Origin of the sequence: Aquamicrobium sp., assembly GCF_023954335.1 — a bacterium.
Lineage (GTDB): Bacteria > Pseudomonadota > Alphaproteobacteria > Rhizobiales > Rhizobiaceae > Aerobium.
This window is the reverse complement of sequence record NZ_JAMLIE010000003.1, coordinates 57,007-172,349: the sequence shown is the minus strand read 5'-3', so window position 1 is coordinate 172,349 and position 115,343 is coordinate 57,007. Positions and strand designations below refer to the sequence as shown.

Sequence of the window (115,343 nt, the reverse complement as noted above, 5' to 3'; positions counted from 1 at the left end):
AGCCGGGATCGGCGAACAGCGACAGGTGATTGCCGAGGCCGACGAAGACGCGGTCGCCCATCAGCGAGACGCTGAACAGGCTGCCGATCCCGGCGATGAAGATGGGCACCACCCGGAAGACAGCCAGGCCGATCAGCGCGAGCGCCAGGAAGGCGAAGGGAACGATGGCGCGTTCGCGCATCTCGGCCGGCCTCCGTCCGTCAGCGGTACTTGACCAGCTCGCGGTCGATCTGCGTGGCCGCCCGCGTGAGCGCCGTCTGCGGGTCCTCGCCCGTCTGGATGTCGCGGAAGGCGACGCGCAGGATGTCCTCGTACTCGCGCCATCCGGGCGTCGCCGGGCGGGCCACGGCGGTCTCGTCGAGCTCATGGCGCATGATCTGCCAGCCGTCGCTGTCGAAGGCCTCAGCCTCCAGCTCCCACATGCTGCTGGTGACGGGCGGATAGCTGCGGAGCTTGAACCATTCCTGCTGCGCCGCGTCGGACAGATACCAGTTGACGAAGGTCTTGGCCGCATCCATCGCGTCGGTGCGCGGGTTGATGCCGACATGCCACGAGCCCGTCGGCGTCACCGGCTTGCCCTTCTCGAAATAGGGGAAGGGCGCGACGCCCCAGTCGAGGTCGGGATAGTTGGCGAGGATGGACAGCATCCACGGACCGCCGATGAAGAAGCCGGTCTTGCCCGTGCCGAAAAGCTCCTGCGAGAGATTGTGGTCGAAGACGCCGGTCGGCGAGACGCGCCACTCGTTGAACAGGTTGCGGTAGAAGGTCGCCGCCTCGACGAATTCGGGCGAGTCGACGTAGCCCGTGGCCGTCAGCCCGTCTTCCGAGATGCCGGTCGCGCCGAGGGACTGGGCCATCGGCAGGAGCTGGTAGGGCCGCTCCGACTGCTCGATCACCAGGCCCCAGACGCCGGCCTTCTCGTCGCGGATCGACTTGGCTCCCTCGACGACTGCCTCCCAGGTCATGCGCTCGGCCGGGTCGGTCGAGGGATGGGGGACGCCGGCGGCGTCGAGCAGCGCCTTGTTGTAGAACAGCAGCGCGCTGCTGCTGGCGATCGGCGCGGAATAGAGCTTGCCGTCATACTGGGCCGCCGCGCGCGCGGCGGGCGTCAGTTTGTCGACGTCGATGATTTCGGTGAGGTCGAGCAGATGGCCGCGCACGGCGTAGGAGGCGGTCAGCGGGCTGTCAACGGAATAGACGTCCGGATCGGGGGTGCGGGCGTTGAGCCGCACGTCGAGCGTCTGGAAGATCTGGTTGAAGGGGACGCGCTCGTAATTGACCGTGATGTCGGGATGCGCTGCCATGAACGCGTCCATCATCGGTTTCACGTGCTCGTCGGGCCAGCCCATCCAGACGATGCTGAGCGTCTTGTCCTGGGCCAACGAAGGCGAATGCGTCGCCAGGGCCATGAGGCCGAGCGCGACGGCGCTTGCGGCGGTGCGGAATCTGAACATGCTTTCCTCCCTTGTTGCTTGATCCGGCCGGGGCCGGGCGACGTTCCTAGGCGTCGTAGCCGGCGATGATCTCGATGACGTGGTCGACCGCGGCGTCGCCCTCTATCGCCACCGCCACCTTCGCGTTGGGGGCGGCGTTGCCCTCGATGACGCTGGTGTTGCGGGAATTGACCTTGCGCAGGTCGCACGCCGTCATGCCGCGCAATTGCGGGCTGGCCAGCTCGATGTGGACGTGGGCGTCCTGCAAGGTCATCAGCGACGGCTCGACATAGGGGATGATGGCGCAGGGATCGTGCATCGAGGCGGCCGACAGGTTGAACACCTCGCGCGAGCGCGTGAGGTAGAACTGCATCAGGTCGCCGAACGCCTTGCCGACGGGGCCGCCGGTGGCGCGCAGCCGCTCGACGTGCCGGTCGCCGACGCCGGCCTGCCGGGTGACGTTGAGGCCAGCCATGACGATCGGCAGGCCGCAGTTGAACACGACGGACGCCGCCTCGGGATCGCAGTAGATGTTGTATTCGGCGAGCGGCGTGATGTTGCCGATCGTGGTCGAGCCGCCCATGACGGTGATGCCGGCCAGCCATTCGACGAGGCGCGGCTCCAGCTTCAGGGCCATGGCGATGTTGGTCAGCGCGCCGATGCCGGCGAGGACGAGCTCGCCGCGATGGCGGCGCGCCTGCTCGATGATGAAGGTGACGGCGTGCTCGGCGACCGGGTCTCGGTCCGGCTCGGGAAGGTCGGCGCCGGCGATGCCGTTGGCGCCGTGCATGTCGGCGGTCACCACCGGCGGCGCCGGCGTGACCAACGGCTTGCTCATCCCCTTGGCCACCGGCACGTCGAGCCCGGCCAGCCGGCATATCGAGAGCGCGTTGCGCGTCGTCTGCTCGACCGTGGTGTTGCCGAACACCGTGGTTATGCCGATCAGGTCGACGGTTTTGGCGGCATAGAGCAGCGCCATCGCGTCGTCGTGTCCGGGGTCGCAGTCGATGATCATGCGGGTCATAGGCATCCTCCACTTTCCATGGCCGGCCGCATGCCCGGGGCAGCGGCCTCAGTGATCTCCTCGCGGCCGGCCAGGCTCGGCACGACGCCGCGCCGGGTGCAGGCCAGCGATCCGGCGGCGACGCCCCATGCCAGCGCGGCATCGAGGGCGCCGTCCTCGATCCATCGCGCGGCAAAGGCGCCGACGAACGCGTCGCCCGCGCCGGTCGTGTCGACCACCGCGACATCGAGGGCGGACGCGGCGGCGCGGCGCCCGGCCGTGTCGATCAGCATCGCGCCGCCGGCCCCGAGCGTGACCACCACGGCGAGGCCGACGGTCTTCGCCAGCCGGGCGGCGGCCTCGCGCGGATCGGCATCGGCGTCCATGCCGGCAAGCTGGAGCGCCTCGATCTCGTTGACGATCAGGATGTCGATCAGCGCGCGCAGCTCATCGGGCAGGCTCGCCGGCGCGGGCGCGGCGTTGAGCAATGTGCGCGCGCCGCCGCGCCGGGCGATGGAAAAGGCCTCGATCATGGCGGGAATGGGCGTTTCGAGCTGGCCGACGACGAGGCCCGCGTTAGCGACGAGGTCGCGGCGCGCCTCGACCGCGGCGGGCGACAGGCGCGCATTCGCGCCGGGGTCGATGACGATCATGTTCTGGCCGCCGGCCTCGACGACGATCAGCGCCGTGCCGGTCGCGGCATCCTCGACGGCGAGGGCGCCGTCGGTGGCGATGCCTTCGTCCGCCCACAGGCGGCGCGCGGCCTCACCCGCCTCGTCGTCGCCGGTCGCGGCGATCAGGGTCACGTCCGCGCCGGCGCGGGCGGCCTGGACGGCCTGGTTGCTGCCCTTGCCGCCATGGGACTGAAGCAGGCCGCGGCCGACCACGGTCTCTCCCGGCGACGGGAAGCCGTCGACCACCACGCTGACGTCGCGCAGATAGCTGCCCACAACGACGATCCCCTCCCGCATGTCCCGTCCGTCAAAGATTGCACACGAGTGCAATAGTAGCCGCAGCACCTCGCCTGTCAACCCGACATCGGAGGAGGCGCCCGCGGCGACGGCGGCCGGCAGGCTCGAAACGGCGTTCGGCTCTGGCCCTTCGGGGCGCAAATCTGGTAACAGGATGCCGAACCGGGCAGGGAGTGGAGATGCAGAAGAAGACCGGGCGAAAGGTCGACCCGCCGCGCTCGATCGACGTGGCGGCGCTTGCCGGCGTGTCCCGCTCGGCAGTGTCGCGCACCTTCACCAAGGGCGCCAGCGTCTCGCCGGCGACGCGCGAGAAGGTGATGCGCGCGGCCGAGGCGCTGGGCTATCGCCCGAACATGCTGGCGCGCACGCTGATCACCCGCCGCTCCGGCATCGTCGGGCTGGTGATCTCGGACGTCCTCAACCCGTTCTATGCCGGCGCGCTGGAGGCGCTGAGCCGGCATTTGCAGGACCGCGATTTCTCGCCGCTGCTGTTCTGCTGCCGCGACGCGCGCCATCTCGACGAATTGATCCCGAAGGTCCTGTCCTATCAGGTCGACGGCGTCGTCATCGCCGCGGCCACGCTGTCGTCCACCATGGCGCGCGAATGCGCCAAGGCCGGCCGGCCGGTCGTGCTCGTCAACCGCTACACCGACAGCGGCGAAGCGAGCAGCGTCGCCTGCGACAACGTCATGGCCGGGCGCATGGCGGCCGAGCACCTGCTGGCGGCGGGACGCAGGGCCATCGCCTTCATCGCCGGGCTGGAGAACACGTCGAGCTCGCGCGACAGGGAGCTCGGCCTGACGCGCGCGCTGGCGGCCCACGGCCTCGCCCCCGTCGCGCGCGAGAGCGGAAACTACGCCTACAACGACGCCCTCGACGCGGCACGGCGCATCCTGTCGCGGCCGCAGCGGCCGGACGCGATCTTCTGCGCCAACGACGTAATGGCGCTGGCGGTCCTCGACGTGGCGCGCAGCGAGTTCGGGCTGGAGACGCCGCGCGACCTTGCCGTCGTCGGCGTCGACAACATCTCCGCGGCGGCCTGGCCGAGCTACGCGCTGACCACGGTCGACCAGAATGTCGAGCGCATGTCCGCCGAGGCGATCTCGGTGCTGATCGAGCGCATCGACGACCACGCCTCGCTTCCCGTCCGGCGGCTGATCCCGCCGTCCCTGTGCGTCCGCGACACGGCCTGACGAGGGCTGGAGGGCTAGGCGACGACGAAGCCGCCGTCGAGCGGGTCGGCGCGGTTGAACGTCCAGCGGGCGCCGCCGAGAAGGCCGGCCTTGCCCTTGACCGTGGGCCGCAGGGCGCGCACGCCGTTTAGGTCGACATGGCCGAGCAGCTCGCCCTCGTAGGTGCCGCTGCCGAGAAGCCCCTCGGCCTGGATCGGCTGGTTGAGGCCGAGCTCGCCGCGTGCCTCGAAAAGCGCCAACATGCCGCTCATCGCCGTGCCGCCGGGGGCGCGGTCGAGCTGGCCCTCGCCGAACACGTGGACGTTCTTGTAGAACGCGCCTTCCCTGTCCGGCTCGTGCCAGAAGGTGACGAAGCCGACGTCGCGCACATGCGCCTCCAGCGGGTGCCGGGGCTGGACCTTCTTCTGGAGCTGCTCGCGCACCAGCAGGCCGTAATGCGACAGAACCTTGCCGTTCTCGGGCGCGATCCGCAGATTGGTGCCGCGCAGGTCGACCACGCCGAAATAGTTGCCGCCCCACACCACGTCGACGTTGAGCCTCCCGAGGTCGGGAACCTCGACCTCGATGTCGCGCGCGGCGACATAGGAGGGCACGTTCTCGAAGCGGGTCCACAGCACCTGCCCGTCCTGCGACGCGACCTCGGCGGTGACGCGGCCGGCCAGCGTCTCGAACCGGATCGTGGTCAGCGGGCCATCGCCCCGCCGCACCATGCCGCGCGCCACCATCGCCATGCCGACCGCGATGGTGCCATGGCCGCACATGTACTGGTACTGGGTGGCGTCCATGTAGATCAGGCCGGCGTCGAACTCCGGGGAGGAGGGCGGCGTCAGGAACACGCCGACCATGTCCTTGTGCCCGCGCGGCTCGCGCATCAGCGCAAGGCGCAGCCAGTCGTAATGGGTTTCTAGGAACTGCTTCTTTTCAAGGATCGACGTGCCGGCGGGATAGGGGATCCCGCTGTGGACGATGCACAGCGGCTCGCCCTCCGTATGGGTGTAGAGCACGTCATAGGTATCCTCAATGCGCATTCTTTGTCTCCACGAAGGTCTATTTCTTGGTCTGGATCACGTCGAGCCCGAAGACGGCATCGATGATGATGAGGAGGATCGCGGCGACGAGGATGGTGATCGCCGAGACGGCCGCGATGGTCGGGTCGACCGTGTACTGGATGTAGTTGAACAGCTTCACGGGGATGGTCGTCAGCGCCGGGGTGACGTTGAAGATGCTCAATTCGACATTGATCCACGAGGTGATGAAGGCGAGGATTGCGCCGCTGATCGCGCCGCCGCGTATCTGCGGCAGGGTGACGAGGAAGAAGGTGGCGAACGGCCCGGCGCCGAGGTCGCGCGAGGCTTCCTCCAGCGCCTTCTGGTCGGCGGAGAACTGCGGCAGCACCGAGCGGACGATGAACGGGACGATGATGACCACATGCCCGACCATCAGCGCCGGGAAGCTGCGCACGAGGCCGATGGCGCTGCCGTACTGGAGGAGGGCGGCGCCCAGTACCAGATAGGGCATCATCAGCGGCGACATCAGCACGGCCTCGACCGCGCCCTTGCCCCGGAACGAAAACCGGGCGATGGCCAGCGTCGCCGGCACGGCGAGCAGGAGGGCGATGACCGTGGCCGAAAGGGCGAGCCAGGTGCTGATCGAGAAGGCCGCCATGTAGCTGCGGTCCGCCAGCACGCGCTCGTACCATTTCAGGGTCAGGCCCTGCGGCGGGAAGGTGAGGAACTCGGAGGTCGTCAGCGACGCGCCGACGATGATGACGAGCGGCACCAGCAGGTAGACCAGCACCAGCATCGAGAACGCGGCGAGGATGAAGCGCGCCATCACCGGCCTCCCCGCGGCTTGCCGACGATGCCGGACAGCGAGACCATCGCCAGCGTCAGCAGCAGCAGCGTGATGCTGAGCGCGCCGCCATAGTTGAAATCGAAGACGGAGGTGTATTGCTGGAAGATCAGCATCGAGAACATCGTGACCTGGCCCCCGCCGAGCACCGCGGGCGTGACATAGGCGCCGACCGACAGCGCGAAGACCAGCAGCGCGCCCGCCGTCAGACCCGGCAGCGAGAGCGGGAAGGTGATGGTCCAGAAGCTGGTGAACCGGCTCGCGCCGAGATCGGAAGAGGCGTCGGTGTAGGACCGGTCGATCTTGGCCAGCGCGTTGCCGACGGCGATGACGATGAACGGCATGTTGATGTAGACGAGGCCGATGATCACGCCCGCCTCGGTGCCGAGGAACCGGAACGGCGAATCGATCAGCCCGAGCCCGGTCAGGCTTTCATTGACGAGGCCCCGCCGGCCGAGCAGCACCATCCAGCCGAACGAGCGCACGATGTTGCTGGTGAACAACGGAAGCACCAGAAGGACGATGAAGGTGCGCCGCAGCGTGCGGCTGGAAACGCCGTGGACGAGGAAATAGGCCAGCGGATAGCCGACGATCATGCAGATGACGGTGGTGAGCAGCGAGATCCGCGCCGTGCGCCACAGCACGTCCCAGTGATACTGGTCGAACAGGATGCGGGCGTAGTTGGCGAAGGTCACGGTCTCCTGCGCGCTGGTCAGGCTGGAGATGAGCACCACGCCCATCGGCGCGAGGAAGAAGGCCGCGAAGAAGGCCAGCGGCGCGAACAGCAGGAGGAAGAGGGACAGTCGGGTCGCAGCCATCGCGCGCCTACTCCTCGAGGACGCGGATGTCGGCGGGGTCGAAGCCGATCAGCACGTCGCCGCCCCGGACGGGCTTGGGCGCGCCGCCGGGCAGGCGGATCGTGAGCCGCGCGTCGCTGCCGCTGACGATCACCGTGGTGTGGGCGCCGATGTCGATGACGTCCTCGACCCGGAATCGCGCCGTCGACAGCCCGGGCAGCGGCGCGTCGAGCAGGCGGATCTGCTCCGGGCGCAGCATCGCGACCTGCCGCCGGGCGCGGTCGCACGCTTGCGCCTCCAGCGCCTGCGAGCCGACGGCGGGCTTCAGCCGCCCGTCGGCGGTCCACTCGCAGGCGAGGAAATTGGCCTCGCCGATGAAGTCGGCGACGAAGCGGGAGGCGGGCCGGCGGTAGATCTCGTCGCCGGTGCCGATCTGCTCGATCCGGCCGGCATTCATCACCACGATCCGGTCGGCCATGGTCAGTGCCTCCTCCTGGTCGTGGGTGACGAAGACGAAGGCGATGCCGAGCTTTTCCTGAAGGTGCTTGAGCTCGATCTGCATCTGCTTGCGCAGCTTGAGGTCGAGCGCGCTCAGCGGCTCGTCGAGCAGGAGCAGCTTCGGCTTGTTGACCAGCGCGCGGGCGAGGGCGACGCGCTGCTGCTGGCCGCCGGACAGCTCCTGCGGGTAGCGTTCGCCGAACGTGGCGAGGCCGACGAGGTCGAGGGCCTCCTGCGCCAGCGCGCGCGCCCTTGCCCGGGATTCGCCCTTGCGGCGCGGCCCGTAGGCGACGTTGTCGATGATGCGCATGTGCGGGAACAGCGCGTAGTTCTGGAACACGGTGTTGAGCGGACGGCGATTGGGAGGACGCCGCGTGACGTCCTCCCCGGCTATGACGATGCTGCCGCTGTCGGGCGTCAGGAAACCGGCGATCGAGCGCAGAAGCGTCGTCTTGCCGCAACCGCTCGGGCCGAGCATCGCGATGAACTCGCCGTGCCTGACGTCAAGGGCGATATCCGCCAGCGCCGCGTGCTGGCCGAATTTCTTATGGACGTTTCGAACCGACAGAAGAGTATCGACCATGAATTCCACTCGCTGGCTTGGGCCTGCCGGAACGGCTAGTTCCCGACTTCCCGGTTCCACCGGTCGACGAGATCGGCGCGCTGCTTGTTGATCTCCCACCAGTCCAGCATCGTCAGGTCGTCGACCGAGCCGCCCTCGGCCCAGGGCAGCTTGGCGGCGACCTCGGCCGGCACCTCGGCGCCCTTCACCGACGGGCCGAGATAGAGTTTGGCCGCGAGGCAGGCGGAGGCCTCGGGGGTGAGGGCGAAGTCGATGAACTGTTCGGCCGCTTCCTTGTTGGGCGCGCCCTTGACGAGATGCAGGCGCACGTCGCCGCCCCAGGCGCCTTCCTTTGGCACCACGAACTGGAGCGGCAGGCCCTGGTCGTTCAGCCCCCATGCCGGGGCGCTGTTGAAGGCGCCGATCACCGCTTCGCCTGTCTGGAAGGCATTGGCCGCGGCGCCCGAGCTGTCGTAGAACAACGCCGCCTTCAGCTCGCCGAGCTGCTTGAAGGTGGCGTCGAAATCGCCGCCGTTCATCACCTGGCTGAGGAAGAACACGGTGGGGATGCCGAGCGCGTTCGCGGGCGCGGGGAAGGTGACCGCGTTGGCGAAATCGGCGCTCCACAGATCGGCCCAAGAGGTCGGCGGCGTCTTCACCTCGTCGCTGTTGTAGGCGATGCCGAAGGCGTAGTAGCCGGTGCTGACGGCGAGGTTCTCGCCCTCGTGGCTGTAAAGGGCCTGCGGCACGAGATTGGCGATGTTGGGGATGGCCGCCGGGTCGAGATGGTCGAGCACGCCGGCCGCCATGCCGACCTCGCTGACGCCGCCGTCCATCCAGAACGCATCGATCACCTGCGCGCCGGCCTGCTGCTGGACCTTCGACAGGTTGACCGTCGAGGTGCCGATCTCGGGGACGACCGTGATGCCGGTCGCCGCGGTGAACGGCTCGATGATGCAGGCGGTGAAGGCGTCGCCCCAATTGCCGCCGAACAGGCCGATCGTGACCGATTTCTCCGCTGCCGCCGGCGTCGCCGACAGGGCGCCCGCGACGATCGCAAGGGCCGTCGAATTCCGCAAGAATCTGCTCATTTTGTTCTCCTTTGCCATGTCTGGCACGTGTTCCCGGACTATTGCCCGGCGAATTTACGAAGCGGCCTTGCGGCCTCATAGGAAACAGACGGCCAGAAACTATGATATTTCCGACATGGCGGGCAGGCGCGCCGGCTCGCGATCCCCGTCGTCTTTGCCGCGTGAAGCCGGTTGTTGACGCCCTTCCAGCCTTTGATAACATCCGGCGATGACAAGCATCCGCCCGTCCGACCCAGGCGATCGCGATCTGTCCGGCACCCTGCATCGAAGCTCGGAGGAAGGCCCGGTCCGGGCCGACGGGATTGGCGAGCAGGCTGTCGGGGCAAGGAAGCTGCGTGTCGGATTCATCCTCCTCGACCAGTTCACGCTGGCGGGCTTCGCCGGTTTCGTCGAGGCCTTGCGCCTCGCGGCCGACGACGGCGGCCGCAGCCGGCAGATCTATGCCTCATGGTCGATCATGACCGAGAAGGGCCTGCCTTGCCGCGCCAGCTGCGGAGCGGTCATCGGCGACCCCGACGATCTGAAGGACCCGCACGGCTTCGACTACATCGCCGTGTGCGGCGGCAACGGGAACCTCAGCACCAGAACGCAGTCGCCGGCCCTGCTCGATTATCTGCGCGCCGCCCGCGCCGCCAATGTCTGCCTGATCGGGGTGTGCAACGGCACGTTCACGATCGCGCGGGCCGGGTTGATCGGCGCGCGTACCGTCTGCATCAACTGGAACAGCTTCGATGCGTTCCGGGCGAAGTTCCCCGCGGTCCGCACCCGCACCGACCATCTCTTCATCGACGAGGGCGACCTCATCACCTGCGCCGGCTCGACCGCGGCCATCGACCTCGGCACCTACCTGATCTCGCGCCACTGCGGCGAGCACCGGGCGCGCCAGGTCGTGCGCCACATGCTCCTGCAGCAGATGCGCCCGGCCCGGCTGCCGCAGCCGCATTTCTTCTCGGAGCTCCTGGAGACCGACGACGTGCGCGTGCGCCAGGCCGTGCATCTGATGGAGCAGCGCCTCGACTCGCCGCCGTCGATCGACGCGCTGGCCCGCTATGTCGGCGTCAGCGACCGGCAGCTCGGGCGCCTGTTCCGCAAGGCGACGGGGCTCAGCACCAAGACCTTCCTCTTGCATCTGCGCCTGCGCTACGCGCGCTGGCTGCTGCTCAACTCATCCTATTCCGTGATGCAGATCGCCTTCAATTGCGGCTTTGCCGATGCGTCGCATTTTTCCCGCGAGTTCCGCGCGCTGTTCTTCGAAACGCCGCGGGACGTGCGCAAATGTTCGGCGGAGAAGTCGACGCACTGATCCGCGCCGCCCGGCGCGGCGGCGGTCAGTTCTCGAACAGGACGAAGGCGCCCCAGACCAGCGGGCTGCTTGCTGCGGGAAGCTCGCCGCCGATGGCGTCGCGCCGCGTCTGGCGCAGCGCCTCGGACCAGGTCCGCCCTTCGATCAGATATTCGTAGTAGCGCACCATGAACTCGGCGGTGCCGTCGTCGGCCACCGGCCACAGCGTCAGCAGAGAGCGCCGTGCGCCGGCGATGTCGATAGCCGTCGGCAGGCCGCGCAGGCCGCCGACGAAGGTTTCCTCGCCCCGCCCGGTCTCGCAGGCCGACAGGACCAGCAGCTCCAGCGCCCTCAGGTCCCAGCTCATCAGCTCGAAGGCGTAGAGCCGCCCGTCGGCCTCGTCGCGCGCCATCGCGTGCCGGTCGCCTGAGCCCGACAGGATCACCTCGCTCTGCCACAGCGTGTCGACATCGCTGGCCCCGCCCGCCCGGGCGCTGCGATAGGCGCCGTGGGTGGCGAGATGCGCGATGGTCGCGCCCTCCATCCGCTCGCGCAGCGCCGCCTCGCTGACCTCGCCGGCCGTCAGCGTGTCGATGGAAAGCCGGTCGCTCTTCAGGATGCCGGCGATCGCCTCGACCTCGCGCAGCGTGCCGGGCAGCGGCTCCGCGCCGCGCTCGTCGCCGCGGCTGTAGTCGATGCCGCCGGCGAGCACGGCGCGGCCGCCCTCCGCCAGCGTCTGGCCGGAAGACGGCCGGTAGAGGGCTTCCGGCCGCGTCAGGAAGCGCATCTCGAAACGCTCCTCCAGCAGCCGCCCCTCGGCGTCGGACAGCATCGAGAACGGCACCGCGAAGAGCTGCCCGTCGGGGATCACGAACACGGTCCCGGCTCCTTCGAGATCGGCCGCCAGAGGCGCGATCAGGCGCTCGTGAAGGTCGGAGAAGGTGCTGCGGGCGATGGTCAGCGGCACGGCGCCGCGCTCGCCGGAGGAGCGGGTGGAGCGCAGCGACGCCATTTGGGTCGTCGTGCCGCCGGCAACGATCTGCCGCGGGTCGCCGAGATGGCGCAGCACGGGCGCCGCGCCGGCGCGCGAGACGATGGCGTAGAGGCGGGTGTCGGCCAGCGGGTCTGCCGTCTCGCGGTCACTGCGCCACTGGCGGGTGATGAAATACTGGACGAGCACCTCGCCCGGCGCCAGCAGGTCGGCGGCGGCCGGCAGCGGCGCGGAAAGCTTATCCGGCGTCAGTTCATAGCGCTCGACGACGCGGCTGTTCAGCCGGCCTTCCAGTTCCCGAAGCGCCTCGACGAAGGTGAAGGCGAGGTCCTGCTCGCCGCCCGACGCGAACAGCTCGCGCGCGATGCGCGACTGGCGGGAGACCTGCCGCAGGAGATCCGCGCTCTCGGTGTCGTCGGCGTCGATCAGCCGCTCGATCTTCAAGAGGTTGTCGGCATCGACGGTGGAGAGCGAGGGCCAGCGGCGTGACGCGTCGGCGAAGGCGGGCACCACCGACGCGTCGAGCTCGGCGAGTCGGCCGTAATGGTAGAGCATGTCGTCGGCCATCGCGCGGGTGGTGTCGGCGACGTCGCGGTTGCCGGCATAGAACACCTGCAGGTAGACCCAGGCGAGCATTTCGCTGTCGATCGCCGCGAACTCCGCCGCGGCCGCCTTCGTGTCCGTCTCGGCCTTGGCGTTGGCGATGGCGATGCGGCCGGCGAAGGTCAGCGGATGGGTGGTGGTCATCTCGCTGCCGGCGATATTGTAGGCCTGCTCGAGATGCTTCATCCGCCGCTCGCCGTCGCCGACTTTCGCGAAGTGATCGGCGAGCAGGTTGGCCGCCTTGAGGCTGAGGATCGCCGGATAGTCGGCATCCGTGATCAGCGCATCCATGCGCGCGACGGCGGCCTCGTCCATCGGCTTCACGCCCGAGACGAGGTCGGTGTAGTCCAGCCACGCCTCCATGACCGGCAGGTTGGTCTCGTCGGCCGTGGCCACGACGATGTCGCGGCAGAGCGTGAACAGCTTGCGCGCGTTGTCCCAGTCGCCGAGGTCGAGGTAATTCTGGCCGTTGTTGTTGGCGCTGACCAGCGTGTTGAAATGGTTCTGCCCGTAGTGGCGGATGCGGTTCTCCAGCACCACGCGGTCGTATTCCAGCGCGCGCGACGGCGCGCCGAGGCCGCGCAGCACGTCGGCGAGGTTGTTGGCCAGACGCCATGTGATGGTGTCGTCGGGGCCGAGAACGTCGAGCGCGAGATCGTAATTGCTCTGCATCAGGCTGACGGCGGTGCCGTACTGGCCGATGTCGCCCATCGCCGTCGCCAGCTTGTCGTTGGCATGGATCAGCTCGCGCGATTCGTTGCCGTAATGGCGCGCGTAGAGATGGGTGGCGGTGGTGTAGAGCGGCACGAAGTGCTGCTGCGGGTCGATCACCGCCGTGCGGAACTGGGCATAGGCGAGGTAGAAGTCGGCCAGCTCCTTGATGTCGGCCTGCGCGGCCTGCGTCTGCGCGCCGTCGGCGAAGAGCTGCGTCGCCTGATCGTTCATGCCGTTGGCGTGAAAGAGGTTCGCCGCCTCCATGTACTGGCGGATGGTGAAGACGTGATGGTCCGTGCGGGCGCTGGCGAGAAGCGCCTCGCGCAGCCGGGGATAGCCCTCCTCGCCGCGTCCGGCCTGCATCAGGCTGAAGGCGCTGCGGATGCGCGCCTTCAGATGCGGCTCGCTGTTCTCGCCATGCGCGTCGCGGGCGCGTTTCTCGTAGAGCGCGGCGAGCTCGTCCTGCGCTGCCCCGTCGCCGAGCATGCCCTTGACGTCCATCAGCCGCTCGACCAGCAGGTCTCCTTTCGCCGGATCGGCGGGATCGAGCAGCGCAAGCAGCTCCTGCATCCGCGGGAAGAGCTCAGCATCGATGCGGGCGGCGTCACCCTGCTGGAAGAGCGCCTCCATCTCGGCGACGGCGGCGGCGCTGTCCGCCGGCTGGGCGGCGCCGGGCGAGGCAATGAGGAGGGGAAGGGCGAGAGCGGTGGAGAGGACGAGGCCGGTGCGAAGGAGAGAAAGACGCATGCGAAGAGTTTTGCCCGCAGATGAACGATCACGGAAACTGAACCGTTCGATGTGACCAAATCAAGTCCGGATCGACCGGCGATGCGCCGGAAGCCGAAGCGCCGCCTTCATCCGCCCGGATCACCCGGTTTCCGTTACCCTCCGTTCACCATCCGGCAAGAATGACGGGCCTGGCGCGGGCCGGCGACACGATTCGGCCGGCTTTTCGCCTTCTTTCTCCGGCGGCCCGTGTCCATGTTGGCCTAAAGAAGGTGGCATGCCGCATCTCGATTTCCTGACGCTCTACATCGTCATCTTTCTCATCTCCCTTACCATGACGGTGGTGTGGGCCGGCTTCGCCTACACCTATCGCCCGCACAGCGCCGCACGGCACTGGCTGGCTGCCTGCGTGCTGTCGCTGGTCGGCGGCGTCGTGCTTTCCGTCCAGGGCAACGAGGGCTCGCTCGTTCCCGCCATCGTCGGCAACGTCATCATCATCTTCGGCTTCTCCCAGTTCTGGATCGGCCTGCGGCGCTTCCGGAACATGGACGGAGGCCAGCTCCGGGCCGTCGGCCTCACGGTGCTCGCCGCGCTGGCGATGGTGGCGATGCACGACAACGACCGGGGGCGGGCGATGGTCTATTCCGCCGGCCAGGCGACGGTGATGCTGGTCTGCATCGTCCACCTCCTGCGCAACCGTATCCCCGGCATCGGCACGGCCATCGCCCTGACCGCCTTCGCGGTGGCGATGTTAGGCCAGCTCATGGTGGTGGGCTCGAACTGGGCGGTCCTGTCCGGCGCGCTCGATTTCCCGGTCTACTATTCGCTGGCGTCCTACGCGCTCCTGTGCACCATTTTCAGCGCCACGGTGTGGAACCTCGGCTTTGCGATGATGACCATCGACAAGCTCGTCCAGAATTTGAGCCGGCTGTCGCAGACCGACGAGCTGACCGGCCTCGCCAACCGCCGCGCGTTCAATGCCGGGCTGGAGGCGGCCCGGCGCAGGAGCGAGGCGACCGGCCTTTGCCATTGCGTGATCCTCGCCGACTTGAACGACTTCAAGGCGCTCAACGACAGGTTCGGGCACGGCGCGGGTGACCGGGCCCTCGGCGCCTTCGGCGGGCTGCTGCGCGCATGCGCGGGCGGCAACGCCGTGGTGGCGCGCCTCGGCGGCGACGAATTCTGCATCCTGCTGCCCGAGACGACCATCGACCAGGCCGGGGAAATCACGGCGGCGATCCGGGCCCGCATCGCCGCGACGCCGGTCGAGCTGCCGGGCGCCGGGCGCGTCGTCCTTTCCGCGAGCATCGGCGCCGCTGCCGAGACCGAGGCCCGCTCGGCGGGCGTCGACCTGCTGTCGCTCGCCGACAGGCGCCTCTACGCCGACAAGGCGCGGCACAAATCCGCCCGGCCGGACACGGCGGACCGCAAGCTCGTGCTCGTCTCGTAGAGTCCCGGCTTCAGCCGCCGCTTTCCAGCAGGGCCGCGATTTCCGAATAGCCGCGTGCGCGGGCATGGGCGAGGGGAAGCACCCCGTCGCGGTCGCCGATGGTCCGGTCCGCGCCGGCTTCGAGCAGCAGCCCCACCACCTGCCGGTGATCGCCGCCGCCGTCGCCCAGGACCACGGTTTCCATGAGCGCGGTCCAGCCGAGATTGTTGACGTGATCGAGCGGCGCGCCGGCCGCGACCAGCCGGCGAACGACCTCGACCCGGCCGAGATGCGCCGCGGCGATCAGGGCGGTGCCGCGATAGGGGCTCGTCGTCAGCCCGGCATCGTTGCCGAGGTCGATGGCGAGCGACATCAGCTCCGGATCGTCGGCGACGGCGGCGATGGTGACGACGTCGTAGGCCTGGCTGTCCAGCGCGTTCATGTCCGCGCCCGCCTCGGCCAGCGCCCGCAGCGCCGCGTCATGGGAGGCGAAGGCGGCGACATGGGCCGGCGTGCGGCCGTGCCCGTCGCGCGCGTTCACATCCGCGCCGGCGGCGGCGAGGCGGCGGACCTCCTCGGCGTCGCCCGCGTGGGCGGCCTTGTGAAGGTCCCGATAGGCGGCGATCTCGGCCGGCGACGGCGCGATCTGCGCCCCGGCCGCGGACGGCATGGCGAGCAGCAGGCAAAAGACGATCCGGCGCAGCATGCGGGGCACCTCCCTCGATGATGGCGACCCCTGCGGAGGGCCGCGGCGACTGGCGGAAAGGAGTGGGAGTCGAACCCACCCGGGACAGGCTCGCTGCCCCAACCGGATTTGAAGTCCGGCCATGCCACCGGGCATGATTCCCTTCCTATTCACCGGCTCCGAACAGGTCGGCGCGATGCGGATTTATGCGGCGCAGGTCGCCGCGGCGCAAGGTCACGCCGAGCCGGTCGAAGAATTCAAGGATCTCGATGGCGACCTTGCGGCCGTTCTGCACCCGGTCGCGAAAGGCCGGGGCGGTGAACCAGCCGCCTTCGCCCGCCGCCGCGACGGCCTCGATGATCGCCACCATCTCGCGCGTGGTCTGGCGGGTGAAGAAATGATCGTGCCGGATCTGGTCGGTCCGCCCGAGCTTCTGCGTCAGCCGCAGCACGCGCCGCACCTCGCGCTCGTCCGCGCCGAGCTCGTCGGCGAGGTCGCGCACGCGCGGCGTGCGGAACCGCTCCTCGCCCGAGAGCCGGGGCAGGATGCGATGCCAGAGCGCCTCGTCCGCGGGCGAAAGCTTCACCTCGTGGCCGGGCAGGCGGACGAAGGAGCCGTCGAGCACCGCGCGGCCGGCTGTGGCCTCGCCGCGCAGGAAGGTCGCGAACGCCTCCTTCGGCAGGCGCGGCGACAGGGAAAGGCGCAGTTTCTCGCGGCCGATCCCGGCATGGTCGGGGTTGTCGGCGTGGAAGGCTTCCAGCGTCGCGACGAGCCCGGCGCGCAGCGCGCAGAGGGTGGGCCGCGACAGCGCGAGCTGGCCGACGGTCTCGACCTCCGCGCCGGCGACGAGCGCCGGCCCTGCCTCGGCGTCCAGGCCACGGTCGCGCAGGAAGGCCGGCAGCTCCACCGGCCCGACCGCCGACAGCCCGGCGAGCGCCCCGGCCGGATCGGCGGCACGCGCCGCGGCGAGCGAGGCGAGACGCTCGGGCGTGCGGCGCTTGCGCGCCGGGGGCCGCAAATCGAGGAACCGGCCGCCGCCGATGGTGCGGCTGGCCGAGGTGTCGCGCAGGATGAAGCGGTCGCCGACCGTCGCGGCAATGGGGCGGTCGAGCACGAGCTGCACGAAGCCGCGTCCGCCCGGCGCTGGCTGCTCCCCGAGCGGCACGATCCGCGCGCCGACCTCGACCGCATGGCTGTGCAACCGCGCCGGAAACCATGTGCCGACCGGCCTCGGCTCGGAGGCAAGCACGTCGAGCTCGGCGTCGATCCGGTCGGTGGGCGCATGAAGGGCAGGAGCCAGCACCATGTCGCCCCGATGGATCGCCTCTCTGGTGACGCCGTCGCCGGCAAGGTTGAGCGCGCAGCGCTGCCCGGCCCGGCCCTCGCGAGCCTTGCGGTTCTGCGCGTGGAGGCCACGCACCCGCGCCGTCAGGCCGGAGGGGCTGACGGTGACGATGTCGTCCACCGCCACCCTCCCGGCAAGCACCATGCCCGTGACCACGGTGCCCGCGCCGGCGAGGGTGAAGCTGCGGTCGACGGCGAAGCGGAGCGGCCCCGCCGTCTCGGGCTGCACCGTCGCGGCCTCGGCGGCGATCAGGGCGGCGCGCAGTTCCTCCATCCCCTCGCCGGTCAGCGACGAGACCGCGATCATCGGGGCGTCGCACAGGCCGGTCGCCGCCAGCGCGGCGCAGATTTGCTCCGTCACCTCGGCGCGACGTTCGGACCCGGCGAGATCGGCCTTGGTCAGGGCGACGATGCCGCGCCCGATGCCGAGAAGATCGAGGATCGCCAGATGCTCGCGCGTCTGCGGCATCACCCCGTCGTCGGCGGCGACCACCAGCAGCGCGAAGTCGATGCCGCCCGCGCCGGCCAGCATGGTGTGGATCAGCCGCTCGTGCCCCGGCACGTCGACGAAGCCGGTGACGGCGCCGCCGCCGAGATCGGCATAGGCGAAGCCGAGGTCGATGGTGATGCCGCGCGCCTTCTCCTCGGCGAGGCGGTCGGCGTCGGTGCCGGTCAGCGCCTTCACCAGCGCCGTCTTGCCGTGGTCGATATGCCCGGCCGTGCCGACGATCATAGCGCGGCGAGCGCGTCGAGAAGGTCCGCGTCCCTGTCGAGGCAGCGCAGGTCGAGGATCAGCGCCCCGCCGCCTATATGGCCGATCACCGGTTGCGGCAGCGCGCGCAGCCGTGCCGCAAGCCTGTCCGGCGCGTCGCCGCCGGCTCCCGGACCCGCGGCGGTCGTCAGTCGCAGGCCCGCGCTCGGGATCGTGTCGACGGGCAGCGCGCCCGACCCGATCTGGCTGGCGCAGTCGCAAGGCGCGGCGGTGAAGCCGTGCGGCGCCAGCGCCGCATCGACGAGGGGCGCGAGCCGCGCCGCCTGCGCCGCGATCTCGGCTTGCGGGCGCGCGAGATGGCGCAGAGTCGGCAGGCGCTCGGCCAGCCGGTCGGGATCGCGGTAGAGGCGCAGCGTCGCCTCGAGCGCGGCGATGCGGATCTTGTCGAGCCGGACGGCCCGCTTGAGCGGGTTCCTGTCGATGGCGGCGATCAAATCCCTGCGCCCGACGATGAAGCCCGCCTGCGGCCCGCCGAGCAGCTTGTCGCCCGAGAAGGTGACGAGGTCCGCGCCCTCGGCCACCGCCTCGGCGACTGTGGGCTCGCGCCGCAGGCCCCACGCCGCGAGATCGGCGAGCGAGCCGGAGCCGAGGTCGTTCAAAAGCGGCACCCCTGCCTTGCCCGCGATCTGCGCCAGTCGCGGCGCGGGCACCTCGGCGGTGAAGCCCTCGATGCGGTAGTTCGAGGTATGGACCTTGAGGATGACGCCGGTGTCGGAGCCGATCGCGCCCTCGTAGTCGCGCGGATGGGTGCGGTTGGTGGTGCCGACCTCGACGAGGCGCGCGCCGGCGCGGGCCATGATGTCGGGCAGGCGGAAGGCGCCGCCGATCTCGATCAGCTCGCCGCGCGAGACGATGGCCTCGCGCCCCTGCGCCAGCGTGTTGAGCGCGATCAGCACGGCGGCGGCGTTGTTGTTGACGATCGTCGCGTCCTCGGCTCCGGTCAGCTCGCGCAGCAGCCCGCGCAGATGATCGTCGCGCTGGCCGCGCCCGCCGCCGTCGAGGTCGAACTCCAGCGCCAGCGGGTTGGCCATCGCCTCTGTCGCGGCCTTGATCGCCGCCTCGGCGAGGATGGCGCGGCCGAGATTGGTGTGCAGCACGGTGCCCGAGAGATTGAGCACGGGACGCAGGGCGGAGCGCGCGGCGGCGTCGAGATCGCCGGCGACGAGATCGGGCAGCCGTGCCGCCAGCGCACCGCCGTCCTCGCCGGCGCGGATCGCGGCGCGCATCGCCTCGAGCCGGGCCCTGACGGCGGCGAGCACCGCCGTCCGCCCATGCCGCTCGACCAGCGCCTTGCCCGTATCGGCGACAAGGAACTGGTCGACGGACGGCAGGACACGGAAACCCTGCATCAGTACCCCACGAGGAACGGGTTGAAACCCGCGCGGCGAAACCCGGTGTCCTTCATCAGCATGTCGAGGCCGAGGCTGCCGACATCGTCGACGACCGGGTCGAGGCTGGGGTTCCTGACCCGGTAGAAGATCTTGACCCAGGAGGAGCATTCCCGGCAGGTCTCGGCCTTGACGGTGGCGTCGTGGGTTTCGGCCGAGCGGTAGCTGATGCCCTTGGTCGAACCGCAGGCGAGGCACTTGACCCGCACCTCGTTCCACTGCGTCGCGCAGCAGGCGCAGGCGGCGTAGCGGACGCTCTCGATCCCCGGCGCGCTCATCACCGAGGAGGTGACGGGCCGGCCGCCGCAGGCGGGGCAGGCGCCGACCCCTACGGGAACCAGCTTTCCTGCATCGAGCGTGGCGGCGAGCCGCGCCAGATGGACCTGCACCGCCGCCGCCGCGAAGAGATGCGGCGCGATGCTGTCCTGCGGCACGACGTCGGCGAGGATGTTGCCGAGCAGCCAGCGCCGGTCGGCCTCGCCCGCCGCCTGCACTGCCGAGAGCGCGAGGCGCGCCGGCTCGGGCATGGCGAGCGCGGCCGCGCCCTCGCACAGCGCTGCGAGCGTCGCAGTGAGCGCCGGATCGTCCGCCAGTGCGGCCCGGTCGATGGGCGGCATCGCGCCGGCCGCCGCGGTGCGCAGCCGTTCGGGCGACGGCGGGGTCACGGGCGGCAGGGTGACGGCGAGCCGCGCCTGAAGCGCGGAAAGCCCGGCGAGGAACGTGAGGTACGGGGCGAGCTCGCTGGTCTCGGCGAGAAAGGCGAAGCGCTTCCTGCGGGTCTGGAAAAGCCCGACCGGATCGGGGAGGAGCGCCAGCGGCGCCTCGGGCACGCCGCCGATGAGGGACGGGTCGGGTTGTAGCGTCTCGGCCATCTCAACTCCGCTCGGGTCGGTGGCGACCGGCCCTCGATACCCCGGCTTTCAGCATCGCCGGCTTCCATGGCGAAGACGGGCCCTCCGCCGGCGAAGGGTCCGTCCGAAGGCTCGGGGGCTGCCGTTATTGTGCCGGGTCCCTGTCCGCGCGTCCAGCCAGTTCGCGCAGCCATTTGCGGTGATGGCGCCAGGCCCAGCCGCCGGTGACGGTGCCGCGCGTCATCGCCCGGATCGTCCCGCGCGTCCAGATCGCCGCATAGACATGCAGGATGAAGACGAGGATCGACAGGAAGGCGGCGGTGGCGTGGACCGCGACCGCGATCCGCCGCGCCGGGATCGAGGCGAGGACGGGCGCGTAGTCGCGCCACAGCGGGATATACTGCTCCCAGATCATCACCCCGCTGGCGATCATCACCAGGATCAGCACCGCCATCGCCCAGAAGACGAGCTTCTGCCCGGCATTGTACTTGCCGAGCTCGGGCAGCTTCTCCTCGTTGCCCTTCAGCACCTCGCCGATGTTCAGCGACCAGTCGACGTCCTCGCGCCGGGGCAGGTTCAGCCTCCACATCTGCAGGAACAGCAGCAGGAAGCTGAAGAACAGGGCGACGCCGACGATGGGGTGCAGCCAGCGCGTGGTCTGGCCGCCGCCGAACAGGCCGGTCAGCCAGAAGAGCGAGGGGTGGAAGAAGGCGAGGCCCGACAGCAGGAGCACGATCATGCACGCCGCCGTGACCCAGTGGTTCAGCCGGGTGATGCCTCGATAGCGGTTGACGAGCACCGGCTTGCGGGACTCGATCCTGTCGCCGGGCGCCGAATGGATGCGTCTGCGCTCGCCCATCACGCCTCCTCGCCGCGACCGGTCTCATCGGCTTCGGCGCCGCCGTCGGTCTCGACCAGCGCCTCGGCTTCCTCGTCGTCGTGCTCGGAGACCTCGTTCGGCCGGGCCAGGAGGCCATGCAGCACCGCGCCGGCCGCGGCAATGCCCGCGGCGGCGAGGCCGACCGTCTTGGCCGTGCCCTTCCAGCCCTCGACGACGCGCGAGATGTGCGGATCGTCGGGCAGGTCGGAATAGAGCGAGGGCTTGTCGGCGTGGTGCAGGACGTACATCACATGCGTGCCGCCGACGCCTTGCGGGTCGTAGAGCCCGGCATTGTCGTAGCCGCGCGACTTCAGGTCCTCGACCCGCTCCTCGGCCAGCGCGATCATGTCGTCCTTGGTGCCGAAGGTGATCGCCTGGGTCGGGCAGGCCTTGGCGCAGGCCGGGCCCTGGCCCACCGCCACCCGGTCCGAGCACAGCGTGCATCTCTTGGCGACATGCGCCGTCTTCGAGATGCGCGGGATGTTGAACGGGCAGCCGGCGATGCAGTAGCCGCAGCCGATGCAGTTCTCCGAGATGAAGTCGACGATGCCGTTCGAGTATTGCACGATGGCGCCGGGCGCCGGGCAGGCCTTGAGGCAGCCCGGGTCCTCGCAATGCATGCAGCCGTCCTTGCGGATCAGCCATTCGAGGTCGCCGCTCTCGGGATTCTCGTATTCCGAGAACCGCATCAGCGTGAACATGTCCGGTGTCAGGTCGTGGGGATTGTCGTAGACGCCGACGTTCTCCTCGAGCTCCGGATGGGTGTCGTTCCATTCGACGCAGGCCGACTGGCACGCCTTGCAGCCGATGCATTTCGACGCGTCGATCAGCTTGGCGACCTTGGTCAGCTGCCGCTCGGGCTCGGGCACGCTGGCCGTGGCCGAGACCATGACGACATCGCCGGGCAGGAGGTTCGAGGCCATCGGCTGCACCGGCGGGTTGGCCACCGCCGTGACGGGTTGGGGCGCTCTTTCGCTCGTCATGCCGTCGCCTCCTCTCCGGCCGGCTCGATGTTGACGAGGAAGGCCTTGAACTCGGGCGTCTCGATATTCGCGTCGCCGACGAAGGGGCCGAGCGAGTTCGGGCCGAAGCCCTTGCGCGCCGCGCCCTTGAAGCCCCAGTGAATGGGGATGCCGACGATGTGGACCGTCTTGCCGTCGCAGGTCAGCGGCCTGATCCGCTTGGTGACGACGGCCTTGGCCCAGATCTGGCCGCGGCTCGACCACACCCGGACCCGCCCGCCCTTGGCGATGCCCTTCTCGGCCGCCAGCTCCTCGCTGATCTCGACGAAGAACTCGGGCTGGTTGACCGCGTTCACGCGGTTGTGCTTCGTCCAGTAGTGGAAGTGCTCGGTCAGCCGGTAGGAGGTGGCGACGAACGGGAACGCGTCGCTGGTGCCGAGGCTGGCCACGTCGCTCGGGAAGATGCGGGCGACGGGGTTGCCGCGCATCCCGCGGTTGAGCGGGTTGGCCACCGGGCTCTCGAACGGCTCCATATGGGTCGGGAACGGTCCGTCCCGCATCAGCCGCCGCGAGAAGAACCGGGCGGTCCCTTCGGGGTTCATGATGAAGGGGCCGACCTCGCGCGGATTGGCGGTCACCGCGATGTCTGGCACGTCGACGCCTGTCCAGCGCTCGCCGTTCCATTCGATCAGCCGGCGGGTCGAATCCCACGGCTTGCCGTCGATGTCGCACGAGGCCCGGTTGTAGAGCACCCGCCGGTTCGCCGGCCACGAGAACGACCAGTTCTGGAACGTCCCCATATTGCCGGGATCGGCGTTGTCGCGGCGCGCCATCATGTTGCCGTCCGGCGTCCAGCAGCCGGTGTAGATCCAGCAGCCGCCCATGGTCTTGCCGTCGGCGCGCATCTGGCCGAAGCTCGACAGCTGCTGGCCCTTCGCCAGCACCACCTTCGTCAGGTCGTCCGGGTCGGCGATGTCCTCCAGCGCCTTGCCGTTCAGCTCCATCGCCAGCTCGGCCGGCGTCGGATGCAGCGGGTCCTCGTACTCCCAGGCAAGGTTGAGGATCGGCTCGGGCGCCGGCCCGCCTTCCGTGCGGTAGAGCTCGCGCACCCGCTGGAAGATGTTGGCCATGATGGCGATGTCGGTTTTGGCCTCGCCCGGCGGGGTCGCCCCCGCCCAGTGCCATTGCAGCCAGCGGCCCGAATTCACCGTCGCGCCCTCGTCCTCGGCGAAGCAGGTGGTAGGCAGTTCCAGCACCTCGGTCTCGATCCTCGACGGGTCGACGTCGTTGTAGATGCCGTGGTTCTCCCAGAAGGACGCGGTCTCCGTCTCCAGCGGGTCCATGACGACCAGGAGCTTCAGCTTCGAGAAGGCTTCCGTGAGCTTGCCCCGGTTGGGGAAGGCCAGGATCGGGTTGAAGCCCTGGCAGAAATAGACGTTCACCTCGCCATTGTTCAGCTTCTCGAACATCTTCATCGCGTCGTATTGCGCGATGTCGAGCTTGGGCAGCCAGTCATAGCCCCAGCCGTTGTCGGCTGTCGCGTGCTCGCCCCACATCGACTTCATGAAGCTGACGAAGAACTTCTCGTAGTTCTGCCAGTAGCTCATCTGGCCCGGCCGCAGGGGCTTGTTGCCGCGCGTCGAGATGTAGGCCGCGTAGTCAGGCTCGCTCTCGCGCGGGATCGCCAGATAGCCGGGGATCAGGTTGGACATCAGCCCGACATCGGTCAGGCCCTGGATGTTGGAATGGCCGCGCAGGGCGTTCATCCCGCCGCCGGCGACGCCGATATTGCCCAGCAGGAGCTGGAGCATGGCCATGCCGCGGATGTTCTGCGAGCCCTTCGAATGTTGCGTCCAGCCGAGCGCATACATCGAGGTCATGGTCTTGTCGGGCGCCGAGGTCTCGCCGATCATCTCGCAGATCCTGAGGAACCGGTCCTTCGGCGTGCCGCACAGATTCTCGACGAACTCGGGCGTGTAGACGTCGACGTGCTTCTTCAGGAGCTGCCAGACGCAGCGCGGATGCTGAAGCGTGTCGTCGACCTTGACGTAGCCGTCGTCGCCGAACTCGTATTCCCAGCTCGTCTGGTCGTAGCTGCGGCTCTCCTCGTCATAGCCGGTGAACATGCCATCCTGCCAGCCGAAGTCCTCGCGCACGATGTAGCCGACATTGGTGTAGTTGCGGACATAGTCCCACTGCACCTTGTCGTTCTCGATGCACCAGCGGATCACGCCCATCAGGAAGGCGATGTCCGAGCCGGGACGGATCGGGGCGTAGTAGTCGGCCACCGAGGCCGAGCGGTTGAAGCGCGGATCGACCACGATCAGCCTTGCGCCGCGATGGTGCTTGGCCTCCGTCACCCATTTGAAGCCGCACGGATGCGCTTCGGCGGCGTTGCCACCCATGATGACGACGAGGTCGGTGTTCTTGATGTCGGTCCAGGAGTTCGTCATCGCTCCACGGCCAAAAGTCGGGCCCAAACTGGACACCGTGGGGCCGTGTCAGACGCGCGCCTGGTTGTCGAATCCGACGATCCCCATGGAGCGGACCACCTTGTAGGTCATCCATGAGGTCTCGTTCGTGGTCGCCGACGCCGCGAGGAACCCGGTCGAGGTCCATCGGTTGACGGTGACGCCCCTGTCGTTCTTCTCGACGAAGTTGGCGTCGCGGTCGTCCTTGACGGCGCGGGCGATCTTGTCGAAGGCCTCGTCCCAGCTGATATCCTGGAAGCGGTCGGAGCCGGGTGCGCGGTAGCGCGGCCGCGTCAGGCGCGTCTCGGCCTTGACGTAGTCCTTGAGCGCGGCGCCCTTGGGGCAGAGCGTGCCGCGGTTGGTCGGGTGGTCCGCGTCGCCCTCGATGTGGATCAGGTCGGCCTTCTCGCCGGCGGCCAGATCGCCCTTCGAATACATGATGATTCCGCAGGCGACGGAGCAATAGGTGCAGATGTTGCGGGTTTCGGTGGTGGTGGCGAGCTTGAAGCCGCGCACATGGGCGGCCGTCGCCGCCTCGGCTTGCCCGAAGCCCATCGCACCGAGCGATGTGGCTGCCACCCCGGCGCCCGTCAGCTTCAGGAAGCTGCGGCGCGTAAGGTCGATATTCACGGGGTTTCTCCCTTCACTGCCTGTCTTTTGGATAGGTTGCTACAGGTCGTTACAATCCGCCTTTACCTCAATTGATCATGGCATGATCCATCCAATAGGTGCCGGTGTCAAATTAAACAGCGATATATCGATTCATATACAACGACTTGACTTGCGGTCGATTTCCGCCGCCGCGGCCGCGTCTTGTTCCGGAGGGCCGGGCGAGGTTCGGTTGCTTGCCGCCGCCGGCCGAAGGTGGCACAAGATCGGGCAGGCCCGATGCCGCCCGTGCACCGCCCGCCGGTGCGCCCGGGGCGACGGCACGGGCAAGGAAGGAGTGCCCGATGAACGAGATGTCCGCCCCGCAGGAGCCGCGCCTGACCTCGCTCGCCCATGGCGGCGGCTGCGGCTGCAAGATTGCGCCCGGCGTGCTCGCCGACATCCTGCGCGGCGGCTCGGGGCTCGCCGTGCCGCCGGAGCTTCTGGTCGGCATCGAGACCTCGGACGATGCCGCGGTGTACAAGATCAACGAGCGGCAGGCGCTGGTCGCCACCACCGACTTCTTCATGCCCATCGTCGACGATCCCGGCGATTTCGGCCGCATCGCCGCCACCAACGCCATCAGCGACGTCTATGCGATGGGCGGCACGCCGCTCTTCGCCCTGGCGATCGTCGGCATGCCGATCAGCCGCATCTCGACCGCGACCATCGGCGCGATCCTCGACGGCGGCGGCGCCGCCTGCCGGGAGGCGGGCATCCCCATCGCCGGCGGGCACACGATCGATTCGGTCGAGCCGATCTACGGGCTGGTCGCGGTCGGGCTGGTCGACCCGGCGTATCTGAAGCGCAACGCCAACGCACGGCCCGGCGACGTGCTGATCCTCGGCAAGCCGCTCGGCGTCGGCGTGTTCTCGGCCGCGCTGAAGAAGGAAAGGCTCGATGCCGGCGCCTATGCCGCCATGGTCGCCTCGACGACGAAGCTGAACACGCCCGGCCCCCGCCTCGGCGCGCTGGCCGGCGTCCATGCGATGACCGACGTCACCGGCTTCGGCCTTGCCGGCCATGCGCTGGAGATGGCGCGGGGCTCGGGCGCCCGCATCCGCATCGACTGGGCGGCCGTGCCGCTGCTGGCCGGCGCGCGCGATCTCGCTGCCGCCGGGTTCGTCACCGGCGCGTCGGGCCGCAACTGGGCGAGCTACGGGCATGAGGTGCGCCTCGCCCCGGCGCTCGGCGACGTCGATCGCGCCCTGCTGTGCGACCCGCAGACCAGCGGGGGGCTGCTGGTCGCCTGCGCGCCCGAGGCGGCCGGCGAGGTTCTCGCCATCTTCCGCGAAGAGGGCTTTGCCGAGGCCGCTTCCATCGGACGGGTCGAGGCCGGCGCGCCCGAGCTCGCCGTCGCCTGAGCGACAGGTTCGGCGAAGCGGCGGATGACCGGGGGATTTTCCCCGCGCGGCCGTTCCCGTCGCAAATTTGCCGCGAAGCCGCTATGTCTTGCGCCCGATCTTTCGAAAAGGGCAGAACCGCAGCCATGACCGCCTCTCGCGCAACGGGCGCGCTGTTCGCCATATTCGTCGCCCTGCTCTTCGCCCTGCCGGCGCAGGCGCAGAAGAAGCTTTCGGGCGTCGCGCTGGTGATCGGCCAGTCGGCCTACGAGCACATCGCGCCGCTGCCCAACCCGGCCAATGATGCGCGCGAGATGGTGAAGCTCCTGACCGATCTCGGCTTCGACGCGCGCTCCGTCACCGACCGCGACGCAGGCCGGCTGCGCCGCGACCTCGAACGCTTCGCCGAGGACGCCGAGGAGGCCGACGTCGCCTTCCTCTATTATTCCGGCCACGGCATCGAGGCCGGCGGCGAGAACTGGCTGCTGCCGGTCGATGTCGACCACGGCTCGCTCGACAGCGCCGAGGAAACGATGGTGCCGCTGTCGGGGCTGATCGAGAAGCTGAAGCGGAGCGTGCCCGTCACCATCGTGCTGCTCGACGCCTGCCGCACCAATCCGTTTCCCGCCGGGTCGCTGGTGCGCGCGACGCCCGGCGCCGAGCCCGCGCCGATGGGCGAGAGCGGGCTGACCGCCGTGCGTGGCGCGACGAGCCTCGCTGAGGCGCGGCCGTCGAACGACAATCTCGGCACCGTCATCGGCTTCGCCGCCGAGCCCGGCCTGCCGGCGCTCGACGGCGCGCCGGGGGCGAACAGCCCCTACGCCACGGCGCTGTTGCGGCATCTGGCGGCGATGGGAGGGGCGGAGTTCGGCCAGGTCATGCGCATGGTGACGGAGGAGGTCTACCTTTCGACCCGCACCCAGCAGCGGCCGTGGGTCAACGAGAGCCTGCGCCGCCAGCTCTATTTCGGCGTCGCGCCGGACGAGCCGCAAGGCGACGAGGCGCTGGTGACGGGCGAGCGGCGGCAGCTTTTGCTGACCATCGCCGAGTTGCCCGACATCAACCGGTTGCAGGTCGAGAAGGTCGCGCTGCGCGACGGCGTGCCGCTCGACGCGCTCTACGGCATCCTGCGGGCGCTGGACGAGACGGCCGAGCCGCCCTCCGACCCGAGCGAGATGGAGAAGATGCTGGAGGCGCAGGCCGGGCGGCTGCGCAAGATGCTGTCGGAGCGCGCCGCGCTGCGCACCGATGATCCCGAGATCGCGCGGCTGTCGGAAGCCGCGGACAGGGCGATCGCCGAAGGCGCGATCCGGACGGCGCGCCTGTTCATGGATCGCGCCGTCGCCCGCGTCGAGGAGACCCGGCAGGACGTCGACGACCTCGAGGAGCTGCTGCGCCGCAAGCGCATCGCCGACGCCGCGATCTATGCGCGCCGGGCCGACGCGTCGGCTCTCGTCTTCGCCTTCACCGAGGCCGCCGACGATTACGGCCGCGCCTTCGACCTCGTCGAGAAGTGGGACGAGGATCTCGCCTGGAACTACAAGAACATGCAGGCCGAGGCGCTGCGCAGCCACGGGCGGGCGACGGGCGAGCGCGCGGCGCTCGACGCGGCGCTGGCGGCCTACGACACGATCCTGCGCATGCTGCCGTCGGACGACCGCGGTTCCGAATGGGCGATCACCCGCAACAACATGGCCGTCGTGCTCAACGACATCGGCGAGCGCGGGGAGGATGCCGCCGACCTCCTCAAGGCCATGACGATGTTCGAGGAATCGATGGCCGTGTTCGAGCGGCTCGGCGACGACGCCAACTGGTCGGCGGCGCAGAACAATATCGGCAACATCCATCTGGCGCTCGGCCAGCGCGAGGCCGACCCCGCGCGCATCGAGCAGGCGATCGAGGCGTTCCGCGCCGCGCTTGCCCGGCGCGAGCGCGCCAGCGTGCCGATGGAGTGGGCCTCGACGCAGATCAATATCGGGCTGGCGAGCTTCACCCTCGGCGAGCGTCGCGGCGACGCCGCCCTGATCGCCGAGGCCGAGGCGGCTTACCGCGCGGCGCTCGAGGTGTTCACCCGCGAGGCGAGCCCGATGGACTGGGGCATGGCCCAGAACAATCTCGGCAACACGCTCAACGCGCTCGGCCTGCGCTCGAACGACATTTCCTATCACGACCGGGCCGCCGAGGCGTTCGAGGCGGCGCTTGAAGTGCGCACGCGCGAGGCTTGGCCGCAGATGTGGGCGACGACGCAGGTCAATCTCGGCAACACCTATGTCCACCGCGCCCGCCACGACCTCGACACGGAAAATCTCGAAAAGGCGCGCGCGGCCTACGAGGCGGCGCTGACCGTTCTCGACCGTCGCGCCAGCCCGCTCAATTGGGCGTCGGCGCAGAACAATCTCGGCAACGCGCTGCAGACCATCGGCCAGCGCACCGCCGACGTCGAGGTGCTGCAACAGGCAGTGGACGCGTTCAACAACGCCCGCCGGGTCTACAAGCGCAAGGAATTCCCCATCGACTGGGCGATGACCCATCACAATGTCGGCAACACGCTGCGCCTGATGGCGACGGTGTCGAACGAGCCGGCGCACTACCGGGGCGCGGTGACGGCCTTCCGGCAGGCGTTGTCCGAATACAGGCGCGAGGCCATGCCGATGCAGTGGGCCAACACGATGGCGATGATGGGCGGGGCCTTGCAGGGCATGTCCTACACCGACGAGACGCTGGACAGCCTGACGCAAGCGGTGGAGGCGACCCGCGCCGCGCTGGAGGTTCTCACCGTGGACAACGCGCCGGTGGAATGGGCGACCGCCCAGAACACGCTCGGCACCTGCCTCCTCAACCTGTCGACCCGCAGCGGCGACGGGGCGACGCTGGCCGATGCGCTCGCCGCCTTCGAGGCGAGCAAACAGGTGTTCGATCGCGACAGCCAGCCGCTGCAATGGGCGTTTGCCGAGAACAACATCGGCGACGTCCACTGGAACCTCGCCGCGCTCGGCGGCGGAAAAGCCGAATACGCCAAGGCCATCGAGCGCTTCGAGAACGCCAAGCAGGCTTTCGGCGAAAACGGCCAGCTCGGCGCGGTGATGCTGTCGGAGCAGAAGATTTCCCTGATCCGCCAGGCGATGGAGGAATAGCGCCGCCGCCGGGCGGCCCCTTGAGCCGCCCGGCGGGCATCGGACCGTCCTACCGGTCGGCCGGGGATCGCGGCGCGGACCGGTCGTCGGTGTTCGGAGGGCCGAAAAGGTGCTCCGGCACCGAGCCGGAACGTGCGAGCGGCTGCCGGCAGCTATGGCAGCGCGCGTCGCGGGCAAGCGTGCAGCCGCATGACGGGCAGCGGATAACGGACATGGCTGACGCCCGCCCGCTGCTACAGCTTGACGCCGTTCATGCGCGACAGCAGCGTCTGCCTGTCCTCTATGGACTTGAGGCGGATGGTCATCGCCTCGCTCTTGACCGGCACCTGGGGCGGCAGGCTCACCTCGATCTCGGGGGCGTGCTCGGCCGCCCACTTCCTGAATCGGGGAAGCTTGTTCGGGCCGCTGATCGGGAAGGTGTAGCTGTACCTGAAAGTCATCCTTGCAATCCTTGACCGCATGGGCCGACGCCCCGGCGCAGTCGGGCTGCGGCCTGGCGAAGCGTCGGTGAAACTGAAGGGGAGAAGCGGGGCTTAACCTGGTGCCGCTCTTGCTCTCGCAGGTAGGGGCACCAGGCACTCAGCCGGGTTGGCTGCGCCTTTGGCGGTCAGGGCTTATGGCAAGAGTATTGCGCATGGCCGAGATGTCGGCCATCCGTTCGCGGTTGTCAAATCTCGGGGGATCGCCTTGACGGCGAAGCTGCGGGCCGGGCAGGACAGGCGCTCGTCTGCCGTTTCGTTGGCCGATGGGGGAAATCGGGAAAACCCCACCGTTCGCCTTGCCGCCACGCCCGATTGACGCGGCCCGCAGCTTTTCCGGCGCGCCGGAGCTAGTGCCGATGCTCGGGCATCGCCTTCAGCCGGTCCTTGGTCCAGTCGGTGACCGCGTGGACCTCGCCATCCTCGTCGCGCATGAAGTCGAGGTCGCCGGCGGACACGGCGACCGGCTTCGCGCCGATGCCGAGGAAGCCGCCGACGTCGATGACGATCTCGCTGCCGTGCATGTGCGAGATGGTGCCGATCTTGTTGTCGTCGACGTCATAGATCGTCGCGCCCTCGAGAACCGTGGGCGTGAGCTCATCGCTGGTAAGGCGAACGTGGTTGCTGTGGTCCATGGTGGCAATCTCCATCGTGTTGCTGATGAGCTTACCCAACTCCTCGCCTCCCCATCTGTTCCAAACCGGCGGCGCGGTTGTTCCGCGAGATGGCCCGGTCCCGATGCGAATATGGCGGAGCGATGAAGGAACTTTGGCAAGAATGGGGAGTTTGGTTCGACACAACGCTGGAGGCACACATGCACGGAATAATCTATCTCGTCGGTCTGGTGGTCGTTATCCTGGCTATCCTGTCCTTCTTCGGCCTGCGTTGAAGGAGGCAGGAATGGCACTGATCGAAGAAACTGTCGTCTCACCCGTCGGCGACGATGCCCGCTCCTATATCGACTGGCCGGCGATCTTTGCCGGCGCGGCGGTCGCCGCCGCGATCTCGCTGGTGCTGCTCACATTCGGCACCGCGCTCGGCCTGTCGTTGACGTCGGCCCATGAAGGGCAATCCGCGTCGCTGTTCTGGATCGCCATCGTCGGCGGGCTTTGGCTCCTGTGGGTGCAGGTCTCGGCGTCGATGGCCGGCGGATATCTCGCCGGACGCATGAGGCGCCGCCACGGCGACGCCACGGAATCGGAATCGGATCTCCGGGACGGCTCGCACGGGCTGGTGGTTTGGGCAGTCGCGACGCTCGCGGCGGCGGTGATCGCCTATTCCGGCGCGATGGGAACCGTCACCGCGGTCGGCCAAACGGCGGGCGCCGCGGCGTCGGCGGCGGGCAGCGCGGTTGCCCAGGCGGTCGACGTTCTCGATCCCAACGATCTCCTGATCGACCGCACGCTTAGGGGAACCCCGGGCGCGGCGTCGACCGACGAGGGAACGCGCAGCGAAGTCGGGCGCATCCTCCTTTCGGCGGCGACGTCGGACGAGGGCATGACGGATGCCGACCGCCAGTATCTGGTGGCGCTCGTGGCCCAGCGCGCCGGCATTGCGCCCGAGGAGGCCGAGCGGCGCATCGACGAGGTGGCCGCGCAGGCGGCCCAGTTCGAGCAGCAGGCACGCGAGGCCGCCGACCAGGCCCGCCGGACGGCGATGATCGCCGCATTCCTCGCTGCCGTCTCCCTGCTGGTCAGCGCCGCGGCTGCGTATTTCGCCGGCACGCTCGGCGGCAACCATCGCGACAAGCAGACCATGGTCGAAGGCTGGTATCGCCCCTGGTAACAGCGGTCCCTAAAATCGAAAGGCCGCCCCGGCTTCATCCGGGGCGGCCTTTCCTTTGGCTGGATCGTCAAAGTCGCGGGCCGCACGTCCGGCGCGGCATGCGAAAGAAAACTCAGTTCGAGGCGACCTCGCGCCCTTTCGGCATGTCGTAGCCGGGAACCGCGTCGAAGGTCGGCTCCAGCACGTTCATCAGCCGGGCGAAGGCGACGAAGGCGGCGCGCGCCTCCTCGACCGTCGCCTCGCCGGCATAGACGGCGAGGCACAGCCGGCGCACTTCCTCGCGCAGCGGGCCGCGCCGCGCCGGCGGCCATTCGTCGAGAAACTCGAGCAGATCCTCCACGGTGAACAGATCCCGGGGGTCGCGGGCGCATGTGAACACCGTGACCGGCAAACGCAATTTCGTCATCGCACTCCTCCCAGAGATACAGTGGAACCGAGTGTAACGTTCGAGGAGGCGATTGGTTGCGTTGGGTCGGGCTCAGCCTTGCAGTTTTTCGCGGATGCGGAGCGCGGTCTGCGCCATGACGTCGCCGGGCGGGCAGGGCGGGTTGCGGTAGGTGACCGCCTCCTCGACGATGTAGCGTCGCGAGGTCAGGTCGTCGGCCGCCACCAGCGGCACCACATGGGCATGGGCGTGGGCCACGTCCGTGCCGGTAAAGGCGAAGCCGACGCGCTCGACGCCGTAGATCGCCTTGAGCGCCCGCGCCACCCGCTGGCCCGTCGCCGCGACCTCGGCCAGAAGCCCGGCCGGCAAGGCATCGAAACAGGGATGATGCTCCTTCGGGATCACCTGCGTATGCCCGGGGCGGATCGGCGCGATGTCGAGGAAGGCGATGACGTGGTCGGTCTCGCAGACGATATGCGCGGGTATCTGCCTCGCGGCGATGCGGCAGAACAGGCAGGGCTGGGACGTGTCGCTCATCGCCCATTCCTACAACGGCGCCGCGATGCGGGAAAGCCTGCGCTCTCGACGCGCGCCTAGCGCGACAGCGTCATGCGGTACTCGAAGCGTTCGGAGGGATAGAGGATCTCGACGTGATCGATCGGCGTGTCCTTTTCGATGAAGAAGGTCCGCCGGATGCGTATCAGGGCGCTGCCGCTCGGGATGAGGAGGAGCGAGGATATGATGTTGTCCGCGAGCGTGGCGGAGATGCTCTGCTCCACCAGCGATATCTCGACGCCCGATTCCTTGATGATCTGGATCAGGGAGCGCTTCTCGAAATCCTCCCGGGTGATCGATCTGGCGATATCCGGGATGATGTAGGAGGTGGAAAGGGCCAGCGGCCGGCCGTCGTGGATGCGCAGCCGCACCGCCTTCTGCAGCTCCTGGTCGTGCGGCACCTTCAGCGTGTCGGCTATGTGGGACGGAGGGCGCACATACTGGAAGTCGACCACTTGGACGTCGGTCTTCGAGCCGATGGTCTCGAGGTTCGAGAGCAGCGTGTCGACGCCGGCCGTCAGCGGCGTGCCGCCGATCATGCCGAAGGTCTTGCCGGTGGCGACCGTGCCGCGCCCGCGCGAGCGCTCGACCAGCCCTTCGGCCGCGAGCTCGTCGAGCGCGCGCTTCACGGTGACGCGGCTGACGCCGTAGGATTTGACGAGATCGACCTCGGGCGGCAGCAGGTCGCCCGCGCTGTAGGCGCCGCTCGTCAGCTTGTCGCGCAGGATCACATAGAGCCGATGGTAGAGAGGCACCGGCGATTTCGAGCCGACGAAGGAACCGTCTGTGGGGGTGTTTCGCTCTGTCATTGCGGACTGCCTCTCGCGCACGCTGGATCAGGCGCGGGTTTGTGAAGGTCGCGCTCTGCCGGACATGACGCCCTTGAGAATCATGTCCGGAGCTGATGGTGCGAGTTTAGTAGCCGGATCGTGGTTGGCAACGAAGATTTTAATGTTGCATCAATAGGTCATTTTTGATAACTTTCTGCATGGGCTCACCGAAGGCGTCGGTCTGCGGTTCCTGGCCCGGCTTGGCGACTGTGCAGGAGGATTCGTGGAAACGTCGAACAAAACCGCTCGCGAACTGTTCATGGAAGTTCGGGCCAACCCGACCCGCAAGCGCTACGGCTTCGGCCGCAAGCCGATGCTGGTCAATATCGACCTCCAGAAGTCCTACACGGACACGGCGCAGTTCAAGACGGCCTACGAGACCGATCCGCGGCAGATCGAGTATGTGAACCAGCTCGCCGATCTCGCCCGCGGCCATGGCCTTCCGGTCGCGTGGACCTATGTCGCCTACATGGAATCCGGCGAGGATTGCGGCGTGTGGGGCACGCGCACCGACACGCCCGACTCGCTGCAGAACATCAAGGTCGGCTCCGTCCGCGCTGAGTTCGACGACCGCCTGAAGATCGACCGGGTGCGCGACATCGTCTACAACAAGCGCATGGCCTCGGCCTTCCACGACACCCACCTGCAATCGCTGATGGTCTGGCACCGCTGCGACACCGTCGTCGTCACCGGCGGCTCGACCTCCGGCTGCGTGCGCGCGACCGTGGTCGACGCCCTTTCCCGCGGCTACCGGGTGATCGTTCCGGAGGAATGCGTGGCCGACAAGCACGAGAGCCCGCATTTCGCCAATCTCTACGACATCGCGCTCAAGTATGGCGATGTCCTGCCGGTCGCCGAGGTCATCGACTACTACCGCAACTTCAGGAACGAGGCTTGATCCCCGTGGAGCAGCTTTCCGATCCCGGACTCTACGACTATCTGCCGTTCGACAGGCGGCCGGCGATCCGCTGGCCCAACGATGCGCGGATCGCCGTGTGGATCGCGCCGAACATCGAGTTCTACGAGTTCGAGCCGCCGGAGAACCCGAAGCGCAAGCCATGGGCGCGGCCGCTGCCCGACGTGCTGGCCTATTCCTATCGCGACTACGGCAACCGCGTCGGCATGCAGCGCATGATGGACGCGATGGACCGCACCGGCTTCCGCGGCTCGGTCTCGCTCAACGTGGCGCTGGCCGACCACCACCCCGAGATCATCGAGGAGGCGGCCCGGCGCAACTGGGAGTTCTATTCGCACGGCGTCTACAACACGCGCTACTGCTACGAGCTGACCGAGGAGCAGGAGCGCAAGCTGATCGAGGACTCGATCGAGACGATCAGGAAGCACACCGGCCAGAAGCTGGCCGGCTGGCTGGCGCCGGCGCTGTCGAGCAACATCTGGACCACCGACCTGCTGGCCGAATACGGCCTTCTCTACACCTGCGATCACTTCCACGACGACCAGCCGATGCCGGTGAACGTGCGCAAGGGCCGGCTGCTGAGCATGCCCTATTCGCTCGAGATGAACGACATCATCGTCTACAACGGCAGCCTCTACCCGCCGCGGCACTATGGCGAGATGATCAAGCGCCAGTTCGACCAGCTCTATCGCGACGGCGAGCGCAGCGGCACGGTGATGTGCATTCCCCTCCACCCGTTCCTCGTCGGGCAGCCGCACAGGATCGATTCCTTCGAGGAGGCGCTGCGGCACATCGCCGGCCACGACAAGGTCTGGCTCGCGACCGGACGCGAGATCGCCGAATATTATTTCGAGCACCACTACGAGACGATGAGCGCCGCGATCCGCGATTTCGCCGCCGAGGGGAGGGGCGCCTGATGCCGGTCTCCGACGATTATTTCGTGTATCCGAAGCGCGGCTACGGCATGGACCATGAGCGCTATGCGTGGTCGAACCTGTTCGAGCGCGGCCCCGTCGCGCTTCCCGGCAATGCGCGGGTGGCGCTGTGGGTGACGCCGCTTCTCGAGTGGTTTCCGCTGAACTCGCCGGCCAAGCCGTTCGTCGCCCCCGGCGGGCTGAGCATGCCGTATCCGGATTTCCGCCACTACACCAACCGCGACTACGGCAACCGCGTCGGCATCTTCCGCATCGTCGAGCTGCTTCGGGAGCTCAGCGTGAAGGGCTCCGCCTTTCTCAACGGCGCCATCGCCGAGCGCTACCCCTATGTCGTGCGCCATCTGGTGGATGCCGGCTTCGAGATCGCCGGCCACGGCCTCGACATGGGCCATGTCCATCACGGCGGGCTGAGCGAGGCCGACGAGGCCGCGCTGGTCGAGCGGGCGCTCGGGCTGCTGCGCTCGGTGTCGGGCCAGGAGGTGCGGGGCTGGCTGTCGCCGGGGCGCGCGCAGTCCTATCTCACGCCCGAGATCCTCGTGCGCAACGACATCGCCTATTGCTGCGACTGGGCCAATGACGACATGCCCTTCGAGATGAAGACGAAGGACGGCGATCTGCTGGCGATGCCCTATGCCTACGAGACAGACGATCGCGTCTGCCTGCACGACTACCATCACACCGACGCCGACTGGCTTGTCCAGTCGAAGGACCGTTTCGACTGCCTCTATCGCGAGGCGGCGGAGCGGGGTGGCCGGGTGATGAGCATACCGCTCCATGCCTGGGTGATGGGCGTGCCCTATCGCCTCGGCTATGTGCGGGAACTCCTCGAATACATTCTCTCGCATGAGGGCTTGTGGGTCGCGACTGGCGCCGAGATCGCCGATCTGGTGCGCAGGCAGCCGTAGCCCGAAACCGTAACGACTGGTCTGACACGATGCGTATGCTCGCAGGGGCAGGACGGGGCGCGCCCCGTTCGATGTTCCGGAAGATTTGGGACAGCCATGTGGTGGTGCCGCGCGAAAGCGGCCCGTCGCTGCTCTATATCGACCGCAACATGGTCCATGAAGGCTCGTTCCACGCCTTCGGCGAGATGGCGCGGCGCGGGCTGGCGATACGCTCGCCCGACCAGGTCTTCGGGGCGGCCGATCACTACGCGCCGACGACCGGGCGCCGCAAGGAAGACGCCGCGACGCCCGAGATCGCCGGCATGCTCGACCTGTTCGACGACAACATGCGACGCGGCGGCGTCCGCCATTTCGGCCTTGGCCATGCGCGCCAGGGCATCGTCCACGTCATCGGGCCCGAACTCGGCATCACGTTGCCGGGGCTGACGATCGTGTGCAGCGACAGCCACACCTCGACGCAAGGTGCGCTGGGCGCGCTCGCCTTCGGCATCGGGCAGTCCGAGAGCCTGCACGTGCTGGCGACCCAGACCTTGTGGCAGAGCCTGCCCAAGGTGATGCGCATCACGGTCGACGGCGCGCTCGGCGAGGGCGTCCATGCCAAGGACATCATCCTCGCGATCATCGGCAAGATCGGGGCGGGCGGGGCCACGGGCCATGCGATCGAATATGCCGGCTCGGCGATCCGCGCGCTGTCGATCGAGGGCCGGCTCACCATCTGCAACATGTCGATCGAGGCGGCCGCCCGCAGCGGCATGATCGCGCCGGACGACACGGTGTTCGACTACGTCCACGGCCGCCCCTTCGCGCCCGCCGGGCACCAGTGGGACGAGGCGCTGCGCCAGTGGCGCGCGCTGGCCAGCGATGACGGGGCGCCGTTCGACGCCGAGGTGCATCTCGACGCCGCCAAGCTCGCGCCGATGGTGACCTGGGGCACCAGCCCCGAGGACGTGCTGCCGATCACCGGCGCCGTGCCGGACCCGCAGGCCGAAGCCGGCGCGGACCGCCGCCGCAACATGGAGATGGCGCTCGACTATATGGGGCTCGCGCCCGGCCAGCGGCTGGACGGCCTGCCCGTCGATCGCGTCTTCATCGGATCGTGCACCAATGGCCGGATCGAGGACCTGCGGGTGGCCGCGCGCTATCTCGACGGGCGCAAGATCAGGGTCCCGGGCATCGTCGTGCCGGGGTCGACCGCGGTGAAGCACCAGGCGGAGGCCGCGGGCCTCGATACGATCTTCAGGAATGCCGGCTTCGAGTGGCGCGATTCGGGATGCTCGATGTGCTCGGCGATGAATGGCGACCTCGGCGCGCCGGGCGAGCGATGCGTCTCGACGTCGAACCGCAACTTCGTCGGCAGGCAGGGGCCGAAGGTACGCACGCATCTCGTCAGCCCGCTGATGGCCGCCGCCGCCGCCGTCAACGGCGCGCTGGTCGACGTGCGCCGCGAGATCGGCGCGAGGAGGGTGGCATGAAGGCGTTCACCCGCGCGACCTCGATCGCCGTGCCGATCGACGGGATCAACGTCAACACCGACCAGATCATCCCGGCGCGCTTCCTCAAGGCGAGCCGCGCCGCCGGCTATGGCGGGTTCCTGTTTCACGATCTGCGCTTCGACGGCGAGGGCGCGCCGCGGCCGGATTTCGTGCTCAACATGCCGGCCTTCCGGGACGGCCGCATCCTCGTCGTCGACGCCAATTACGGGTGCGGCTCGTCGCGCGAGGGGGCCGTCTACGCCCATCAGGATTACGGCATCGTCGCCATACTGGCTCCGAGCTTCGGCGACATATTCTACAACAACTGCCTGAAGAACGGGCTCGTTCCCGTGGTCCTCGACGGTGGCGTACTGGCCGAGACGCGCCGGCATCTCCACCTCAAGGGCGGCGAGATCACCGTCGATCTCGAAGCCCTGGAGGCGACCCTGCCGGACGGGGCCCGCCATCGCTTCGAGATCGAGCCGTTCTGGCGCGAATGCATATTGAAGGGGCTCGACGAGATCAGCCTCACCTCGACATACGAGCCGCAGATACGCGCCTTCGAGGACGCCTACCACGCGCAGGTGCCGTGGGTGAGGAAGCCCGAGGTCGATCTCGGGCGCGAAGGTCATGAAGACAGGAAGGTGCCTTGATGCGCAAGACCACGAGACTCCGCACTCTGATCGGCAAGGACAAGGGCGTCCTCATCCCGGGAGTCAGCGACGCCCTGTTCGCCCAGATCGTGGCGCGGCACGGCTATGACGCGCTCTACATGACCGGGGCGGGCACCTCGGCCACGCGCCTCGGCCGCCCGGACGTCGGTCTGCTGACGCTCGGCGAGATGGTCGACAACGCCTCGCGGATCGCCAATTCGGTCGACATTCCCCTGATCTCGGACGCGGACAACGGCTATGGCGGCCCGCTCAACGTGCGGCGCACGATCCAGGAGTTCGAACGCCACGGCATCGCTGGCGTCCACCTCGAGGACCAGGTGCTGCCGAAGCGCTGCGGGCATCTGGCCGGCAAGCAGCTCGTCAGCCGGGGGGACATGGTCGCCAAGCTGAAGGCGGCGACCGACGCGCGCCTCGACGACGACTTCGTCATCATCGCCCGCACCGACGCCATCGCCGTCGAAGGCTTCGACGCGGCCATCGAGCGCGCCGTCCTCTACCGGGAAGCGGGCGCGGACATGATCTTCGTGGAAGCGCCGTCCACGGCCCAGCTTCCCGAGATACCCCGGCTCATCGACGCGCCGCTGCTTTACAACATGGCGGCGAGCGGCAAGACACCGTTCCTGTCGCAGCGCGAGATCGCCGCGATGGGCTTCGATTTCATCATCTACCCCAACTGGATGATGCTCGCCGCGATCAAGGCGGCCGACAGCGTCGCCGCCCGGCTGCGGGCCAGCGGGGAGATCGCGACGATCGCCTCGGAGGTTCCGACCTTCCAGGAATTTTTCGATCTGGCGGGCATGCAGGAAATCAGGGAACTCGAGGAGCGATACGGCGTGCCGGAAGAAGGCCGCGCCGGCTACTGAGCGGAGGCAGGCGAATGACCGACCAAATGACCATAGAGCGAAAGGGCAGGCCAGGCCTCGCCGACAGGCTGCGCGCGCGGGGGCAGCGCGACGGCGGACTGCGCGACCTGATCGTCCCGTTCATCCTGCCGGCGCTCTTCGTCGCCATATGGCATGTCCTGTCGACCAACCCGGCGACGCGGAGCGACCTGCTTCCGACCCCGCTGACGGTCGCGGTCACCCTCTACAACGAGATCGTGCATGGCGGCCTCGTCTGGCACGTGACGGCCAGCCTGACGCGCGCCTTCGCCGGCTTCGCGCTCGCCTGCGCGATCGGCATCTCGCTCGGTCTGCTGATGAGCCAGTCGCGCATCGTGCGCGAGGTGCTGTCGGGTCCGGTCGAGGTCCTGCGCCCGATCTCGTCCATCGCCTGGATACCGCTGGCGATCCTCTGGTTCGGCATCGGCTTCAGCAGCGTCATCTTCGTCATCATGATCTCGTGTGTGTTCGTTATCCTTCTGAACACGCTGTCGGCCGGCATGAGCGTGCGCCGCGACCTCGTCGACGCCGCGCTCACCCTCGGCGCGACGAAGGCACAGATATTCCGCAAGGTGACGATCCCGGCGGCGCTGCCGGGCATCTTCCTCGGCATGCGCGTGGCGCTGACCGGCGCCTGGGGCGGCGTCCTCATCGCGGAGATGATCGCGACGCAGGAAGGGCTCGGCTATCTGGCTGTGCGCGCGCAGGCGAGCTTCCGTCCGGATCTGGTCATCGCCTGCATGATAGTCGTCGGCGTGGTCGGCTACGCGCTGAACATGCTCAGCGTCGCGCTCCAGCGGAGGCTTTTCCATGTCTAACCTCGCCCAGGGCCTTCGCGCCCCGCTCCTCGCGCTCGCCGGCATCCTGCTCCTGATCGTGCTGCCCTGGTGGCTGGCCGTGTCCGGCGGCATCCGGCCGGTGATCCTGCCGTCGCTGTCGGCCGTCTACAATTCGATGATCGAGATGATAGCCGACGGCACGCTGGCGCGCCACACCTGGACGAGCCTTGTGCGCGTCAATGTCGGCTTCGCGCTGGCGATCGTCACTGCGATCCCGCTCGGCATCCTTCTCGGCAGCATGCCGCGCCTCAACCGCGCTTTCGAGCCGATGATCGAGTCGTTCCGCTTCGTGATCCCGTTCTCGTGGATTCCGCTGGTGGTGCTGTGGTTCGGCACCAGCGAGGCCGGAAAGTACTTCCTGATCTGGTATGCCGGCTTCTTCATCCTGGTGCTGCCGACCATCGAGGCGGTCAAGACCGTCGATCCCGACTACGTCAAGGCCGCCCGCACGCTGGGGGCCGGGCGGGGCGTGATCTTCTTCAAGGTGCTGCTGCCGGCCATCCTGCTCGAGCTCGTCACAGCGCTGCGCGTGGCGTTCGCCATGTGCTGGATCGCCCTCCTGTCGGCCGAGCTCGTCGCCTCGCGCGGCGGCCTCGGCTACCTCATCCTCGATGCGCGCGAGGTGCTGGAAACCGATGTGGTCATCGTCGGCATGATCGTCATCGGCGTCATCGGCGCGCTCTACAACTGGGTGTTCCGCCTCATCGAACGCCGCTTCCACTTCTGACCGATTGTTCGGAGGATACGATGTCAACCAAGATTTCCGCATCCGGCGTCTCGAAGCGCTACGTCATTCGCCGCACGGGCAAGACCTTCCTCGCGCTCGACAACGTCAACCTCGACATCGAGGAAGGCGAGTTCCTCTGCATCGTCGGCCCGAGCGGCTGCGGCAAGAGCACCTTCCTGCAGATGGTGGCGGGGCTGGAGCCGGTCACGGACGGCTCGCTGCTGATCGACGGAAAGCCCGTCAGCGGCCCCGGCGCCGACCGCGGCATGGTGTTCCAGAGCTATGCCCTGTTCCCGTGGCGCACGGTCCTCGCCAACATCGAGTTCGGGCTCGAGATCAAGGGGATCCCGGCGGCGCGCAGGCGCGAGATCGCCATGAACGCGGCGCATTCGGTCGGCCTGCGCGGCTTCGAGCACTCGTATCCGCGCGAGCTGTCCGGCGGCATGAAGCAGCGCGTCGGCATCGCCCGCGCCCTCGCCAACGAGCCGTCGATCATCCTGATGGACGAGCCCTTCGCCGCGCTCGACGCGCAGACGCGCGAGATGCTCCAGGCCGAGCTGCTCTCGATCTGGCGCGAGCAGAAGCGCACCGTCCTGTTCATCACCCATTCCGTCCAGGAAGCGGTCTTCCTCGGCAGCCGCATCGCCATCATGTCGGCCCGGCCGGGGCACATCAAGAAGATCATCGACGTCGATCTTCCCTACCCGCGCGACATCACGTCCCCCGCCTTCGGCGCCCTCATGAAGCCCGTCTACGACGAGCTGAAGGAGGAAGTGCTGCGCGCGACAGAAGAAGCAAGCCGCCGCAACGCGGCCTGACCATCGCCCATCACCACCAGAGAGGAGTAGAATTCATGAAATCCGTCATCAACACCGTTCTCGCCGCCGCGGTCGCATGCGCCGCGGCGCTGGGCTCCACCGCCGCCTTCGCGCAGGACAAGACGATCCGCCTCGCGCTTCAGCCGGCGCCGATCCTCGGCTACTACGTCAAGGCGCGCAATCTGCTCGAGAAGCGCGGCATCAAGCCCGAATGGGCCGAGTTCCCGTTCTCGCCGCCGATCTTCGAATCGCTTGCCGCCGGGTCGACCGATGCCGCGCTCGTCGGCACCACTCCGCTTTTCAACGTCATCGGCAAGGACGACAACCTCTGGTACATCTATGACGAGCTGACCAACGCGTCGGGCGGCATCGTCAAGGCCAACAGCGACATCAAGGGCCCCGCCGACCTCAAGGGCAAGAAGATCGCCTTCCCGGGCAAGGCCTCGCAGATCTACTCGCAGTTCCTCGTCTATCTGGAGAATTCCGGCGTCAGCGAGTCCGACATGGACCTCATCCGCGTCAACGCCTCGGACATGAACGCGTTGTTCGCGCGCGACGAGATCGACGCCGCGCTGGCCTGGCCGCCCTTCACCACCGAGCCGGTGCGCACCGGCGAGGCGCGCAGCCTGTTCACCGCCGACGACGTCATGAAGATCAAGGGCGGTCACTGGATCGGTTCGGGCTGGGTCGTGCGGCCCGAATTCGCCGAGAACAACCGCGAGACGGTGATCGCGCTAATCGACGCCCTGCTCGAGGCCCGTCGTGCGCTCGACGAGAACCCCGACGACGTCTACGGCGTGCTCGCCGAGGCGACCGGCTACACGCCCGAGACGATCAAGTTCATGATCGAGAACAAGTATACCGGCCATTTCGACGGCGAGATGGTCGTTCCGGACGCCGAAGCCTTCAAGAGCGCCTACGAGATCTTCGACAAGCAGGGCGCGATCCAGTCGCCGGTGCCGCTCGGCCCGGTCCTCGACAAGATCGTCAAGCCGGAGTTCGCCAAAGAGGCCCTCGCCGCGCGCAAGTAGGGCGAAGCACCCCTGGGAGCGCCGCGCCGCGGCGCTCCCTTCCCAGGACACAGTTTGCAGCAGGGGAATGACATGCCGATAGAATCCGCCGACAAGGCCGTGTTCGAGTACAGCGTGCCGGTGATCGTCATCGGCGCGGGGGCCTGCGGCCTTTCGGCGGCTCTAGCCGCCGCGGGCGAGGGCGCGTCCGTGCTGGTCCTGGAGCGCGACGACGCGCCGACGGGCAGCACCTCGCTGTCGGCCGGCCTCATCCCCGGCGCGGGCACGTCGTTCCAGGCCGAGAAGAACGTCGAGGACGACGTCGAGACGTTCTTTGAGGACATCATGAAAAAGGCCAAGGGCAAGACCGACCCGGTCATGGCCCGCAGGGTCGCCGAGCAGTCCGGCCCGACCGTCGAGTGGCTTGCCGCCAGCGGCGTCCAGATGCATCTCGTCACGGATTTCCTGCTGCCCGGCCATTCGCGCCATCGCCTGCACGGGCCGCCGAACCAGACGGGTGTCGAGCTGGAGACGGCGCTGGTCAATGCCGTCAACGCCGCCGGCGTCGACATCATCACCTCGGCGACCGCCGAGACGCTCTATGCCGACGACGCGGGCCGCATCGTCGCGGTCGCCTTCCGGCGTCCGGACGGAACGCTGGAGACCGTCGGCTGCGACGCCGTCATCCTTGCCTGCAACGGCTTCGGCGGCAATCCCGAGCTGGTCGGCGAGTACATTCCGGAGATGCGGACCGCCGGCTTCTTCGGCCATGTCGGCAACAAGGGCGACGCGATCGTCTGGGGCCGCGCGCTCGGCGCCGGCATCGCCGACATGAATGCCTATCAGGGCCACGCCTCGGTCGCCGAGCCGCACGGCGTCCTGCTGACCTGGGCGGTCATCACCGAGGGCGGCTTTCAGGTGAATGTCGAGGGCAAGCGCTTCTCGAACGAGCTCAAGGGCTATTCGGAGCAGGCCGTCGAAGTGGTCGGCCAGCCGGGCGGCATCGCCTGGAACATCTATGACGAGCGCAGCGAGAAGCCGGCCTTCGCCTTCCAGGACTATCGCGACCTGCTGGAGAACGGCGCGGTCCGCACGGCCGCTTCCGTCGAGGAGCTCGCCGCGGCGACGGGCCTGCCGGCCGACGCGCTGGCGCGGACGATCGCCGAGGTCGAGGCCTTCGCCGACGGCAAGGCGCAGGACCCGCTCGGACGCGACTTCACCACGCATCCGAAGCTCGCCCCGCCCTACAAGGCCGCGCGCGTCACCGGCGGTCTGTTCCACACGCAGGGCGGCCTCGTCATCGACACGGATGCGCGGGTCCTGCGGGCGGACGGCTCGCCGCTGCCCAACCTCTTCGCAGGCGGCGGCGCGGCGCGCGGCATATCCGGGCCGAGCTCCTGGTATCTCGCCGGCAACGGGCTGGTCACCGCCGTGGTCTTCGGCCGGCTGGCCGGCCTTGCCGCCGCCGGCCTCGCCGGCGCCGCGGCCTGAGGCGGGAGGGACCGATGAAAAGAGTTCTGGTGATCGTGCCGTTTCCGATGAGCGAGGAGAACCTCCTCCAGCGCAAGCAGCAGATGAACGCGCTGAAAAGCCGGCCCGACATCGCGTTCGACTTTCGCGCCACCCGTTTCGCGCCGTCGAACTATGTCAGCTACCACGATCTCGCGCTCGCCGACTTCTCCATCGCCGATGTCGGCCTGAGGGCGCAGGACGAGGGCTTCGACGCGATCTGCGTCGATTCGATGAGCGATTCCGGGGTCAATCTCCTGCGCTCGATCCTCGATATCCCGGTGATCGGGCCGGGCCGCCACGCGATGCTGACGGCGCTGATGCTGGGCGAGAAATTCTCGCTTCTGGCGATGTGGGACCGCTGGAGCATCCTTTACAAGAAGACGATCGCCGATCTCGGCATCGAGGCGCGGTGCGCCTCGATCCGCTCCATCGGCGTGCGCCCCGACAACCAGGCGCTGCTCCAGGGCAAGGAGGACGACATCTTTCCGCTTCTGGAGGAAACGGCGCTGAAATGCGTGAACGAGGACGGCGCCGACGTCATCATCCTCGGCTCCACCACCATGCATCAGTCGCACGCCTACCTGTCGTCGCGGCTGCCCGTTCCGGTGATCAATCCCGGCCCGCTGACCTACCGCATGGTCGACATCGCGCTGAGCCTCGGCCTCAGCCACAGCAAGGCGGCCTATCCGGCGCCGCTGTCGCCGAAGACCGAGCTCCTGCGCCGGATCGGCGACCGGGGCGCTGCATTCGCAGGGAGCGCGACATGACGAAGATACTGACGATCGTTCCGTTCCCGATGAGCGAGGACGACATCGCCCGCCGCTCGCGCCAGCGCGATGTCGTCAAGCTGGACGCCGGCACGGAAATCACTTTCCGGCCCGTTCGCGTCAGCTCGGAATCGTTCATGAGCCAGCACGACTGGATCCTCATGGACCTCGGCGTGTGCGCGGCCGGCCAGAGCGCGCAGCAGGAAGGGTTCGATGCCGTCTGCGTCGACACGATGAGCGATTCCGGCGTCGCTGCCCTGCGCTCCATCCTCACCATCCCCGTGCTCGGGCCGGGGCGGACGTCGATGCTCTACGCGCTCTCGCTCGGCTCGACCTTTTCCGTGCTGACGCAATGGCAGCCGGCCAATCTTCGCTACCGCAAGGTGCTGCGCGAGCTTGGCCTGGAGCGGCAATGCGCCTCGGTGCGCTCGTTCGACATCCCACCGGACTTCCACTCGCTTTTGTCGGGGAAGGAGGACAAGGCCTTCCCGCTGATGCTCGAGACGGCGCGCCGATGCGTCGAGGAAGACGGCGCGGAGGTGATCTGCCTCGGCTCGACGACAATGCACGAGGCCCATGCCTATCTGGCGGAGCGGCTGCCCGTTCCGGTGATCAATCCGGGCCCGCTCAGCTACAAGCTGATCGAGAGCATGCTCGCGCTCGGCCTGACGCACAGCGCCCGAGCCTATTCCCCGCCGGTGATGCCCAAGCCCGACCTGATGGCCGCGCTGGTCGCCGGCGAGGAATAACCTTCCGGGCGCGCCCTCAGAACTTCGCCGTCAGGCCCGCCCGGACCGTTCGGCCCGGGGCGGGCACGATGCCGAGGCTCAGGGGATCGATGTAGTACTGGTCGGTGAGGTTCTCGACCGCGAGGTTCATCGTCAGGTTCTCGTTGAGGCGATATTCCGCGAAGACGTCGACCAGCGTGAACGGCTTCCAGTCGATCGGCGTGATGATGGTCATGGCGCCGGAGAGCTCGGCCGAGCCCTCGATCGCCCTCTTGCCGTAATGCGTCACGCGGCCGCCGAGGGTCAGGGCGTCGTCGAACAGCTTCTGGCTGACGTCGAGGCTGATCATGTATTTCGGCGGGATCTGGTTGTTGGCGAAGTCACCCGACAGGGTCTTGGCCATGCAGCCCTCGGCGCGCGTGCAGAATTCGACGTTCTGGAAATAGCTGCCCGAAAGGCCGATGGTCGTCCCGCCTATCGTGTATTGCGCGCTCGCCTCGAAGCCGGAGAATTTCGCGGCTTCGATGTTGTCGATGATCAGGCCGAGCCGGTAGCCGGGCTTCTCGGGATCGGCCTCGTCGGACGAGCGGCGGGCAAGGTAGTCGTCGACCCGGTTGTTGAAGTAGGCGAGCTTCACCGCAAGGCGGTCGCCGCCGCCGAAGACGCCGGCCCGGTCGATGTTGAGCCCGATCTCGCGATTGTGCGCCCGTTCCGGCCCCACCTCGGGAAGGAAGCCGTAGCCCATCGCCCGCGTCGACTCGAGGAGCGAGGGAAGCCGCAGGCCCTGCTTGTAGTTGGCGAAGACCTGGATTCCGTCCCACGGCGTGTAGGCGAGGCCGAGCGACGGCGAGAAGCCGTCGCCGCTTCTCGGCGGCGAGGGCTCGCCATAGACCGGGGTGAGGTTGACGCTGCCGTCGGGCAGGATGTCTACGATGTTGCGGAGCACCCGCCGGTAGCGGTCCTCGGTCCTGAAATACTGGTAGCGAAGGCCGCCGGTCACGGTCCACTGGTCGGTTATGTCCAGCTTCGCGCGGGTGAAGACGTTGAACTCCTCCCGCTTGCCGTCGCGCGGCGGATAATCGACCCGGATGTCGCTGTCGCTCGGCCTGCTGTCCTCGTGGGAGTAGCCCGCCCCGTATTCGAGGGCGAGGTCGCCGATCCCCGTGTCGAAGAGCGAGAGGTTGGAGATGTCCGTGCCCCAGGTGAAGGTCTTCGATCCGAACTCGATGCCTTGTTGCTGGAGATAGGATTCCCAGTTCGGCCGCAGGTCGGTCAGGTTCGTCGCCCATGCGTTCCATCTGAGATGGATGAGATCGTTGCCCGCCGGGTTCCACTTGTAGCGGGCGGTGTAGGAGTCGAGCCGGGTCCTCGAAAGCTCCTCCTGGGTGATCCGCTCCGGCGCGTTGGTGGTGTAGTTCCACGGCGTGATCTCGCCATGATCGTTGCTGTAGGTCATGACGCCGAGCTCGAGCGCGTGATCGTCGAGGAAACGGAAGGTGCCCTTCAGCATGGCCGAGGTCACGTCCTGCGAGGTGTTGAACACCTCCTCGCCGCCGCGATAGAGCGACAGGCCCATGTTCTCGTAGCGATTGGGATAGACCCGGCCGTTGGACGGATTGGTCCAGGGGCCGATGTTGACGATCTCGGCGACGGGGCCGTGAACGCCCGCATGGTAGTTGCCCGTCTTGCGACGCGCGAAGCCGGCGACCAGATCGACATGGTCCGAGGTGAAGCCGGCGACGACGCTGCCGCTTCCGCTGCCGAAATCGAGCAGCGAAGGCCGGTTCACCTCTCCGCCGAGGGGCGTATAGCCGCGGCTCCAGCTCCCGGTCCAGCCGCCGATCTTCCCGATCTCCGGATCGGTCGTGTTGCTCAGGAGCTCGCCCTTGACGCGGACGCCGAACTGCCTGCCGTCCTGGACGATGTCGCCGGCATTCAAGGTGCGCATGGCGACCGAGCCGCCGATGCCGCTCAGCCCGGGCCGTTCGTCGGCCCCTTCTCGATGCTGACGCCGCCGATGAAGTCGGGATCGACATAGCTGCGCCCGCTCATGCCCTGATAGCCGCGATAGACCGAGGTCTGGTTCATCGCGCCGTCGACCGTCACCGGCACGCGGTTCATGCCCTGCAAGCCGCGGATGTTGACGTCGACCGCGCCGCTGTTGCGGTTCTCACCGGAAAGCACGCCCGGCGTGCCGCGGAACATGTCGCCGGCGTTCTGGCCGCGGAAGCGCTCGATGGTCTCCTGCGCGATATGGGAGACGGAATCGGGCGTCGAATAGACCGACTCGGCGCTTCCGTCCCAGCCGGCGCTCCTGCCGCCCGCCGTCACGTCGATGGTGTTCAGCACCAGCGCGCCATTGGCATCGACCGGCGCATGCGCTGCCGAGACGGGGTCGGCGATCACGACGCTGGTGGCGCTGCTGAACGAATAGACGAGGCCCGATCCCCGCAGGATCCACGCCAGCGCCTCCTCGCGCGTGGCCGCGCCCCGGATCCCCGCCGAGGTTTTTCCGGTCGCGACGGACGCCTCGTAGGACACCTGCGTGCCGGACTGGCTGCCGAACGCGGCGAGCGCGCGGGAAAGCGGGCCCGCCGGGATGTCGAAGCGCGACTGCGCTGGCGACTGCGCGAAGGCTTGCGCGCCGGTCAGCGCCATGCTCGCCGGCAAGGCCGTCGTCGCCAGCAATGCCGCGGCCAGCGCGCTGCGGCCGGCGATGCCGAGAGTGAATGATTGCGATCCGAGCCCCATGTCCAATCCGCTCCGTTTTCCGTTGGGGGAGCAGGCATGCCTGATCTTTGGCCCGATCGCTGGGTAGTGCGGCTCCTATCCAGCTTTACGGATGGGGAGCCGGAATTTTCTCTCTTTCTCCGAAAATTTTCACACCGCGGAGATGACGGTGACCAGGGTGCCCATCCCGCGGACCTTGGCCCCGAACGGCCGCGCCACCGCCTCGAGCGCGCCCAGCGGATTCTTCAGGTCGAACACGCCGCTGACCACGCGCGCGCCGAGGAAGGGGTCGGCGACGATGACGCGGCCCGGCATCCAGCGTGCGATCTTCGCCACCATGGCCGCGACGGTCTCCCGTTCGGCGACGATCATGCCGCCGCGCCAGGCGGCGATCTGGAACGCCTCCCGCGTGCCGCGCACCACGCTTCCCGCCGACGGGTCGAGCGTGATCCAGTCGCCGGCCCCGAGCTCCTCGCCGGCGCTGAGCTGCGAATCCGACGCGCGCGCCTCGACGCGCCCATGCTCGACCGAGACGGAGATGAAGCCCGCATCGCTCGACACGTCGAAGGCGGTGCCGAGCGCCGTCGCCGTCACCGGACCGGAGAGCACGGAGAACGGCCGGGCCGGATCGCCCGCCACCTCGAAATAGGCCATGCCGGCCAGAAGCTCGACGCCGCGGCGCGCATCGGTGAACGCCATTGCGGCCGCGCTGTCGGGGCCGAGCGTCATGACGCTGCCGTCCGGCAGGTCGATGCGCCGGATCTCGGCGGTCTCAGTCCTATGGTCGGCGCGCATGCGCAGGAGCATGCCCGGCAGCGCCATCGCGCCGGCCCCGGCTGCGCCGAGGCCGACCGCGCCGCCGATCATGAAGCCACGCCGCGACAGCCCGCCACCTCGCGCGGCCTTGCGCTCGTCGGCGAGGACCTTGCCGGTCATTCCGTGGATTTCGGCGACGCGCGCCCAGGCCGCGGCATGCCGTGGGCTGCGCGCCATCCATGCCTGCACCGTCCGGAGCGAAACCGCGTTGGCGGGGTCGTTCTGCAGGCGGATCGCGAGGTCCGCCGCCTCGCGGAACAAGTGACGATCCTCCGATGGTTCGGCCATGGAACTCTGCGCCTCCCGCCTCCTGCCCGTATCCATACTACGAATGGCGGGGCGAAATTTTCTGTTTCCCGGCGAGGGCTCAGGAGCCGTCCGTCAGCCGGGCGTCGACATGCTCGTAGGCGGTGCGGATCAGGGTCCAGACGCGCGATACGGAGAGGCCAAGCTCGGCCGCGACCGCTGCGATCGTCATCTCGTCCATCCGGTGCAGCTCGAACGCCCGGCGCGTCCGCTCCGGCAGCTCCGCCAGCGCGGCCTGCGTCAGGGCCAGCCGCTGGCGGTCGTAGGTGATCGCTTCCGGCGAGGGCGAGGGATCGGCGATGGCCGCGAAATCTTCCGGCGCGAGGTCGACGCGGACCAGCAGGCGCTCGCGCCTCTGATGGTCGATGCCCAGATTGCGGGCGACCCGGAACAGATAGCCGGCGGGATTGTGCGAAGACGCATTCGTGGCAGGCGGGGACGTCAGGACGCGCACGAAGGTGTCCTGCGTCAGATCCGCGGCCGTCTCCTCGCTGATACCCCGGCGGCGCAAGGACTGGACGATGTCCCGTGCGTGGCGGCGGAAGAGGGTGTGAATGTCCCAGCTCAACTCGTCGTACTTTTCTTGTCGGACGCTTTTCGTATCCGGCGGGAGACAGGGGCCCCCGGCCGCCGCCACCGGCGATGGCAGGCTAAAACATGCCTCTATTACTCATGTTTTCCTGCCGCGACAAGCGGGCGCGTCGCGGCGCGGGCGCTCAGAACAGCGCGAAATCGCCGACCATCTCGTTCCGGACCAGCCACGGGGTCTGGCGCCCGTCCGTCCGCTCCATGACCAGCCGCTTGACGCCGGCATAGAGCTCGGAGACCTCGATGGCCCCGTTGCCGTTGGCGTCGTGGGCCGGCCGCTGGCGCGCGATGACGTCGGCCACCGCGTTGGTGAAGACGCCGCCGCCGGCCGCGGGGCTCTCCTCGGAGAACTGCCGGCCCTTGGACGCCGAGAGGATCACCAGCCCCGAGGGAATGGCGGCAAGCATGTCGGCGGCCGCGTCATCGTTGGTCGCTTCCATGCCCGTGCCGGCCACGCCGGAATGGCACGCGTCGAGGAAGACCAGCACGCGCGCCGCCGATTTTGCGAGGATCGCCGAAACGGCATCCCAGGGCAGGGCGGTTTCGGCGATCCGGCCGGCGTCGGTGGTCGTCGTCGCGAGATAGTAGCGGCCGTCGTCGCCGGTGATGCCGTGGCCGGCGAAGAAGAAGGTGAGCGTCTCTCCGGGGCCCGCCTCTGCCACCATGCGCTCGATCGCCGACAGGACGGCCTCGCGCGACGCTTCCTCGTTGGGAAGGGTCGTGGAGTCGGCAAGCGCGATGGACGTTCCGTCGGAGGCGGCGAGGCTTTTCGCGAGGGTCTGGGTATCGGCAACGGCGAAGGAGAGATTGCCGAGCCGCCCGTCGTCGTAGCGGTCGACGCCGACGGACAGCGACCGGACCACCGGCAACGCCTCCGGCCCGGCGGGGCCGAGATCGCGGCCGACGGGAAGGCTGAGCATGCCGAGCTCGTCGACCGCGACGAGCGATATCCAGCGCGCGCCGGCAAGGCGCGGCACGTCGAAGGACGCCCGCGCCTGGCCGCCGACGGCGATCGTGTCGGTGAGCACCCCGTCCTGAAACACGCGCACTTCCCTGACGGCGGTGAAGGCCTCGATGGCGGCGTTTACCGAGACGCGCCCGGCATCGGACGCCTCGACCTCGGCCGACAGCCGCGGCGGAATGCCGATCTGCGGCGTCTCGAACGTCTCACCGCCGGAAAGCAGCCGGTCAACGAGCCCGTCGACCTGAAGGCGGGCCGCCAGCTGCTGGAAGGTGTATTGCCCGAGATTGCCGGGGAAGCGCGCCGAGATGTAGTGCGCGCCCTCGGCGGTCGCGTCGAAGCGCAGGTCGGGCATCCAGACGACGATCTCGTCGTCGAGATACCGGCCTTCCAGGATCTGCGCGGCGCTGTCGAGCGCGTGAACGAAGAAGGAGCCGTCGCTGTTGATCTGGACGATATGGTTCCGGTCCTCGGTCAGCCGGACATCCGTGGTCAGGCTGCTCCGCGACTGGAACTCCACCCTGCGGACCCCGCCGAAATCCGAAATGTCCGCGACCTGGGCGCCCGCTTCGCTCCAGCCCACCAGCATGTCGCCGTAGAGGTGGAAATAGGAACCGGCGAATTCCACTGCCCGGATACCCTTGGGGTGGTCCCGGTCGAGAACGAAGAACTCCGTCCATGACGCGCCGGCCCGTGCGCCGTCGCTGCACGCGATCTGCAGGAAGCTGAACTCCTTCGGGCCGGCCTTCCACATGCCATACGCGTCGATGTCCGGCGCGTCGAATGTCAGGCGCTCTTCCGTCTCGGTGTCCCGCGTGAACGGAGACGCGCAATTGTTGGTGAAGGTCTGGCCGGAAGACGTCATGGTGGTCGTGCGGATCGTCTCGCGCAGCCGCTCGTCCCGTTGCCACAGTTCGTCGCGCAGCCGGTCGCGCGCGTCCTCCGACCCGAACGTGGAGGCCGAATCATAGAGCACGTCGGGCGTGACGCGGCTCGCGAAGCGGAAGCCGAAGCCCTCCAGCTTCTCGCGATAGTCGGTCTGCGCCGGCCTGCTGCGGGGCACGAGCGAGGTCGCGCCGCGCCATTCGACGCTGCGCGACAGGCTTGCCTCCCCATCGAGCGCCGCGACCTTCGCGGCTGCGCCCGAAAGCAGGATGGGCTCGATGGCGAAGCGGTCGTGATCCTTTGCGCTCGGATGATCGCTCAGAAGCGGATCGAGCTGCGGCATCGACAGCCGCAAGCCGCCTTCCAGTTCCCACAGCGCGGGTTGCCTGAAGCCGGCGACCTGATGCCGCTGCCGGAACAGGCGCAGAGCCTCGCCGGCGGAGGGCAGGTCCTCGTTCCACATGTCGCGCGCGACCACGGTGTCGGTCGTCAGCGACTTGATGTGCAGATAGGGCTCCCCGCCGGCTTCCGTGGCGAAGACGGCGACGTTGTTTTCGAGGTCGAGGCGGAAGCGGGTCCCGTCCCAGGCCGAGCAGGCGAAGCACGATATGCGGTTGTCGCCGGAGAGGTCGCCTTTCGCGCGCAGCGGGTTGACGACATCGACGATCCCGTAGCCCAATCCGTCGCCGATCACGAAGGAATCGTCGTGGGCCCATGCCGCCGGCACATTGACGGCGCTGCCCGTGGGCCGTCCGTCGATCGCGTCGAGAATGTTGGACGATGCGCTTTCGGAATCGTCTTCATTCCAGTCCGCCTGCTGAAAGGTGACGAACCGGCCCGTCACCGAAAAGCGCGGGGAGGTGCCGGTGTAGTCGCCGAGGACCGACATGCGGCCGGTCTCGACAAGCTGGAAATGATTCTCGTATTCGCGGATCAGGCGCGTGCCGTCGGGCGAGGCGATGGTCCGCTTCGGGGCCGAGAGGGCGAAGGGATCGTCGACGGCGATCTCCGGCAGCCCCGGCGTGACCGCGACCGCGAAGCCGTCGCCGTCGCCGGCGATTTCCTTCTCGCATTGCCGCAGATATCCGGCAAGGAACCAGTCGATGCGGGCGTTCCCGGCGAGCACCGGATGGAGGCGCACCTCGCCGCTTGCCGGCGCATCCCTGCCCGAGAGCGGAACGATGGCGCGCGTGCGCCCGCGCTGCGCCTCGATGCCGAACGGCGCGCGCGCGCCGGGCAGCAGGGCGTAGAATCCCTCGCCGCTGAAGCGGACGGGCTGTTCGGCGGTGATGACCAGATAGACGGGGGGAAGGTCGTGCTGGCCGCCATGCGCCCATCTGAACGCGACCGGGCTGCCCGCCTGAACGCTGGCCGGGCCGTCATGCTCGATCCGCATGGCCGAGGCCAGTCGCCGGAAAGCGGCTTCCTCCGCCTCGCAACTGCCGCCCAACGGCTTTGCCGCCGCCCTGATGCGGGCGATGAACCGCGCTTCGCTCTCGCCTTCCTTCCAGGCGACATCGTCGCCGCCTTGCGCCGCCCCTGCGCGGCGGATGCCGGAGATCGCGCCGGCGAAGCTCTGCCGGCCGCCGGCCGCGTCCTTCAGGAAGCAGACGGCCTTGGCTTCGTTGTAGGTGAAGGCGGCGCAACGCCCGTCGGCGGCGCAGGCGGCCTCACAGGCGCTCACGGGAATGTCGCGCAGGCCGGCCTCCGTCAGGCCGCTGCGAAAGTCGCCATGCGGGATGTCGCTGTCGCGGAAGACGTCGAACCCGTCGCCGCCGGCTACGGGGGCGGTGGGCGCGGTCTTGTGTCCCGAGACGGCCCCGGCGAAGGCGACGGTGCGGCCGAAACCCGATTTCAGGAAGCAGACGTTGCGCGCCGTGTTGTGCGTGAAGGCCTGGCACAGGCTTTCCGACGCGCAGAGCGCCTGGCAGGCGTGAAGATCGGTGTTCCTCACTTCGCGAAGATCGTTGCCCGGATAGTCGACGCCGGAGAGGATCGTGAACCCGCTTTCGCCGCCCTGCGCGGATCGGGAGGCGGATTGCGACGGCGGGCGGGGCGAGGACAGCAGATCGGCGATCTGCTCGTTCGTCAGGAAGCCGCTGGCCTGCTGGCCCCGCGACGACTGATAGCGCGCGATGCCCCGGCGCGTGTTGCCTCCGAACGAGCCGTCGGGCTTCCCGACATTGAACCCGCGCGCGTTCAGGGCTTCCTGAAGCTGCTGCCGCTGGGCCTTCGACAGCCGCTGCTCGCCGGTCTCCACGCGGATCGGCGCGCGCCGCTGTCTCGTCATCTCCTGCCCGGCGATGCCCATGAGGCCGCGAATGAGATCGTCGGGATTGAGGGCCAAAGCCGGCCGCGGGATCAGGAACGACGTGAGCGCAACCGCAAGAACAACGCCCAAGCGAAAACAGAACATCGCAAGCCCCATGCCTCAACCCATCCGCGATCGACTATAGTCGATCGAAGGCCGGGCGGAAGCCTCATGTCGCTGGAGCGAGGAGCAATGGCTAGAGGGCGGGCGCTTTCGGCTGCCTGTCCGGCGTCGGGGGCTGCTTGACCCGGATGCGCAGCGGGCCGCTGCCGACCCGGTCGATGTCGAAGGCGTCGGTTTCGCGCACGAGGTCGCTCAGCTTGCGGCAGCCGAAGGTGCGCGGGTCGAAATCCGGCGCGAGGTTGGCGAGCTGCGTCCCGACCGCGCCGAGCGGAACCCAGCCGTCCTCCGTCTCCATCTGGGAGATCACCCTTTTCAGGATCGACCGGGCGCGGCTGGCCGGCTGCAGCGCCTGCTTGGCCGCGCTGGTCTCGTTGGCTGCGGCTTCCGGCAGCAGGTTCTCGGTGTAGATGAAGCGGCGGCAGGCCTGCCGGAAGCTCTCCGGCGTCTTCTGCTCGCCGAAGCCGAACACGTCGACGCCCTGCTCGCGGATGCGCGCCGCGAGGCGGGTGAAGTCGCTGTCGGAGGAGACGAGGCAGAAGCCGTCGAACCGCCCGCTGTGCAACAGGTCCATCGCGTCGATGACGAGGGTGATGTCGGAGGCGTTCTTGCCGGTGGTGTAGGCGAATTGCTGCTGCGGGATGATGGCGTGCTTCGCCAGGATGTCGGCCCAGCCCTTCGAGCGCCCTTGCGAGAAATCGCCGTAGATGCGCCGGACGCTCGCCTCGCCGATCTGCGCGATCTCCTCGAACAGGCCGTCGGCGATCCTGGGCGAGGTGTTGTCCGCGTCGATCAGGACGGCGAGGCGGGGAGAGCGGGGTTCGGAAGGCATGGACGATCACCTGATATGCTGGTTTCCGGCGGCGACGACGCCGCCACGATGTGCGCCGGAGCATAGCCGCCGATGGCGGGGCCGTCGAGGATCGCCCTTCGGCGTGGGCGGATCGATCCGTGCATTCTCGACGGTGGCGGTGCCTATGTCAGGCGCTCGCGAATGCTGTCGAGCGCCGACATCATGGTCGCGCGCATCGGCGCGCCGATGGCTTCGCTCAACTCGGCCTCGACTTCGAGGATTATGGGCACGACCTTGTCGTGGAGCGCGTTTCCGCGGGGCGTGAGCGTCAGCTTGACCAGCCGGTTGTCGTCGGGGTGGGGCTGGCTGTGGACCAGCCCCCTGGCGATGAAAAGCTGGATCGTCCGGCTGGCCTTCGGCTTGCTGAGATGCGCGCGCTGGGCGATCTCGCCGGTGGAGAGCGGACCGTAGCGGCGGATGACCGTGAGGATGCGGCCTTCGTGCACTTCGAGGCCCAGCTCCCGGGAATAGCGGTTCGCCACCCGCGCGGTGATCGCGTTCATGGTGATGAGCATGCGATAGCCCAGGCATTCGTCGAGGTGGAACTCGTCGTCGCGCGTTTCTGTCAATGCCGGCATCCCCTGTCCCGTTCGTGATCCCGTCATCCTACAGGAAAACGAATACGCCTTGACAGTGGCAAATCGTTTCATTTAAAATGATATGAAATTGCGATGCTGTGGAGGAGACAGGCATGCGCATTCCTGGGGGTCATGCGGCGTGGACGACGATACCCGCCCTGTTGCGCGAACGCGCGGCGACCCATGGCGACAGCATGCATGTCGAGATCGCCGGCCGCCGGCTGACCATCGGCGAGGTGGATCGGCTGTCCGACCGGATGGCCGCCGCCTTTCATGCCGCCGGGGTGCGCAAGGGCGACCGGGTCTGCTGCTTCATGTCGTCCTCCATGGAGGGGTTCCTCACATGGATGGGCGCGGCCAAGCTCGGCGCGATCTGGGCGCCGCTGAACTCGGGCCTGATCGGCGACGATCTCTCCTATACGCTCAACGATGCCGACGCGGCGGTGCTCGTCGTCGACGACGCCTGCCGCGAGAAGGTCGTGGCGCTGGGCGATGCCGTCAGGATTCCGCAACTGCCGCTTCACACGGGCGAGGGCGTTGTCGACGGCTTCCTGCCGTTCGCCTCGCTGTTCCACGCCGTTTCCGAAGGCCCGCCGCCGGTCGTTCCCCTCGAGGCCTCGGACCCGGCGGTGATCCTTTATACCGGCGGCACCACCGGCATGCCGAAGGGCGTGCTTCTGCCGCATTTCGCCTGGATCGGTTCCGGCTATCGCGTCGTCGACGGCTTCGGCTTGACCGGGCAGGACCGCTATTATTCCGTCCTGCCCATGTTCCATGTCGGCGGGCTGATGTGCGGCCTGATCGGCCCGCTCGTCGCCGGCTGCTCGACGACGCTCGATCCCGCCTTCAGCGTCACGCGGTTCTGGAGCCGCGTCAGGGAAACGCGCGCGACGGTCATCGATCCCATCGGCACCATGATCGCGCTGCTGGTGCGGCTGCCGCCGGGCAAGGACGACAGGAACCACTGCGTGCGCGCCTCGCTCGGGGTGTTCTCGCAGACCGCGCCGGAAATCTGGCAGGAATTCAGCCGCCGCCACGGCATTCCGTTCCTCAACTGCTATTCGTCGAGCGAGGTCGGCGGCGCCGTCCTGGTCCATAACCGGATGAACCCCGACAAGCAGGGCAGCAACGGCAGGACCTGGGGATGGGCCGACATCCGCATCGTCGATGCCGAGGGCAAGGACGTTCCCGCGGGCGTCATCGGGCAGATCCTGCTGCGCTCGAACGTCCCGCACGCCTTCATGCTCGGCTACTACAACAAGCCCGAGCGGACGGCGGAGAGCATGCGGGACGGCTGGTATCATTCCGGCGATCTCGGCTTCCTCGACGACGAGGGCGACCTGACCTTCACCGGCCGTCAGGCCCACTGGCTGCGCCGGCGCGGCGAGAACATCTCCGCCTACGAGGTAGAGCGCATCGTCGCCCGGTTCCCCGGCGTCGTCGAGGCCGTGGTCGTGGGCGTTCCCTCGGAGCTCGGCGAGGAGGACGTCAAGGCGTTCCTCATCGTCGAGCCCGGCGCAGCGGTCGATTTCGCGGCGCTGGTCCGCTGGTGCGAGGAGCGCATGGCCCATTTCAAGGTGCCGCGCTTCCTCGAGATCGTCGGCGACTTCCCGCGCTCCACCACCAAGCGCGAGGTCGAGCGCCACAAGCTGCGCGACAGGCCGAACCACGCGGCATGGGATCGCGAGCGCGAACTGGGCCGGGCGTGGCGGCGCAAGGCATGACAATCGCAAAAGAGAGGAAAGACGATGAGTGCGTTACTGTCCGGATACAAGAAGATCGAGTTCGCGAGGGAAGGGCGGATTCTGCGCGTATCCATCAATTCCCCCGAGACGAGGAACGCGGTCGACGATGATCTCCATCACGAGCTGTCGCGGGTCTTCTACGAGGTCAACGACGATCCCGACAGCGACGTCGTCATCCTGTCCGGGACCGGCAAGTTCTTCTGCGCCGGCGGCGACATGGGATGGTTCCAGGGGATGATCGACGACCCCAGCCGCTGGCGGGCGATCCTCGCCCCGGCGAAGCGCATCACCACGAGCCTGCTGGAGCTGGAAAAGCCGATCATCTGCCGCCTGAACGGCGCGGCCGCCGGCCTCGGCGCGTCGCTGGCGCTGCTGTGCGACATCGTCGTCGCCGCCGAGAACGTGCTGATCGGCGACCCGCATGTGAAGATGGGGATCGTCGCCGGTGACGGCGGCACCTTCCTGTGGCCCCAGCTCGTCGGCTACCATCGCGCCAAGGAAATGTTGCTCACCGGCCGCATGCTCACCGCGCAGGCCGCGCACGAGATGGGCCTTTTCAACTATGTGGTGCCGGCCGACCAGCTGGACGACAAGGTCGACGAGCTCGCCCGGGAGCTGGCTGCCGGATCGCAGCTCGCCATTCGCTGGACGAAGACCGCCACCAATCTCGAGCTGCGCCGCCACGCGCTCGGCGTGACCGAGGCCGGCGTCGCCTACGAGACGATCAACCAGCAGCAGCACGACCATCAGGAAGCGGTGAACGCCTTCACCGGCCGGCGCCCGCCGAAATTCCAGTCGAAGTGATCGTCGCCGGCGAAAAGACGGCGACGGCGCGAAGCAACGGGAGCGGAACAATGAGCAGGGACTACCTTGAGGTTACGGTATCCGACGCCGTCGCGGTCGTACGGATCGACCGGCCGCCGGTCAACGCCCAGAACCTTCAGATGCGCGACGAGTTCGTCGGCGTCTTCGACGAGATGAGCGAGCGCGAGGATGTCCGCGTCGTCATCCTGACGGGGACCGGAAAGGTGTTCTGCGCCGGGGCCGACATCAAGGAGATGCTGGAGCTGGAGCAGACGCCGGGGCGCTACACCGACATGATGCGCAAGGTGCGCGAGCTGGACAATTCCGTCCGCGAATGCACCAAGCCGATCATCGCCGCGGTCAACGGCGTGGCGCTCGGCGGCGGCTTCTCGCTGGCGGCGGCGTGCGACATCATGATCGCCTCGGAAACCGCCTCGTTCTCGCTTCCCGAGATCAATGTCGGGATTCCGGGCGGCGGCTCGGTGCTGCACCGTCTTGGGCTGAGCGGCTCGATAGGCCGCAGGCTCCTCTACACCGGGGCCCGCATCTCCGGCCCGGAGCTGGCGCGGCTCGGAGCCATCGACGCATGCGTGCCGGCCGAGAGGCTGATGGACGAGGCCATGGCGCTGGCGCGCGAGCTCGCCCAAAAGAGCCCGCTCGCCCTCTACTACGCCAAGCAGGCCTATGCGGTCGTCGAGGAGATGCCGTTCCGCGACGCCTTCAGGCACGAGCAGGGTCTGACCTACAGGCTCAGGGACGCCGCCGACACGCGGGAGGCGCGGCAGGCGTTCATGGAAAAGCGCGCGCCGGCCTTCGTCGGGCGATAGCCGGGAGGAAGCTCATCCGCAGCCTGGCTGCCGGGATCGCCGGCGGCGAAAGCAAGCGCAAGGATGCATTCGGCAGGCGGTGCATCTCAACAACTCGAACGGGAGGATGCAACATGACCAGATCAGGAACTCTGCATGCAGGGGTCGCGCTCTTGGCGCTCGCCATGGCGGGGCTGGCCCCGGCAACGGCCAGCGCCGGCGAGGACGCCATCCGCGTCGCGGTCGTCAACGACCAGTCGGGGCCGTTTTCGGACTATGGCGGCGCCGGCTCGGTGATCGCGGCGAAGCTCGCCGCCGAGGACTTCGGCGGCAAGATTCTCGGCAAGCCGATCGAGATCGTCGGCGTCGACCACCAGAACAAGCCCGATGTCGCGGCCAACATCGTCCGCGAGATGTTCGATGTCGGCAAGGTCGACGTCATCATGGACGGAGCGGCCTCGTCGGCCGCGCTGGCGATGCAGGCGATCGCGCGCGAACGCGGCAAGATCTTTCTCATCAACGGCGCGGCGACGGGCGAGCTCACCGGCAAGGAATGCTCGCCCACGGGCATCCATATCTCGGCGGACACCTATTCGATCGCCAAGGGCGCGGTTCAGGCCGTCACCCGGAGCGGCCGCGATTCGTGGTTCTTCATCACCGCCGACTACGCCTTCGGCCATGCGCTGGAATCGCAGGCGACCGAGGTGGTGGCCGAAAGCGGTGGCACGGTCCTCGGGGCCGTGAAGCATCCGATGGGCACCGTCGACTACTCGTCCTACGTCTTGGCGGCGCAGGCCTCCGGCGCCAAGGCGGTCGGGATGGCCAATGCCGGCGGCGACCTTGTCAACACGATCAAGGCGAGCCAGGAATTCGGCGTCGCGGCCGGCGGGCAGACTATCGTCGGCTTCCTCCTCGACTTCATCGACATCAACGCGCTCGGGCCGGAGGCGGCGCAGGGCATCTCCTTCGTCGTCCCGTTCTACTGGGACCTCAACGAGGAGACGCGCGCCTTCACCAAGCGCTTCATGGACGCGGGCGCGCCGCGGCCGCCGAGCCACTTCCAGGCGGGCGCCTACGCCGCGATGCTCCACTACCTCAAGGCCGTGGAAGCGACCGGTACCGACGACGGCCCGACCGTCGCCGAGAAGATGAGGGAGATGCCGATGAACGACATGTACCATGCGAACTCGAAGATCCGCGAGGACGGCCGCGTGCTGAACGACCTCCATCTGATGGAGGTGAAGAAGCCGTCGGAAATCAAGTACGAGTACGATTATCTGCGGGTCGTGGCGACGCTTCCCGGCGACAGCGGCGTCTACCGCCCGATCGAGGAAGGCGGCTGCGCCTACGTCGGGCAATAGGAAACCTCCCGGGACCCGCCCGGATCGGCCCGGCACGGTTGCCGGACGATCCGGGTGGAAGCCATCGGGGCCCGCAATCAGCGAAGAAAGAGGACAGGATGGAAGCCGGCGTTCCCGCGCCCGAAGACTGCGTGCTGCGCTATCTCCTCGAACGCCATGCGCGCACGATCCCGGAGCGCATCTTCGCCGTGGTCGACAGGCAGAACGGTGCGCCGGAGGCCTGGACCTATGCAGATATGCTGGAGCGCGTGCGCCGGACGGCCGCCGCCCTCGCCGCCGCCGGCGTCGGCAAGGGGAGCAACGTCCTGTGCCTGACGCGGGCGCCGGAGACCTCCGTCACCGTCTGGTTCGCGCTGAACCATCTCGGGGCGGCCTACGTCCCGATCAACCATCAGTATCACGGAGCGCTTCTCGAACGCCTCGTCCATGGCGCTTCCGCCGCCGCCATCGTCGTCGATCCGGAGTTCCTGCCGCAGCTCGAGGCCATCGACCACGCGCCGATAAGGACCGTCATCGCGACAGCCGCCCCGCCGGAGCCCTCGCCGGGGTTGCGGTGCCTGGTCCTCGACGACCTGCTCAGCACCCGGGGCGGCGACGCCGTCGCCGATCCCGGGCTGAAACCGTGGGACCTTCAGTCGGTGATGTTCACCTCGGGCACGACCGGGCCGTCGAAGGGCGTCCTGTCCTCCTATGTCCATCTGCACACGGTCGTCGACGAGCCGTTCTCGTTCCTCGACCGTGAGGATCGCTATCTGTGCAACCTGCCGCTGTTTCACGTCGGCGGCATGCTGCAGGTCTATTCGATGCTCCTGCGCGGCGGCTCCATCGCGCTGTCGGCCCCGTTCCGGACCGCGGATTTCTGGCCGGCCGTCAACCGCACGGGATCGAGCATGGCGACGCTGCTGAGCGGCATGGCCAGCCTGCTGATGAAGCAGGCCGTCCTGCCCGGCGAGCGCGAGACGACCCTGCGCAAGACCATCATCCTGCCGTTCAGCGAGGATGCCGCCCCCTTCGGCGGGCGCTTCGGCGTCGACGTCTACACGATGTACCACATGACAGAGATCTGCGTCCCGCTCGTCTCGGCCAAGGACCCGCTCGCATCCGCGCTGTGCGGAAAACCGCGGCGCGGCGTCAGCGTCCGGCTCGTCGACGAGCATGATTGCGAGGTGCCTCCGGGTCAGGCGGGGCAACTCGTGGTGCGCTGCGACCGTCCCTGGGCCATGAGCCACGGCTATCTCGACAACCCCGCGGCGACGGCTGCCGCGTGGCTCAACGGCTGGTTCCATACGGGCGACATGTTCCGGCAGGATGCGGACGGCGATTTCTACTTCATCGACCGGGCGAAGGACGTGATACGCCGCCGGGGCGAGAACATCTCGTCCTTCGAGCTGGAGAACGAATACCGCAACCATCCCGACGTCCTGGACGTGGCGGCCATCGCCGTCGCGGACGCCCATGGCGAGGACGAGGTTCTGGTCGTGGTCGAGCCCGTGCCGGGAACGGCTCCCGTGCCGGCCGATCTCGCGCGCTATGGCGAGGAGCGGCTGCCGCGCTTCATGGTGCCGCGCTACATCCATGTCATGGAAAAGCTTCCCCGCACGCCGACAGGCAAGATCGAGAAGCACCAGATCCGCTCCGGGCTCTCCCAAGCCCGATTATGGGACCGGACACCCGGCGGGAAACGTCCTTCCTGAGGCGCACGATTCCGGTTTGACTGCGCCGCGTGTTTTGCGGATTGTTACGCGTTGCCGCCCCGGCCCCGAGACACATCCGGACATGCGAAGCGTCCTCAGAACCCTGATCCGGCACCCGAAACGTCTGTTCCTGCGCCGCGATCCGCGCCGCGACCTTCCGCGGCCGGCCGGGGCCGATGCGTTCGCCCGCGAGCTCGGCATCCATCGGCTCGATCTGGCCGGGGTCATCCTCGAGGTGGACGAGCTGCGTCCGATCGTCGAGGCGGTCCAGGAAACGCGCGGCGGCGGCTCGCTCCTCGTCTTCGGATGCGGGCACGACTCCGTTTTCTGGGAGAAGGTCGACCGCCGCGGCCGTACCGTGTTTCTGGAAGACGATCCCGAATGGGCGGCACGGACACGCGCCCGGCTGCGGCGTTCGCAGGTGCATCTCGTTCATTACGGGACGCAGCGGCGTTTGTGGCGCGAGCTGCTCGACGACGAGGACAGGCTGGCGATGGAGCTGCCGGACGAGGTGCTTTCCCGGCATTGGGACGTGATCGTCGTCGATGCGCCCGCCGGCTTCGACGACACCACGCCGGGGCGGATGAAGAGCATCTATGCCGCCTCCCGCCTGGCAAGGCCCGGCACGCGCGTTTTCGTCCACGATTGCGAACGGCCGGTCGAGGATGCGTTCACGTCGAAATATCTCGGAAGGGAACGGATGTTCGTCGAACGCCGCGGCCGCGCCATTCTGAGAGGTTACTCGTTCTGACCCGCCCCCATACGCCATGAGCAGCGGTCCCGCCTCGCCTCGCGAAATCCTGCAGACTTTCGTCTTTCCTTACGAAAGCGCCGCGGACCGCGTCAGCCTCTATGCGCGCTGGCCGGATGGCGGGGTCAGCCTTGCGGATGCCGCGGGCGCGTTGCGCGTTCCGGCAGGGACGACGGTCGACTTCTCCACCTTCTTCAACTCCTTCAGCCACCGGAAATGGGGCCTGCTCACCGACATCGACGAGGTGCGTCTGGAGGTGACCGGCAATGGCCGCGCGCGCATCGTGATCGCGGCGATCGACGTCCATGGCGCGGCACTGCCGGTGGCCGAGCAGATTCGCACGCTCGACCTTTACGACGAGCCGATCGTCGTGACGGGTATCCGATCGATCCCGGGCGCGATGCTGTCGGTCAGCGTCACGGCGCAGGACGGCGACGTTCGGCTGGAACGGATGGCGTGGACCACCTCCCGGCCGGCGGAGAGACGCGTCGCCGTGGCCGTGGTCATCACCACCTTCCGGCGCGAGCGCGCCGCCCGGCAGGCGATGGGGAAATTCGTCGCGACGATCATTCCGGGCTCGCCGCGCGCGGACATCCATCTTTACGTCGTCGACAACGGCCGCAGCCTGGAGGCATCGCAATCGGACCGCGTCACGCTGATCCCCAACCCCAATCTCGGCGGTGCCGGAGGTTTTGCGCGCGGCCTGCTCGAGGCTCGCGACAGCGGCCGGTACACGCATGTCCTGTTCATGGACGACGATGCCGACTGCGAGCCCGAATCCGTCTGGAGGACGGCGGCGCTCGCCGCCTATCTGAAGGATGCGCGCGCGGCGGTGTCGGGCGCGATGCTCTATACGGAAACGCCGACCGTGCAGCACGAGAAGGGGGCGGTGTTCCGGCATAGCGGCAGTTTCGACAAGTTCCTCGAAGCCCTGCACAACGGCCGCGACCTCGCCACGGCGGGCGCCGTCGCGTCGAATGACGGGGCCGACGAGGCGAATTATGGCGCGTGGTGGTTCTTCGCCTTCCCGCTTGCCGCGGTCCGGACGCTGCCCTTTCCCTTTTTCGTGCGCGGAGACGACATCGACTTCGGCGTGGCGAACGGCTTTCCCGTCGTCACCCTGAACGGCATCGCGGCCTGGAGCGGCGGTTTCGACGGCAAGAGGACGCCGGCCACAGAATATCTGTCCGTGCGGGCGATGCTGGCGCTGACGCTTCTTCACGGCGACCGGCGCGCGGCTCGGCGCATCTTTCGCCGTGCCCGGCGCGGCGCGGTGAATTTCGGGCTGCGGCTGGACTACGCCTCGATGCAGGCGGTGCTGGAGGCGATCGAGATGGTGGCGCGCGGACCGCGGGCTTTCGCGCACGAGCCGCCGCCGCTCGAAACGCTTGGCCGGCTCAACGCGCTCCGCTCCGCCGAGACGATGAGCGGCGCCGATTTCGACGGTCTCTACACGCCGCGCCCGCCGAGGGGCTGGCGGGCGCTCGCCAGCCGGATGCTCGCGGGCGGCTATCTGCGTGGCCGCGAGCGAGGCGAGCGCCTGCCATACGCGCCGATCGCCGACGACATGCCCAAATGGTCTCTCCTGGCCCATGACCGGGTTGCCTACGGCGCGGGCCGCGACATTCTGGTCATGAAGCGCAGCCGCCGCAGGATGTTCGCGCTGTGGGGCCGCGCGTTGCGGCTTGCCCTGACCCTGGGATGGCAATTGCCCCGGCTCGGCCGGGCCTACAAGGACGAGGCCGACGCGTGCCGCAGCGAAGCCTACTGGCGCGCCCGCTTCACCGCCGACTCCTGAGGTCCTCCGAAATCGACGCCGCTTCGCGAGACGATCTCGGCGAGCCGCAGGTGCTTCCTGTCCAGGCTGGTGGCGCCGGCTTCGGGATGGGTCTCGGTGGCATGGTAGGAATGGAGAGCGGCCGCCTCCGGCCCGCCCAGATACCGCAGCAGGCCCGTATTCGCGAAGGTCTCGGGCAGGGGCGCATGGCGCAGGCCCGACCGGCGCAATTCCTCGTTGATGTAGTCCTGGTTCGCGGGCTGGTCGCGCTGGTAGCGCGCCTGGGTCCGCCCGTCGCGCAGATCGGCCGCCATCCGCCGGAAGAAGCTTGCCACCTCGGCCGACGGGCGGATCACCATCTGGCCGATATTGTAGTGCTCCGCGTCGTCCGGATATTCCCGCGCGAGAAGGATGTCCTGTCCGTCGAGGAGGGCGGCAAGCAAGTCGTCGAAGGGCCTGAGATAGACGATGTCCGCATCGCTCACCAGAAACGGCGCGTTCCCGGGCCCGGCGCGCTCGGCGATGAAAGCCAACTTGTTGACGACATGGGCGTCGAAGCCCGGGGTGCGGAAGTTTCCGTTGCCCCGCGCGGCGTCGGCGTGATCGACGATGACCACAAGCCGGTCGAGCGCGTCCAGCCGTTCGAGGGAGGGTGCGAGCCAGTTCTCGACCAGCGACCTGAAACGCGGAGTGACAGTCGAGAAGATCAGCATCGCGGGGTGCCGCCGTTCGCGGGAGGGTCAAACGTCATGGGCACCGCATCCTCTAACCCGGCACGCCGCCTTTCGCAATCGATGGCGGGTCCTGCGGCGGCGCGTGTCCGTCCCCGTCATCGACCTTGGATGAAGGCCCCAACCGGACAATTGTGGAACATCGCAAATCCTGCCATTGATATCCGGCATGCGGAAGCGGTTGCGCTGTTTCATCTGGCCACGGAAGGTTCGCCCTGGAGACGCATGAACACACGGACGAGCCGCGATGCCGCTCCCGATACGCGTCCTGAGCCTCGTAGACGCGGTGGAGCGGCGCAAGGCGGTCAATGCCGAGTTTGTTCGGCACGGGCTGCATTTCAGTTTTTTCGATGCGATCGACGGCCGCCGGATGGCGGATGCGGAGCTCGACCTCCACTATGACAGGGTGCGCAACGCCAGCGATTTCAAGCGTCCTCTGAGCCGGGAAGAGGTCGCCTGCGCGCTGGGCCACCGGGCCATCTGGCGACAGGTTGCCGAGGGTTCCGATCCTGTCGTGCTGGTTTGCGAGGACGATCTCGTGCTTGGTCCCGCCTTCGACGGTTTTCTCCGATCGGTGGCGGCGCACGCGGCTGTTTTCGAGCCTATGCTGGTCAAGCTCGACGGTACGCCGAGACGCGGCGAAGTGGTGGCCCGGCTGGCCGATGTCGACCTGGTGCTGACCCGACGGTTGCCCGGCCGCACCACCGGTTATCTTCTGGGAAGGGGTGCGGCAGCGGCGCTGTCGGCGCGGGAAGGAAAGATCAGCCGTCCGGTCGACATGGACCTCAAGCATTACTGGGAGCATGGCGTGCCGATCCTGCTTGCCCGGCCGCAACTCGTCTCCGTCCGGCCGAACACCGGAAGCGGCATGGAGCTGTCCCGCGCTGCCGCGAAGCCCGCGGGGCCGTGGCGTCGCCTGTCGGGAAACCTCCGCTATCAGTGGGCAATGGGCCTCGGCCGCCTGCGTTTCCCCTTACGAGTCGAGCGGATGGCGGTGCTCTACGACATGCGCAAACTGCTCGCGGGTTCGAAATGAAGCGCAGGAACCTCGTCGTCGTCCGGGCCGGCCGGACCTCGCTGCACGGGCGCTGGCTGGAGCGCCCCTATGCCGAGCGCAACTACGATCTTCTGGTGAGCTACTACGACGAGGAAGCCTTCAACGCCTTCGAGGCCGAGGACGGAGCGGTGGCCGTTCTGGTCGGCGGCGGAAAATGGGACGGGCTCCACCGGACGCTGACTGGGCTCGACATCGAGGCCTACGACTATTTCTGGCTGCCGGACGACGACATCGCCGCGACGGCCGCGGACGTGAACGCGATCTTCGATCTGTGCCGCGCCAACGGGCTCGCGATCGCCCAGCCGGCGCTGACGCGCGACAGCTATTTCTCGCATTTCATCTTCAGCCAGTGCCCCGGATTCCGGCTGCGCTACACCAACTATATCGAGATCATGGCGCCCTGCCTCAACCGGGAGATCCTGCTTCGGGCCTTGCCCCTGTTCCGCGACACGATGAGCGGGTTCGGGCTCGACTACATCTGGTGCCGGTGGCCGGAAAGCGGCGCTTTCCGGGTGGCGATCCTTGATACGGTCGCCGTGCATCACACCCGCCCCGTCGGCCAGGTGCTGAAAGCGGCGATGGCGGCGTCCGGACGCCCGGCTCCGGCCGTCGAGGAACAGCGGCTCAGGGAGCGGTTCGCCCTCGACGGGCGCACCGTGCCCCTGTCCTTCGCCGGCATCCTCGACAGCGGCGAGCCGGTGACCGGCCGGCTCGGAATGGGCATGCGGATGTGCCTGATCTGGTGGAAGGACCGCCACGCCTTCCGCGACAGGCGCGAGGCGTTGCGCGGCATCGCCAAGGTCGCCCGCAGGCAGATCGTCAAGCCGCTGGAGCTTTCGACGCTCGAGGCGCGCCGACCGCAGGATATGTAGGCTCAGCCGGACAGGTTCGCGGCAAAGGCCGGCATCTCGGCGCCGGTCTCGACACAGGCGAGGTAGGTCCTTGCCGTATCCAGCGCCTCGCGGACGGTCACGTCCATGTCCAGATAGCGATAGGTGCCGAGCCGGCCGACGAAGGTGATGCCGCGCCCGGCGCGGGCGAGAGCGATATAGTCGCCGAGCATCTGCTTTTCGGTCGCGAGGCGTATCGGATAGTAGGGGATGTCGTCCGGCCCGCATTCGCGCGGATGCTCCCTGTACAGCACCGACGCGTCGTGCCGTTCCCAGGGTGAGAAGTGCTTGTGCTCGGTGACGCGGGTCCATGGCACTTCGGGGTCGCCGTAGTTCATCACGGCGCAGCCCTGATAGTCCCCGTCGTGGACGAAACGGTGGAAGTCGAGCGTGCGGTAGCCGAGCCGGCCGAGGCAATGGTCGAACCAGCCATCGATCGGCCCGGCGTTGAAGACATGGTCGTAGCCGCCGGCATCCGCGCGGCGGACCGGGGTGCCGAGGCGAACCTCGATGTTCGGATGATCGAGCATCGCCTCCACGAGCTGCGTGTAGCCGTGCTGCGGCATGCCCTGGAAGCGGTGGGCGAAATAGTTGTCGTCGTAGTCGAAGCGCAGCGGAAGCCGCTTCAGGACCGAGGCGGGAAGCTTCGCCGGGTGGCGGCCCCACTGCTTCATCGTGTAGCCCTTGAAAAGCGCCTCGTAGAGCTCACGCCCGACGAAGCGCAGGGCCTGCTCCTCGAAGGTCCGTGGTTCGGCCGTAGAGGCCTCGCACCGTGCCGCGATGAAGGCGCGTGCCTCCTCGGGCCGCATCGCGGCGCCGAAGAACTGGTTGATGGTGTGCAGGTTGACGGGCAGCGAGAGCACCTGTCCCTGCGCCGTTATCTTGACGCGGTTGGTGTAGGGCATGAAGCGCGCGAAGCGGTTCACATAGGCCCACACCTCCTCATCGTCGGTATGAAAGATGTGCGGACCATAGACATGGACCATCACCCCGGTCCCGGCGTCCCGCTCGGTATGGCAGTTGCCGGCGACATGGGGCCGGGAATCGGCGACGGTGACGCGATGCCCGGCCTCTGCCAGCTCGCGGCCGATCACCGCGCCGGACAGGCCCGCCCCGACCAGCATGACGTCAGCGCATGTGATGCCGCGTCTCCTTCGTCACCCGGCCTCGCGCACCGTGCTGCAAGCGGCAGGCGGGCCCTCCCTACCGCGTGCAGGATATCTGCGGGCTGCCCCGGTTGTCGATGGGATGGAAGTGGCGGCCGGCCCTATTCGCCGTCGATCGCGAAGCGGATCGCCCGCTGGGCGGCGACGGCGCGGGCGGAGCCGTGGTCGAACCCGTCGAGGAGGTCGAAGCGGAAGTCGAGCCGCGTTCCGCCGCGTGCCTCGATCAGCGCGGCGAGGTCGCGCGCGTTGCCGACCATGCGGTTGCCTTCGACCCAGCGTCGTCGCAGCGCAGCGTCGTCGCCGCGCAGGTCCCAAGGCGAAAGCGTCTCCTCCTCCGAGCCGACCGTCAGCCGCAGGGGTACCAGGGTCTTCATCCCGGGCCTATCGGTCAGGAACGCTTCCATGTCACGCAGCGCCCTGCGGTCGTTCACCCACAGCGAGGGGCTGCTGGCGAAGTAGCGGGCGAAGCTGCCCGGCCGGGTCATCAGCGCGTGAAGCGTCATCAGGCCGCCGAGCGAATGGCCGAACAGGGTTGCAGTGCTCTCGTCGGCCGGAAAGCCGGCGCCGACCAGCGGCTTCACGTCCTTCTCGATCGTCTCGAGGAAGTCGTCGCCGCCGCCCAGCTCGGGCCACGGCTCGCCATTGGGCCGCTCCGGCATCACGTAGCGGTCGGAGTGGGGGGTGAAGTCGCGGGTGCGGCGTTCGATGGTGCCGTCGCCCGGCGCATAGCCGATCGCCACGATCATGGCCGGACGCAGCCCCGCCCGCCGCGCCGCCGGCGCGAGGCCGGCGGCGAGGTCCGTGAGCATGCCGAAGCTGTCGTCGCCGTCGAAGGCGTAGAGGACGGGAAAGCCGTTCAGTGGCACCGCGCCCGGCGGCTGCCACACGAGCACGCGCAGGCGCTCGCCGGTGACGGAGGAGACGATGTCGAGCTGCCGGGCGTCGCGGATCGCGACGGCGGCCGGCTCGCGCGGCTCTCCCGGCGGGGAGAAGGCTGCCGCGGAAGGCAGGAAGGCGAGCGGCGGCCGGCGCATGGGCCGCCGCCTCAGGACTTGGCGACCCAGACGATCGCCGGCTTCTCGCGCCAGGCGAAGCGGGCGAGATGATCGTCGATGACGAGCTGGGCGCGCTCCAGCCCTTCCGGCGATTGCGCGTCGCACTCGATGGTCAGCTCGCGCTCGTCGGCGCGCATGCGGCAATCGCCGAACGGGAAGTCGACGCGGGCGCTGGCGGGGTCGTACTCGACCGCCACCTTGTGCGCGAAATGCTTGCAGAGCTGCTGCAGGTATTTCGAGGCATTGCTGGTCTCGACGGTGGCTTGCGATCTCGGCATCGGCTGGCTCCGGAAAACTAGAACTGCGCGGTGAGCTTGAGGTTCACGTTACGCGGCGCGCCGTAGAAATTGAAGAACGCATCTATGCGTCGAAGTCCTGGACGTTCGAGCTGGCGACCTATCTCTTCCTGATATCGGTGTTCCTGGGCAGCGCCACCGGCTTCTGGGAACGCACGCATCTCAGCGTCGTGGAGCCCTCGGACGATAGCCTGGTCCAGCGCGGCCTTCGGCTTGTTGTCGACCTCATCTGCTTCGTCATCTGCGTCGTCCTGGTCTGGTTCGGTTACCGTTACGCCGTGGCCGGCCTGGGACGCATCTCGCCGTCGATGGGCTTCAAGATGGCGTTCGTCTACGCGTGGGTTCCCGCGACCTTCGCGCTTTCGGCCTACTTCATAGTGGTGCGCTGGCTTGGAGTTTCGAAATGATCCTGATGTTTGTCAGCTTCATGGTCATGGTGGTGGTCGGGGTGCCGATAGCCTTCGCGCTCATTGGCGCGACGCTCCTCGCGATCGCCTGGGAGGGCATGTCCCCGATCATCGTCAGTCAGATGATTGTCGAAGGGCTCCTGCCTTTCCCGATACTGGCGATTCCACTCTTCTATATGGTCGGGCTTGCCGCCAATCAGGGCGGTATGGTCGACACCCTGATTGCGCTCAGCATGCGATTCATCGGCCGCGTCAAAGGCTCGCTCGGTTATGTGAACATCCTGAGCAGCATGTTCTTCGGAGGTGTGTCCGGATCAAGCGCCGCCGACACCGCTTCGATCGGTGCGGTGATGATCCCGCAGATGGTGAAGCAGCGGTATCCGGTTCCGGTCGCTGTCGCGATCACGGCCTGTTCCTCGACCATGGGCAACATCATACCCCCAAGCATCCTGCTCGTCGTCTACGGTTCGTTCGGCAACCTCTCGGTCGCCGCGCTCTTCCTCGGCGGGATCATTCCCGGCATCATGCTCGGGCTCGGGCAGATGGCGCTCTGGCGCCTCCTCGTGAGCCGGTACGACCTGGATGAAACGGTTGGCGTGACCGGTATGGTGGACACGAACAACCGGAGCTTGCTCCAGGCCATCCTACTGATGGCGGTGCCTCTCATCATCCTCAGCGGCATCGTGTTCGGCGTCTTCACAGCCACCGAGAGCGCGGCGATCGCGCTCCTGTACATATTCCTTCTGCACATAACCTTCCGCACCATGAGCTTGCGCGACTATGTCAGGCTCTTCATGGACTCGGGCCGGTTCGTCGCGCTGCCGCTCATCATGACCGCCGCCGCCGCGTGCTTCGCGTGGATGTTCGCCTACTACGACGCTCCGGCCGAAGTGGCCCAGTACGTCAGCGGCGTGGCCGATAGTCCTCTCGCCGCCATCCTGATCGTGGTCGGCGTGTTCCTGGTGATCGGCATGGTAATCGACACGCTGCCGGCGATCATCATGTTCCTGCCGATCATCCAGGCGCTGGCGGCCGCGAACGGCATCGATCAGGTTCATATGGGCGTGATCGTGGTGCTGACCTGTGCAATCGGTCTCGTCACGCCTCCATTCGGTGTCTGCCTGCTGATCGCTACGCGCATCTCGAACGCGAGCGTTCTCAAGGTTCTGCCGATGACGCTGCTGTTCCTGACCGTGAGCTTGCTGGTCATTGCCCTCTGCATCCTGTTCCCGCAGCTCATCCTCTTCCTTCCCTCACTGCTCCTTTGAAGGACCTGAAATGCCTCGTGTGTTCGATCCAGATATCCAGATGTGTCCGGCGTCAGCACTGATGGGACCAAATCGGCTTAACTGAGAACGGAGGATTTCTGGTTCATCGTAGCCTTTCAAAGGAGCGAAGATGAGACAGAAATCCGGAACCGGGAAAGCGCCGGCAGAGCAGGTCATCAAAGACATCCGCCGCGCAACCCGCAAGCAATATTCGGCCGAGGAGAAGATCCGCATCGTGCTGGAGGGCTTGCGCGGCGAAGAGTCGATCGCGGCGCTGTGCCGGCGCGAGGGGATCGCGGAGAGCCTTTATTACACCTGGTCGAAGGAATTCCTGGAAGCCGGCAAGAAGCGGCTTGCCGGGGATACGGCGCGCGCCGCCACCAGCGACGAGGTGAAGGTTCTGCGCAAGGAGGCGCGCGATCTCAAGGAGGTCGTCGCCGAGCAGGCGCTGGAACTGCGGATTCTTAAAAAAAGCATGATTGCGGATGGGGGCGACGACGAATGAGATACCCCGCATCCGAGAAGCTGGAGATCATTCGGCTCGTCGAGCAGTCGCATCTGTCGGCGCGGCGCACGCTGCAAAAACTCGGTATTCCGCGCTCGACCTTCAATCGCTGGTATGACCGTTTCCTGGCCGGCGGTGTCGATGCGCTGGAGGATCGCAGGCCCCGGCCGAACCGGGTCTGGAACCGCATCCCCGAGGAGAAACGCGATCAGATCATTGAGCTGGCGTTGAACGAGCCGGAGCTGTCGCCACGGGAACTGGCGGTCACCTTCACCGACACGAGGGGCTACTTCGTCTCGGAATCCTCAGTCTATCGCCTGCTCAAGGCCCACGACCTGATCACCAGCCCCGCCTTCATCGTCATCAAGGCCGCCGATGAGTTCCACGACAAGACGACGGCGCCCAACCAGCTCTGGCAGACCGACTTTACCTACTTGAAGGTGATCGGCTGGGGGTGGTTCTACCTGTCGACCGTGCTCGACGACTTCTCTCGCTACATCATCGCCTGGAAGCTGTGCACCACGATGAAGGCCGAGGACGTCACCGACACGCTGACCATCGCGCTGCAGGCTTCTGGCTGCGACAGCGCCAGGGTGGTGCAGCGGCCGCGGCTGTTGTCCGACAACGGCCCCTCTTACGTCTCTTCCGACCTGGCCGCATGGCTATCCGACAAGGGCATGGAACATACGCGCGGGGCGCCCTGCCATCCTCAGACCCAAGGCAAGATCGAGCGATGGCACCAGACGTTGAAGAACCGCATCCTGCTCGAAAACTACTTCCTGCCGGGTGATCTCGAGCAGCAGGTCGCGGCGTTCGTCGATCACTACAACCACCGCCGCTACCACGAGAGCCTCGACAATCTCACCCCTGCCGACGTCTACTTCGGGCGCGGCGATATCATCACGCTGGAAAGGGAAAGGATCAAACGCAAAACCATCAAACAGCGCCGCTTGCTTCATCGAGATGCAGCGGCCTAATGTGACAAACCTGATGGACCAGAGCCTCCGTTAGCTCACGCCGCCTGTTGTCCCAAAAACCCTGACGACGGACAGAGACCGGGTGGGCGGATGGGCAAGTCGAGCCTCTGGTCGTCGCCGAGACGCCGGGACTTGTCTGCGTCGACGCGCGCAACGGCTTCGTGCAGCCTGTTCTCGACCGCTTCCGCGATGAGTTGATGTCGCGGGCGCGCCGGGCCGGCATATGCCGGCTTCAGATTCGCAATTCCCATCACTTCGCGGCGCTCTGGCCCGATCTCGAGCCTTTCGCCACCCGGGGGTTGGTCGCCTTCGCATGCGTCAATTCCAAGAAGCGCATGGCCGGCTGGAGCGGCGGCGCGGCGGTTCTCGGCACAACGCCATGGCCTTCGACGTTCCCCGCGAGGGCGCCATGCCGGTCATCTGGGACCAGTCGAGCAGCGTGCTCTCGCAGGGCGACATACTGCATGCCGGCCGGCAGGGCCGTGAACAGGATGTAAGCGTCGAGATACCGGGTTTCGGCGCCGCGCGCGTCGACGTGGCGTATGGCGGAAACTTCTCTGCCATACTGGAGGTCGTGCGGCTGCGCAGAAGCCTGCCCGTTTCCGCCTTGAGAGAACTTACCGACCTTGGCCTTGCGACCGTAGAGGCCGTGCGGAACACGGTTGCCATCGCCCATCCGAACGAGACGGAGCCCGCCATGCTCAAGGCGGCGATACTGGCCGAGGCCGGGACGGCGTCACGCCCCGCGCGCAACATCATGGTGAAGGAGCCGGGCTATTTCGACCGCTCGCCCTGCGGGACGGGGACGTCGGCGCGGATGGCGCTGGAGCATCGCCGGGGCAATCTCGGCCTCGGGGAGCCATACCGTCACGAATCCATCCTCGGCACGGTTTTCGAAGGCCGGCTGGTGACGGAAGCGGATGTCGGCGGCATTCCAGCCGTCATCCCCCAGATCACGGGGCGCGCATGGATCACCGGGGCTTGCGAGTTCGCTCTCGATCCCGGCGATCCCTTCCCCGCGGGCTTCAAATTCTGACGGGATAGCAAGACAGGAAGGAAGTCGGGATGCCTGGGCCTCAAGGATTCGACCGCGGATTGGCCAACTTTGGAGATCGCGACTTTGCCCGGTATCTGCGCCGGGCTTTCGCCCGTTCCGTCGGCATTTCCGACGAGATGCTGAACAGACCCGTCGTCGGCATCGCCGAGACCGGCTCCGGGTTCAACAACTGCCACCGCGCCATGCCCGAGCTGGTCGCGGCCGTGTCTCGCGGTGTGATCGCCGCCGGCGCGTTGCCGGTTCCCTTCCCGACGGTTTCCCTGAGCGACATCTTCCTCCAGCCCACCGGACTGATGTTCCGCAATCTGATGGCCATGGACACCGAGGAAATGGTGCGTGCCCAGCCCATGGACGCCGTCGTGCTGATCGGAGGGTGCGACAACACGGTTCCGGCGCAGATCATGGCCGCCGTGTCGGCCGGCATTCCGGCGGTGCAACTGGTGACAGGACCGATGTCGACAGGACGGCACAAAGGCGCGCGGCTGGGAGCATGCACGGATTGCCGTCTGTTCTGGTCGCGCTATCGCGCCGGCGACATCGATGCCGGGGAGATCGACCAGGTCGAGAGCCGCCTCGTCGTGACGACCGGGACCTGCGCGGTCATGGGCACCGCCAGCACCATGGCGTGCATCGCCGAGACCTTGGGAATGATGATTCCGGGCTCGGCGACCATACCGGCCGTGAATGCCGAACGCCTCGTCGCCGCCGAGGAAAGCGGCCGCCTGGCCGCGGAGCTCACGCGAAAGCCGATCCTTCCATCCTAGGTGATAACGCGCGAGTCGATCGAGAATGCTTTCCGGGTGACGGCCGCGATCGGCGGCTCGACCAACTGCATCATGCATCTTGCGGCCATCGGCGGTCGCCTGGGGATCCGGATTCCGGACGAGCGGCTGAACGAGATCTTGCGTCGCCTGGAAGGGTTCGCCAGGACGAAGGTCGCAACCCGCGGCTATCAGGCGCTCTACGAAAGATCGGTCATGCAGGCACCGGCGGGATGCGACTTCGACTTTCTTGTCCAGGTGACCGACTCTTAGCTTCGCAACCACATGCGGATTGAAGCGAACTGGACGGATGCGAGGACGTTGTCGTCTCGGTTGTCATAGCGGGCGACGAGGGCCAGGAAGTGCTTGAGTTTGCTGAAGAAACGCTCGACGCCTTGGCATCGCCCATCCCGACCTCCGTCTCCTGCTCATTCGTCTGGTTCTCCCTTGTCGCCGGAAGGGAGGTAGCGCAGGCGCGCGAGCGCCCCGACGGAAAGCGGCCTCGTCGGCCAGCGGGCGATCCGCGGCCGGAAATCGCCGGGGGAGGGGACTGCGCCGGCGATGTCGGCGGCGTTGGCGGCGCAGAACCGGCCCTGGCATCTGCCCATGCCGAAACGCGCGACGAGCTTCGCCTCGCGCGCGGAAACGCCGGGCGGCAGGTCGGCGACCCGCCGTCCCTCGCAGCGGCACAGCATCGTTTCCGCCGGCAGCGGACGGCGCGGCGAGGCAAACAGCGCAGCCAGATCGGCCTGGACCCGCCGGGCGGAGTCCAGCCCGCGCGGCGCTGCGTCGCCGTCGGCGCGCAGGCCCAGCGACCGCGCGAGCGCGACGGCGGCCCGCCGCCCGTCGAGCACGGCCGCATCGGCGCCCAGCACCTCGCGTTGGTCACCCGCCCCCATGATCGGATAGGGCGCCTCGAAGCCGTCCGTCCGGTCGCGATCCGTCGCCACGCCGTCATGGACGACGAGGGTATCGACGGCATAGGCCGTCTCGCCCGCGCCCCGGGCGACCGTCACCCTCAGCCCGCCCTCCTCCTCCACCGCGCGCACCACCTGCGCCCCGGTCAGATAGGGCACGCGGGCAGCCGCGATGCGCCTCGCATAGGAAAGCGCCTCAAGCACATGCGGCGGCGACAGGAGCAGGCGCGACCCGGCGGCGATCCTGGCGAAGGGCCTGCCTTTCTCCAGCACGGCGACCGGCGGGCGACCCGAGGCGCAAAGCTGCGCCGCCAGGGCGAGCAGCAGCGGGCCGGAGCCGGCGATCAGCGTCCTGCCCGATGGCGGCCTGCCGCTCTCCTTCAGCAGCACCTGCATGCCCCCCGCCGTCATCACGCCGGGAAGCTCCCAGCCCGGAAAGGGAACGACGCGTTCGATGCCGCCCAGCGCCAGCACCGCTCCCTGCGGCTTCACGGCGAGCACCTCGCCTTTGGCCCGGTCGTCGAGAAGCATGAAGCCGTGGCCGTCGATCCCGGCGAACACCGTCGACGAGGCGACCGTGACGCGCTCGCCGAGGTCCGCCAGTTCCCCGGCAAGGCGTTGCCAGGCGCGCCGGTGGCGCTTGGGCCGCCACACCGGCGGCACGTCCTCGTTCGCCGGTTGCCGGTGGACCGCGCCGCCGAGGCGATCCCGCTGCTCGACCAGTAGCACATCCGCCCCGGCGCCCGCCAGCGTCACCGCCGCGCTGACGCCGGCGGGCCCGCCGCCGCAGACAACGATAAGGGGCCGTTCAGGCATCGCCGCCGTCCTTCTTCCACGACAGCACCGGCGACAATTCCATGCCGGCGCGGGCGGGCGTGATGCATGCCTCCAGGATCGCGCCGTCCCGGCTTCTGACCAGACAGGCCTGGCATGCGCCGATGCCGCAGAAGACCCGCGCCCGCGCCGGGCCGGCCGTCGGCTGGCCGAGCTCGCGGATGCCGGCGCGAAGCAGGGCGGCCGCGACCGTCTCGCCCTTGCCGAACTCGATCGTGCGATCGCACCACAGGAACGCGCTCATGCCGCGACCCCGCCGTTGTCCAGCCGCGCCGGTGAAAACATGTCGAGGTCGAGCGGAGGCGGCCGGCCGAGCGCGAGCTCCGCCACAGCCATGCCCATCAGGGGCCCCAGGCAGATGCCGTCCCCTTCGAAACCCGTCGCGACGATCACCCCTTCCAGCGCCGGAAACGGCCCGATGATGGGCAGGCCGTCGATGGTGGCCGTGCGGATGCCCGCGAAGGTCCGGATGACGAGGCAGTGCTCGACGGCGGGATAGAGATCGATCGCCTCGCGCAGGATGGCGGAGATCACCTCGGCATCCGTCCGCCTGTCGTCGTTGCCGGTCTCGCGGCTGCCGCCGATCAGCAATTGCCCGGTCATCAGCGGGTCGAGCACCAGTCCGATATGCGGCTTGTCGAGGCGCACCGCGCGCTTGGCCGCGAGGTAGCTCGCCGAGATGATATGCCCCGGCAGGGCAGGGCCGGATGCGACCAGCCGGTCGGTGATGATGATCTGGCCCTTGCGCGGCAGCAGCGCGGCGATGGGAAGGAGGGAGCGGCATTCGAGGCCCGCCGCGACGACGATGCGGTCCGCCTCGACCACGCCCTCGGCGGTCCTCACGCCCGTCGCCCTTCCATTGCGCGTTTCGATCGCCAGCGCGGGCCTGTTCCGGTGCACCGTCGCGCCGGAGAGTTGCAGCAGGCGGTGCGTGATCTCGTAGCCGAGGGCGTGGCCGTCGCCATGGACGAGCGTGCCGCCGGCGATGCTCGACCCGAGCGCGGGCACCAGATCGTGCAGTTCCCGCGCCGTCAGCAGCTTGGCGTCCTCGCCCGCGTCCCGCAGGTCCTGCGTATGTCTGGCGACGAGTTCCATCTCCTCGTCGCCGCGCGCGATCAGGAAGTTCGGGCGGGGATGATAGAGGCCGGAAAACGTCCCCTCGCGCGCCAGCGTCTCGTAGAACGCCCTTGCCTTCCGCGCCACCGCCATCATCGGGCCCGGCCGCTTGGTGGAGACGCAGATCGCGCCGTCGGAGGCGCCGGTGGCGCCAGCGGCCGGTGCCTCACCCTCCAGCACGATGACGTCCGCACCCGCCCGGGAGAGATGGAAGGCGGCGGAAGCACCGACGATCCCGGCTCCGACGACGACCGCTCTGGTGTGGCGTGGCGAATGCATCATCGGATTATCATCGCTCCCCTTTCCCCTGTCGATCACAATCACGCCGGGGATGAGATTCGCAACTCCGTTTCGGCGCGCCTTGCAACCATTCCGCGCGCTCAGCACCGTTTTCTCCGGCGGGCGGCCGGAAAGCCATTGAACCGCCACCGGGCTGCGTGTAGTGCTGTATTCAGGTAAGCATTCAGTTTGGCGCTCTTGACGGGAATCTATCGTGACAGGGACGAACACCAGCTTGACCACCATGAACGGCGCGCAGGTGATCCTGAAGATGCTGGAGCTTCATGGCGTGCGGCATGTCTTCGGCCTGCCGGGCGAGACGACGATCGGCTGGTACAAGCATTGGCAAGAGAATTCGGATATCGAGTATATCCTGACGCGCGACGAGCGCACGGCCTCGTTCGCGGCGGAGGCCTATGCCAAGATCACCGGCCGCCCCAGTGTGCTCGAAGCGCCCAGCCCCGGCGTCACGCATTGCTCGCCCGGCATCACCGAAGCCTATCTCAGCTCGGTGCCGGTCATCTATTTCAGCTCCGACATCCCGATCAACCAGGACAAGAAGCACGGGCTCACCGGGGTCGACCAGACCGCCCTCTATGCCAGCATCTGCAAGGAATCCTTCGTTCTGACCAATGTGAAGGAGATTCCGTTCCTGATGCGCCGCGCCTTCCGCGTCGCCACCTCCGGCAAGCCGGGCCCGGTCCACATCCGCGTGCCGATCAACATATTCCATGACGAGGCGGAGATTTCCGACCTCTATGCCGATCCCGACTACCAGGTCTATCCCGCGCACCGTCCGGTGGCCGACCACGGCAGGATCCGCAAGGCCATCGACATACTGCTTGCCGCGAAGAAGCCGGTCATCGTCTGCGGGCAAGGCGCGCTGATCTCGCAGGCTTCGGACGTCGTCCAGAAACTGGCCGAGCTGCTGCAGATCCCCGTCGGCACCACGACGCCTGGAAAGGGCACGATCCCGGAAACCCATCCGCTGTCGCTCAGGGTGATCGGCGCGCGCGGCGGCATGGAACATTCCAACCGCTATGTCTATGAGGCCGACACAGTGTTCTTCGTCGGCACCAACACCGATTCCAGCGGCACGGATCACTGGAAGCTCTACGGCGATCCGGCCGGAAAGACCTTCCTGCATCTCGACATCGCCGAGGCCCATGTCGGCAACAATTTCCCGCTCAAGGTGGGAATGGTCGGCGACGCGCGGGCCAGCCTCGAATATATGATCGAGCTGATCGAACGGGAGCATCCGAAGCTGAAGCGCGAGCCCGTCGATCTCAATCCCATGAAGCGTACCGCGCTCGATGCAGTGTTCAACTCGAACATCCCGATGCCCGACGGCGTCGTCTCGCCGGTGAAGCTGACGCAGGTGCTGGACAGGCTGCTGCCCGACGAGGCCGTCGTCACGGCCGAGCCGGGGGTCAGCGCCATCTTCCCGTCGGCGCTGCTGACGCTGAGAACGGCCGGGCGGCGCTACATCACCAACTATTCGATGGGCTCGCTGGGCTATTCGGTGCCGGCCGGCATTGGCGCGTCCTTCGCCAATGACGGCCCGGTGATCTCCTTCACCGGCGACGGATCGCTGGCTTTCGTGCTGGGGGATTTCGAAACCATCCGCCGCAGCGGAAAGAACGTCACGGTGATCCTGACCCGCAACGACACTTATGGCTGGATTCGCGGCGAGGCGGTGCTGCTCGACGATGTCGACGTCCCCTGGACCACCGATTTCGGCGCCGTCGACTATCTCAAGGTCGCCGAGGGTTTTGGCTTCCGCACGGCCCGGATCACCTGCGAAGACGAGATAGAGACGATCCTGAAGAGCGCGATCGAGCACCAGGGTGCGGACTTCATCGAGATCATGGTGCCCTCGCAGGACAAGATCATCCCCTTCGTCCCGGCATGGGTGCGGGTCGCCAAGGAACGGAACCTCCCCTACTACAGTTGAGGCCGGCCTGCGCCCTCTCGATCACGCTTCCGCGAATGCCGCTCGCGTGCGTTTCGGCAGGAGGGCCGCGAGGCTGAGCCCCCGCGCGAGCAGAAACAGGTGCAGCGCGCCCCACAGGCCGGCATTGCCGAATGCGGGCACCAGAAGCGCCAGCGCGGCGATGAAGACGGCGAAGGAGGCGAGCATCATGTTGCGCAGGTCGCGCGACCATGTCGCGCCGATGAACACCCCGTCCATCTGGAAGGCGAGCACGCCGCTGACGGCGGTGAACGCCGCCCATGGCAGGTAGGCCGCCGCCAGGTCGCGCACGTCGGGCGAGGTGGTCATAGCCGCGATCAGCAGGTCGCCCCTGACGAGGAACAGGCCCGTCAAAAGGGTCGAGACGGCAAAGCCCCAGATCGCCGCGAGCTTCACCGCCCTGACGAAGGCGGCGCGGTGGCGCGCGCCTATGGCGCGGCCGGCGAGCTGTTCGGCGGCCGCCGCGAAACCGTCGAGGAAATAACCGGCAAGGACGAAGAAGTTCAGCAGCACGGCGTTCGCCGCCAGCGTCAGCGTGCCGAGCTGGGCGCCCTGCCGGGCCACCAGCGCGAAGGCTCCCAACAGCACGAAGGACCGGATCATGATATCGCGGTTGATCGCGAACATCACCTTCAGCGCCGCGACGTTGCGCAGCGCGCCCGCGGCGAGCGGCGGAAGGCCACGAAAGCGCAGGACGAGCAGCAGAAGGCTTGTGGCGGCGGCGAGCCCCTCGGCGACGACGGCGGCCCAGGCGACGCCGGCGATGCCCCAGCCCGCCCACAGTCCGAGCGAGATCGACAGCACGATGTTGGCGACGTTGATGACGAGTTGCAGGGCGAGGCCGAAGCGGGCCTCCCCGCGCCCGAGCAGGTAGCCGAGGACTGCGTAGTTGGTGAGCGCGAACGGCGTCGACAGCAGCCGGATCGTCACATAGGCCGCCATCGCCTCCGTCACCGCGGGCTCGGCGGCGAGGAAATATGCCCCGGCCAGCGCGACCAGCGGCGCCCCGACGGCCAGCAGCAGGCCGGCCACGCAGGCGATGGCGAACGCCCGCCAGAACACCGCCTGCTCCTCGGGCGTGTCACCACGCCCGAACGCCTGCGCGACCAGCCCCGTCGTGCCGGTGCGCAGGAAGTTGAAGGTGAAGAAGACCAGGTCGAACATCACCGCGCCGGCGGCCAGCCCGCCGAGCAGGGGCGCATCGCCCAGCCTGCCGATCACGGCGGTATTGACGATGCCGATCATCGGCGTCGTCATGTAGGCGAGCATCATCGGCAGGGCGATGGAGAGGACGACCCTGTTGTCGACCTGGAACGGACGCGGCGTCCGGCTGGCGTCGTCGGAGGACAAGATTCGTCTATCTGCGCCGGTTCGGGATATGCGGGAAGGTGTTCACCATATGCTCCTGTCTGTCCCCGTGACGGACTCCAGCACCCTCTCGTCGTGCCCGATGATCTCCTGCCGGTCAAGCCCGGGAACCGCCGGAAATTCCCGGGACGGGCCGAGCGGCGCCGGCGGTCGCGCTTTCGGCGGAAATCCTCGTGATCGGGGCTTGTGGCAACCGCAACCTTCAGCCAGATTGCGATGATGGAACCATCGCCCCTGGCCGCACCGCGCGGCACCGTAGCCGAGCTCGGCGTCGGCATACTGATGCTCGACACCCACTTCCGCCGTTTGCCGGGAGAGATCGGCAACGGGCGTACCTGGTCGTTCCCGGTCCAGTTCAAGGTGGTGAAGGGAGCCAGTCCGCGGCGCGTGGTGGAGGAGGGGGATCCGGCCCTGCTGCAGCCATTCATCGACGCCGCCCTCGAACTGGTCGATCTCGGCGTCGGCGCGATATCGACCAGCTGCGGGTTCCTCGCCCTGTTCCAGCGCGAATTGCAGGAGGCGCTGCCGGTGACGGTGGCGACGAGCAGCCTGTTGCAGGTGCCTTTCGCCAAGTCGATGCTGCCGCGCGGCAAGCGCGTGGGCATCCTCACCTTCGATGCCGGGAATCTGGGCGCGCGCCATCTGGCCGCCGTCGGCGTCGACGTCGATACGCCGGTCGAAGGCATGCCCGTGGACAGCCATTTCAGGCGGGTCTATGGCGATTCGGGCGTGGATCCGGACTTTCCGAGGCTCGAGGCGGAAATCCTCGCCGCGGCCGAACGGCTTCTCACGCGTCACGGCGACATCGGCGCCCTGGTGCTCGAATGCACCAACATGCCGCCGCACGCAGCCGCGCTCTCCAGGCGGTTCGGGCTGCCCGTCTACGACATCGTCGGGCTGATCGAATGGCTGATGCGCGGCGCGCTGCCCCCGCCGTTCCGGCCCGCCTGATCCTCAGAGGAACTTCGTCGGGCGCGCGGCGCCGTAGAACGTATTGATCAGCGTGTTGATGTCGAACACCGGCAATCCCGATATCCGCGCGATCGAATGCGAGAACGGGCACATGTTGGTGCACTCGAGGACGATCGCGCCGGCATCTGGATGCTCGTCCATGAACTCCTCGGTCATCTCGCTCATTTCGCGGTCGAGGATGTCGGTGTCCAGCTCCAGGCTGTTGCCGATATAGACCCTCGGGAAGACCGCGTCGTGCCGCATGCCCTTCACGCGGACGTTCGCCGTCCCGGCGGACCAGCCCGCGCCGTTGAAATGCCGCTCGTTTATGTTCTCGGCGCGCTCGGTGAAAACGCCGATGGGCTTTTGCGGATTGAGCATGGTGCGCACCAGCGGCACCTGCAGCAGCGCCGAGGTGAAGACAGGTATTCCGACGGAGGCGGCCAGTTCCTTCTGGAAGGGGGCCAGGAAGCCGCAGCTGGTCGTGATGCCCATCACGCCGTCCTTCTCAAGTTCCCGCGCGGCCTCGATGAAGGGCGTGAGCAGTTCCGGCGACGGCTCGACCCCCATGATGCGGTCCGGGGTCGCGCCCGTCACCTTCTTGTAGCGGACCGGGAATCGGTAGGAAGCGGCGTTCCCGATGTCTCCCGGCGGACGCGGAAAGCGCGTGTCCAGCATCAGGACGCCGATGACCTGCTCGTAATTGGTGAAGCCGCCCGTCAATTTCATTTCATGCCCCGTCAGGTAAGAAAAACTCGCGGCGCCAGCGATGCATGGAACCAGTGCACGAACGGTTCGATCGAGAAGACCGGCAAGCCGGTCGCCTTGCGTATGTCCGCGGCGTAGGGCACCATGTTGGTGCATTCCAGCACGATCGCGCCGAGGTTCGGGTTGGCGGCCTGAAGCGCCAGGGCGGCCTCGACATTGTCCTGCCGGGCGGCCTCGACATCGAGCTCCAACTCGTTGCCGATGATCACCCGCGTGAACTCGCGCAACCCTTCAGTGGTGCCGACCGGCGTGCCCTGCGGGACGCCGGCCTTTTCGAGGTGCAGCGGGGTGAGCGTGGACCCCGAGATCGTCAGGATGCCCGCGCGCCTGCCGTGCGGCAGAAGGCTGTTGACCATCGCTACCTGCATCAGCGACGACGTAAGGACGGGAACGGGCACGGCTCTCGAGATTTGCTCCTGGAAGAGCGAAAGGAAGCCGCAATTGGTGGTGATCCCGTCGACCCCGTCGGCCACCAGCTCCCTGGCGGCATCGATGAACGTGTCGAGAAGCCCGGCCGCGTTCTGGCGCACCACGCGGTCGGGCGAAGCGCCGCGCACGACCTTGTAGTGCACCGGAAACGGCCAGGTGAGCCCATTCCCCATATCGCCCGGGATGCGCGGAAACCGGGCTTCCAGCATCAGGATGCCTATGGACAGGCCGTGCAGGGGCTTGCCGTTCCTGTCTCTCATCGTTCTAGTCACCTTCGCCGAAACGTCGCGAGAAAAGCTCGTCCGGTCCCGCGACATAGATGCTGGAATAACCCTCGCGAACCACGGTGACGATCTGGTCCATACGTCTGAAGATGTGGTTGCGCATCAGTTCTCCCGCTCGCTCGATGTCGCGGGCCTCCAGCGCCTCCATGATGAGGCGGTGCTCACTCTTGGTCTGCTTGACCCGCTTCGACATGTCGATCCAGCGTATGAAGCGGATGCGCTCGTTGATCAGGTTGAGCAGGTTGGCGGCCTCGTCGTTCTTGCCGAGCCGGGCGACCGCGAGATGGAACGCCTCGTCGGCGGCGGTGGTTTCGCCGATCGTCAGGCCCTCATGGGCGAGCCCGGCGGCGTACTCCCCGTTCTTGAGGCGCTCGATCTCGTCGTCCGTCGCCCGCTCGCACGCCCTGCGGATGGCGGCTTCCTCCAGCGTGGCGCGCAGCTCGTAAAGTTCGTAGATGGTCCGGACGTCGAGCTCTCGGCAGAAGAAGCCCTTGCCCGGCTGGCTGGAGATCAGCTGCTCTGCGACCAGCCTGTTCAGGGCCTCGCGCAGCGGGGTTCTGCTTGCATTGAGCTTCTTCGCCAGCTCGGCCTCGTTTATCCTTTCGCCCGGCCGTATGCGAAAGTTGACCGCCATCTTCTTCAACTCGGAGTAGAGGGCCTCCACCCTTCCTTCTCCCCTGCGATTGCCTTCTTTCAAGCTGGAATACCTCGTGTTTTCGGCATGACGCCGGCGTTCTGCCTCAATACGATCGGCTGGCCTCGGCATCCGGCGCGGGACGGTGGGAGCGAAATTCAGTTCAAAGGGCAGCGCGTCATCGGCGATCTGGGCCCAGTCTATTACCGCCTGTGACGCATGGCCGTGTCAATCTTCCGAGACGGTATCGCCCTCCACATTCAGCAGGGTTTCCTGTGGCAGGCCCGCGGCGAGGATCTGCCCCGCCAGGCCCGATATGATGGGGATACGGCACATGATCGCCCCTTGCACGACCGACGGGTCCGGCAGGTCTTCCGTGATCATCGCCACGGGATGCGTGCCGTGCTGGAAAAGCTGGTAGATGAACCTCCAGGCCCCGGCCGAGCCTTTGGTCGAACCGACGACCAGCACGGAGCCGGCTATCGACTTGCCGAAAAGGTCGGAGCTTTCCTCCACGACATTGCCGCTGCGGATGTCGAGATCGCCGAGAAACGACAGCGTGGTTCCGCTCAGCAGCGCCGGGCCCGAGGCTGTCGCCCTGACGATGGCGCGGCCGGTCCAGGAGCGTCCCATCTAGAACCTCGGCCTGTAGTCGCCGGTGACGGCGAAATCGACCACGTCCCTGGCGGTGCCGAGCAGGGTCGGGCACTGGATCATGCTTCGGACATAGTGGGCCTGCTTGGCGGAATCGACCATGACGGTGCGCAGCCTCGGCGCCTCGACGCCGAGCTTCGGGTCGGGCGACACGGTACGGGCGAAGTGGCAGGACATCGGGCAGGTGTCGGTGATGATCTTCGCGCCCGAGGCCAGGATCGGTTGCAGCAGTCCCGATTCGGCGGCCATTTGCCGGACCACCCGGCTCGTCGTGACCCACAGCTCGATGCCCTCGCGCAGTTTCCTGCCCGCGAGCAACTGGGAATAGTCGCGCATTTCGTTGTAGGACGCGTGCGGGCAGCCGAGGTGGATGAGGTCGACGTCCTGCGGATCGCCGGCCGAGAAGCGGTCATAGATGTCCCTGATGTCGGCGAGCGTGACGTGGATTTCATCCAGCGCCGCATCGGCCACCGCCGTCGCTTCGTAGGGCGGCGTGACGCCGGGGACGATGAACATCGAGATGCCGCCCGAGGTCGCCTGCCCGACGCCGAGGGCGTCCATCTCGTCCAGCGTGGGCCTTCTTGCGAGACCGCTTATGAAAGGTACGCCGTTCCTGACACGCTCTCCGATGACGTAGCCGAGCACGGTGAAGTCGGTGGTCCCGTCAAGCGCGGCATCGACGACGATCCTGTGCGTCGGCCGGCGGTTCTCGTCGAGATGCAGGCCGAAGCGCGGATAGCGGCCGGTGATGCCGGCATAGGTGGCGAAGTAGCCGTCGCGGTTGGCGCGCGCGCCGAGCACCGAATTGGCGAAGGCCGTCACGCCGCTTTCGATCGAAGCGATGTGCATGTTCCAGGTCGGCCAGTGCCCGGCCCAGTAGGGGGTGCAGGTGTAGCAGCCCGAGCTGCCCATCTTGCGATGCGCGGCTTCCGAGCGCTTCTGAAGCGCCGCGAGCGTTTTCGGCGCGCCGGTCTGCATCCAGTTACCGACGTCGGCGTTGATGATGTTGGTCGAGACGGGGACGCGCATGTTCGCGCCGCTCGCGCTCAGGCTCTCGATCAGCTCGACGTCGCCCTTGTAGAGCGCCATGCCCGGATGGACATGGGCATAGCCGATATCGACCATGTCGGCCGCGTCGAACGCTTCCCCGAGCTGGACCAGGGCGGCCATCGCCGTGGCGGAGGCCTCCCCGTCGATGCCGTCCAGCAATGCCTTGTCCCGATCGGTCAGGTACATTCAGCTGCCTATGCGCAAGGGATTTCCGATTTGCCGCAACGCGGCGAGGATACTCGGCGCGACGATGCGGCTGGTGCGATTGTTCTCCGGCGAAGGGAAATTGTGCGAGGTCAGCTCCAGCACGACGGCGGGCGAGCGGACGTGGATCGTGTGCTGGGCGCCGGGCAGCCTTCCGTCGGCGGAAATGTCGATCATGGTCCTGTCGAGGCCGACGCCGGCAAGGCTCAGCGAGACCGCGACGTTGAAATGCCTCGGGAAATGCCGCGCAGCCTCGCGCGCGGTGCCCTTGAACACCGGGACGCACGCATTTTCGGCGGCGGCGAGGTCGATGCCGTTGTCGCGAATGTAGGCTTCGTGGGCGAGCGAGCGGGGCAGGATCTTCGACACCAGCTTCACTTCGTCGATCCCCGCCTCGCGCGCGGAGCGCAGCAGATCGAGCCCCGGCAGCGTGCCGCTGGCGATATGCAGCGTGCCGCCGCTCTGCGTGGCGAGATCGATGAGGTCGAGATTCTCCGCCAGCGCCCCGACACTGACGGCGATCACCGTGCACCCCGCCTTCAGGCCGGGTTCGACGATCTCGCGAAAGCTGTCATAGGTGCCGGATTCGACGATGATGTCCGCGTGGTCCGGCGCCTCGGCCGCGGAGACCACGGGAACGTCGAAGCCGAGCCTGCCGAGCTTCTCGCGGGCCTTTTCCCTGTTCCGTGCGGCGACGGCTGCGATCTCCAGCGTGCCGGCCTCGTCCTTCGCGACATAGCCCGCGATCTGGCGGCCGATATTGCCGAAGCCGGCTATGACGAATCGCGTCTTGCGGCTCATTCGAGCAGTTCCAGCCTGTAGCGCGCCAGCATGTCCGGGTCGGGAACGACCCCGAGGCCGGGCCCGGTCGGAATATGGACGAGGCCGTTTCGCACCGGGAACGGCTCCGTGGCGAGGTCGGCCTCGGCGTAATAGGTCGACATGTAGAACTCGCAGCCGAGAATGAGGTCGGGTACCGCCGCCATGAGATGCGCGCCCGCCGCATGGGCGATCGAGGTCTCGAACATGCAGCCGCCATAGACCTCTATGCCGGCGGCGCGGGCGATCGCGGCCACTTCGAGCGCGCGCCTTATGCCTCCCGCCTTCGCGAGCTTGAGCGCGAAGATGTCGGCGATGCGCGCCTGGGCGCCCCGCAAAGCCTCCCTGGGATCGAAGATGGATTCGTCGGCCATGATGGGGACGTCGACGGCGCGGGTGATCTCGGCCATGGCCTCGCGCTCGTACATCTTGACCGGCTGCTCGACGAAGGTGGGCTTGAAGCGCTCCAGATCCCTCACCCTGCGGATGGCGTCATAGGCGGGCAGGCCCTGATTGTAGTCGATGCGCAGGCTTGCTTCCTCTCCGTACAGCTCCCGCAGCCTTTCAAGCCGCATGACGTCGAACGAATGTTCGGCGAAGCCGGTCTTCAGCTTGAACAGCCGCACGCCGTCGGCCCACAGGACGGCGATGTCCTCGAGGTCCTTTCCGAAATCCGGATTGGCGATCGAGAAGCTCATGGGGATCGCGTCCCGTTGCCGGCCGCCGACGAGCTCGGCGATCGAGAGGCCGACCGCCTGTCCGGTGATGTCGAGCAGGGCGCACTCCAGCGCCGCCTTGGCCTCGTTGTGGCCGACGAGCACCTTGCCGGCCCTGTTCATCAGCACCTCGACCTGGATCGGGTCCTGCCCGATCAGGTGGGGACGCAGGTGAACGTGCAGCGCTGCGGCGTTGGCCTCGACCGTCCCCGTGAAGACCGGCCATGGCGAGGCTTCGCCCCAGCCCGTTATGCCGGTGTCGGTCGTCAGTTCGAGGAGCACGGCATTGATGCCGGAAACGTCCCCGGAACCGTGGGAATGCACCGCCTTGGCCGGCACGCTCACCGTATGGACGCGGACGGAAACGATCTTGTGGTCGGACATTCAGGCGATCCATTCACTCGCGGAGCGGGCACGGGCCGCTGGCATGTTGACATTCATATTCTGGTCAGTATACCGATAAAGATACACCGTCAAGCTGCCCCTTAGGCTGCTGCAGAGCTTGGGGTTCTGGCCGCGAAACCGGCGCACCGGAACGGAGGGAGCATACGGATGAACATGCAGGCGCCGGTCACCGAGGCATTGGCCGAATTCATCGCGACCATGACCCCCGCAAGATTGCCGCAGCCTGTTCGCGAATATGCGCGGCGTATCATCTTCGACGGCATCGGCACCCTGGCATCGGCCACTCATCCGGCCGTAACCGCTTCCGCCGGGATGGGCAGATTCGCGGAGGCTCATGGCGGCGGCGGCCCCGCCACGCTGGTCGGCCGCGGGCGCACGGTCGACGTCGTCAGCGCCGTGTTCGCCAACGGGACGCTCGGCTATGCCTCGGATTTCGAGCCGCATCACCCCGAGGCCATTCTTCATCCCGTCGCGGTGATGGTGCCCACCTCGCTGGCGCTTGCGCAGATGTGCGGCCGGTCGGGCCTCGACATGTCGACGGCGGTTGTGGTCGGTTGCGAGGTGACCTATCGTGTCTCGATGGCGTTGAACCCGCGCGAACTTTACGATCTCGGTTTTCACCCTTCTGCGATTGCCGGAACCTTCGGCGCGTGCGCGGCCGCTGCCTTGCTGCTGAAGCTCGACAAGGAGCAATGCGTCCGCGCGCTCGGGCTGGCGGCGTTGCAGACGTCCGGCCTGCTGGCGTGGCAGGATGATCCCCGCGAGGACGCGCGCCCGTTCCAGATGGGCATGGCGGCCCGCAACGGGGTGACGGCGGCGCTGTTGGCGCGGCAGGGTTTCGGTGCGCCTTCGCGGATATTCGACGGCGGCCACACCGTCCTGAAAGCCTACAGCCGGGTCGCGAGCACCGAACCGCTGACCTCCGGCTTGGGCGAGGTCTGGGACGGGTTGATGGAGCTCGCCGTCAAGCCCTACCCCTGCGTCTCGTTCCTGCATCCGGCGCTCGACGCGCTGGAGGCCCTGCTCGACCGCGAAGCGCTGGTGTCCGGCCAGATCGCGGGGATCGATCTCCGATTCCCGAATGCCGGCGCGCATTGCGTGGACGACAACCCGCTCAAGGGGCACTGCGCCCAGTACATCCTGCCGATCCGCGCCGCCATCGGGCGGCTTTCCTATCTCGATCTCTTCATCGACCGGAGGGAGCAGGAGGCGGAGGTGGCGCGCCTTGCCGCGGCAACCACGGTCACGCGCGACTTCGGCGAGTTCGACGCAGCCTTCCCGAATTTCTACATCGGCGAGGTCTCGCTGCGCCTGAAGGACGGAAGTCTCCTCAAGGAGCGGAGGGACGTGGCCAGAGGCTATCCTGAAGTTCCCCTCTCTGACGAGGAAATCCGGTTGAAATTCGATTCCGTCGTGTCGGAGGTCGCCAGCGAAGGCCGGCGCCTCGCGCTGGCCGATGCGGCATGGCGCCTCGACGAGTCGCCGTCGGTATCGCTGCTTGCCGGTCTGCTCCAGCATGAGGCGGAACTGTAGACGTCAGGTGCGGGAGGTGCGCCAGGACAACGATAAGGCAATGAACTGAAGGAGGAAGTCATGAAAAACCTAAAGTGGGGAATACTTGCAGTCTTCTCGGCGTTTCTGGCCGTGATCGGAATGGCTTCGAATGCTGCCGCGCAGCAGGAAAGCACGTGGGACCGGATACAAAGGACCGGCGAATTGCGGTTCGCCGTCTTCAACTTTCCACCTTACTTCGTGAAGGATCTGAGCACCGGCGAATGGGGTGGCGGCATCGTTGAAATGGCCAAGGACGCCGCGGCCGAGCTCAAGGTCAATTTCGTGCCCGTCGATGTCGGCGGCTGGGGAGAACTGGTGCTCGCCCTGACCACGAACAAGGTCGATCTCGCGGGCGGAATGCAGGCCACGCCAGTGCGCGCGACTTCGATCGATTTTGCCGGTCCCATCTACTGGATCGAGTGGGTCACGGTGAACAATCCGAACTTCAAGGGTGGCGCGAACTGGTCCGACTACAACGATCCCAGCGTCAGGGTCGCGGTCCAGACAGGCTCCTCGGATCAGGTCCTTCTGACGATGAACGCGCCGAAGGCGACCCAGTCGCAGTTCAAGGAGCTCTCCCAGATCATTCTGGCCGTCTCCTCGGGCCGCGCGGACGCGTTCACGACGACCGTGCTCTCCAGCCTGATCGCCAAGGAAAAGAATCCGGGCCTGGGCACGTTCAACTCGCCGCAGCCGCGCACCAGCCTGCCAGGCTATTTCGGCATTCGCTCCGAGGTCGATCCCCGGTTCAGGAACTACCTCAACTGGTGGGCCGAGTGGAACAACAAGCTGGGGCTCAACGATGCCCGCATGCGCGAGAGCATGCTGAGGTATAGCGGTATCTCCGAGATCCCGGATTCGGTTTCCTTCAGGGAATAGTCGCGGAGCGGGAGCGCTGCCAGGCGGCGCTCCCCATCCTTCCCGCGCCCGGAGCTGCCGCCCGGCGTTCACCACGTCATGACCGAGAGGGGATATGCCTGCAAAGCCGCAGTCGATTGCCGTGATAGGTGCGGGCATGGTCGGGACATGCTGTGCCCTCTACCTGCAGCGCGAGGGATACCAGGTCACGCTGGTGGACCGCAAACGCCCCGGGGAAGAGGCGTCTTTCGGCAATCTAGCCTGTTTCGGGATAGCGTCCTGCGTCCCGCCGGCCATGCCCGGCATCCTGAAGAAGGTGCCCGGGATGCTGCTCGATCCTTCCGCGCCGCTGAAGTTGCGATGGCGCGACGCCATTCCCGCATTGCCATGGTTCCTGCGCTATCTCGCCAACACCCGGCCGGAGCGCATCGAGGCGATCGCCGCGGCGCGCCAGAGCCTGTTGAACAGGGTGCATGAAACGCTCGATCCGCTCGTGCGCGAGGCGGGGGCGGAGGCGCTGATCAACAAGGGCGGGCTGATCTTTACCTTCGAAAGCGAGGAAGCCTACCGGAACGCGTCCTACGCCTTCGACATAAGACGCCGCAACGGCGTCAGGATGGATGTGATCGACGGCAATCAGGCGCGGGAACTGGAGCCGGCGCTTTCGCGCGACATCGTTCGCGCGGTGCGCGTCCCCGATCTTGCCCATACCTACAATCCGGGGAATCTGGTCAGGAGCTTCGCGGCCCTGTTCGAAAGGAACGGAGGCGCCTTCCTGCAAGCCGGAGTGAACGGCTTCGACCTGGGCGCCGGCGGTGTGAAGGCATTGGTGACAGACCGGGGCAGGCTCCCTTTCGACGCGGTGGTGATCGCCGCCGGGGTCTGGTCCGGTACGCTCACGAAGATGCTGGGAACTTCGGTTCCGCTCGCGGCCGAGCGGGGCTACCATGTCATGTTCCACGGCACCGGCGTGAAGTTGAACAGTGCGATCCTGTCGGCGGATCGGTACGTGTCGGTGACGCCGATGGACTACGGCGTCCGCGTCGGCGGCACCGCCGAGTTCGCGGCGGCCGACGCCCCTCTCAACCAGGCGACCGCCCGGATGATGCGCAGCATCGGAGAGAAGCTGGTTCCGGCACTGGCCGACGATCCGGGCAAGGAGATCACCAGTTGGGTCGGGTCGCGTCCCTCGCATCCCGATTCCAAACCAGCCATCGGGCGCGCGCCGAAGCAGAACAACGTGTTTTTCGCGTTCGGCCACGACCATCTCGGGCTTACGATGGGGCCCATCACCGGCAAGCTGATCGCGGAGATCGTGGCTGGAAGAACGCCAAGCGTGGACCTGGAGCCATTTCGGCCGGATAGATTTTAGGACCTTCGAGAATGTACGAATGGAACTTCAACATGGTGATCTTCGGCTATGGAGCCTTGTGGCTCAACGGCCTGCTGGTCACCCTCGCCTATGCCGCCGGGACGATCATCTGCGGTCTCGTGATCGGCGTCTTCTGCGGCATGGGTCTTTTGACCAAGCGATGGTGGCTGACCGTCCCGATACACCTTTATGTCGAGCTCTTCCGCTGCACGCCGGTGCTGGTGCAGATCGTCTGGTTCTACTTCGCCCTGCCGGTGATACTCGGTGTCGAGATTCCCGCCTGGCTTGCGGCGGGCATCGGCCTCTCGCTCTATATGGGATGCTTCGCGACCGAGATATTTCGCGGCGGCATCGTGTCGATCGACAAGGGCCAGTGGATGGCCGCGCAGGCGATCGGAATGACCTCCTGGCAGGTGATGAGCCACATCATCCTTCCCCAGGCGTTCCGCCGCATGGTTCCTCCTCTGGTCAATCAGTCGACAATACAGTTCAAGAACACCTCGCTTCTCTACGTTGTCGCGGTTCCGGATCTTATGTACACGGGCTATCTGGTCGTGTCCGAGACCTACCGGCCTCTGGAGGTTTACACGGGAGTAGCCCTCGCATACCTGGTGCTGCTCTATCCGCTTACGCAATGGGCGAAAAAACTGGAAACACGTCGTGACCTATAACAAGATGGAACCGGCATCGCTGCTGCAGCTTGTCGACATACGGAAGAAGTACGGATCGGTCGAGGCCGTCAAGGGCGTTTCCCTCGAGGTCGCGAAGGGGGAGGTGATCGCGATCATCGGGCCATCCGGTTGCGGCAAGTCCACGCTCCTGCGCTGCATCAACCATCTCGAGACGCCGTCGGGGGGCAAGGTCCGCCTCGGCGACCAGCTGATCGACTATGATGTCCGCACGACGGTGCCCAAGGGCCGCGATCTCGCACGGTTCCGGTCCCACTTCGGCATGGTGTTCCAGCAATATGACCTTTTCCAGCACAAGACGGTGCTCGAAAATGTCATGATCGGTCAGTTGGTCGTCAAGAAGACGCCCAAGGAAGAAGCCCGCAAGATCGCCCTCGATCTCTTGAGCCGGGTCGGGCTGGGCGCCTTCGGAGACCGTAAGCCCCAGCAGCTTTCGGGTGGGCAGCAACAGCGCGTCGCCATCGCCCGGGCCCTGGCGATGAGCCCCGAAGTGCTCCTGTTCGACGAGGTGACGTCGGCGCTCGATCCGGAACTGGTGGGCGAAGTGCTGGCCGTGATGCAGAGTCTCGCCCGCGAGGGGGCAACCATGGTCCTCGTCACGCACGAGATGGCCTTCGCCCGCGATGTCGCTAACAAGGTGGTCTTCATGGACGCGGGTCTGGTCGTCGAACAGGGACCGCCGGAAGAAATCTTCGGCTCGCCCAAGAGCGACCGGCTTCGCTCCTTCCTGGGCAGGTTCCACTCCACCGCGACCTGAGGGGGCCTGGGTCGGGGGCTTATGGGCAAGGCGGCAGCAACGGTGTAATCGCTGACCTGACCTGCCGTTATGAAGAAGCTGATCGGGTGACCATTTGCATCTGCTACGGCATGAAGCCTGGTGTTCATGCCGCCTTTCGTGCGTCCAATCAGGCGGCCCGCGCGCCCCCCTTTTTTCCCGCAGGCTGGAAGCCGTACGGTGGGCCTTGAGATAGGTCGCGTCGATCTCATGATCGTCTTCAGCTCTGGAGCCTCTTCGACATTCTGATGGTCGCTGTGCGGCGCTCTATGTCTACATCGCGAAAGCGCAGGGCAAGGATTTTGCCACGACGCATGGCGGCTTCCAACGCGAAACGCACAACAGGAAGAAGGAATGGGTTCCGCGTCTTTCCTGCCGCTTTCAACAGCCGGTCGAGCTCGCCTCTCTGCAAACGCCGGTCACGCCTGTTCGACACAGTAGGTTTTGAAAGAGGTTTGACCGCTTGCACGACGGTTGACGCAGCAGGGCGTTGACAATCAATGTCTCAACCTCGTGGCCGCGCTTCTTGACGACAATCTCGTCGCGATACCGTTCTAGGATCGTGGCTGTCCGGCATCAGCACTGATGGGACCAAATCGGCTTAACTGAGAACGGAGGATTTCTGGTTCATCGTAGCCTTTCAAAGGAGCGAAGATGAGACAGAAATCCGGAACCGGGAAAGCGCCGGCAGAGCAGGTCATCAAAGACATCCGCGCAACCCGCAAGCAATATTCGGCCGAGGAGAAGATCCGCATCGTGCTGGAGGGCTTGCGCGGCGAAGAGTCGATCGCGGCGCTGTGCCGGCGCGAGGGGATCGCGGAGAGCCTTTATTACACCTGGTCGAAGGAATTCCTGGAAGCCGGCAAGAAGCGGCTTGCCGGGGATACGGCGCGCGCCGCCACCAGCGACGAGGTGAAGGTTCTGCGCAAGGAGACGCCCGAGAACCTCGAACTGATGCGCCTCATTGACGAGGCGTTCACGGAAATGCCGTGGTATGGCTCGAGACAGATGGCGCGGCACCTACGCCGTCAGGGCTGGTGCGTAGGCCGCATGTGTAGGGCGGTGACAAATTAGGCCATGGAGCGCCGGCGTGCTGCTGGTGCGGGCGGAGTAAAAACCGTCCATTGGCTAGGCTGATCCCTTTGAGGATCGGCCGGGAATGTTTGCCGTGGAAGTCTATGCCGCTGTCCGGCACTTCGTGTTTGTCGAGGGCAACAGTCGTCGTGAGGCAGCTCGCGTTTCTCGGGTTGAGCCGGGAGACGGCCCGAAGATGCCGCCTGCTTTCCGCCGGCCACGCGCACGGCCGTCAGAAGCCGAAGCTTGGTCCGTTGCCTTGCCGGTGATCGATGACCCGGAAACCGATCGCGCCGGGCCTGTAAAGCAGCGGCATACGGCGAAGCGGATCTTCGAGCGGCTTCGTGACGAGCACGGCTATGGCGGCGGCTACAATGGTGGTGAAGGACTATGTCCGGGTTGCCCGAGCCAGGGGCCGCGAGACGTTCGTGCCCTTGTCGCATCCGCCGGGTCATGCGCAGGTGGACTTTGGCGAGGCGATTGGTGTGATCGGCGGTCCGGCAGAAGATTCACTTCTTCTGCATGGACCTGCCGCAGTCGGACGCACCTCTTCGTGAAGGCCTATCCGGCGGAGACGACGAGGCGTTCCTGGACGGGCGCATCGCCCGGCCTTCTTCGCCTTCGCGGCGTGCCGCCGTCGATCCCCAGCGACAACACCCGGATCGCGGTGGCGAAGATCTGCGGCGACGGCAAGCGGGAGCGAACGCGTGCGTTCACCGAGCTGGTGAGCCACTATCTGTTCCGCGACCGGTTCGGCCGACCGGGCAAGGGGAACGACAAGGGCAAGGTCGAAGGGCTGGTGAAGTATGCCCGCTCGAACTTCATGACGCCGATCCCGATGGCCGCCAGCTTCTCGACGATCTCAACGCCATACTGGCCGAGCGATGCCGGTTTCAGGGCAGAACGAGCCGGTTGCCATGCCACGACCGGCGAGCGCCTTGCCGCCGATCTTGCCGCGTTCCGGAGTTGCCTGCCGTGCTGCCGGAGCCTTGCGAGAAGCGCTCGGCCCGCGTCTCCTCGACGGGCCTGGTGCGATACCGCGGCAACGACTACTTTCGGTTCCGACCGCCTATGGCTTCCAGGATGTGATGGTGAAGGGTCGACGAGATTGTCATCCCAGCCTGGCGGCGAGGAGATCGCCCGGCATCAAGGCCAGCAGCGGCTCGGGCACCTCGTCTTCGATCCTCTGCATTATCTGGCGCTGCTCGAGACCAAGCCGAATGCAGTTGACCAGGCGGCACCCTGCAGGACTGGAATCTGCCCGAAGCCTTCCAGCATCTGCGTCACCTCATGGAAGCCCGCATGGGCAATCGCGGCAAGCGCGAGTTCATCCAGGTGCTGCGGTTGATGGAGGCGATCCCGAAAAAGAGGTGGTGACCATGCTGTTCACCGAGGCGATCAGGCTGGGCGATCGGCTTGATGCGGTCAAGAGATCGCACTGGCTCGCGTCGAGCGCCGCCCGCCCCGTCTCGATCTCGCTGTCATCCGCACCCGCTGAAGACCACAGTGAAGACGACCTTCGCGGCCGATTACACCATCCTCATCCTCGGCCGCCGAGCAGCCGATGACGCCACGATGCCGCATGGACGCCTGCAGGTGCTGTTGGCCCATCATCTCAAGCAGCTGGAAGTTGCCGACGGTCCTGCGTGAGTACGACAAGGTCGCCCGCGAGTGCGCCCGCGACGGTGTCGATCATCCCCGCCATTCGCTGCGTCTCGTCGAACTCGAACTGATCGACCGGAACGGCGTGTCAGTGGATGCAAGGATCAAGCAGGCCAGGTTCCCGGCTGTGAAGAGCCTGACACCTTCGACTTCACCGCCATCCCTTCGCTCAACAAGATGCTGGTGCTGGAGCTTGCCCGCTGCGAGTTCATCCTGCGCCGCGAGAACATCATCGCGCTCGGCAATAGCGGAACCGGCAACTGGCACGGTGCTCGCCCTTGGCCTTGCCGCCTGCCAGAAGGGCTTCGCCGTCGCCTTCACCACCGCGGCAGCCCTGTGCATCAGCTCATGGAAGCGCGCGACGAGAGACGACTGCTGTGCTGCAGCGCGAACTCCAGGCCGTGAAGCTGCTCATCGTCGATGAACTCGGATACGTGCCGCTGTCACCCACCGGTGCGGAACTCCTGTTCGAGGTCTTCCCCAACGCTATGAACGTGGCTCCACCATCGTCACCTCGAACCCGCCCCTTCGAGGACTGGACATCCATCTTGGGCTCCGAGCGGCTCACCGGCGCGCTGCTCGACCGCCTGACCCACCACGTTCATATCCTGACCATGAACGGCGACAGCTATCGCCTCAAGCAATCCGCAGGTCGCAGGGCCGCCGCCGCGTCAAACGGGGCGGAGCAAAACCAGGCCACCGCCTGAGCTTCGTTCTTCCAGATTCAAAGGGCCGCTCGCTCGCTACGGCGCAATGTGGAAGCGCGCTCGCGAGCGGCCAGCGCCAAGACCTCAATGGCCTGCTTTTACTCCGCCACGCTGGTCCGGATTCCGACCGCCGTTGACAAGTTTTGGACTCCGCAGCATTGCTGCGCAGTCCAGCGACACCGCGATTTCACGCCGCCTCGATTCCGCAAACTGGTAACCCGCGTGTAACCGCGGCCTTTTTTGCCGCTTCCGTGCCTTGCGATTTCAACCGTCCGGAAAACACGAAAGCCGCGGAATTCCGCGGCTTTGGACTGGTTGTGAAACTGGAGCGGGCGAAGCGATTCGAACCCGACCTCTAACCTTGGCAAGCGAAATTGCAGGTATTGTCTCCACACTTGCACCATTACGCCCAAATGCACGCCAATGCACTAGAGGCGCGGTTCGACGGTTTCGTTGGCCGCGAGGCTCGTGAACGGAGCGGTGCTCTGATGAACTGACGTGAAGTACAACGAAACAGCGAAACGGTGACCGCGTGGTTACCGTGTGACATCATCACTTCATTCGGCGTAGCTTTCTGACCACCTTCGTCAGGGCATCTGTGGTGTCGCTGATCCTTATAAAGACGTCTTTCGTGCGAAGATCAGAAAACTGCCCATTGCCATTCCTATTCCGCTGGTTGGGTCCGACTTCGAAAACAGTAAGCGCACTGGTGACGTCATCAGGGTCGCGTTCTGGCGGGACGTACTCGATCTCATGCTTAAAGCGCTGGTAATGTCGCCCCCGGTGATTGATACGCCAACCAATGCCTTTGAACGCCGCGTTAATTTATGAACCGCTGAGTATGACCCAGCGCTTCGATGATAGCCCGTACTTTTGCCCATCTGCCGATGTTGTCCTCTGGCCATATCTCTGAGCAAAAGTCGCTTCTGGCTTCGAAAGCTTCGTTGATGGTCATAGCACTCTGGGAGTTCGATTCTCCTCTTCGTCGAAGACATCGACCCACATGATCCTGGCGGGATTTGTGACAGTGGGTTTGATGACCATGAGCGTATGGTCGTATCAAAATGTCCTTCGGGTTGAAGTCGAGACCGCGGGCAATGAAATCCTTGACGCGGCCGAGGACATCCTCAAAAACGAAGACTATTCGATTAAGATGTAGCACATCAGGACGCGTCGGCATCTTTCGATCCGCAAAGCTCAACGCCGCTTCTGCTCAAACATATAGTCTAGCGTCGATTTAGCGTCGTCCTTCATCCAAGCTGATCCGGTGTTCGATGGGAACCGGGGATCAGGACAAGACGTGAGGGGCCAGCGTCAACGGATCCGAACATTCCCGTACTTCGTCTCCGCTATCGACAATTCTGCAACCGCGTCGCCCATACGGCGAACTATTCCTTCCAACTTCGCCGAGGCCATTCGAGAAAGTTCACGCCGTATCCCCGCCCCCATAGCCTGACTAGCGCCTGAGGTTTCGAAACCCGACTGGGTCAAAGTTTGCGGTCAGAAACGAAAGTCCGACCACCTTCTCTCGGTCATTTTTGACCGGCCAAACGCGGTCCAGGTACCTTGGCTAAGCTTCAGGTCCGTTGCATAGGCGATTTCCTCGCCATCCGCATCAAGCACAACGACGCTGCTGTTAGGCGGGGAAATATCTCAACGGTATAGATTCTTGGATCGGGCCGCACTATAAGCCTCTTCGTCGCTTTCCGTCTCCCCATCGTTGGCTCTGGCTTCGCCAACCGGGTTCGCGGACGCGTATAGGTGTTGGGCTGGCCAAGCGGAGGATCGAAGAAGACCCGCCCCCATCACGAGCTTGAAAGAAGAAACCGACTCGCCGCAAACCGGGCATTTGGCGTTTGGGAAGGTGATTCCAAATCCCGAGCCTCCGCCAGACGTCAGTCTGGCGCGGAACTATCGTTTGCTGCCAATCGGGCCTGACGAACTCCGTGTTCAATGAACCCAAAAAAGTAGTGCTGAGCAGGCATTGGTGCGATAATGTGGTTCGGCTCGACGAAATCCAGTCATGCCTGCATGCTCCGTTAACTATAGAGCTCTTCGTTCAGCTATTCTTTATCTAAATACAGTTCCAGCACTTAACATCATTAATGTCGCTGCATTCCATACGGTCATATCGGATTCCAGCGACATTCATCCGGCCCGGCATCCAGTGTACCGTGGCGGCCTCGCAAACGCATTCGTAGGGATCCGCCGTACCTCGATCCTCTTGGTAGGCACATGGTGCCGGGTAAGGCGCCTCTTCTATGCTGCATAGCTGGCCGAGGTGCCCACCAAGTCCTATGGAATCAATCCCAATTCTTCTATGACGATCAAACGGATTGGTACCAATACGAAGTTCAAAACGCCGGCACTTGGGGCAACGGAAATGATTGTCGAGCAGCAACTTCTCTCCCCACCTCACAATGACATGCTGTCCGTCACCCAGGCTGTCCCCGTCGAGGTCCAATTCAGTCACAGTATCCGACGCGCATTCCCTACAGCGCAACGTGATTTCTTTGAAATTGGCGGTCGTTATCTCATTGCACCTCGTACAGAGCACTGGCCAAAGTGTCCGGCGTCAGCACTGATGGGACCAAATCGGCTTAACTGAGAACGGAGGATTTCTGGTTCATCGTAGCCTTTCAAAGGAGCGAAGATGAGACAGAAATCCGGAACCGGGAAAGCGCCGGCAGACAAGTCATCAAAGACATCCGCCGCGCAACCCGTAAGCAATATTCGGCCGAGGAGAAGATCCGCATCGTGCTGGAGGGCTTGCGCGGCGAAGAGTCGATCGCGCGCTGTGCCGGCGCGAGGGGATCGCGGAGAGCCTTTATTACACCTGGTCGAAGGAATTCCTGAAGCCGGCAAGAAGCGGCTTGCCGGGGATACAGCGCGCGCGCCGCCACCAGCGACGAGGTAAGGTCTTCGCGCAAGGCGGCGCGCGATCTCAAGGAGGTCGTCGCCGAGCAGGCGCTGGAACTGCGGATCTTTAAAAAAAGCATGATTGCGATGGGGGCGACGACGAATGAGATACTCCCGCACTGAGAAGCTGGAGATCATTCGGCTCGTCGAGCAGTCGCATCTGTCGGCGCGGCGCACGCTGCAAAACTCGGCATTCCGCGCTCGACTCAATCGCTGGTATGACCGTTTCCTGGCCGGCGGTTTCGATGCGCTGAGATCGCAGGCCTCGGCCGAACCGGGTCTGGAACCGCATCCCCGAGGAGAAACGCGATCAGATCATTGAGCCTGGCGTTGAACGAGCTGGAGCCGTCGCCAGCTGGAACTGGCGGTCACCTTCACCGACACGAGGGGCTACTTCGTCTCGGAATCCTCAGTCTATCGCCTGCTCAAGGCCCACGACCTGATCACCAGCCCCGCCTTCATCGTCATCAAGGCCAAGCCGATGAGTTCCACGACAAGACGATGCGCCCAACCAGCTCTGCAGACCGACTTTACCTACTTGAAGGTGATCATTAAAAAGTTCTACCTGTCGACCGTGCTCGACGACTTCTCTCTGCCATCATCGCCTGAAGCTGTGCACCACGATGAAGGCCGAGGACGTCACCGACACGCTGACCATCGCGCTGCAGGCTTCTGGCTGCGACAGCGCCAGGTAGTAGCGGCCGCGGCTGTTGCCCGACAATGGCCCTCTTACGTCTCTTCCGACCTGGCCGCATGGCTATCCGACAAGGGCATGGAACATACGCGCGGGCGCCCTGCCATCCTCAGACCCAAGGCAAGATCGAGCGATGGCACCAGACGTTGAAGAACCGCATCCTGCTCGAAAACTACTTCCTGCCGCGATCTGAGCAGCAGGTCGCGGCGTTCGTCGATCACTACAACCACCGCCGCTACCACGAGCCCTGACAATCTCACCCCTGCCGACGTCTACTTCAAGCAGGGCGGGATATCATCACGCTGGAAAGGGAAAGGATCAAACGCGAAACCATCAAACAGCGTCGCTTGCTTCATCGAGATGCAGCGGCCTAATGTGACAAACCTGATGGACCAGAGCCTCCGTTAGCTCACGCCGCCTGTTGTCCCAAAAACCCTGACGACGGACATCCCTACAGCGCAACGTGATTTCTTTGAAATTGGCGGTCGTTATCTCATTGCACCTCGTACAGAGCACTGGCCAAAGGAGCGTGGTGTCCATATCCTCCCGACCACTTCCGACCATGAGAAATTTGTCGTACCCGCAGGCATAGCAATGCGCGTCTGTTGAGATGCCCAAATCTTACCCCGCTTGTTCAGTAGCTCGGTTAGTATGGCGTTCTGTTTTAGACGAGAATATGAATAAGGGGGTGAAGGTCAGATCAACGCTGAGGTGGACCCGTCTGGTGAGACAGCTTGGCGGCTTGGCTAAGGTGGATCGGGTTGGTTTCTACGCCGCCAATTGCTCCGTCATTTGTGCCGTAGCATAGACCTCGTCGGGTGTCCTGCCGCCAAAGGTCGAGTGTGGGCGTCGCTGGTTGTAGTAGTCGATCCAGGAGCCGATGCCAGCCCGGGCCTCACCGCCTGTCTCGAAGGCGTTGAGGAAGACGCACTCGTATTTGAGGCTGCGCCACAGCCGCTCGATGAAGACGTTGTCCATCCACCGGCCGCGCCCGTCCATGGAGATGCGGATGCCGGCATCCTTCAACGTCGTGGTGAAGGCGAAGCTGGTGAACTGGCTCCCCTGATCGGTGTTGAAGATGTGGCCTGCCATGGCGGGCGATCGCCTCTTCCAGAGCGGCGACGCAGTCGGTATCCATCAGGTTCGACAGCCGCCAGGCCAGCACCTTGCGGCTGAACCAGTCCATGATGGCGACGAGGAGGGGCTGCGCCGCATGGGGATGTAGGTCACGTCGGCGCACCAGACCGATCGGGGCGCTCAATGTTGAGATGCCGCAGCAGGTAGGGATAGATGCGGTGCTGGGGATGCGGCTCGCTGGTCTTCGGCGCTTGGTAGATCGCGACAGGCCGATCTTGCGCATCAGCCGCCGGACCCGCTTGCGGCCTACGCACCAGCCCTGACGGCGTAGGTGCCGCGCCATCTGTCTCGAGCCATACCAATGGCATTTCCGTGAACGCCCGTCAATGAGGCGCATCAGTTCGAGGTTCCCGGCGTCTCTGCCCGCCGGCTGTCGATAGAACGAGGCCCGCGAGATCGAGACCAGTTCGCACCTGGCGGCGATCGAGAGCCGCCCGTGATCGGGATCGATCATCATTCTCCTCCGATCCAGGCTCAGCGATCGAAGGCTTTGGCCAAAATCCCGCCCACGACGAGCTGGCCGATCTTGGCGTGCAGCTTCGTCACCCGGCTTCCCGCCGGCCTGCGCATCCGAAGCCCTGTCGTCGAATGCCTTTGGCCAGGGTTCTCGATGGCTCAGCCGTTTCACTGCGTGATCTGGTCTGGACAGCTGGTGCTTCGTCGCCAGTTCCGAAATCGTCCGCTCGCCGCGGATCGCCTCAAGCGCAACCTTGGCCTTGAACTCGGCCGTAAACCGTCTGCGTGTCTTCATGCTGGATCGTCCTTTCCATCGGGCGATCCACCTTATGCCCCTGTCTCAGAAACCGGCACCACCTCTGTAGCACCCCCATTGATGTCCATGAATACAATTCTGATTATCCTGATCTTTGCGGCTACTGCGCGCATGTGACCGAGAAGGTGATGCGGGAATAGGGGTACCTCTAAGGTTTTCTTGGCGCGATCTGATATCATTGCGATGATCGGGGAAAGGCCTTCCCCATCTTCTGATTGGCGCCGATCTTCTGCCACCCTTTCGTGCCGAGGCATCTCGCAACGCCTCATTTTGTGCGGCCTTGTGCTTATGCTTCAAACTGAAATGCACGACTCGCTCGCCAAGATCGTGCGGTATTCGCTCGTCTTTCCCGTCTCAGTGACGCGGTTCATGGCCACCAGCCTTACGGGGAGGCTGTTTCCGAACTCGTCTACGCAGAACTAGGCGAGGGACGTTTTGGTGATGAATCTACCGCACCGCTGGACGCAGACGAAGACGCTGTCGCTGCCGGCATGAACGCTGAGCTTATTGCCTTCGCACCGAACACATACAGCGAAGTGACATTCTCAGCAGGCTTCCGCTTCAGCCTTGCGATGATCGAACCGCCGCGTGCCATCGAGGCGGAGGACCCCGGTGCCGTGTACGATCCGATGCACTGGACAATCCTCTTGACGCTCGAGAACACGTTGCGCCGGCTCGTCGAAAAGGAACTCCGAGCCCTTGCGGGTGACGCATGGTTGAAGCGCCGTGTTCCGGGAGATGTACGTAACCGGTGGGTTGAGCGCCAAGCTGAAGAGCGTGCAGCCGGCCGGCCGGTCTACGAGTTCATCCACTATGCGGACTTCATGGACCTCGCGCAGCTTATCTGCCAGAAGGATAATTGGCCTGCGTTTCTCCACATCTTTACAAAAAAGGATGATTTCCGCATTTCGCTGGAGCGTCTGCATCCCATTCGCAAAGACATTGCCCATGGGCGGCCAATCGGACGAGCTGGCACGTTGATACTGGTGAGCGAAGCTACGCGCGTGCTGCAGGCGCTTCAAGTCGCCCGGTTGCTCCCATAACCAAAGCGTCAACGCTCGCCCGGTTGCACACGTCTGCTTCCGACCAAAACGCGCGCTTCTCGTCAGTTGGGCAGCGACTGCTCCGTTCACTAGACGCCCTATATGCATGTCTCCGGTACATGCCATGCCCATACCGATCACCTGTTTCCCAGCCGTACCGCCCGGCGCAGCCACGCATGCGCGCGCCTGCGTGGCTGCGCCGACTAAATATCGGTTTCACTTAGCCGCGACGTGAATTCCAAACGAAACCCAACAAGTGCCGCCTTGATCTCGCCATGCATCACGATAACCTAGGATCGGGCCGTCTTGGGGAATTCATGATATGTTCTTCCGCCAAATGAATGTTTTCGTACGTCGGAAAGCAAAGACCATGCTGGCGGGCATCATGATTATGCTCATTGCTGCGGCGCAGTCCTTCGCCCAAGATACGCAACCGCTGAAGGGTGTCGCGCTCGTGATCGGCAACGGTCAGTACGAGCATCTGCCGCCCCTGGCCAACCCGGTCAACGACGCCCGCGCCGTCGAGGCCCTCCTGGACAATCTCGGCTTCGAGACCACGCTCGTTTCCGACCGCGACGCTCGCCGCCTCTACCGGGATCTCGACATCTTTTTAGAGGATGCGGAAGGGGCGGACGTCGCGATCATCTACTATGCGGGACACGGCATCGAGGCGGGCGGCGAGAATTTTCTCGTCCCCGTGAATGCGGACCGGACCGCGCTAGAAGCGGCAAGTGAGAATCTTGTGCCGGTCTCGGCCTTCGTCGAGCGGCTTCAGACGGTGGCTCCGGTCGCCATCCTGATGCTTGACGCCTGCCGCGACAATCCGTTCCCTCCCGGCGCCTTGGTCCGCCTCGATCCGGGCTCCGCGCCAGTGGCCATCGGGACCGCCGGGCTCAACGCAACGCGCGGCGCGACGCCGCTTTCCGCCGCCATGTCCTCCGCGACAGACAACCTCGGCACCGTCATATCGTTCGCAGCGGAACCGGGCCGTGTCGCGCTGGACGGAGCGGCAGGCGGCAACAGTCCCTACGCGGCTGCCCTTCTGCGCCATTTCGAAGCGATGACGGGCGATGAGTTCGGTGTGGTGATGCGCATGGTCGCCGAGGAGGTGTATCTGAAGACCTCCGGCCGCCAGCGACCGTGGATCAACGAAAGCCTGCGGCGTCTTCTCTATTTTGGCGTGTCACCGCAGATGGAAGCAGGCGACGAAGGCGAATTGCTGAAGGAGCGGAGGCAACTCCTGCTCACCATCGCCGACCTGCCGCAGGCCGGGCGCCAACTGGTCGAGAATGTGGCGACGCTCGACGGCGTTCCCCTCGACGCGCTCTATGCGATGCTGAGAACATTGGGGCAAGAGGTTCCTGACGACGCCGAGGAACTCGACCGCCTCCTGCGCGAGCAGGCCGAGCGCATCCGGCGCATACTCGCCAGCCGCGACACGCTCGAAAGCTCCGATCCAGAGATCGCGCGGCTCGTCGAACTGGCTGACCGGGCGCTGGACGAGGGCGCGCTCGAGACGGCCATCCGCGTGTTCGACGAGGCCAAGGCGCGGGCCGAGGAGATCAGTGGCGTCCTGGACGATGTCGAGGAGAATCTTCGTCAGCGGCGACTCGAAACCGCTGCGGTGTTCGCGCGGAGCGCCGGCGCCCGCGAACTCGCGCTCGATCATCGCGGTGCGGCGACGGATTACGCTCGCGCCTTCGGCGAGGCCCGGCAATGGGACCTCGACGCGGCGTGGCGCTACAAGATCGCCGAAGTTCGATCGCTGGTCAACCTGGGCGAGCGCACGGGCGACATCGCTGCGCTGAACGAAGCTCATCACGCCGCCCGGGAAGCAGTGGAACTCGCCGAAGCGCTCGGCGACTCCCGGAAGCTGTCTGCATCGCACAAGGCCCGCGGCGACGCGCTCTCCGTCCTCGGACGGTTGGAGCACGGCACAATATCCCTTGAGAACGCGATCGACGCATACCGGACGGCGATCTCCCAGTACCCGGCCAGGTCCGCGACACCGGAATGGGCCAACCTTCAACAGGCGCTTGGCATTGCCTACCTGCTGCTCGGAGAGAGGGAAAGCGGCTACGAGCGCATTTTCGAGGCGGAACGGGCCTTCGAAAGCGTGGCCGATTTCTGGGATGCCGCCGATACGCCATATGAATGGGCGATGGCGAAAGCGGAGATCGCCCGCACCTATCTGGCGCGGCTGGACGATTCTCCGCATCGCTTCGAGACAACCCAGCTCTACCGGCTCGGTCTTCAGGAATGGTCGGGTGAAACCGTCAGCTTCATCGATCTCGACAGCATCACCAAAGATTTCGAGTTCTATCGGCTGGATCATATTCTGGGCGAGGATTCCTATCGCGAGAATGCCGCCCATGCCGCCTCTCTGTTCCGGGAAGCTCTGGCCGCACTGGCCGACGACCGATTCTCGATCCAGTCGGCAAGTATCTCCACCGATCTGGCCCATGCGCTTGTCCATGAGGCGACGGTGGAGCTCTATGCAAGCATGGTATCGTCCCTGTCCGATGAAGGAGATTTCTTCTTTGCCCGCGCCTCGCGCGAGAATCTGCGGGATGAGACCAGACACGCACTGGACCAGATCGAAAGCGCGACCGCGTTGCTCGGAGAGGTGGCGGGCGACGAACTGCGCGCGATTGCCCCTCTTCAATGGGCGCGTGCCCGGCTCGGCATGGCGGACGCCCGCAGGATTCTTGGCTTCTTCGCGGGGGATTCGGCCGAGTTGCGCGAGGCGGAACGGCTGTATCGCGACGTGCTCAGCGAAATAACACCTCAGCGTTCCTCGCTTGAATGGTCGCTGACGACAGCCAGCCTCGCCGAGGCTCTCCTCCACCTCGGCGCCGCCGAAAGGAGCCTGCCGCTGACGGAGCAGGCGGTCGAGACGTACCGGCTTGCCATTGGCGGATTGGATCGCCGCAGCACCCCGTTGGAATGGGCGTCCATCCATACCCGGATGGCGGGAGCCTTGTTCCTGAAGGGGATTCGGCTTGCCAACACCGACACCGACACGTCTGTCGAGTTTCTCAACAATCCCAGCCTGGTTGAGGCCCGCGAGGCCGTGCTGACCGCCTTCGAAACATATCGCGATACGGGACATTCCCACTACGCACGCTACTTCGACGCGGTGCTCGAAGAGGTGATGTCTGCGTTCTTCGTGCCCAGCTCCGAGCCCCCTCTAGCGCCCGTCGCCACGGCCACCACCGGCACGCTCGATCTGGAACCTTTCCTGGGCTCGGTCGCGACCTTGCAATGGAACGGCGAACCGGTCTCCTCGCCCGAACCATTCGACGTGATCTTCACGACGAGGTTGCGCGGAGAAGATGCCGCGCCAACGTTGCACGACCCTCACTTCCTGCCGGACGACGCCGACCTTTACGGACATTTCGACGTGGAATTCAGCTTTTGGGTTAGCGGGGCGACGGGCACTTTCGGCACACAGGATCAGTGCTATTGGCGCGAAGGGAAGATTCTCGCGGTGTGCGGACAATTCGGCCTGCTCGCGACACGCTCACCGGACGGCGCGCTGACCAGCCTCTCGCTGATCGCCGGCGGCGCGTCGAGTCGCGAGACGTGGACCGTCTCCGGCCTCACCTTCGAATATGACGATTTCGTCGAACTCGAGTTGCGGGGCGTCACCGATGATCTCGTGCGCATTCCGATAGCCATCGACGGGCTCGCCATGGCGCCTGCCGGGCCTGCGGGCATTGGCACGTCGCTTCCTCAGCACGCCCGCCGCGCAGAAAACACGACCGAACGGAAGCAGGCCAGCGATGCCAAACCCCGTAGCACCGGCGATGCCGGGGCGGCGCCCGTCGTCGCCAGAACGTTGCCGGTTCCGGCTCCATGGCCTCAATGCACGGGCCGCGAGGGAGCTTTCGCCGTAACGGGCGTCGCGCTGGGCGACAGGCTCAACATCAGATTGTCGCCGCATGGCGATGCTCCCGTGGCGGGCACGATCCCGCCGAGCGGCACCGGCATCCACGCATTCGAATGCCGCAAGGTTTCCGGCTACGCGCGCGAATGGTGCCGCATCGAGTGGAACTGCATCGAAGGGTGGGTGTACTCCCGCTACATCTCCCAGCAAGCGGCTGCCGCCCGGTCCTATCGCGTTGTCGATGTGGAGAACTGGGACGTTCTGAACATGCGCTCTGCTCCGACTGCCCGGTCCAGCATCCTGGCAGAGATTCCGTCGAACGGCACCGGCATCGAACTGCATTCCTGCACTGCCGCGTCCGGGCAGGGAAGCAGATGGTGTGACGTTTCCTGGCGCGGCGTGCGCGGCTGGGCTTCCTCACGCTATCTGGCGGAGGAAAGGACAGGAGCGCGTCCGTGAAGCGCCTGCCAGGGTTCTCCGTCTGTCTGCGCGACTTGGATCGGATGATTATCCAAGACATACCCGCCCCGATCCCCTGTATCCCAACGGTTCCGCGCGGCGCGGCTACGCAGGCGCGTGCGTGGACCAGACGCGGATACCCAGTTCCGCAACCATTCCTCCACATACGTCGCTTTTCGGTCATTCCCGCATGCGCATACCGATCCCCTGTACCTCAGCTTTCCATAGCGGCGCAGCCACGTGGACGCGCGCGTGTGAACAGCGAGCGAAGTGACCACATTCCGTGAACGGTTCCGAAACAAAGCCGGGACAGAATCGCCGAGTTAGTGACCACAAAACATGAAAGAATTCAGCGCTTTACACGGAAGGCGAATAGCGGTAACTTAAATTTGCAACTGAAGGGGGTATGCACGATGCGCAGCATAGCTGCTTTTATTGTGTAGCACTTCAGACACCACAACCAATTTCTGGTTGGGGAGAGCCATCTCGCTAGGTCGATAGGCTCTGCTTGGCGTTAACGGTTGCATTTTCACCCGAGATCAAACGGGGCGGAGATGCACGGCGTGGCGCTTTTTGATGTCCCCATCATCTCTGCTCCTTAAGGAACGGAGACAATGCAGGACACCCCCGAAAAATTCATCGCGCTCAACGAAGCCGCAAACCGGCTCGGTATTCACCTTTGGGCTCTGCGCCGCGCTGTAAAGCGTGGTCACGTCCCGAGCTATGCGCCGTTTGGAAAACGCCGCTTGGTCCGGCTTTCCGAAGTCGTCGCCACAATCGAAACCTTCCGGCAGGGAGGTTCCGATGAGCGCTGAATTCTCCCTACCCGACTTCATTTCCGCCTTCTACGGCTCCTCATTCGAGGGCAAGTTGCCGATGTGGAGCCTCAAAACCAAGAGAACAAGCTCGTACGGGCCGGGAGACATCTCCCGGCTCGTTCGCGATGTCGAGAAGCGGAAGCATACGGAGGACCTGTATCTCGGAGCGGCTACCCAGTCGGGTGACCTCGGCCCCCAATCCCGTGGCTCGAACGACACCGCCATCTCGCTTCCGGGCATATTCGCCGACATTGATTTTGCTAACGCAAAGGATAGCGCCAAGCGGTATCCGCCCGACAGTGACACCGCCCTTGGCCTCATCCAGTCGTTCGAGGCGAAGCCGTTCCTGATTCAGAATAGCGGCAATGGTCTCCACGTCCTCTACGCGTTCGACAAGCCGCTGGTAATGCGCAATCGCGAAGATCGGCGCAGGGCGCAAGCCATCCTGCGGCAGTTCAGCCGCAAGCTAGTCGCCCATTTTGGGCGTGCCGGTTATGAGATCGACAATGTCAGCGATCTTGCCCGCGTCTTCCGCGTGCCGACGACATTCAACCATAAGTCGCGCACGCCGAAGCCTGTGATAGTCATCGCGTACAATCCAGATAATCGGCTCCCGCTGGCCGATCTGGAACAGGAACTGCCTCCGGTTGGCAGCGAGCCGCCGAGGATAACCTCGGCATCTCGTGCTGACCATTTTGCGATCCAGCAGGAATGTCCGTGGTATGGCCATTACACCGGAGAAGGCGCGACGACGGCCGATGAACCCAACTGGTACGCCACGGCGTCGATCACGGTGCGCTGCCAGAACGGTGAGCGCATCTTCCACGAGTATAGTGCGCAGCATCCCCACTATAGTGAGCGGGAGGCCAACACCAAGCTCAGGCGTGCGCTTGAGGATGCAGGTCCCCGCACCTGCGATTCCATCTGCTCGGAGCTCGGCAACGGACGCTTCTGTGACGGCTGCCAGCATCGCGGCAGTATTACGTCTCCGATCCAGCTTGGCAGCGTATACGATCCGGGCTTCACGGGACCGAGGCCCCTTGGCTACACGAAGGAGGGCCATTTCGCGCTGCTCGATCCGGTGCGGAAGATCGTCATCCTGGCATCGGCGCAACAGCTTCTTGCGGAACAATATCTGCTCGGTTTGGCAGGATCGAGGTTCTGGCGACAGCGGTTTCCGGGTCGAAAGCCCGGATCGACTAACTACAGGGCAGCCGGCGAAGCTCTGATAGATGCCTGCCGCCGCGCGGGTCCGTTCAACCCCCTGCGCATTCGCGGCCGTGGTGTCTGGCTTGAGAACGATAAGGTCATCGTCAATCTCGGGCAGCCGGTCGAAAGCGCGAAGTTCCTCTACCTCTGCTTCGAGGGCATCGTGCTGGATGACGGGCCGAGTTTCGATGCCCAGCGCCTCCGCGATCACCTCCGGCTCTACAATTGGCGCAACCCGCAGGATGCCGGGCTGTTGTTTGGCTGGCTTGCGATGGCACCGATCTGCGGCGCTCTGGTTTGGCGGCCTCATGCCTTCGTCTATGGGCCGGCGAGGTCGGGCAAGACCACCATCCATACGGTCGCCTCCATCGTGTTGAACCCGCTGGCGATCTCGGCAGATGGCCAAAGCACCGAGGCCGGCATCCGTCAGACGCTCGGACCGGATAGCCTGCCGATCCTGCTGGACGAGTTCGAGAGCGACCAGAACGGTTCGACGCTGCGCAACATCCTCCGGCTCGCCCGTAGCGCCTCGTCGGCAGACACGCCGCTGCTGAAGGGCACGCCGGAGGGCAAGGCGATGAGCTTCAGCCTGCGCACCACCTTCCTGTTCAGCGCCATCAACCCGCGCGGCATGTCGCCGGCCGACCAGTCGCGTATCTCCATGTTCGAGCTGCTGATGCACGAGAACGACCGGGAGGTGGCAAGGCGCATCGCCGAGGACGAGGCGTATTTCCGCTCCACGGGCTCGGCATGGTGTACCCACATGATCGGGCTCGCCCATCTGGTGCAGCCGGCCGCCGACGCCATCGACATCCACCTGACGGGGGATCGCCGGCATCGCCAGAACATGAGCATCCTGATCGGGGCGGGCTTCGTTGCCCTGAACGGCAGAATTCCGACCGACGAGGAAGCGCAGGCGCTCGCCGCCGAATACGCCCCTGCAATTGAGCGGCACGCCCTTGAGGTCTACCGCGACGATGCGCAGGAATGCCTAGACCACCTCATGTCCTATGTCGTGGACGGCTATCCTCTCGGCCATTGGCTCGCCTGCCTCCGCGATGAGCAGCAGCGGCGCGGCAACGATTTCGCAGACGCCGAGCGGATCGTCGCGAACTACGGCATGCGGGTGAACGCCGAAGGCGAGGCCGCAGGCTTCTACATCGCCAACGGCGCTCCAGCGATGGAAGAGGTGTTCCGGGGCACGCCGTGGGCGCAGCGGGCATGGGAAAGGGCCATCCGCAAGCTGGATGGGGCGTTTGTTCCGCGAGATCCCGTTCATTTCACGATGCTGAGCAAGAAGCGGGCCACGGGCATTCCACTCTCCTATCTGCCCGAGAAGCCGCTACCCCTCGGCGCGAAAGGGCCATTTTGATGCGCCCGGACGGACGGACACCTACACACTATGGGAGGGGGAGGGTAGGTGCCGCCGCGCCGCCGCGCCGCACCCCTATACCGGTGCCCTATAGGCGTCCGTCCGTCCGCCGTGCCGTCCGGGCTGGACCCATCGGAATGCCAGAACGCTACTCCGGCGCTTGCCACGGTCCGTTTCGGTGTTCTGCCGTTCGTCGTTTCCATCGTTCCCGCAAGATATTCGCCGACAACGATTTCAACCTCGATGGGCTGGGAATCCGAAATACCCGAGGCCGCGTCGTCTCGCGGCTTTGCTTCCCAACAACCGGGCTAGGTAACTGTTTCGGTTACAGTCTTCGTCGTTTCACGGACTTCTCCGGGCCTCTGGCGATTACTTGTGCCGGTCACCTCGCCGTGATTTTTTTCGGGCTTTTTTGTCTGACGAGAGGTTCCCCATGAACGACTTCAAGATTTCCATTACGACCACGACGCGTCGCCGCAAGCTGAGCGACGGCACGGTGCGCGAACATCATCAATGGTATTGCGAGTACCGCGAGCCGCAGACGCGGAAGCGTCGCCGTCGCGCCTTCAACCGCAAGAAGGATGCTGAGGCGTTTCGTAACAGCTTGCTGCTGAAGGTGGCGGAAGGCAGCAGCTTCATTGACGAGCGCAAGGCCCCGATCGTCTCCAAGGCCATCGATCACTGGCTCCAGACTAAGGAGGGCAGCGTCAAGCCTTCGACGCTGAGGGGATATAAGGTCTCCGTGAATGGAGCTATCCGTGGCCCGCTGCTGATCGGGACGAAGCAGGAAAGGGCCGACTACACCGAAAAGGGCATCGCCCCGAAGAACGCCCGTTTCATCAAGCTGCTCGGCCACATCAAGCTGACTGACCTAAACACGGCCACGATTCGAGCTTGGTATAAAACTGTGACGGAGCAGTGCGGCGCGTACACGGCAAGCAGAGCTAAGAGCCATTTGCGTTCCATCCTCGCGCTTGCCGAGGAAGATTTTGGTATCCGAGCCCCCAGCCTTCCCACAGGCTTGCCGCGCAACCGATCCAGAGCCAAAAAAGCAATCTTGTTGCCGGAACACATCGCCAAGCTGATCGCGGCGGCGCGCGAGGACGCGGAACACGGGATATACTATGCCTTTGCCTTCCTCGCCGGAACTCGGCCGTCCGAGCAGTTGGGCCTGCTGTGGAGCGAAGTGGACTTCGACAAGTACGTCATCCGCATCCGGCGCATACAGGAGCGCGACGGCTCGCTCACGGAGATGACCAAGACCGAGGCAGGCACCCGCGACATTCCCATGAGCGCCGTCCTGCGCGAGATGCTGCTGGCATGGCGCGTCCGTTGCCCGCGAAAGGGCAAGGAGCTGCACCGCGTCTTCCCCGGTCCCGGCCGCTTGCAGGAATGGCCGAAGCCGCGCCTCGGCGGTGGCGGGCCGCTGCTCTACCAGAACTTCCGCAAGCGGTATTGGGCTCCGGCGTTCAAGGCGATGAAGCTGCCCTACGTCACGCCGCACTCTGCCCGCCATTCGTTCATTTCCACGTTGCAGATGCAGGGGATCGAGGTGGCCTTGGTCGCGCAGATCGCCGGTCATGCGAACCCGACCGTGACTTTGAGCCACTATAGTCAGGCCGTACGCGATGGGTCCGCCGCTATCGAGGCGTTGGACAGGGCCTACGGGAGCTAGGCGAGGGAGCGCCGGGCACAGGGGCAGCGCGGTATGGCTACGCCGCGCGCCGCCGACCATACGCCCGCTGGCGCAGGGCCGGTTCCCGGCCCATGCGGCCGTGCCGGCAGCAGCGCCCGTCCGTGGCCGCCCCGTGCCGTAGGAACGGCATGTGGCAGCGCCGCAACAAGCCGAATTCGTGTAACTATCTGATATCACGCATATAATTGTGCAGCGATTCCGGGCGTGTTTTCCTGTCCTGTTGGACAGGAGAGAACGTGATGCACATCATGGTGAGGCATAAACGCACCGGCGCGGAGGAATGGATCCCGCTCGAGAAGGCGGCGGAGCTGCTGGGCCTCCCCGCCGATGAGATCGAGGCGGCGCTCGAAGAGTTCGGCGAGTGCGAGTGCGAGGATCACATCGCCATCGAGCCCGACTGACGGGCGGGACCAGCCATTCCCGAACAGAGCGCGGGCGTCGGCACCACCGACGCCCGCTCTTTATTATATGGCCGCTTCCGGGCGGAATGGCTCGATACTCCCCCCTCGCGCGGGTCCCTTCCGAGCCGATGCCGGGGGACCCGTTCGGTCCTGCGACGGGCTACGGTGAATACGTCGTGCGTCACAGCGGAACATCGCTTTACACCCTAGCTTTTTCCTTATAAGGATTGGGTTATAAGGAATTTACTGTGAGTGAGGACTATGAACACAACCCCTATGACCCAACTGAAAATCGATATGGATGTCTATAAAGCGATAGAGGCGGCTCGAGAGAGCTTCAACGAAAGCCAGAACGACATCCTGCGTAGAATGTTGTTGCGTGGCACAGGAGCTATCATCCCACCCGCAAATATGCAGCAGCAGGGTGTCACTGTTGCTAGAGCCGAGCGAACGACTGGGGATTATGGCTTCCTGCTTAACGGCCAATCCTTTTCGTTTACCAGCTTGAAGAGCGCCTATCGGAGCTGTCTTCTAGAGCTTGCGGCACAAGACCCGGCCTTTCTTCCCAATCTATCCAAGGAAGAGACGTCCGCGAGGCGTATCGTGGCTACAGACCCCAAGGAACTCTACAAGAAGACACCGCATTTGGCTGATGAGTTCGCGGAGGTTCTGACGGAAGGTTGGTGGTACGACACCAACCTTTCGCAGCAGCAAGTTGAGAGTCGCCTTCAGACCGCTTGCAAGGTAGCGGACCTGAAATTTGGAGCGGATTTGACGTTGATTTTCCCCTGATAGCGTCGATGACGCCGGCTTGGTGTCAACGGCGGAGCAAAACCAGGCCATTGGGCGGCGCAAAAGTAGGCCACTTGGCGGCGCATTCGGGGAACGTCGGGAGGGCGTAGCCCGACCAGAGTTTCCCGAATGCGGCGTCGGCGTTCTTATGGGGTGGTGTCGGCGGCTTTTCGGGCCCTGCTTTGCGCGAGGCGATAGCTGTCGCCATTCATCTCGGTGCGAACGTGGTGGGTCAGGCGGTCCCGAGGCGCGTACCAACGAGGCCTCGTTCCAGCGTTTCGGTCCATTCGTCGAAGGGCAGATTGCTGGTGATCAGCGTCGATCCGCGTTCACTGTGGGAGACCAGTTCGAACGAAAGCTCGCTCGGTCTTTGACAGCAGCACAAAAGCCCAACTCGTCGATGATGAGCATTTCGTGGCGGCCATCCAGCGCAGCTGGAAGACAGACGACGTTCGTCGCGGGCCTCCATCATCGCTGACGAGCGGCCGCCGTGGTAAAGCCGGATCCTTCTGGCAGGCTGCCAGGCCAGGACCGATCGACAACATGGGTCGCCGGTGCCGCTGGGCTGACGCGATGACGTTTCTCGCGGCGCTCGATCCAGTTCGCGGCGCGCCGGTTCAGCACCAGCATCTTGTTGAGCTTCGGGATGGCGAGAAGTCGGCATGTCGAGGCTCTTGGCGGCCAGGAACTTCGCAGCATGATGCACGGCGCTCGACCATCCTGCGCTCCCGGTCGATCAGTTCCAGCTCGACAGCCTGGCAAGATAGCGAACATGATCCGCGCCCTCGAACCGCGCGCATTGCCAGGCGAACCAGTGCTCGCACGCAGGAAGGTCGGCGAACTTCAAGGTCTTGAGGTGATGAACGAGCAGGAGTTCGGAGCATCGCCCACTCCTGCCAGTTCTCTCGATCAGCAGGCGCATATAGGCCTTGGCCGACGTCGTCTCGACGGTGGC

General features: G+C 66.2%; 94 protein-coding genes, 1 tRNA gene and 8 pseudogenes (2 of these 103 only partly in view). 53 read left to right on the top strand and 50 right to left on the bottom strand.

Annotated features, from left to right (window positions below; genetic code table 11):
* The 4 genes in view from M9945_RS18240 to M9945_RS18225 are tightly spaced (at most 46 nt apart) and all read right to left on the bottom strand, a layout consistent with a single transcriptional unit that may run on beyond the window.
* Positions 1-181, bottom strand: the 5' portion of a protein-coding gene (locus tag M9945_RS18240; protein WP_367945708.1) for a carbohydrate ABC transporter permease. The gene continues 683 nt to the left of window position 1, outside the view; 181 of the gene's 864 nt are visible here — the first part of the coding sequence; its start codon is at positions 179-181; its stop codon lies beyond the left edge, outside the window.
* A 19-nt stretch (positions 182-200) separates the two neighbouring features.
* Complete coding sequence (locus tag M9945_RS18235; protein ID WP_367945707.1) at positions 201-1,454, bottom strand: sugar ABC transporter substrate-binding protein; 1,254 nt, start codon at positions 1,452-1,454, stop codon at positions 201-203.
* Positions 1,455-1,500: 46 nt separating this feature from the next.
* Positions 1,501-2,457 carry a nucleoside hydrolase gene (locus tag M9945_RS18230; protein ID WP_367945706.1) on the bottom strand — a complete coding sequence of 319 codons (957 nt, stop codon included), beginning with the start codon at positions 2,455-2,457 and terminating at the stop codon, positions 1,501-1,503.
* The gene (locus M9945_RS18225; RefSeq protein WP_367945705.1) at positions 2,454-3,407 is read right to left on the bottom strand and encodes a ribokinase; all 954 of its coding nucleotides are present in this window, start codon (positions 3,405-3,407) and stop codon (positions 2,454-2,456) included. The genes M9945_RS18230 and M9945_RS18225 overlap by 4 nt, the downstream gene beginning before the upstream one ends.
* A gap of 179 nt (positions 3,408-3,586) precedes the next feature.
* Here M9945_RS18225 and M9945_RS18220 point away from each other — a divergent pair, with 179 nt between their 5' ends.
* Complete coding sequence (locus M9945_RS18220; RefSeq protein ID WP_367929591.1) at positions 3,587-4,600, top strand: LacI family DNA-binding transcriptional regulator; 1,014 nt, start codon at positions 3,587-3,589, stop codon at positions 4,598-4,600.
* Between the two features lie 14 nt (positions 4,601-4,614).
* Here M9945_RS18220 and M9945_RS18215 read toward each other — a convergent pair whose 3' ends face one another.
* From M9945_RS18215 to M9945_RS18195, 5 genes are read right to left on the bottom strand one after another with little or no spacing between them, the layout of a single operon-like run.
* Positions 4,615-5,628: a proline racemase family protein gene (locus M9945_RS18215; protein WP_367945704.1), complete on the bottom strand. Its 1,014-nt coding sequence runs from the start codon at positions 5,626-5,628 to the stop codon at positions 4,615-4,617.
* Positions 5,629-5,647: 19 nt separating this feature from the next.
* A complete protein-coding gene (locus M9945_RS18210; RefSeq protein ID WP_367945703.1) occupies positions 5,648-6,433 on the bottom strand; it encodes an ABC transporter permease in 786 nt (261 codons plus the stop codon).
* Complete coding sequence (locus M9945_RS18205; protein ID WP_367945702.1) at positions 6,433-7,269, bottom strand: ABC transporter permease; 837 nt, start codon at positions 7,267-7,269, stop codon at positions 6,433-6,435. The genes M9945_RS18210 and M9945_RS18205 overlap by 1 nt, the downstream gene beginning before the upstream one ends.
* A 7-nt stretch (positions 7,270-7,276) precedes the next feature.
* On the bottom strand, positions 7,277-8,329 hold the full coding sequence (locus tag M9945_RS18200; RefSeq protein WP_367945701.1) for an ABC transporter ATP-binding protein: 1,053 nt from the start codon (positions 8,327-8,329) through the stop codon (positions 7,277-7,279).
* A gap of 35 nt (positions 8,330-8,364) precedes the next feature.
* Entirely contained in the window at positions 8,365-9,399 is a 1,035-nt protein-coding gene (locus M9945_RS18195; RefSeq protein WP_367945700.1) for an ABC transporter substrate-binding protein, read from the bottom strand.
* A 208-nt stretch (positions 9,400-9,607) separates the two neighbouring features.
* Between M9945_RS18195 and M9945_RS18190 the strand changes: the two genes are divergently transcribed.
* Positions 9,608-10,702, top strand: coding sequence for a GlxA family transcriptional regulator (locus tag M9945_RS18190; RefSeq protein WP_367945699.1), 1,095 nt, complete (start codon positions 9,608-9,610; stop codon positions 10,700-10,702).
* A 25-nt stretch (positions 10,703-10,727) separates the two neighbouring features.
* On the opposite strand, the gene M9945_RS18185 is transcribed toward M9945_RS18190, so the two are convergent.
* Positions 10,728-13,736 (bottom strand): CHAT domain-containing protein, encoded by a 3,009-nt coding sequence (locus M9945_RS18185; protein ID WP_367945698.1) that lies wholly within the window; start codon positions 13,734-13,736, stop codon positions 10,728-10,730.
* Positions 13,737-13,992: 256 nt separating this feature from the next.
* On the opposite strand from M9945_RS18185, the gene M9945_RS18180 reads away from it, so the two are divergent.
* A complete protein-coding gene (locus tag M9945_RS18180) occupies positions 13,993-15,165 on the top strand; it encodes a GGDEF domain-containing protein (RefSeq protein ID WP_367945697.1) in 1,173 nt (390 codons plus the stop codon).
* A gap of 10 nt (positions 15,166-15,175) precedes the next feature.
* On the opposite strand, the gene M9945_RS18175 is transcribed toward M9945_RS18180, so the two are convergent.
* The 8 genes from M9945_RS18175 to fdnG form a co-directional block, all read right to left on the bottom strand.
* On the bottom strand, positions 15,176-15,850 hold the full coding sequence (locus M9945_RS18175; protein WP_367945696.1) for an ankyrin repeat domain-containing protein: 675 nt from the start codon (positions 15,848-15,850) through the stop codon (positions 15,176-15,178).
* 50 nt (positions 15,851-15,900) lie between these two features.
* Positions 15,901-15,996: transfer RNA gene (locus M9945_RS18170), tRNA-Sec, on the bottom strand.
* Positions 15,996-17,906 carry a selenocysteine-specific translation elongation factor gene (gene selB / locus M9945_RS18165; protein WP_367945695.1) on the bottom strand — a complete coding sequence of 637 codons (1,911 nt, stop codon included), beginning with the start codon at positions 17,904-17,906 and terminating at the stop codon, positions 15,996-15,998. Before selB ends, M9945_RS18170 begins: the two co-directional genes overlap by 1 nt.
* Positions 17,903-19,294, bottom strand: a complete 1,392-nt coding sequence (gene selA / locus M9945_RS18160; protein ID WP_367945694.1) for an L-seryl-tRNA(Sec) selenium transferase — start codon at positions 19,292-19,294, stop codon at positions 17,903-17,905. Before selA ends, selB begins: the two co-directional genes overlap by 4 nt.
* Positions 19,294-20,205 (bottom strand): formate dehydrogenase accessory protein FdhE, encoded by a 912-nt coding sequence (fdhE, locus tag M9945_RS18155; RefSeq protein WP_367945693.1) that lies wholly within the window; start codon positions 20,203-20,205, stop codon positions 19,294-19,296. The genes selA and fdhE overlap by 1 nt, the downstream gene beginning before the upstream one ends.
* Before the next feature lie 124 nt (positions 20,206-20,329).
* A complete protein-coding gene (locus tag M9945_RS18150) occupies positions 20,330-21,043 on the bottom strand; it encodes a formate dehydrogenase subunit gamma (protein WP_367945692.1) in 714 nt (237 codons plus the stop codon).
* The gene (gene fdxH / locus M9945_RS18145) at positions 21,043-21,987 is read right to left on the bottom strand and encodes a formate dehydrogenase subunit beta (protein WP_367945882.1); all 945 of its coding nucleotides are present in this window, start codon (positions 21,985-21,987) and stop codon (positions 21,043-21,045) included. The genes M9945_RS18150 and fdxH overlap by 1 nt, the downstream gene beginning before the upstream one ends.
* 56 nt (positions 21,988-22,043) lie before the next feature.
* Complete coding sequence (gene fdnG, locus M9945_RS18140; protein ID WP_367945691.1) at positions 22,044-25,127, bottom strand: formate dehydrogenase-N subunit alpha; 3,084 nt, start codon at positions 25,125-25,127, stop codon at positions 22,044-22,046.
* A gap of 323 nt (positions 25,128-25,450) precedes the next feature.
* Between fdnG and selD the strand changes: the two genes are divergently transcribed.
* Entirely contained in the window at positions 25,451-26,509 is a 1,059-nt protein-coding gene (gene selD / locus M9945_RS18135; RefSeq protein ID WP_367945690.1) for a selenide, water dikinase SelD, read from the top strand.
* A gap of 125 nt (positions 26,510-26,634) precedes the next feature.
* Positions 26,635-29,622: a caspase family protein gene (locus M9945_RS18130; RefSeq protein WP_367945689.1), complete on the top strand. Its 2,988-nt coding sequence runs from the start codon at positions 26,635-26,637 to the stop codon at positions 29,620-29,622.
* Positions 29,623-29,855: 233 nt separating this feature from the next.
* Here M9945_RS18130 and M9945_RS18125 read toward each other — a convergent pair whose 3' ends face one another.
* Both M9945_RS18125 and M9945_RS18120 read right to left on the bottom strand, forming a co-directional pair.
* Entirely contained in the window at positions 29,856-30,062 is a 207-nt protein-coding gene (locus M9945_RS18125; RefSeq protein ID WP_367945688.1) for a hypothetical protein, read from the bottom strand.
* Positions 30,063-30,451: 389 nt separating this feature from the next.
* Entirely contained in the window at positions 30,452-30,736 is a 285-nt protein-coding gene (locus M9945_RS18120) for a PRC-barrel domain containing protein (protein ID WP_367929604.1), read from the bottom strand.
* A 265-nt stretch (positions 30,737-31,001) separates the two neighbouring features.
* Here M9945_RS18120 and M9945_RS18115 point away from each other — a divergent pair, with 265 nt between their 5' ends.
* Positions 31,002-31,886 carry a hypothetical protein gene (locus M9945_RS18115; protein WP_367945687.1) on the top strand — a complete coding sequence of 295 codons (885 nt, stop codon included), beginning with the start codon at positions 31,002-31,004 and terminating at the stop codon, positions 31,884-31,886.
* Positions 31,887-31,998: 112 nt separating this feature from the next.
* On the opposite strand, the gene M9945_RS18110 is transcribed toward M9945_RS18115, so the two are convergent.
* The 3 genes from M9945_RS18110 to M9945_RS18100 form a co-directional block, all read right to left on the bottom strand.
* Positions 31,999-32,292 carry a DUF982 domain-containing protein gene (locus M9945_RS18110; RefSeq protein ID WP_367945686.1) on the bottom strand — a complete coding sequence of 98 codons (294 nt, stop codon included), beginning with the start codon at positions 32,290-32,292 and terminating at the stop codon, positions 31,999-32,001.
* Between the two features lie 72 nt (positions 32,293-32,364).
* Positions 32,365-32,808 (bottom strand): HIT family protein, encoded by a 444-nt coding sequence (locus M9945_RS18105; protein WP_367945685.1) that lies wholly within the window; start codon positions 32,806-32,808, stop codon positions 32,365-32,367.
* A 56-nt stretch (positions 32,809-32,864) separates the two neighbouring features.
* Entirely contained in the window at positions 32,865-33,635 is a 771-nt protein-coding gene (locus tag M9945_RS18100; RefSeq protein WP_367929570.1) for a GntR family transcriptional regulator, read from the bottom strand.
* 280 nt (positions 33,636-33,915) lie between these two features.
* Here M9945_RS18100 and M9945_RS18095 point away from each other — a divergent pair, with 280 nt between their 5' ends.
* The 13 genes from M9945_RS18095 to M9945_RS18035 all read left to right on the top strand — a co-directional run bounded on the left by M9945_RS18095 (position 33,916) and on the right by M9945_RS18035 (position 45,861).
* Positions 33,916-34,554 carry an isochorismatase family protein gene (locus tag M9945_RS18095; RefSeq protein ID WP_367929569.1) on the top strand — a complete coding sequence of 213 codons (639 nt, stop codon included), beginning with the start codon at positions 33,916-33,918 and terminating at the stop codon, positions 34,552-34,554.
* Positions 34,555-34,559: 5 nt separating this feature from the next.
* A complete protein-coding gene (locus M9945_RS18090; protein ID WP_367929603.1) occupies positions 34,560-35,489 on the top strand; it encodes a polysaccharide deacetylase family protein in 930 nt (309 codons plus the stop codon).
* Positions 35,489-36,412: a polysaccharide deacetylase family protein gene (locus M9945_RS18085; RefSeq protein WP_367929568.1), complete on the top strand. Its 924-nt coding sequence runs from the start codon at positions 35,489-35,491 to the stop codon at positions 36,410-36,412. The genes M9945_RS18090 and M9945_RS18085 overlap by 1 nt, the downstream gene beginning before the upstream one ends.
* 71 nt (positions 36,413-36,483) lie before the next feature.
* Complete coding sequence (gene leuC, locus M9945_RS18080; protein ID WP_367929567.1) at positions 36,484-37,884, top strand: 3-isopropylmalate dehydratase large subunit; 1,401 nt, start codon at positions 36,484-36,486, stop codon at positions 37,882-37,884.
* Positions 37,881-38,537, top strand: a complete 657-nt coding sequence (gene leuD / locus M9945_RS18075; RefSeq protein WP_367929566.1) for a 3-isopropylmalate dehydratase small subunit — start codon at positions 37,881-37,883, stop codon at positions 38,535-38,537. Before leuC ends, leuD begins: the two co-directional genes overlap by 4 nt.
* Positions 38,537-39,421, top strand: a complete 885-nt coding sequence (locus M9945_RS18070) for an oxaloacetate decarboxylase (RefSeq protein WP_367929602.1) — start codon at positions 38,537-38,539, stop codon at positions 39,419-39,421. The genes leuD and M9945_RS18070 overlap by 1 nt, the downstream gene beginning before the upstream one ends.
* Before the next feature lie 14 nt (positions 39,422-39,435).
* Entirely contained in the window at positions 39,436-40,257 is an 822-nt protein-coding gene (locus M9945_RS18065) for an ABC transporter permease (RefSeq protein ID WP_367929565.1), read from the top strand.
* A complete protein-coding gene (locus tag M9945_RS18060) occupies positions 40,250-41,005 on the top strand; it encodes an ABC transporter permease (protein ID WP_367929564.1) in 756 nt (251 codons plus the stop codon). The genes M9945_RS18065 and M9945_RS18060 overlap by 8 nt, the downstream gene beginning before the upstream one ends.
* 20 nt (positions 41,006-41,025) lie before the next feature.
* Positions 41,026-41,823 (top strand): ABC transporter ATP-binding protein, encoded by a 798-nt coding sequence (locus M9945_RS18055; RefSeq protein ID WP_367929563.1) that lies wholly within the window; start codon positions 41,026-41,028, stop codon positions 41,821-41,823.
* A 35-nt stretch (positions 41,824-41,858) separates the two neighbouring features.
* Positions 41,859-42,854, top strand: a complete 996-nt coding sequence (locus tag M9945_RS18050) for an ABC transporter substrate-binding protein (RefSeq protein WP_367929562.1) — start codon at positions 41,859-41,861, stop codon at positions 42,852-42,854.
* A 72-nt stretch (positions 42,855-42,926) separates the two neighbouring features.
* Entirely contained in the window at positions 42,927-44,324 is a 1,398-nt protein-coding gene (locus tag M9945_RS18045) for an FAD-dependent oxidoreductase (RefSeq protein WP_367929561.1), read from the top strand.
* A gap of 14 nt (positions 44,325-44,338) precedes the next feature.
* Positions 44,339-45,112 carry an aspartate/glutamate racemase family protein gene (locus M9945_RS18040; RefSeq protein WP_367929560.1) on the top strand — a complete coding sequence of 258 codons (774 nt, stop codon included), beginning with the start codon at positions 44,339-44,341 and terminating at the stop codon, positions 45,110-45,112.
* Positions 45,109-45,861, top strand: a complete 753-nt coding sequence (locus M9945_RS18035) for an aspartate/glutamate racemase family protein (protein WP_367929559.1) — start codon at positions 45,109-45,111, stop codon at positions 45,859-45,861. The genes M9945_RS18040 and M9945_RS18035 overlap by 4 nt, the downstream gene beginning before the upstream one ends.
* A 16-nt stretch (positions 45,862-45,877) precedes the next feature.
* Here the strand turns inward: M9945_RS18035 and M9945_RS18030 are convergent, their stop codons facing one another.
* From M9945_RS18030 to M9945_RS18000, 7 genes are all read right to left on the bottom strand, one after another.
* Positions 45,878-47,788, bottom strand: a complete 1,911-nt coding sequence (locus tag M9945_RS18030) for a TonB-dependent receptor (protein ID WP_367929558.1) — start codon at positions 47,786-47,788, stop codon at positions 45,878-45,880.
* 23 nt (positions 47,789-47,811) lie between these two features.
* Positions 47,812-48,591, bottom strand: a complete 780-nt coding sequence (locus M9945_RS18025; RefSeq protein WP_367929557.1) for a TonB-dependent receptor plug domain-containing protein — start codon at positions 48,589-48,591, stop codon at positions 47,812-47,814.
* Between the two features lie 129 nt (positions 48,592-48,720).
* A complete protein-coding gene (locus tag M9945_RS18020; RefSeq protein WP_367929556.1) occupies positions 48,721-49,674 on the bottom strand; it encodes a FecR domain-containing protein in 954 nt (317 codons plus the stop codon).
* 79 nt (positions 49,675-49,753) lie between these two features.
* Positions 49,754-50,260: an RNA polymerase sigma factor gene (locus M9945_RS18015; RefSeq protein ID WP_367929555.1), complete on the bottom strand. Its 507-nt coding sequence runs from the start codon at positions 50,258-50,260 to the stop codon at positions 49,754-49,756.
* 148 nt (positions 50,261-50,408) lie between these two features.
* Positions 50,409-54,473 carry a PAN domain-containing protein gene (locus M9945_RS18010; RefSeq protein WP_367945684.1) on the bottom strand — a complete coding sequence of 1,355 codons (4,065 nt, stop codon included), beginning with the start codon at positions 54,471-54,473 and terminating at the stop codon, positions 50,409-50,411.
* A 160-nt stretch (positions 54,474-54,633) separates the two neighbouring features.
* Positions 54,634-55,389 (bottom strand): NYN domain-containing protein, encoded by a 756-nt coding sequence (locus M9945_RS18005; RefSeq protein WP_367945683.1) that lies wholly within the window; start codon positions 55,387-55,389, stop codon positions 54,634-54,636.
* A gap of 143 nt (positions 55,390-55,532) precedes the next feature.
* Positions 55,533-55,979 carry a MarR family winged helix-turn-helix transcriptional regulator gene (locus M9945_RS18000; RefSeq protein WP_367930855.1) on the bottom strand — a complete coding sequence of 149 codons (447 nt, stop codon included), beginning with the start codon at positions 55,977-55,979 and terminating at the stop codon, positions 55,533-55,535.
* A 122-nt stretch (positions 55,980-56,101) separates the two neighbouring features.
* Here M9945_RS18000 and M9945_RS17995 point away from each other — a divergent pair, with 122 nt between their 5' ends.
* From M9945_RS17995 to M9945_RS17965, 7 genes are all read left to right on the top strand, one after another.
* Positions 56,102-57,712: an AMP-binding protein gene (locus M9945_RS17995; RefSeq protein ID WP_367930854.1), complete on the top strand. Its 1,611-nt coding sequence runs from the start codon at positions 56,102-56,104 to the stop codon at positions 57,710-57,712.
* A 24-nt stretch (positions 57,713-57,736) separates the two neighbouring features.
* Entirely contained in the window at positions 57,737-58,537 is an 801-nt protein-coding gene (locus M9945_RS17990; RefSeq protein ID WP_367930853.1) for an enoyl-CoA hydratase/isomerase family protein, read from the top strand.
* Between the two features lie 50 nt (positions 58,538-58,587).
* Positions 58,588-59,364 (top strand): enoyl-CoA hydratase/isomerase family protein, encoded by a 777-nt coding sequence (locus M9945_RS17985; protein ID WP_367930852.1) that lies wholly within the window; start codon positions 58,588-58,590, stop codon positions 59,362-59,364.
* A 113-nt stretch (positions 59,365-59,477) separates the two neighbouring features.
* A complete protein-coding gene (locus tag M9945_RS17980; RefSeq protein WP_367930851.1) occupies positions 59,478-60,704 on the top strand; it encodes an ABC transporter substrate-binding protein in 1,227 nt (408 codons plus the stop codon).
* Between the two features lie 98 nt (positions 60,705-60,802).
* Positions 60,803-62,398: an AMP-binding protein gene (locus tag M9945_RS17975; protein ID WP_367930850.1), complete on the top strand. Its 1,596-nt coding sequence runs from the start codon at positions 60,803-60,805 to the stop codon at positions 62,396-62,398.
* Between the two features lie 82 nt (positions 62,399-62,480).
* Positions 62,481-63,149: a hypothetical protein gene (locus M9945_RS17970; protein ID WP_367930849.1), complete on the top strand. Its 669-nt coding sequence runs from the start codon at positions 62,481-62,483 to the stop codon at positions 63,147-63,149.
* 16 nt (positions 63,150-63,165) lie between these two features.
* Positions 63,166-64,947, top strand: coding sequence for a glycosyltransferase (locus tag M9945_RS17965; protein ID WP_367930848.1), 1,782 nt, complete (start codon positions 63,166-63,168; stop codon positions 64,945-64,947).
* Here the strand turns inward: M9945_RS17965 and M9945_RS17960 are convergent.
* Positions 64,914-65,639 (bottom strand): putative nucleotide-diphospho-sugar transferase, encoded by a 726-nt coding sequence (locus M9945_RS17960; RefSeq protein ID WP_367930847.1) that lies wholly within the window; start codon positions 65,637-65,639, stop codon positions 64,914-64,916. The genes M9945_RS17965 and M9945_RS17960 overlap by 34 nt on opposite strands.
* Positions 65,640-65,904: 265 nt before the next feature.
* On the opposite strand from M9945_RS17960, the gene M9945_RS17955 reads away from it, so the two are divergent.
* Together M9945_RS17955 and M9945_RS17950 are read left to right on the top strand one after the other, a co-directional pair.
* On the top strand, positions 65,905-66,693 hold the full coding sequence (locus tag M9945_RS17955; protein ID WP_367930846.1) for a glycosyltransferase family 25 protein: 789 nt from the start codon (positions 65,905-65,907) through the stop codon (positions 66,691-66,693).
* On the top strand, positions 66,690-67,586 hold the full coding sequence (locus tag M9945_RS17950; protein ID WP_367930845.1) for a DUF707 domain-containing protein: 897 nt from the start codon (positions 66,690-66,692) through the stop codon (positions 67,584-67,586). The genes M9945_RS17955 and M9945_RS17950 overlap by 4 nt, the downstream gene beginning before the upstream one ends.
* 2 nt (positions 67,587-67,588) lie before the next feature.
* Here the strand turns inward: M9945_RS17950 and M9945_RS17945 are convergent, their stop codons facing one another.
* From M9945_RS17945 to M9945_RS17935, 3 genes are all read right to left on the bottom strand, one after another.
* Positions 67,589-68,728, bottom strand: coding sequence for a UDP-galactopyranose mutase (locus M9945_RS17945; RefSeq protein WP_367930844.1), 1,140 nt, complete (start codon positions 68,726-68,728; stop codon positions 67,589-67,591).
* 143 nt (positions 68,729-68,871) lie between these two features.
* The gene (locus M9945_RS17940; protein WP_367930843.1) at positions 68,872-69,804 is read right to left on the bottom strand and encodes an alpha/beta hydrolase; all 933 of its coding nucleotides are present in this window, start codon (positions 69,802-69,804) and stop codon (positions 68,872-68,874) included.
* An 11-nt stretch (positions 69,805-69,815) separates the two neighbouring features.
* A complete protein-coding gene (locus M9945_RS17935; protein WP_367930842.1) occupies positions 69,816-70,103 on the bottom strand; it encodes a DUF2218 domain-containing protein in 288 nt (95 codons plus the stop codon).
* Here M9945_RS17935 and M9945_RS17930 point away from each other — a divergent pair.
* The 6 genes and pseudogenes from M9945_RS17930 to M9945_RS17905 all read left to right on the top strand — a co-directional run.
* Positions 70,058-70,528: a TRAP transporter small permease gene (locus M9945_RS17930; RefSeq protein ID WP_367930858.1), complete on the top strand. Its 471-nt coding sequence runs from the start codon at positions 70,058-70,060 to the stop codon at positions 70,526-70,528. The two genes, M9945_RS17935 and M9945_RS17930, sit on opposite strands and share 46 nt — an antisense overlap.
* Positions 70,525-71,796 carry a TRAP transporter large permease gene (locus M9945_RS17925; protein WP_367930841.1) on the top strand — a complete coding sequence of 424 codons (1,272 nt, stop codon included), beginning with the start codon at positions 70,525-70,527 and terminating at the stop codon, positions 71,794-71,796. Before M9945_RS17930 ends, M9945_RS17925 begins: the two co-directional genes overlap by 4 nt.
* A gap of 130 nt (positions 71,797-71,926) precedes the next feature.
* Positions 71,927-73,278, top strand: a protein-coding gene (locus M9945_RS17920) for an IS3 family transposase (RefSeq protein WP_367930840.1) whose coding sequence is annotated in 2 segments (ribosomal slippage) — positions 71,927-72,263 and positions 72,263-73,278 — 1,353 coding nt in all. Because the reading frame shifts where the segments join, the coding sequence is not laid out codon by codon here.
* Between the two features lie 107 nt (positions 73,279-73,385).
* Positions 73,386-73,775, top strand: coding sequence for an Ldh family oxidoreductase (locus tag M9945_RS17915; protein ID WP_367930857.1), 390 nt, complete (start codon positions 73,386-73,388; stop codon positions 73,773-73,775).
* A complete protein-coding gene (locus tag M9945_RS17910; RefSeq protein ID WP_367930839.1) occupies positions 73,658-74,314 on the top strand; it encodes a proline racemase family protein in 657 nt (218 codons plus the stop codon). The genes M9945_RS17915 and M9945_RS17910 overlap by 118 nt, the downstream gene beginning before the upstream one ends.
* A gap of 29 nt (positions 74,315-74,343) precedes the next feature.
* A pseudogene (locus M9945_RS17905) lies at positions 74,344-75,237 on the top strand (dihydroxy-acid dehydratase); the annotation flags it as partial.
* 128 nt (positions 75,238-75,365) lie between these two features.
* Here the strand turns inward: M9945_RS17905 and M9945_RS17900 are convergent.
* From M9945_RS17900 to M9945_RS17885, 4 genes and pseudogenes are all read right to left on the bottom strand, one after another.
* Positions 75,366-75,488 (bottom strand): annotated as a pseudogene (locus M9945_RS17900) (IS5/IS1182 family transposase); the annotation flags it as partial.
* 36 nt (positions 75,489-75,524) lie between these two features.
* A complete protein-coding gene (locus M9945_RS17895; protein ID WP_367930838.1) occupies positions 75,525-76,829 on the bottom strand; it encodes an FAD-dependent oxidoreductase in 1,305 nt (434 codons plus the stop codon).
* Positions 76,822-77,091, bottom strand: a complete 270-nt coding sequence (locus M9945_RS17890) for a 2Fe-2S iron-sulfur cluster-binding protein (RefSeq protein WP_367930837.1) — start codon at positions 77,089-77,091, stop codon at positions 76,822-76,824. Before M9945_RS17890 ends, M9945_RS17895 begins: the two co-directional genes overlap by 8 nt.
* Positions 77,088-78,245: an NAD(P)/FAD-dependent oxidoreductase gene (locus tag M9945_RS17885; RefSeq protein WP_367930836.1), complete on the bottom strand. Its 1,158-nt coding sequence runs from the start codon at positions 78,243-78,245 to the stop codon at positions 77,088-77,090. Before M9945_RS17885 ends, M9945_RS17890 begins: the two co-directional genes overlap by 4 nt.
* Before the next feature lie 211 nt (positions 78,246-78,456).
* On the opposite strand from M9945_RS17885, the gene M9945_RS17880 reads away from it, so the two are divergent.
* Positions 78,457-80,196: a thiamine pyrophosphate-binding protein gene (locus M9945_RS17880; protein ID WP_367930835.1), complete on the top strand. Its 1,740-nt coding sequence runs from the start codon at positions 78,457-78,459 to the stop codon at positions 80,194-80,196.
* A gap of 21 nt (positions 80,197-80,217) precedes the next feature.
* Here the strand turns inward: M9945_RS17880 and M9945_RS17875 are convergent, their stop codons facing one another.
* Complete coding sequence (locus tag M9945_RS17875; protein WP_367945682.1) at positions 80,218-81,564, bottom strand: MATE family efflux transporter; 1,347 nt, start codon at positions 81,562-81,564, stop codon at positions 80,218-80,220.
* A 204-nt stretch (positions 81,565-81,768) separates the two neighbouring features.
* Here M9945_RS17875 and M9945_RS17870 point away from each other — a divergent pair, with 204 nt between their 5' ends.
* Positions 81,769-82,533 carry an aspartate/glutamate racemase family protein gene (locus M9945_RS17870; protein WP_367930833.1) on the top strand — a complete coding sequence of 255 codons (765 nt, stop codon included), beginning with the start codon at positions 81,769-81,771 and terminating at the stop codon, positions 82,531-82,533.
* Positions 82,534-82,536: 3 nt separating this feature from the next.
* Here the strand turns inward: M9945_RS17870 and M9945_RS17865 are convergent, their stop codons facing one another.
* The 7 genes from M9945_RS17865 to M9945_RS17835 all read right to left on the bottom strand — a co-directional run bounded on the left by M9945_RS17865 (position 82,537) and on the right by M9945_RS17835 (position 88,475).
* Complete coding sequence (locus tag M9945_RS17865) at positions 82,537-83,262, bottom strand: aspartate/glutamate racemase family protein (protein WP_367930832.1); 726 nt, start codon at positions 83,260-83,262, stop codon at positions 82,537-82,539.
* Between the two features lie 11 nt (positions 83,263-83,273).
* Positions 83,274-83,990 (bottom strand): aspartate/glutamate racemase family protein, encoded by a 717-nt coding sequence (locus M9945_RS17860; protein WP_367930831.1) that lies wholly within the window; start codon positions 83,988-83,990, stop codon positions 83,274-83,276.
* A 4-nt stretch (positions 83,991-83,994) separates the two neighbouring features.
* Complete coding sequence (locus M9945_RS17855; RefSeq protein WP_367930830.1) at positions 83,995-84,678, bottom strand: GntR family transcriptional regulator; 684 nt, start codon at positions 84,676-84,678, stop codon at positions 83,995-83,997.
* 198 nt (positions 84,679-84,876) lie between these two features.
* Positions 84,877-85,281 (bottom strand): DUF126 domain-containing protein, encoded by a 405-nt coding sequence (locus M9945_RS17850; RefSeq protein ID WP_367930829.1) that lies wholly within the window; start codon positions 85,279-85,281, stop codon positions 84,877-84,879.
* Complete coding sequence (locus M9945_RS17845; RefSeq protein WP_367945681.1) at positions 85,282-86,538, bottom strand: aconitase X; 1,257 nt, start codon at positions 86,536-86,538, stop codon at positions 85,282-85,284.
* Positions 86,539-87,357 carry an aspartate dehydrogenase domain-containing protein gene (locus M9945_RS17840; protein WP_367930827.1) on the bottom strand — a complete coding sequence of 273 codons (819 nt, stop codon included), beginning with the start codon at positions 87,355-87,357 and terminating at the stop codon, positions 86,539-86,541. It abuts the gene before it with no gap.
* A complete protein-coding gene (locus tag M9945_RS17835; RefSeq protein ID WP_367930826.1) occupies positions 87,354-88,475 on the bottom strand; it encodes an enolase C-terminal domain-like protein in 1,122 nt (373 codons plus the stop codon). The genes M9945_RS17840 and M9945_RS17835 overlap by 4 nt, the downstream gene beginning before the upstream one ends.
* 168 nt (positions 88,476-88,643) lie before the next feature.
* Here M9945_RS17835 and M9945_RS17830 point away from each other — a divergent pair, with 168 nt between their 5' ends.
* From M9945_RS17830 to M9945_RS17810, 5 genes are all read left to right on the top strand, one after another.
* The gene (locus M9945_RS17830) at positions 88,644-90,029 is read left to right on the top strand and encodes an MmgE/PrpD family protein (protein ID WP_367945680.1); all 1,386 of its coding nucleotides are present in this window, start codon (positions 88,644-88,646) and stop codon (positions 90,027-90,029) included.
* Between the two features lie 60 nt (positions 90,030-90,089).
* Positions 90,090-90,929, top strand: coding sequence for a transporter substrate-binding domain-containing protein (locus M9945_RS17825; RefSeq protein WP_367945679.1), 840 nt, complete (start codon positions 90,090-90,092; stop codon positions 90,927-90,929).
* Positions 90,930-91,023: 94 nt separating this feature from the next.
* Positions 91,024-92,280: an NAD(P)/FAD-dependent oxidoreductase gene (locus M9945_RS17820; RefSeq protein ID WP_367945678.1), complete on the top strand. Its 1,257-nt coding sequence runs from the start codon at positions 91,024-91,026 to the stop codon at positions 92,278-92,280.
* 11 nt (positions 92,281-92,291) lie between these two features.
* Positions 92,292-92,951 carry an amino acid ABC transporter permease gene (locus M9945_RS17815; protein ID WP_367945677.1) on the top strand — a complete coding sequence of 220 codons (660 nt, stop codon included), beginning with the start codon at positions 92,292-92,294 and terminating at the stop codon, positions 92,949-92,951.
* Positions 92,941-93,726 (top strand): amino acid ABC transporter ATP-binding protein, encoded by a 786-nt coding sequence (locus M9945_RS17810; RefSeq protein WP_367945676.1) that lies wholly within the window; start codon positions 92,941-92,943, stop codon positions 93,724-93,726. Before M9945_RS17815 ends, M9945_RS17810 begins: the two co-directional genes overlap by 11 nt.
* Before the next feature lie 26 nt (positions 93,727-93,752).
* Here the strand turns inward: M9945_RS17810 and M9945_RS17805 are convergent.
* Positions 93,753-93,960: pseudogene (locus M9945_RS17805) on the bottom strand (IS5/IS1182 family transposase); the annotation flags it as partial.
* 438 nt (positions 93,961-94,398) lie between these two features.
* On the opposite strand from M9945_RS17805, the pseudogene M9945_RS17800 reads away from it, so the two are divergent.
* The 5 genes and pseudogenes from M9945_RS17800 to M9945_RS17780 form a co-directional block, all read left to right on the top strand.
* A pseudogene (locus M9945_RS17800) lies at positions 94,399-94,677 on the top strand (transposase); the annotation flags it as partial.
* Positions 94,678-94,903: 226 nt separating this feature from the next.
* Positions 94,904-96,363 (top strand): annotated as a pseudogene (istA, locus tag M9945_RS17795) (IS21 family transposase); the annotation flags it as partial.
* 126 nt (positions 96,364-96,489) lie between these two features.
* A complete protein-coding gene (locus M9945_RS17790; protein ID WP_367945675.1) occupies positions 96,490-96,885 on the top strand; it encodes an ATP-binding protein in 396 nt (131 codons plus the stop codon).
* Positions 96,858-97,187, top strand: a complete 330-nt coding sequence (locus M9945_RS17785) for an ATP-binding protein (RefSeq protein ID WP_367945674.1) — start codon at positions 96,858-96,860, stop codon at positions 97,185-97,187. The genes M9945_RS17790 and M9945_RS17785 overlap by 28 nt, the downstream gene beginning before the upstream one ends.
* 2,653 nt (positions 97,188-99,840) lie before the next feature.
* Positions 99,841-101,174, top strand: a pseudogene (locus M9945_RS17780) (DDE-type integrase/transposase/recombinase).
* A gap of 394 nt (positions 101,175-101,568) precedes the next feature.
* Here the strand turns inward: M9945_RS17780 and M9945_RS17775 are convergent.
* Positions 101,569-102,688: pseudogene (locus tag M9945_RS17775) on the bottom strand (IS3 family transposase).
* A 512-nt stretch (positions 102,689-103,200) separates the two neighbouring features.
* On the opposite strand from M9945_RS17775, the gene M9945_RS17770 reads away from it, so the two are divergent.
* The 7 genes from M9945_RS17770 (at position 103,201) to M9945_RS17740 (ending at position 114,388) form a co-directional block, all read left to right on the top strand.
* Entirely contained in the window at positions 103,201-103,752 is a 552-nt protein-coding gene (locus tag M9945_RS17770) for a Swt1 family HEPN domain-containing protein (RefSeq protein WP_367945673.1), read from the top strand.
* 370 nt (positions 103,753-104,122) lie between these two features.
* Complete coding sequence (locus tag M9945_RS17765; RefSeq protein ID WP_367945672.1) at positions 104,123-108,100, top strand: caspase family protein; 3,978 nt, start codon at positions 104,123-104,125, stop codon at positions 108,098-108,100.
* A gap of 614 nt (positions 108,101-108,714) precedes the next feature.
* The gene (locus M9945_RS17760; RefSeq protein ID WP_367945671.1) at positions 108,715-108,915 is read left to right on the top strand and encodes a helix-turn-helix transcriptional regulator; all 201 of its coding nucleotides are present in this window, start codon (positions 108,715-108,717) and stop codon (positions 108,913-108,915) included.
* The gene (locus tag M9945_RS17755) at positions 108,905-111,499 is read left to right on the top strand and encodes a hypothetical protein (protein ID WP_367945670.1); all 2,595 of its coding nucleotides are present in this window, start codon (positions 108,905-108,907) and stop codon (positions 111,497-111,499) included. Before M9945_RS17760 ends, M9945_RS17755 begins: the two co-directional genes overlap by 11 nt.
* 433 nt (positions 111,500-111,932) lie before the next feature.
* Positions 111,933-113,174 (top strand): tyrosine-type recombinase/integrase, encoded by a 1,242-nt coding sequence (locus M9945_RS17750; protein WP_367945669.1) that lies wholly within the window; start codon positions 111,933-111,935, stop codon positions 113,172-113,174.
* Positions 113,175-113,434: 260 nt separating this feature from the next.
* Positions 113,435-113,596: a hypothetical protein gene (locus M9945_RS17745; RefSeq protein ID WP_367945668.1), complete on the top strand. Its 162-nt coding sequence runs from the start codon at positions 113,435-113,437 to the stop codon at positions 113,594-113,596.
* Between the two features lie 276 nt (positions 113,597-113,872).
* Positions 113,873-114,388 carry a hypothetical protein gene (locus M9945_RS17740; protein ID WP_367945667.1) on the top strand — a complete coding sequence of 172 codons (516 nt, stop codon included), beginning with the start codon at positions 113,873-113,875 and terminating at the stop codon, positions 114,386-114,388.
* 232 nt (positions 114,389-114,620) lie between these two features.
* Here M9945_RS17740 and M9945_RS17735 read toward each other — a convergent pair whose 3' ends face one another.
* Complete coding sequence (locus tag M9945_RS17735; protein ID WP_367945666.1) at positions 114,621-115,094, bottom strand: hypothetical protein; 474 nt, start codon at positions 115,092-115,094, stop codon at positions 114,621-114,623.
* A 204-nt stretch (positions 115,095-115,298) separates the two neighbouring features.
* Positions 115,299-115,343, bottom strand: a pseudogene (istA, locus tag M9945_RS17730) (IS21 family transposase) (its annotated part continues 1,367 nt past the right edge of the window); the annotation flags it as partial.

Bases quoted from the DNA above. Each gene is read 5' to 3' on its own strand.
- M9945_RS18235 (WP_367945707.1), bottom strand. From the start codon at position 1,454: ATGTTCAGATTCCGCACCGCCGCAAGCGCCGTCGCGCTCGGCCTCATG.
- M9945_RS18230 (WP_367945706.1), bottom strand. From the start codon at position 2,457: ATGACCCGCATGATCATCGACTGCGACCCCGGACACGACGACGCGATG.
- M9945_RS18225 (WP_367945705.1), bottom strand. From the start codon at position 3,407: ATGCGGGAGGGGATCGTCGTTGTGGGCAGCTATCTGCGCGACGTCAGC.
- M9945_RS18220 (WP_367929591.1), top strand. From the start codon at position 3,587: ATGCAGAAGAAGACCGGGCGAAAGGTCGACCCGCCGCGCTCGATCGAC.
- M9945_RS18215 (WP_367945704.1), bottom strand. From the start codon at position 5,628: ATGCGCATTGAGGATACCTATGACGTGCTCTACACCCATACGGAGGGC.
- M9945_RS18210 (WP_367945703.1), bottom strand. From the start codon at position 6,433: ATGGCGCGCTTCATCCTCGCCGCGTTCTCGATGCTGGTGCTGGTCTAC.
- M9945_RS18205 (WP_367945702.1), bottom strand. From the start codon at position 7,269: ATGGCTGCGACCCGACTGTCCCTCTTCCTCCTGCTGTTCGCGCCGCTG.
- M9945_RS18200 (WP_367945701.1), bottom strand. From the start codon at position 8,329: ATGGTCGATACTCTTCTGTCGGTTCGAAACGTCCATAAGAAATTCGGC.
- M9945_RS18195 (WP_367945700.1), bottom strand. From the start codon at position 9,399: ATGAGCAGATTCTTGCGGAATTCGACGGCCCTTGCGATCGTCGCGGGC.
- M9945_RS18190 (WP_367945699.1), top strand. From the start codon at position 9,608: ATGACAAGCATCCGCCCGTCCGACCCAGGCGATCGCGATCTGTCCGGC.
- M9945_RS18185 (WP_367945698.1), bottom strand. From the start codon at position 13,736: ATGCGTCTTTCTCTCCTTCGCACCGGCCTCGTCCTCTCCACCGCTCTC.
- M9945_RS18180 (WP_367945697.1), top strand. From the start codon at position 13,993: ATGCCGCATCTCGATTTCCTGACGCTCTACATCGTCATCTTTCTCATC.
- M9945_RS18175 (WP_367945696.1), bottom strand. From the start codon at position 15,850: ATGCTGCGCCGGATCGTCTTTTGCCTGCTGCTCGCCATGCCGTCCGCG.
- selB (WP_367945695.1), bottom strand. From the start codon at position 17,906: ATGATCGTCGGCACGGCCGGGCATATCGACCACGGCAAGACGGCGCTG.
- selA (WP_367945694.1), bottom strand. From the start codon at position 19,294: ATGCAGGGTTTCCGTGTCCTGCCGTCCGTCGACCAGTTCCTTGTCGCC.
- fdhE (WP_367945693.1), bottom strand. From the start codon at position 20,205: ATGGCCGAGACGCTACAACCCGACCCGTCCCTCATCGGCGGCGTGCCC.
- M9945_RS18150 (WP_367945692.1), bottom strand. From the start codon at position 21,043: ATGGGCGAGCGCAGACGCATCCATTCGGCGCCCGGCGACAGGATCGAG.
- fdxH (WP_367945882.1), bottom strand. From the start codon at position 21,987: ATGGCCTCGAACCTCCTGCCCGGCGATGTCGTCATGGTCTCGGCCACG.
- selD (WP_367945690.1), top strand. From the start codon at position 25,451: ATGAACGAGATGTCCGCCCCGCAGGAGCCGCGCCTGACCTCGCTCGCC.
- M9945_RS18130 (WP_367945689.1), top strand. From the start codon at position 26,635: ATGACCGCCTCTCGCGCAACGGGCGCGCTGTTCGCCATATTCGTCGCC.
- M9945_RS18125 (WP_367945688.1), bottom strand. From the start codon at position 30,062: ATGACTTTCAGGTACAGCTACACCTTCCCGATCAGCGGCCCGAACAAG.
- M9945_RS18120 (WP_367929604.1), bottom strand. From the start codon at position 30,736: ATGGACCACAGCAACCACGTTCGCCTTACCAGCGATGAGCTCACGCCC.
- M9945_RS18115 (WP_367945687.1), top strand. From the start codon at position 31,002: ATGGCACTGATCGAAGAAACTGTCGTCTCACCCGTCGGCGACGATGCC.
- M9945_RS18110 (WP_367945686.1), bottom strand. From the start codon at position 32,292: ATGACGAAATTGCGTTTGCCGGTCACGGTGTTCACATGCGCCCGCGAC.
- M9945_RS18105 (WP_367945685.1), bottom strand. From the start codon at position 32,808: ATGAGCGACACGTCCCAGCCCTGCCTGTTCTGCCGCATCGCCGCGAGG.
- M9945_RS18100 (WP_367929570.1), bottom strand. From the start codon at position 33,635: ATGACAGAGCGAAACACCCCCACAGACGGTTCCTTCGTCGGCTCGAAA.
- M9945_RS18095 (WP_367929569.1), top strand. From the start codon at position 33,916: ATGGAAGTTCGGGCCAACCCGACCCGCAAGCGCTACGGCTTCGGCCGC.
- M9945_RS18085 (WP_367929568.1), top strand. From the start codon at position 35,489: ATGCCGGTCTCCGACGATTATTTCGTGTATCCGAAGCGCGGCTACGGC.
- leuC (WP_367929567.1), top strand. From the start codon at position 36,484: ATGTTCCGGAAGATTTGGGACAGCCATGTGGTGGTGCCGCGCGAAAGC.
- leuD (WP_367929566.1), top strand. From the start codon at position 37,881: ATGAAGGCGTTCACCCGCGCGACCTCGATCGCCGTGCCGATCGACGGG.
- M9945_RS18070 (WP_367929602.1), top strand. From the start codon at position 38,537: ATGCGCAAGACCACGAGACTCCGCACTCTGATCGGCAAGGACAAGGGC.
- M9945_RS18065 (WP_367929565.1), top strand. From the start codon at position 39,436: ATGACCGACCAAATGACCATAGAGCGAAAGGGCAGGCCAGGCCTCGCC.
- M9945_RS18060 (WP_367929564.1), top strand. From the start codon at position 40,250: ATGTCTAACCTCGCCCAGGGCCTTCGCGCCCCGCTCCTCGCGCTCGCC.
- M9945_RS18055 (WP_367929563.1), top strand. From the start codon at position 41,026: ATGTCAACCAAGATTTCCGCATCCGGCGTCTCGAAGCGCTACGTCATT.
- M9945_RS18050 (WP_367929562.1), top strand. From the start codon at position 41,859: ATGAAATCCGTCATCAACACCGTTCTCGCCGCCGCGGTCGCATGCGCC.
- M9945_RS18045 (WP_367929561.1), top strand. From the start codon at position 42,927: ATGCCGATAGAATCCGCCGACAAGGCCGTGTTCGAGTACAGCGTGCCG.
- M9945_RS18040 (WP_367929560.1), top strand. From the start codon at position 44,339: ATGAAAAGAGTTCTGGTGATCGTGCCGTTTCCGATGAGCGAGGAGAAC.
- M9945_RS18035 (WP_367929559.1), top strand. From the start codon at position 45,109: ATGACGAAGATACTGACGATCGTTCCGTTCCCGATGAGCGAGGACGAC.
- M9945_RS18030 (WP_367929558.1), bottom strand. From the start codon at position 47,788: ATGCGCACCTTGAATGCCGGCGACATCGTCCAGGACGGCAGGCAGTTC.
- M9945_RS18025 (WP_367929557.1), bottom strand. From the start codon at position 48,591: ATGGGGCTCGGATCGCAATCATTCACTCTCGGCATCGCCGGCCGCAGC.
- M9945_RS18020 (WP_367929556.1), bottom strand. From the start codon at position 49,674: ATGGCCGAACCATCGGAGGATCGTCACTTGTTCCGCGAGGCGGCGGAC.
- M9945_RS18005 (WP_367945683.1), bottom strand. From the start codon at position 55,389: ATGCCTTCCGAACCCCGCTCTCCCCGCCTCGCCGTCCTGATCGACGCG.
- M9945_RS17995 (WP_367930854.1), top strand. From the start codon at position 56,102: ATGCGCATTCCTGGGGGTCATGCGGCGTGGACGACGATACCCGCCCTG.
- M9945_RS17990 (WP_367930853.1), top strand. From the start codon at position 57,737: ATGAGTGCGTTACTGTCCGGATACAAGAAGATCGAGTTCGCGAGGGAA.
- M9945_RS17985 (WP_367930852.1), top strand. From the start codon at position 58,588: ATGAGCAGGGACTACCTTGAGGTTACGGTATCCGACGCCGTCGCGGTC.
- M9945_RS17980 (WP_367930851.1), top strand. From the start codon at position 59,478: ATGACCAGATCAGGAACTCTGCATGCAGGGGTCGCGCTCTTGGCGCTC.
- M9945_RS17975 (WP_367930850.1), top strand. From the start codon at position 60,803: ATGGAAGCCGGCGTTCCCGCGCCCGAAGACTGCGTGCTGCGCTATCTC.
- M9945_RS17970 (WP_367930849.1), top strand. From the start codon at position 62,481: ATGCGAAGCGTCCTCAGAACCCTGATCCGGCACCCGAAACGTCTGTTC.
- M9945_RS17965 (WP_367930848.1), top strand. From the start codon at position 63,166: ATGAGCAGCGGTCCCGCCTCGCCTCGCGAAATCCTGCAGACTTTCGTC.
- M9945_RS17960 (WP_367930847.1), bottom strand. From the start codon at position 65,639: ATGCTGATCTTCTCGACTGTCACTCCGCGTTTCAGGTCGCTGGTCGAG.
- M9945_RS17955 (WP_367930846.1), top strand. From the start codon at position 65,905: ATGCCGCTCCCGATACGCGTCCTGAGCCTCGTAGACGCGGTGGAGCGG.
- M9945_RS17950 (WP_367930845.1), top strand. From the start codon at position 66,690: ATGAAGCGCAGGAACCTCGTCGTCGTCCGGGCCGGCCGGACCTCGCTG.
- M9945_RS17945 (WP_367930844.1), bottom strand. From the start codon at position 68,728: ATGCTGGTCGGGGCGGGCCTGTCCGGCGCGGTGATCGGCCGCGAGCTG.
- M9945_RS17940 (WP_367930843.1), bottom strand. From the start codon at position 69,804: ATGCGCCGGCCGCCGCTCGCCTTCCTGCCTTCCGCGGCAGCCTTCTCC.
- M9945_RS17935 (WP_367930842.1), bottom strand. From the start codon at position 70,103: ATGCCGAGATCGCAAGCCACCGTCGAGACCAGCAATGCCTCGAAATAC.
- M9945_RS17925 (WP_367930841.1), top strand. From the start codon at position 70,525: ATGATCCTGATGTTTGTCAGCTTCATGGTCATGGTGGTGGTCGGGGTG.
- M9945_RS17910 (WP_367930839.1), top strand. From the start codon at position 73,658: ATGGCCTTCGACGTTCCCCGCGAGGGCGCCATGCCGGTCATCTGGGAC.
- M9945_RS17895 (WP_367930838.1), bottom strand. From the start codon at position 76,829: ATGCCTGAACGGCCCCTTATCGTTGTCTGCGGCGGCGGGCCCGCCGGC.
- M9945_RS17890 (WP_367930837.1), bottom strand. From the start codon at position 77,091: ATGAGCGCGTTCCTGTGGTGCGATCGCACGATCGAGTTCGGCAAGGGC.
- M9945_RS17885 (WP_367930836.1), bottom strand. From the start codon at position 78,245: ATGATGCATTCGCCACGCCACACCAGAGCGGTCGTCGTCGGAGCCGGG.
- M9945_RS17865 (WP_367930832.1), bottom strand. From the start codon at position 83,262: ATGAAATTGACGGGCGGCTTCACCAATTACGAGCAGGTCATCGGCGTC.
- M9945_RS17860 (WP_367930831.1), bottom strand. From the start codon at position 83,990: ATGAGAGACAGGAACGGCAAGCCCCTGCACGGCCTGTCCATAGGCATC.
- M9945_RS17850 (WP_367930829.1), bottom strand. From the start codon at position 85,281: ATGGGACGCTCCTGGACCGGCCGCGCCATCGTCAGGGCGACAGCCTCG.
- M9945_RS17845 (WP_367945681.1), bottom strand. From the start codon at position 86,538: ATGTACCTGACCGATCGGGACAAGGCATTGCTGGACGGCATCGACGGG.
- M9945_RS17840 (WP_367930827.1), bottom strand. From the start codon at position 87,357: ATGAGCCGCAAGACGCGATTCGTCATAGCCGGCTTCGGCAATATCGGC.
- M9945_RS17835 (WP_367930826.1), bottom strand. From the start codon at position 88,475: ATGTCCGACCACAAGATCGTTTCCGTCCGCGTCCATACGGTGAGCGTG.
- M9945_RS17830 (WP_367945680.1), top strand. From the start codon at position 88,644: ATGAACATGCAGGCGCCGGTCACCGAGGCATTGGCCGAATTCATCGCG.
- M9945_RS17825 (WP_367945679.1), top strand. From the start codon at position 90,090: ATGAAAAACCTAAAGTGGGGAATACTTGCAGTCTTCTCGGCGTTTCTG.
- M9945_RS17820 (WP_367945678.1), top strand. From the start codon at position 91,024: ATGCCTGCAAAGCCGCAGTCGATTGCCGTGATAGGTGCGGGCATGGTC.
- M9945_RS17815 (WP_367945677.1), top strand. From the start codon at position 92,292: ATGTACGAATGGAACTTCAACATGGTGATCTTCGGCTATGGAGCCTTG.
- M9945_RS17770 (WP_367945673.1), top strand. From the start codon at position 103,201: ATGAACGCTGAGCTTATTGCCTTCGCACCGAACACATACAGCGAAGTG.
- M9945_RS17765 (WP_367945672.1), top strand. From the start codon at position 104,123: ATGCTGGCGGGCATCATGATTATGCTCATTGCTGCGGCGCAGTCCTTC.
- M9945_RS17760 (WP_367945671.1), top strand. From the start codon at position 108,715: ATGCAGGACACCCCCGAAAAATTCATCGCGCTCAACGAAGCCGCAAAC.
- M9945_RS17755 (WP_367945670.1), top strand. From the start codon at position 108,905: ATGAGCGCTGAATTCTCCCTACCCGACTTCATTTCCGCCTTCTACGGC.
- M9945_RS17750 (WP_367945669.1), top strand. From the start codon at position 111,933: ATGAACGACTTCAAGATTTCCATTACGACCACGACGCGTCGCCGCAAG.
- M9945_RS17745 (WP_367945668.1), top strand. From the start codon at position 113,435: ATGCACATCATGGTGAGGCATAAACGCACCGGCGCGGAGGAATGGATC.
- M9945_RS17740 (WP_367945667.1), top strand. From the start codon at position 113,873: ATGACCCAACTGAAAATCGATATGGATGTCTATAAAGCGATAGAGGCG.